This is a genomic window from Paenibacillus sp. J22R98 (assembly GCF_059383835.1).
Genome location: NZ_JBXENW010000007.1, coordinates 1 through 115,343 on the forward strand (window position 1 = coordinate 1; position 115,343 = coordinate 115,343).

The 115,343-nt window shown below is 50.6% G+C and carries 93 protein-coding genes; 16 read left to right on the forward strand and 77 right to left on the reverse strand.

What is annotated here, in order from left to right:
- Positions 1 to 329: 329 nt before the first annotated feature.
- From AC50Y3_RS19485 to AC50Y3_RS19525, 9 genes are all read right to left on the reverse strand, one after another.
- Positions 330 to 2,090 carry an ABC transporter substrate-binding protein gene (locus AC50Y3_RS19485; RefSeq protein ID WP_494820387.1) on the reverse strand — a complete coding sequence of 587 codons (1,761 nt, stop codon included), beginning with the start codon at positions 2,088 to 2,090 and terminating at the stop codon, positions 330 to 332.
- Positions 2,091 to 2,174: 84 nt separating this feature from the next.
- Complete coding sequence (locus AC50Y3_RS19490) at positions 2,175 to 3,080, reverse strand: carbohydrate ABC transporter permease (RefSeq protein WP_494820388.1); 906 nt, start codon at positions 3,078 to 3,080, stop codon at positions 2,175 to 2,177.
- Between the two features lie 11 nt (positions 3,081 to 3,091).
- Positions 3,092 to 4,015 carry an ABC transporter permease gene (locus tag AC50Y3_RS19495; protein WP_494820389.1) on the reverse strand — a complete coding sequence of 308 codons (924 nt, stop codon included), beginning with the start codon at positions 4,013 to 4,015 and terminating at the stop codon, positions 3,092 to 3,094.
- A 91-nt stretch (positions 4,016 to 4,106) separates the two neighbouring features.
- The gene (locus AC50Y3_RS19500; protein WP_494820390.1) at positions 4,107 to 5,669 is read right to left on the reverse strand and encodes a response regulator; all 1,563 of its coding nucleotides are present in this window, start codon (positions 5,667 to 5,669) and stop codon (positions 4,107 to 4,109) included.
- Entirely contained in the window at positions 5,662 to 7,455 is a 1,794-nt protein-coding gene (locus tag AC50Y3_RS19505; protein ID WP_494820391.1) for a sensor histidine kinase, read from the reverse strand. The genes AC50Y3_RS19500 and AC50Y3_RS19505 overlap by 8 nt, the downstream gene beginning before the upstream one ends.
- A gap of 218 nt (positions 7,456 to 7,673) precedes the next feature.
- Complete coding sequence (locus AC50Y3_RS19510) at positions 7,674 to 8,429, reverse strand: GTP pyrophosphokinase (RefSeq protein ID WP_494820392.1); 756 nt, start codon at positions 8,427 to 8,429, stop codon at positions 7,674 to 7,676.
- Positions 8,430 to 8,469: 40 nt separating this feature from the next.
- Positions 8,470 to 9,918, reverse strand: coding sequence for a cardiolipin synthase (gene cls, locus AC50Y3_RS19515; protein WP_494820393.1), 1,449 nt, complete (start codon positions 9,916 to 9,918; stop codon positions 8,470 to 8,472).
- Positions 9,919 to 10,457: 539 nt separating this feature from the next.
- The gene (locus AC50Y3_RS19520) at positions 10,458 to 11,018 is read right to left on the reverse strand and encodes a putative endonuclease domain-containing protein (RefSeq protein ID WP_494820394.1); all 561 of its coding nucleotides are present in this window, start codon (positions 11,016 to 11,018) and stop codon (positions 10,458 to 10,460) included.
- 352 nt (positions 11,019 to 11,370) lie between these two features.
- Positions 11,371 to 11,643 (reverse strand): DUF2277 domain-containing protein, encoded by a 273-nt coding sequence (locus AC50Y3_RS19525; RefSeq protein ID WP_494820395.1) that lies wholly within the window; start codon positions 11,641 to 11,643, stop codon positions 11,371 to 11,373.
- A gap of 147 nt (positions 11,644 to 11,790) precedes the next feature.
- Between AC50Y3_RS19525 and AC50Y3_RS19530 the strand changes: the two genes are divergently transcribed.
- A complete protein-coding gene (locus AC50Y3_RS19530; protein ID WP_494820396.1) occupies positions 11,791 to 12,690 on the forward strand; it encodes an SDR family oxidoreductase in 900 nt (299 codons plus the stop codon).
- A gap of 74 nt (positions 12,691 to 12,764) precedes the next feature.
- Here AC50Y3_RS19530 and AC50Y3_RS19535 read toward each other — a convergent pair whose 3' ends face one another.
- The 4 genes from AC50Y3_RS19535 to AC50Y3_RS19550 are packed head-to-tail and all read right to left on the reverse strand — an operon-like array spanning position 12,765 to position 16,469.
- A complete protein-coding gene (locus AC50Y3_RS19535; RefSeq protein ID WP_494820397.1) occupies positions 12,765 to 13,472 on the reverse strand; it encodes a FadR/GntR family transcriptional regulator in 708 nt (235 codons plus the stop codon).
- A gap of 18 nt (positions 13,473 to 13,490) precedes the next feature.
- On the reverse strand, positions 13,491 to 14,225 hold the full coding sequence (locus AC50Y3_RS19540; protein WP_494820398.1) for a LutC/YkgG family protein: 735 nt from the start codon (positions 14,223 to 14,225) through the stop codon (positions 13,491 to 13,493).
- Positions 14,215 to 15,744, reverse strand: coding sequence for a LutB/LldF family L-lactate oxidation iron-sulfur protein (locus tag AC50Y3_RS19545; protein WP_494820399.1), 1,530 nt, complete (start codon positions 15,742 to 15,744; stop codon positions 14,215 to 14,217). Before AC50Y3_RS19545 ends, AC50Y3_RS19540 begins: the two co-directional genes overlap by 11 nt.
- On the reverse strand, positions 15,741 to 16,469 hold the full coding sequence (locus tag AC50Y3_RS19550) for a (Fe-S)-binding protein (protein ID WP_494820704.1): 729 nt from the start codon (positions 16,467 to 16,469) through the stop codon (positions 15,741 to 15,743). The genes AC50Y3_RS19545 and AC50Y3_RS19550 overlap by 4 nt, the downstream gene beginning before the upstream one ends.
- Before the next feature lie 172 nt (positions 16,470 to 16,641).
- Here AC50Y3_RS19550 and AC50Y3_RS19555 point away from each other — a divergent pair, with 172 nt between their 5' ends.
- Genes AC50Y3_RS19555 through AC50Y3_RS19570 form a run of 4 tightly spaced genes read left to right on the forward strand, consistent with a single transcriptional unit; the run spans position 16,642 to position 19,035 of the window.
- Complete coding sequence (locus AC50Y3_RS19555) at positions 16,642 to 16,971, forward strand: PadR family transcriptional regulator (RefSeq protein WP_494820400.1); 330 nt, start codon at positions 16,642 to 16,644, stop codon at positions 16,969 to 16,971.
- Positions 16,964 to 17,317 carry a DUF1048 domain-containing protein gene (locus AC50Y3_RS19560; protein ID WP_494820401.1) on the forward strand — a complete coding sequence of 118 codons (354 nt, stop codon included), beginning with the start codon at positions 16,964 to 16,966 and terminating at the stop codon, positions 17,315 to 17,317. The genes AC50Y3_RS19555 and AC50Y3_RS19560 overlap by 8 nt, the downstream gene beginning before the upstream one ends.
- 12 nt (positions 17,318 to 17,329) lie before the next feature.
- Positions 17,330 to 18,274, forward strand: a complete 945-nt coding sequence (locus AC50Y3_RS19565) for an ATP-binding cassette domain-containing protein (RefSeq protein ID WP_494820402.1) — start codon at positions 17,330 to 17,332, stop codon at positions 18,272 to 18,274.
- Entirely contained in the window at positions 18,271 to 19,035 is a 765-nt protein-coding gene (locus AC50Y3_RS19570) for an ABC transporter permease (RefSeq protein WP_494820403.1), read from the forward strand. Before AC50Y3_RS19565 ends, AC50Y3_RS19570 begins: the two co-directional genes overlap by 4 nt.
- A gap of 47 nt (positions 19,036 to 19,082) precedes the next feature.
- Here the strand turns inward: AC50Y3_RS19570 and AC50Y3_RS19575 are convergent, their stop codons facing one another.
- From AC50Y3_RS19575 to AC50Y3_RS19640, 14 genes are all read right to left on the reverse strand, one after another.
- On the reverse strand, positions 19,083 to 19,856 hold the full coding sequence (locus AC50Y3_RS19575) for a DeoR/GlpR family DNA-binding transcription regulator (RefSeq protein ID WP_494820404.1): 774 nt from the start codon (positions 19,854 to 19,856) through the stop codon (positions 19,083 to 19,085).
- A 42-nt stretch (positions 19,857 to 19,898) separates the two neighbouring features.
- Positions 19,899 to 21,371 (reverse strand): rhamnulokinase, encoded by a 1,473-nt coding sequence (locus AC50Y3_RS19580; protein WP_494820405.1) that lies wholly within the window; start codon positions 21,369 to 21,371, stop codon positions 19,899 to 19,901.
- An 11-nt stretch (positions 21,372 to 21,382) separates the two neighbouring features.
- Entirely contained in the window at positions 21,383 to 22,675 is a 1,293-nt protein-coding gene (gene rhaA, locus AC50Y3_RS19585; RefSeq protein WP_494820406.1) for an L-rhamnose isomerase, read from the reverse strand.
- Between the two features lie 20 nt (positions 22,676 to 22,695).
- Entirely contained in the window at positions 22,696 to 23,067 is a 372-nt protein-coding gene (locus AC50Y3_RS19590) for a sensory rhodopsin transducer (RefSeq protein WP_494820407.1), read from the reverse strand.
- A gap of 17 nt (positions 23,068 to 23,084) precedes the next feature.
- The gene (locus AC50Y3_RS19595; RefSeq protein ID WP_494820408.1) at positions 23,085 to 25,154 is read right to left on the reverse strand and encodes a bifunctional aldolase/short-chain dehydrogenase; all 2,070 of its coding nucleotides are present in this window, start codon (positions 25,152 to 25,154) and stop codon (positions 23,085 to 23,087) included.
- A gap of 683 nt (positions 25,155 to 25,837) precedes the next feature.
- On the reverse strand, positions 25,838 to 26,869 hold the full coding sequence (locus AC50Y3_RS19600) for an alcohol dehydrogenase catalytic domain-containing protein (protein ID WP_494820409.1): 1,032 nt from the start codon (positions 26,867 to 26,869) through the stop codon (positions 25,838 to 25,840).
- Between the two features lie 25 nt (positions 26,870 to 26,894).
- Positions 26,895 to 27,938 carry a Gfo/Idh/MocA family protein gene (locus AC50Y3_RS19605; protein WP_494820410.1) on the reverse strand — a complete coding sequence of 348 codons (1,044 nt, stop codon included), beginning with the start codon at positions 27,936 to 27,938 and terminating at the stop codon, positions 26,895 to 26,897.
- Positions 27,939 to 27,951: 13 nt separating this feature from the next.
- Entirely contained in the window at positions 27,952 to 29,022 is a 1,071-nt protein-coding gene (locus AC50Y3_RS19610) for a serine hydrolase domain-containing protein (protein WP_494820411.1), read from the reverse strand.
- A 12-nt stretch (positions 29,023 to 29,034) separates the two neighbouring features.
- Complete coding sequence (locus tag AC50Y3_RS19615; RefSeq protein ID WP_494820412.1) at positions 29,035 to 29,829, reverse strand: MBL fold metallo-hydrolase; 795 nt, start codon at positions 29,827 to 29,829, stop codon at positions 29,035 to 29,037.
- Positions 29,826 to 30,752 carry a ketopantoate reductase family protein gene (locus tag AC50Y3_RS19620; protein WP_494820413.1) on the reverse strand — a complete coding sequence of 309 codons (927 nt, stop codon included), beginning with the start codon at positions 30,750 to 30,752 and terminating at the stop codon, positions 29,826 to 29,828. Before AC50Y3_RS19620 ends, AC50Y3_RS19615 begins: the two co-directional genes overlap by 4 nt.
- Entirely contained in the window at positions 30,749 to 32,113 is a 1,365-nt protein-coding gene (locus AC50Y3_RS19625) for a four-carbon acid sugar kinase family protein (protein ID WP_494820414.1), read from the reverse strand. Before AC50Y3_RS19625 ends, AC50Y3_RS19620 begins: the two co-directional genes overlap by 4 nt.
- A gap of 31 nt (positions 32,114 to 32,144) precedes the next feature.
- Entirely contained in the window at positions 32,145 to 32,906 is a 762-nt protein-coding gene (locus tag AC50Y3_RS19630; protein ID WP_494820415.1) for a FadR/GntR family transcriptional regulator, read from the reverse strand.
- A 49-nt stretch (positions 32,907 to 32,955) separates the two neighbouring features.
- Positions 32,956 to 33,369, reverse strand: coding sequence for a VOC family protein (locus tag AC50Y3_RS19635; RefSeq protein ID WP_494820416.1), 414 nt, complete (start codon positions 33,367 to 33,369; stop codon positions 32,956 to 32,958).
- 28 nt (positions 33,370 to 33,397) lie between these two features.
- Positions 33,398 to 34,237, reverse strand: a complete 840-nt coding sequence (locus AC50Y3_RS19640; protein ID WP_494820417.1) for a fumarylacetoacetate hydrolase family protein — start codon at positions 34,235 to 34,237, stop codon at positions 33,398 to 33,400.
- A 235-nt stretch (positions 34,238 to 34,472) separates the two neighbouring features.
- Between AC50Y3_RS19640 and AC50Y3_RS19645 the strand changes: the two genes are divergently transcribed.
- Positions 34,473 to 36,581 (forward strand): Sip1-related alpha-galactosidase, encoded by a 2,109-nt coding sequence (locus AC50Y3_RS19645; RefSeq protein ID WP_494820418.1) that lies wholly within the window; start codon positions 34,473 to 34,475, stop codon positions 36,579 to 36,581.
- A 672-nt stretch (positions 36,582 to 37,253) separates the two neighbouring features.
- Here the strand turns inward: AC50Y3_RS19645 and AC50Y3_RS19650 are convergent.
- The 11 genes from AC50Y3_RS19650 to AC50Y3_RS19700 form a co-directional block, all read right to left on the reverse strand.
- On the reverse strand, positions 37,254 to 38,021 hold the full coding sequence (locus AC50Y3_RS19650) for an alpha/beta hydrolase (RefSeq protein ID WP_494820419.1): 768 nt from the start codon (positions 38,019 to 38,021) through the stop codon (positions 37,254 to 37,256).
- Positions 38,022 to 38,066: 45 nt separating this feature from the next.
- On the reverse strand, positions 38,067 to 38,879 hold the full coding sequence (locus AC50Y3_RS19655) for a ChbG/HpnK family deacetylase (RefSeq protein ID WP_494820420.1): 813 nt from the start codon (positions 38,877 to 38,879) through the stop codon (positions 38,067 to 38,069).
- A gap of 26 nt (positions 38,880 to 38,905) precedes the next feature.
- The gene (locus tag AC50Y3_RS19660) at positions 38,906 to 39,790 is read right to left on the reverse strand and encodes a carbohydrate ABC transporter permease (RefSeq protein ID WP_494820421.1); all 885 of its coding nucleotides are present in this window, start codon (positions 39,788 to 39,790) and stop codon (positions 38,906 to 38,908) included.
- A gap of 24 nt (positions 39,791 to 39,814) precedes the next feature.
- Positions 39,815 to 40,714, reverse strand: coding sequence for an ABC transporter permease (locus tag AC50Y3_RS19665; protein ID WP_494820422.1), 900 nt, complete (start codon positions 40,712 to 40,714; stop codon positions 39,815 to 39,817).
- 88 nt (positions 40,715 to 40,802) lie between these two features.
- The gene (locus AC50Y3_RS19670) at positions 40,803 to 42,515 is read right to left on the reverse strand and encodes an extracellular solute-binding protein (protein WP_494820423.1); all 1,713 of its coding nucleotides are present in this window, start codon (positions 42,513 to 42,515) and stop codon (positions 40,803 to 40,805) included.
- Positions 42,516 to 42,691: 176 nt separating this feature from the next.
- Positions 42,692 to 44,077, reverse strand: a complete 1,386-nt coding sequence (locus AC50Y3_RS19675) for a response regulator (protein ID WP_494820424.1) — start codon at positions 44,075 to 44,077, stop codon at positions 42,692 to 42,694.
- Positions 44,070 to 45,833 (reverse strand): sensor histidine kinase, encoded by a 1,764-nt coding sequence (locus AC50Y3_RS19680; RefSeq protein ID WP_494820425.1) that lies wholly within the window; start codon positions 45,831 to 45,833, stop codon positions 44,070 to 44,072. The genes AC50Y3_RS19675 and AC50Y3_RS19680 overlap by 8 nt, the downstream gene beginning before the upstream one ends.
- Positions 45,834 to 46,099: 266 nt before the next feature.
- Positions 46,100 to 47,092, reverse strand: coding sequence for a DMT family transporter (locus AC50Y3_RS19685; RefSeq protein WP_494820426.1), 993 nt, complete (start codon positions 47,090 to 47,092; stop codon positions 46,100 to 46,102).
- Positions 47,093 to 47,161: 69 nt separating this feature from the next.
- On the reverse strand, positions 47,162 to 47,629 hold the full coding sequence (locus AC50Y3_RS19690; RefSeq protein ID WP_494820427.1) for a GNAT family N-acetyltransferase: 468 nt from the start codon (positions 47,627 to 47,629) through the stop codon (positions 47,162 to 47,164).
- A complete protein-coding gene (locus tag AC50Y3_RS19695; RefSeq protein WP_494820428.1) occupies positions 47,626 to 49,158 on the reverse strand; it encodes an MDR family MFS transporter in 1,533 nt (510 codons plus the stop codon). Before AC50Y3_RS19695 ends, AC50Y3_RS19690 begins: the two co-directional genes overlap by 4 nt.
- Positions 49,159 to 49,312: 154 nt before the next feature.
- Positions 49,313 to 50,143 carry a phytanoyl-CoA dioxygenase family protein gene (locus AC50Y3_RS19700; RefSeq protein WP_494820429.1) on the reverse strand — a complete coding sequence of 277 codons (831 nt, stop codon included), beginning with the start codon at positions 50,141 to 50,143 and terminating at the stop codon, positions 49,313 to 49,315.
- A gap of 147 nt (positions 50,144 to 50,290) precedes the next feature.
- Here AC50Y3_RS19700 and AC50Y3_RS19705 point away from each other — a divergent pair, with 147 nt between their 5' ends.
- Both AC50Y3_RS19705 and AC50Y3_RS19710 read left to right on the forward strand, forming a co-directional pair.
- On the forward strand, positions 50,291 to 51,160 hold the full coding sequence (locus AC50Y3_RS19705) for a helix-turn-helix transcriptional regulator (protein ID WP_494820430.1): 870 nt from the start codon (positions 50,291 to 50,293) through the stop codon (positions 51,158 to 51,160).
- 132 nt (positions 51,161 to 51,292) lie between these two features.
- Positions 51,293 to 52,543 carry an MFS transporter gene (locus tag AC50Y3_RS19710; RefSeq protein WP_494820431.1) on the forward strand — a complete coding sequence of 417 codons (1,251 nt, stop codon included), beginning with the start codon at positions 51,293 to 51,295 and terminating at the stop codon, positions 52,541 to 52,543.
- An 874-nt stretch (positions 52,544 to 53,417) separates the two neighbouring features.
- Here AC50Y3_RS19710 and AC50Y3_RS19715 read toward each other — a convergent pair.
- The 3 genes from AC50Y3_RS19715 to AC50Y3_RS19725 form a co-directional block, all read right to left on the reverse strand.
- Positions 53,418 to 56,507 (reverse strand): efflux RND transporter permease subunit, encoded by a 3,090-nt coding sequence (locus tag AC50Y3_RS19715; protein WP_494820432.1) that lies wholly within the window; start codon positions 56,505 to 56,507, stop codon positions 53,418 to 53,420.
- Between the two features lie 74 nt (positions 56,508 to 56,581).
- Positions 56,582 to 57,994 (reverse strand): sensor histidine kinase, encoded by a 1,413-nt coding sequence (locus tag AC50Y3_RS19720; RefSeq protein WP_494820433.1) that lies wholly within the window; start codon positions 57,992 to 57,994, stop codon positions 56,582 to 56,584.
- Positions 57,987 to 58,670, reverse strand: coding sequence for a response regulator transcription factor (locus tag AC50Y3_RS19725; protein WP_494820434.1), 684 nt, complete (start codon positions 58,668 to 58,670; stop codon positions 57,987 to 57,989). Before AC50Y3_RS19725 ends, AC50Y3_RS19720 begins: the two co-directional genes overlap by 8 nt.
- Positions 58,671 to 58,796: 126 nt before the next feature.
- Here AC50Y3_RS19725 and AC50Y3_RS19730 point away from each other — a divergent pair, with 126 nt between their 5' ends.
- Positions 58,797 to 59,435, forward strand: coding sequence for a phosphatase PAP2 family protein (locus tag AC50Y3_RS19730; RefSeq protein WP_494820435.1), 639 nt, complete (start codon positions 58,797 to 58,799; stop codon positions 59,433 to 59,435).
- Positions 59,436 to 59,516: 81 nt separating this feature from the next.
- On the opposite strand, the gene AC50Y3_RS19735 is transcribed toward AC50Y3_RS19730, so the two are convergent.
- Complete coding sequence (locus AC50Y3_RS19735) at positions 59,517 to 61,001, reverse strand: DHA2 family efflux MFS transporter permease subunit (protein ID WP_494820436.1); 1,485 nt, start codon at positions 60,999 to 61,001, stop codon at positions 59,517 to 59,519.
- Between the two features lie 140 nt (positions 61,002 to 61,141).
- Between AC50Y3_RS19735 and AC50Y3_RS19740 the strand changes: the two genes are divergently transcribed.
- Positions 61,142 to 62,050 (forward strand): TetR/AcrR family transcriptional regulator, encoded by a 909-nt coding sequence (locus AC50Y3_RS19740; RefSeq protein ID WP_494820437.1) that lies wholly within the window; start codon positions 61,142 to 61,144, stop codon positions 62,048 to 62,050.
- Here the strand turns inward: AC50Y3_RS19740 and AC50Y3_RS19745 are convergent.
- From AC50Y3_RS19745 to AC50Y3_RS19890, 30 genes are all read right to left on the reverse strand, one after another.
- Positions 62,028 to 62,993 carry a D-2-hydroxyacid dehydrogenase gene (locus AC50Y3_RS19745; protein ID WP_494820438.1) on the reverse strand — a complete coding sequence of 322 codons (966 nt, stop codon included), beginning with the start codon at positions 62,991 to 62,993 and terminating at the stop codon, positions 62,028 to 62,030. The genes AC50Y3_RS19740 and AC50Y3_RS19745 overlap by 23 nt on opposite strands.
- 99 nt (positions 62,994 to 63,092) lie before the next feature.
- A complete protein-coding gene (locus AC50Y3_RS19750; protein WP_494820439.1) occupies positions 63,093 to 64,160 on the reverse strand; it encodes a Gfo/Idh/MocA family protein in 1,068 nt (355 codons plus the stop codon).
- A 70-nt stretch (positions 64,161 to 64,230) separates the two neighbouring features.
- Positions 64,231 to 66,150 carry a type 2 periplasmic-binding domain-containing protein gene (locus AC50Y3_RS19755; RefSeq protein ID WP_494820440.1) on the reverse strand — a complete coding sequence of 640 codons (1,920 nt, stop codon included), beginning with the start codon at positions 66,148 to 66,150 and terminating at the stop codon, positions 64,231 to 64,233.
- 59 nt (positions 66,151 to 66,209) lie between these two features.
- On the reverse strand, positions 66,210 to 67,133 hold the full coding sequence (locus AC50Y3_RS19760) for a carbohydrate ABC transporter permease (RefSeq protein ID WP_494820441.1): 924 nt from the start codon (positions 67,131 to 67,133) through the stop codon (positions 66,210 to 66,212).
- 21 nt (positions 67,134 to 67,154) lie between these two features.
- Positions 67,155 to 68,111, reverse strand: a complete 957-nt coding sequence (locus AC50Y3_RS19765; RefSeq protein WP_494820442.1) for an ABC transporter permease — start codon at positions 68,109 to 68,111, stop codon at positions 67,155 to 67,157.
- A gap of 439 nt (positions 68,112 to 68,550) precedes the next feature.
- Positions 68,551 to 70,968 carry a beta-galactosidase gene (locus AC50Y3_RS19770; RefSeq protein ID WP_494820443.1) on the reverse strand — a complete coding sequence of 806 codons (2,418 nt, stop codon included), beginning with the start codon at positions 70,966 to 70,968 and terminating at the stop codon, positions 68,551 to 68,553.
- A 69-nt stretch (positions 70,969 to 71,037) separates the two neighbouring features.
- Positions 71,038 to 72,168, reverse strand: a complete 1,131-nt coding sequence (locus AC50Y3_RS19775; protein WP_494820444.1) for a Gfo/Idh/MocA family protein — start codon at positions 72,166 to 72,168, stop codon at positions 71,038 to 71,040.
- Positions 72,165 to 72,950, reverse strand: a complete 786-nt coding sequence (locus tag AC50Y3_RS19780; protein ID WP_494820445.1) for a sugar phosphate isomerase/epimerase family protein — start codon at positions 72,948 to 72,950, stop codon at positions 72,165 to 72,167. The genes AC50Y3_RS19775 and AC50Y3_RS19780 overlap by 4 nt, the downstream gene beginning before the upstream one ends.
- A gap of 26 nt (positions 72,951 to 72,976) precedes the next feature.
- Positions 72,977 to 74,206: a glucoamylase family protein gene (locus tag AC50Y3_RS19785; protein WP_494820446.1), complete on the reverse strand. Its 1,230-nt coding sequence runs from the start codon at positions 74,204 to 74,206 to the stop codon at positions 72,977 to 72,979.
- Positions 74,207 to 74,307: 101 nt separating this feature from the next.
- Positions 74,308 to 75,375, reverse strand: coding sequence for a Gfo/Idh/MocA family protein (locus tag AC50Y3_RS19790; protein ID WP_494820447.1), 1,068 nt, complete (start codon positions 75,373 to 75,375; stop codon positions 74,308 to 74,310).
- Between the two features lie 38 nt (positions 75,376 to 75,413).
- Positions 75,414 to 76,382, reverse strand: a complete 969-nt coding sequence (locus tag AC50Y3_RS19795) for a carbohydrate ABC transporter permease (protein WP_494820448.1) — start codon at positions 76,380 to 76,382, stop codon at positions 75,414 to 75,416.
- Complete coding sequence (locus tag AC50Y3_RS19800; RefSeq protein WP_494820705.1) at positions 76,382 to 77,257, reverse strand: carbohydrate ABC transporter permease; 876 nt, start codon at positions 77,255 to 77,257, stop codon at positions 76,382 to 76,384. Before AC50Y3_RS19800 ends, AC50Y3_RS19795 begins: the two co-directional genes overlap by 1 nt.
- A 7-nt stretch (positions 77,258 to 77,264) precedes the next feature.
- The gene (locus AC50Y3_RS19805) at positions 77,265 to 79,571 is read right to left on the reverse strand and encodes a DUF5696 domain-containing protein (RefSeq protein WP_494820449.1); all 2,307 of its coding nucleotides are present in this window, start codon (positions 79,569 to 79,571) and stop codon (positions 77,265 to 77,267) included.
- Positions 79,561 to 81,621 carry a YIP1 family protein gene (locus AC50Y3_RS19810; protein WP_494820450.1) on the reverse strand — a complete coding sequence of 687 codons (2,061 nt, stop codon included), beginning with the start codon at positions 81,619 to 81,621 and terminating at the stop codon, positions 79,561 to 79,563. The genes AC50Y3_RS19805 and AC50Y3_RS19810 overlap by 11 nt, the downstream gene beginning before the upstream one ends.
- Positions 81,622 to 81,632: 11 nt before the next feature.
- Positions 81,633 to 82,514 (reverse strand): carbohydrate ABC transporter permease, encoded by an 882-nt coding sequence (locus AC50Y3_RS19815; protein ID WP_494820451.1) that lies wholly within the window; start codon positions 82,512 to 82,514, stop codon positions 81,633 to 81,635.
- Positions 82,515 to 82,554: 40 nt separating this feature from the next.
- The gene (locus tag AC50Y3_RS19820; protein ID WP_494820452.1) at positions 82,555 to 83,460 is read right to left on the reverse strand and encodes a carbohydrate ABC transporter permease; all 906 of its coding nucleotides are present in this window, start codon (positions 83,458 to 83,460) and stop codon (positions 82,555 to 82,557) included.
- A complete protein-coding gene (locus AC50Y3_RS19825) occupies positions 83,457 to 86,582 on the reverse strand; it encodes an extracellular solute-binding protein (RefSeq protein WP_494820453.1) in 3,126 nt (1,041 codons plus the stop codon). The genes AC50Y3_RS19820 and AC50Y3_RS19825 overlap by 4 nt, the downstream gene beginning before the upstream one ends.
- Before the next feature lie 66 nt (positions 86,583 to 86,648).
- A complete protein-coding gene (locus AC50Y3_RS19830; RefSeq protein WP_494820454.1) occupies positions 86,649 to 88,091 on the reverse strand; it encodes an extracellular solute-binding protein in 1,443 nt (480 codons plus the stop codon).
- A gap of 96 nt (positions 88,092 to 88,187) precedes the next feature.
- Positions 88,188 to 89,234 carry a LacI family DNA-binding transcriptional regulator gene (locus AC50Y3_RS19835; protein ID WP_494820455.1) on the reverse strand — a complete coding sequence of 349 codons (1,047 nt, stop codon included), beginning with the start codon at positions 89,232 to 89,234 and terminating at the stop codon, positions 88,188 to 88,190.
- Positions 89,235 to 89,582: 348 nt separating this feature from the next.
- Complete coding sequence (locus AC50Y3_RS19840) at positions 89,583 to 91,724, reverse strand: glycoside hydrolase family 3 N-terminal domain-containing protein (protein ID WP_494820456.1); 2,142 nt, start codon at positions 91,722 to 91,724, stop codon at positions 89,583 to 89,585.
- Between the two features lie 14 nt (positions 91,725 to 91,738).
- Entirely contained in the window at positions 91,739 to 92,548 is an 810-nt protein-coding gene (locus tag AC50Y3_RS19845; RefSeq protein ID WP_494820457.1) for a sugar phosphate isomerase/epimerase family protein, read from the reverse strand.
- 2 nt (positions 92,549 to 92,550) lie between these two features.
- On the reverse strand, positions 92,551 to 93,627 hold the full coding sequence (locus AC50Y3_RS19850; RefSeq protein WP_494820458.1) for a Gfo/Idh/MocA family protein: 1,077 nt from the start codon (positions 93,625 to 93,627) through the stop codon (positions 92,551 to 92,553).
- A 19-nt stretch (positions 93,628 to 93,646) separates the two neighbouring features.
- Entirely contained in the window at positions 93,647 to 94,480 is an 834-nt protein-coding gene (locus AC50Y3_RS19855; protein WP_494820459.1) for a phytanoyl-CoA dioxygenase family protein, read from the reverse strand.
- 787 nt (positions 94,481 to 95,267) lie between these two features.
- On the reverse strand, positions 95,268 to 96,032 hold the full coding sequence (locus AC50Y3_RS19860) for an SDR family NAD(P)-dependent oxidoreductase (protein ID WP_494820460.1): 765 nt from the start codon (positions 96,030 to 96,032) through the stop codon (positions 95,268 to 95,270).
- The gene (locus AC50Y3_RS19865; protein ID WP_494820461.1) at positions 96,029 to 96,319 is read right to left on the reverse strand and encodes a hypothetical protein; all 291 of its coding nucleotides are present in this window, start codon (positions 96,317 to 96,319) and stop codon (positions 96,029 to 96,031) included. The genes AC50Y3_RS19860 and AC50Y3_RS19865 overlap by 4 nt, the downstream gene beginning before the upstream one ends.
- A 160-nt stretch (positions 96,320 to 96,479) precedes the next feature.
- Positions 96,480 to 98,423 (reverse strand): DUF8034 domain-containing protein, encoded by a 1,944-nt coding sequence (locus AC50Y3_RS19870; RefSeq protein ID WP_494820462.1) that lies wholly within the window; start codon positions 98,421 to 98,423, stop codon positions 96,480 to 96,482.
- Between the two features lie 55 nt (positions 98,424 to 98,478).
- Complete coding sequence (locus tag AC50Y3_RS19875; protein ID WP_494820463.1) at positions 98,479 to 99,255, reverse strand: SDR family NAD(P)-dependent oxidoreductase; 777 nt, start codon at positions 99,253 to 99,255, stop codon at positions 98,479 to 98,481.
- Between the two features lie 29 nt (positions 99,256 to 99,284).
- Positions 99,285 to 99,998 carry a GntR family transcriptional regulator gene (locus AC50Y3_RS19880; protein WP_494820464.1) on the reverse strand — a complete coding sequence of 238 codons (714 nt, stop codon included), beginning with the start codon at positions 99,996 to 99,998 and terminating at the stop codon, positions 99,285 to 99,287.
- 265 nt (positions 99,999 to 100,263) lie between these two features.
- Positions 100,264 to 101,304 (reverse strand): Gfo/Idh/MocA family protein, encoded by a 1,041-nt coding sequence (locus tag AC50Y3_RS19885; protein WP_494820465.1) that lies wholly within the window; start codon positions 101,302 to 101,304, stop codon positions 100,264 to 100,266.
- A gap of 29 nt (positions 101,305 to 101,333) precedes the next feature.
- Positions 101,334 to 102,200 carry a phosphogluconate dehydrogenase C-terminal domain-containing protein gene (locus tag AC50Y3_RS19890; protein WP_494820466.1) on the reverse strand — a complete coding sequence of 289 codons (867 nt, stop codon included), beginning with the start codon at positions 102,198 to 102,200 and terminating at the stop codon, positions 101,334 to 101,336.
- 158 nt (positions 102,201 to 102,358) lie between these two features.
- On the opposite strand from AC50Y3_RS19890, the gene AC50Y3_RS19895 reads away from it, so the two are divergent.
- The 3 genes from AC50Y3_RS19895 to AC50Y3_RS19905 all read left to right on the forward strand — a co-directional run bounded on the left by AC50Y3_RS19895 (position 102,359) and on the right by AC50Y3_RS19905 (position 104,488).
- Entirely contained in the window at positions 102,359 to 103,216 is an 858-nt protein-coding gene (locus AC50Y3_RS19895; RefSeq protein WP_494820467.1) for a sugar phosphate isomerase/epimerase family protein, read from the forward strand.
- Positions 103,182 to 103,817: a GntR family transcriptional regulator gene (locus tag AC50Y3_RS19900; protein WP_494820468.1), complete on the forward strand. Its 636-nt coding sequence runs from the start codon at positions 103,182 to 103,184 to the stop codon at positions 103,815 to 103,817. The genes AC50Y3_RS19895 and AC50Y3_RS19900 overlap by 35 nt, the downstream gene beginning before the upstream one ends.
- 434 nt (positions 103,818 to 104,251) lie before the next feature.
- A complete protein-coding gene (locus AC50Y3_RS19905; RefSeq protein ID WP_494820469.1) occupies positions 104,252 to 104,488 on the forward strand; it encodes a hypothetical protein in 237 nt (78 codons plus the stop codon).
- Between the two features lie 347 nt (positions 104,489 to 104,835).
- Here the strand turns inward: AC50Y3_RS19905 and AC50Y3_RS19910 are convergent, their stop codons facing one another.
- The 3 genes from AC50Y3_RS19910 to AC50Y3_RS19920 form a co-directional block, all read right to left on the reverse strand.
- Positions 104,836 to 105,858: a zinc-dependent alcohol dehydrogenase gene (locus AC50Y3_RS19910; RefSeq protein WP_494820470.1), complete on the reverse strand. Its 1,023-nt coding sequence runs from the start codon at positions 105,856 to 105,858 to the stop codon at positions 104,836 to 104,838.
- Positions 105,855 to 106,688, reverse strand: coding sequence for a sugar phosphate isomerase/epimerase family protein (locus tag AC50Y3_RS19915; RefSeq protein WP_494820471.1), 834 nt, complete (start codon positions 106,686 to 106,688; stop codon positions 105,855 to 105,857). The genes AC50Y3_RS19910 and AC50Y3_RS19915 overlap by 4 nt, the downstream gene beginning before the upstream one ends.
- A gap of 148 nt (positions 106,689 to 106,836) precedes the next feature.
- Complete coding sequence (locus AC50Y3_RS19920) at positions 106,837 to 108,825, reverse strand: beta-galactosidase trimerization domain-containing protein (protein ID WP_494820472.1); 1,989 nt, start codon at positions 108,823 to 108,825, stop codon at positions 106,837 to 106,839.
- 124 nt (positions 108,826 to 108,949) lie between these two features.
- On the opposite strand from AC50Y3_RS19920, the gene AC50Y3_RS19925 reads away from it, so the two are divergent.
- The 3 genes from AC50Y3_RS19925 to AC50Y3_RS19935 all read left to right on the forward strand — a co-directional run bounded on the left by AC50Y3_RS19925 (position 108,950) and on the right by AC50Y3_RS19935 (position 111,975).
- The gene (locus AC50Y3_RS19925; RefSeq protein ID WP_494820473.1) at positions 108,950 to 109,822 is read left to right on the forward strand and encodes a helix-turn-helix domain-containing protein; all 873 of its coding nucleotides are present in this window, start codon (positions 108,950 to 108,952) and stop codon (positions 109,820 to 109,822) included.
- Positions 109,823 to 109,888: 66 nt separating this feature from the next.
- The gene (locus tag AC50Y3_RS19930) at positions 109,889 to 110,470 is read left to right on the forward strand and encodes a DUF1349 domain-containing protein (RefSeq protein ID WP_494820706.1); all 582 of its coding nucleotides are present in this window, start codon (positions 109,889 to 109,891) and stop codon (positions 110,468 to 110,470) included.
- A 371-nt stretch (positions 110,471 to 110,841) separates the two neighbouring features.
- Complete coding sequence (locus tag AC50Y3_RS19935; RefSeq protein WP_494820474.1) at positions 110,842 to 111,975, forward strand: sensor histidine kinase; 1,134 nt, start codon at positions 110,842 to 110,844, stop codon at positions 111,973 to 111,975.
- A gap of 86 nt (positions 111,976 to 112,061) precedes the next feature.
- On the opposite strand, the gene AC50Y3_RS19940 is transcribed toward AC50Y3_RS19935, so the two are convergent.
- Positions 112,062 to 112,613 (reverse strand): GNAT family N-acetyltransferase, encoded by a 552-nt coding sequence (locus AC50Y3_RS19940; RefSeq protein WP_494820475.1) that lies wholly within the window; start codon positions 112,611 to 112,613, stop codon positions 112,062 to 112,064.
- 30 nt (positions 112,614 to 112,643) lie between these two features.
- The gene (locus AC50Y3_RS19945) at positions 112,644 to 115,046 is read right to left on the reverse strand and encodes an alpha-L-rhamnosidase-related protein (RefSeq protein WP_494820476.1); all 2,403 of its coding nucleotides are present in this window, start codon (positions 115,044 to 115,046) and stop codon (positions 112,644 to 112,646) included.
- Positions 115,047 to 115,343 lie beyond the last annotated feature (297 nt).

Sequence of the window (115,343 nt, forward strand, 5' to 3'; positions counted from 1 at the left end):
CTCAATTCGTATTCAAACGAAACTAAATAACCAGTCGCCGGTTGATTTCCGACGACTGGCTGCTTAACTTGAAAGGTGTTTTGATCCCTGTCTCATGAACGGGGGTCAGTCACATCCGCCAATAGCCGGCTTTTTCTTTGCTTGTGTTGCTCCCTGGACAACACATCCGCACATATTCGGTGACTCAGCGCAACTTGTGCGTTTTCGCCACCTATCGCGTTACTCCGATGTCAGCCCGAAGCACCTGCGTGCTGCAAGCCGCTTAGCAAAACAAAAAGCCTCCCACACCTAAAGGTGTAAGAGGCTTTCTTTGCCTCACTCGCTATTACTTACTTCGCGCTCCAGAGCTCAACGCGGTCTTTCACATATTTAGTGTAGCCTTCTTCCATTTTCTTCACGCCGGCTTTGTCGAGGTCTGCCATGTAAGCATCCCATACTTTGTCGAAGTCAGCTGGTTTAGCCAGGATCGCTTCAGGGATACGTTTCCATGTGATGTCTCTCATTTTCGTGCCAAGAATGGATACTTCATCTTCGCCCGGAATGGAGATGTTCCATGCAGCGCCGTAAGCTTTAACTTTGAACTCGTCCTCTTTCGGGAACAGGTCTTTCCAAGTTGTTGCTTTGTAAGCAGCAAGTGTTTCTTTCTCTACATCGCTGTAGCCAAGAACCAGCTGCTCAGGGAAGTTCTTCGTATAGTAGTTGCCGGATGGATCTTTAGCGCCATCGCCGTAGTGAACCATCATGTTCCAGTAGAAGCCGATACCTGTTTCTTTCGTGAATGCTGTGTTGTCGTTGTTGATGCGATCTTGTACTTCTTGCGGTACAACGCGTTTGCCATCTACAACATTATAGTGTTTGCCTTCGATACCCCAGTTGTTAAGCACTTGGAACTCGTCGGAAGCTAGGTAATCCAAGAATTTAATGGTACGAACCGGATCCGGATTCGTGCTGGAGATCGAGATTCCGTAGCCGCCCATGAAACCAGTTGGCCAGAACGATGCTTCTTTGATATCTTTGGACATCGTAACCGGATAGTGACCATACGTTTGATCGAATTTGCCAGCTGTTTTCAACGCTTGCTGACCATCATTGTAATCCCAGTCTTGGTCGATCAGACCCAGAACGCGGCCAGTTGCAACTTTCGCTTTGTATTGATCATATTTTTGAACGAAGCTTTCTTTGTCAAGCAAGCCGATGTCGTTCATATGGTTCAACCAGCGGAAATATTCTTTCTCTTCCGGACGACGGAAGTGATAGATAGCTTCATGCGTATCTTGGTTAACGAAATACTCGCCATCATCGGAACCGCCGGTTGTTGCTACGGCTGGGTTCGTTACGGAAATATACATATGCCAGTCATCCGCATTCAAGGATACACCGATGTTTTTGTTGCCGTTCTCGTCCGTCGGATGTTTCTCCAAGTACGATTTGATTACTGCTTCATAGTCTTGAACCGTACGAATTTCCGGGTAACCTGCTTCTTTGACAACACGGTGTTGAAGCTCGAAGCCGCCGCCTGCCACAAAACGCTGCTCATCAGCCGCTGCCCATGTAGGAATCGCGTAGATCGCTTGGTCTTCATTCGTATATTTAGCGCGCACCAGGTAATCGCCCAGTACTTTCTTAATGTTCGGAGCATATTTATCGATCAGATCTGTAAGATCGATGACAGCGCCAGCGTCAACTAGCTTGCCGATATCGCCTTTAGCCGAAATAATATCCGGGTATTCGCCGCTTGTTGCGATGAGCGCTACCTTCTGCGCAGGGTCGCCGACTGCGAATTCAGCATCCAGCGTTACGCCGGTTTTCTTCGTAATTTCTTTACTGACTTCATCTTGCATGTTGTTCCAGTTCGGATTCGGGTCTTCAGCAAACATGGACAACGTAAGCGGAGACGTATCTTCTGCTGCTGCATCTTTGTTAGCATCAGCGTTTGCTGCGTTCGTATTGGCATTGCCTTCCGATGTTACCGCAGTATTGCTCGTTTCGTTGTTTTTCTCATTGTTGTTGCCACCGCAGCCAGCAAGTAATCCAGCAAGCATAGTGAGCGACATTAGAATCGAAGCTGTTTTGGCTGTCTTTCTTTGCATGTTGCAAACCCTCCCATTATGGTAAAAATTATATTGTATAAACAGGAAACCTGCTAATACCAAAGTCTGGTGAACCGAAGCGAGTTAGCTTTTTACCGCACCAAGCGTCATCCCTTTGACAAAATAGCTCTGCAAGAACGGATACACAATCAGGATCGGTACCGTAACGATAATCGTAATGGCCATCTTCACGGATTCCGGTGAAATCTGCGCCATGACCTCGACCATGTTGCGGCCGCGGAAATTATCGACGTTCGTTGTTGTGCTCTGAATGACTTTCATGAGCTCGTATTGAAGCGTTGTCAGATGATCCTTTGAGCCGTTGTACAGATAAGTATCGAACCAGGAGTTCCACTGACCGACTGCAAGGAACAAGGCAATCGTGGCAAGTGCCGGCTTCGTCAGCGGCAGAATGACACGCCAGTAAATCGTGAAGTCGTTGGCGCCATCGAGCTTGGCCGATTCTTGCAGCGCATAAGGGATCCCATCGATAAAGGACCGAATAACGAAGACGTTGAATGCGCTAACAAGTCCGGGTAATACATAGACGGCGAAGGTGCCCATCATATGAAGATCCTTGATCAAGATGTAGAACGGAATCAATCCGCCGGATACATACATCGTGAGCGCCAAGAACGTGGATACGAATTTCCGTCCTTGGAAGTCAACCCGGCTAAGTGTGAACGCCAGCATGGAAGCACTGATGAGACCAAGCAGCGTGCCGATGACCGTCCGAAGAATCGATATCTTAAGCCCGGTAATTAACCCGGAGAAGGCAAATATGGTTTCGTAATTCTTCAGTGTGAATTGCCGCGGGAAGATGGTAATGCCGCCGCGCACACTGTCAGTAGAATCATTTAGCGAGATCGCCAGCACGTTTAGAAACGGATACAGTGTAGCGACGGTAACAATGACGATTGCCGTGTAGACAACGATATCGAAGATGCGGTCAGACCAAGGCGTACCGCTGGATAGTGAGCGAGTTTCCATTTGGCAGCCTCCTATATGATGCTTTCTTTCGTAATTTTCTTGAAAATGCCGTTAGCCGTGAAGAGCAAGATGACGCTGACGACGGAGTTGAAGATGTTAATCGCGGTACCGAATGAATATCGACCCATTCCTAACCCGTAGTTAAGCGCATACAAATCAAGCGTTTGTGAGTAATCACGGACTAGATTGTTGCCAAGCAAGAACTGTTTCTCAAACCCGATGCTGATCAAGTGGCCGATCGAGATGATAACCAGAATGATGATCGTGGAGCGAATACCAGGCAGCGTAATGTTCCAAACCTGCTGCAGCCTGCTAGCGCCATCCACTCTCGCTGCTTCGTACAGTTCCGGTCCGATACCGGCAATCGCAGCCAGATAGATGATCGTGTTCCAACCGGTTTCTTTCCATACATCAGAAGCGGTAACGATACTCCAGAACAAATTGCCTTTCGCCGAGAACTGAATCGGCTCGTGAATCAGATGAAGACCGACTAACAGATCGTTCACTGCACCGTTATCGGTGGAGAGCATCTTCGTGACGATACCTGCTGCAACGACCCAGGACACGAAATGCGGTAAGTACGAAATCGTTTGAACGAAACGCTTGAACACTTGGATACGCACTTCATTGAGCAAGATGGCGAAAATAATCGGGATCGTAAATCCGGCAATCAAACCCATCACACTCATCGCCAGCGTGTTACGCAGCGCTTGGAAGAACGAATCGTCATGGAACAGTTCCTTGAAATATTCGAACCCCACCCATTTTTGTTCAAAAAACGATTTGGCAGGCTTGAATTTCTGGAACGCCATTGTCCATCCCCAGAGTGGCAAATAGCTGAATACGAACACCCACGCTATGAAGGGAAGAGACATCAGATACAAATATTTTTGCTGCATAAATGTGTGCCAGAAACGCGGCTTCCGGTAGTTCATAAGCAATTCCTCCTTGCTGTATGATCTAATGATAAGGAAAATAAAGCGTTTTCAATACCCCAACAATTTTGCTCAAAATCATATAAAAATCTCACATTTTCCGATAGGCCGATGGAGAGCTGCCAACGTATTTTCTAAATTTGCTATGAAAATAATCGACGTTGGAGTACCCAACCTTCTCCGCAACCTGGTACACCTTCATCCCTTGACTGAGCAATTCTTTCGCTTTCTCGACCCGAACTTTATCCAGATAGGTGTTGAAATATTCCCCTGTTTCGTTCTTGAACAGCTTGCCTAGATACGCGCTGTTATAGTTAAATACAGCCGCCAAGGAATCCAGCTTCAAATTCTCCACATAATTACGCTGAATCAAATCAAGCATTTTCTTGATTTGTTTGTCGGTTCCCACTATCGCCGATTCCGGCTTTAATCCTTGCAGAAAAGCAATGACATGCTGCTCCATCTCGTTGTAATGGGTTTGCTCGAATATGGCATGGATGCTCGCAGATAGCTGTCCGCCTCTTGTCTGCATGTCGGGATCATGCTGCGACAGCTTGCTGATCACGCAGGTGACAATCTCGGCAAGCGTAGCTTTAATCGTTTGCTCCGAGCTGCCGCGCGCAAGCAGCCATCCGCCTTTCTCCGAAACCAATTCCGCTATGGCTTTGGCATTTCCGATATCTATGGCAAAATACAGCTTGCCCGCTGTTTCCCCACAATCAATCACGTCTTCCTCTGCCGCTGCATCGACTATCGGAGCCGCTTGGGCAATGGAAGCCGTCTCCGCCGTTATAAGCTGGCCGCTCGCATAGAAGAAACGCAAACTCACGTATTTAGCAGCTTCTTCGTAGGAGCTGCTGATGTCCTCTAATCGGCTAACGCTTGATCCTGCGGCCACTGTAACCACGAGATCCTCATCAGATAATAGCGCTGTCATATCTTTGTATAACGCTTGTCGCTTCTGATCGATCTGTAGATCCTTCTTCACGAGCAGCCCGATAAAGGAATCGACGGCGAACACGACACCGATGCCTTTCTCTTCAAACGCTTGAACAAACAGCCCCTTCAGCTTCATTAGCTGTCCATGCTCAATCTCATGCCCTTTGCCTTGCAACTTCAGGAGCACGACCGTGTAGCTGTCCCAATTGAGGTCCGCATCCGCTAATTCATGCTCCTGCAAAGCAACCGGCGCTTGAGTACCCGGAATCAAGTAAGATAATACGACTCGCTCGCGGTTCCATACTTCCTTCATATCATTCTTCAGTTTCTCTGCGGTTTCTCGCTTAAGTGTGGTATGCAGCTTGTTCAAATAATCGACCAACTCGTCTTCGTCGACCGGCTTAAGCAGATAACCGTCTGTATCCAGCGCAATCGCCTTCTTGGCATAATCGAAGTCTGCATAGCCGCTCAGGATTAAGACATGAACAGTCTGTTCGTTTCTCCTCAACTGTTCGATCAGCTCGAGCCCGCTCATGCCCGGCATGCGAATATCCACGATCATCAGGTCGGGTTTATGCCGTTCGTATTTGATAAGCGCATCTTTTCCGTTTGCTGCGGTGTCCACCACTTCATAACCAAGTCCATGCCAGTCAATTAGCGTTCTTAAGCCTTCGCGGATCGTAGGTTCATCATCTGTAATGAGCACTTTATACATAAGCTGATTCGCCTCCAATAGGAATCGTAAATTGAACTCTGGTACCAATGCCCGGCTCGCTCCAAATATCGAGTCCATAGTCGCTACCATAAAGGAGCTTTAATCGCATATGGACATTTCGCAGCCCGATGCGGTTGCCTTCCCCATCCTCTTGATCGCCAAACGTTTGATACACCTCTTCCAGCCTCTCGCGCGCCATGCCTTCGCCATTATCAATGACTTCAACGTGAATCATATCTCCTTGCAACTCAGCTTTAATGCGAACAAGCCCGCCTTCCTCCCTGTTCTCAAGACCATGAATGACTGCATTCTCGACTAAAGGCTGAATGATAAGCGGAAGAATCGGTGCATGCTCGGCAGCGGGGTCAACCAGCAGCTCGTACATTAGCCGATCTTCGTATCTGAATTTCTGAATGTCCAAATAACAGCGAACCATATCGATTTCATTGCGCAGCATAACGGTTCGATTGCCGGCTTCGAGATTTTTGCGCATCATTTTGCCCAGCAGCCTGACGACATTCGAAATTTCCTTCTCCCCCTTCAAATGGGCTTTCATTCGGATCGATTCAAGCGCATTGAATAAGAAATGAGGATTGATTTGACTGGCCATCATTTTGAATTTGATCTCATTTTGCTTCGACTGAATTTGCACCTTCTGCTTATTCGATTCCTGGACTTCGATGAGGAGCTCGTTAATACTGACCACCATCGCATTGAACTGCCTCGACAGCTGTCCAATCTCATCCTTGCCGTCAATTTCGAGCGCGATATCGAGGTTACCGGTCGCCACCTTCGTAATGTGTTTGCTAAGACGCAGCAAACGATTCGAGAGAAACGTCGCAAACCCATATATCAAGCCGATTGCCACTACGAGACTGATCGCAACGACTGTCAGCGCCAGCACAATAATTTGATTCGCATCCTTCACGATGCTTTCGATGGAAAATACGGAAATAATGCGAATCCCATTCAAGCTTGATGCCGGAACGAGCTGTTCGATTTGGATTTGCGAGGACTTTCCATCCACAACCGCTTGGAATCTCCCGCTTTGCTTATCGATGACGTTCGGATCGAATGAAATGTCGGCAAGCGTCTTCCCTACCCGATTCGGACGATTCGCGGATACGATGTGATTGTCATCATCCACGATCATCGTCTCGAAGGTTTCTTGATTGAGGATCGAATCCAGCATGCGCCCGTTCACATTGATCACAAGTACACCGATGTTGTGCTGGCTCAGAAAATCGATTTTACGAATAAGGCTCAAATATTGTTTGTGATCCCGTTCATCCTCGATGTAGTTCCAGCCAATCAGCCCGCTGCTGTTGATGGCCGTCTGATACCAGTTCGTCCGAATAATCGCGCTTGTCGGCTGAATGAACTCCCAATTGTTAAGCAGCGTCTTATTGTTAATGTAGAACCGAATGTTGGTGATTTCTTTATACAAACGGATATATTCCTTAATATCCGGATAATCTTTGTAAGCCTTTACGACGTCGTAGACCGTTTCATACTGACCATTCGCGAGTCCCGCCAGCCGGCTGTCATTGGACATCCGGTAGGAAATATCATTCGAGACGTTGATCACCTCGGCTGTTCGTTTCTTCACCCGCTCCACGTTAGCAGCTGTCTGTTCAAGTGCATTTTCAAGCGCCATATGCCGCAGCTCACTTGTCAGAAAGACCCCGACCATCATAACCGGTACGAAAACAACGACGATACAGGATAAAATAAGCTTTGTTCTCAGCTTCATGTCATTCATGCTGCGGATTAGAATACGGAACATAGCTATGGCCCTCCTTTCTGTTTGTGAACTGTCTAGTTCTGGAAGCGTTTACAAAATAGTTGGTTATTTACGATGCTCGAAAGCATATTCTCCATTCTAATCAATTGAAACTCGAAAGAACAGGTAAAATTTGTTCCATTTTTCATGTAATAATTAGTGATTTCTGTTTAAAACGTAAAAAAGAACGATACCGGCTAGGTATCGTTCTTTCGGTTCGGTTACTTATAAAGAGGGGATTGCGCAGGTGCAGGCTTGGGTGAAAGTGCAGCCACAGGTGCCGGTTTCGGGGTGGGCTTAGGCGCCGGTGGTGCAGGTGGCGACAACGAAAGCGATGATGTCGTGTTATGCAGAGCACTATCACTGAAGCGCTGTACTTCCTCTTTCAAGCCGAGCATCCGTTTGTCGAGCGCTCCGATCATATCGGCCGTTTCCTTAAGCTGATCCCGAATGGATTCCGGCATATCATCGTGAAATTGGTAATATATTTTGTGCTCTAAACTAGCCCAGAAATCCATGGCGATGGTCCGCAGCTGAATTTCCACTTTTACATGCTCAATGCGCTCGGATAAGAACACCGGGATTTCAATAATCATGTGCAAGCTTTGATACCCGTTTGGCTTCGGATCTTTTATGTAATCCTTGACCTCGATCACCTTAACGTCACCTTGTCTGAGAATCATTTCGTACACGCGGTATACGTCGGTTGTGAACGAGCAAATCACACGAACGCCGGCGATATCCCGAATATGTGCGGCCGCATTTTCTTTGGACACTTCCACCCCTTTGCGCTGCAGTTTCTCCACGATGCTCTCCGGCGATTTTATCCGTGTTTTCACATGCTCGATGGGGTTGTAATGCTGAACAAATTGAAGTTCTTCATTGAGAATGGTCAGCTTCGTGCTTATTTCATCCAATGCAAACTTATAGCTCATGAGCATTTTGGCCCATTCCATCACCATTTGCTTGTCCATCATCGTCACTCACACTCCTTGATGCTCTCATCTGTATTACCCACTACAAGATCGGTGATAACAACCGTACGCAGGATTCCCTGAACCTGTGAAACGTCGATCGTTGCGTATAGGCTTCGTAAGTCAGCTCCGTGCTGACCTTCATGTCATCTTCGAATATACGTTTCAGCTGTGCCGCCGTTTCGGTATCATATAGAATCGCGTTAACTTCAAAATTCAATTTGAAGCTGCGAATGTCCACATTCGCCGTCCCTACCGAGGCGACATGACCATCCACCACGATCGTTTTCGCGTGCAGGAACCCCTTCTCATAGAGGTAACATTTCATGCCTTCGCAGAGTAAGTCCCCCAAATACGAGTACGATGCCCAGTACACCATTTTGTGATCCGGTTTGCTTGGCAGCATCATGCGCACGTCGATTCCGGATAACACGGCCATTTTCAATGCGGTTAATAAGCTCTCGTCGGGTATAAAATAAGGCGTTTGGATATAGATCGTTTCCTTTGCGGAATTGATCATTTTAATATACGCGTTCTTGATTTGCTCCAGCGTCTGGTCCGGTCCGCTAGACACAATCTGAATGCCCGCGTTTCCTGTGTTGGCGGTCGGCGGGAACAGCTCCAGTACATCCCTTGTAATCGGCGACGATGAAGCCATATTCCAATCCAGCATATAATGCGCCTGCATTTGGAGCACTGCATGTCCGGTGATGCGCAGATGCGAATCCCGCCACGCGCCATAACGCTCGTCCTGCCCTAAATATTCATCGCCAATGTTGAAGCCGCCAATATAGCCAATTTGCCCGTCGATAATCGCAAGCTTCCGATGATTGCGGTAATTGACGCGTATGTTCAGGTAAGGGATTTTGGATGGGAAGAAGAATGCGACCTCTCCTCCCGCTGCCTTCAGCCGATCGAAGAAGTGACGCGGTAGCAGCGAGCACCCGATGTCATCGACTAGGAATCTGACCTTGACCCCTTGTTTGGCTTTGGCGGCGAGCACATCGAGTAGTCGATTGCCCAGCTTGTCGTTCTGTACGATGTAGTACATGAGATGAATATGACTGCTCGCCCGCTCAATATCGTCGAACAGTGCACCGAATTTATCATTGCCGTCGGTAAAAATTTCAACCTTGTTGTTCTGCGTGTACAGCGCGAAACCGCTCGTCAAATTCATGTAGATCATATCCGCGTAATTCGCAGCTGCTGCATCGTTAAACACAACCTGATTATCCCGAAACTCCCGCCGCTGATTCTCGATCATCGCGTTCATCGTTTCTTTCGTGCGCTTGTTCAGCTTATAAATCTTCTTCTTGCTCAAATTCTGCCCCAGGACAAGGTACACCACGAATCCAACCGCAGGCAGAAAAAGAAGGACCATCAACCAGGCCCAGGTCACGCCCACGTTACGCCTTTCCATGAAGATAACCGCAATCGCAAGCGGAATATTAACAACCATCAAATACGTAAAAAAATTCCCAAACGTAAGCATCGGCATGCCTCTCCTCGAATGCTTGCAGCATCATTGCACTCCCTACCCAGTATAAACCATTTTGGGCCGTAGGCCAAAAGTGGTGGGGGAAGGGATGTGTTGCTCCAGGTGCCACTGTGAGCTAACTCCTCCAACTAACTTCCGATGTGTTGCTCTGGGAGCCACTCTTTCGTTAAATTAGCTTACTTGCTGCCAATGTGTTGTCCTGAGAGCTACTCTTGAGCTGGAATCGCCAACTAACTCCTATTGTGTTGCTCTGAGAACTACTCTTTCGTTAAATTAGCTTCCCTGCTGCCAATGTGTTGTCTCGAGAGCCACTCTTGAGCCGGATTCACCGACTAACTTCCGATGTGTTGCTCTGAGAGCTACTCTTTCCTTAAAGTAGCTTGCTTGCTGCCGATGTGTTGCCCTGAGAACCACTCTTGAACTGGATTCGCCAACTAACTCCTATTGTGTTGCTCTGGGAGCTACTCTTTCCTTAAAGTAGCTTACTTTCTGCCGATGTGTTGCCCTCAGAGCTACTCTCAAGTAGTTACACATCATTTAACAAAGCGTGATGGGAATTTATAGCGCATAATTCGACCCGTCGGGGAAGTTGAAACGACTAACATCCCTTTACTAACTAGCGATTGAAGCCCTTTTGCTGCTGTTCTTTTCGTTGTCCCTAATGTCATAGCTGCATCCTTTAATGTCAGCTCGCCCCAGCACTCCTGCATCAGATGCAGGAGTGCTCGCTCGTATACACTCAACTCCTCGCCAGTGGGGCGAGAGATGCCGCCCCATTTGGCCAAGCCCATGAGTAGGGTTTGTTGGCCGCGGCGCGGTTTCTCCATGACCTCGTCATAGGCGAAACGCAGCAGTTTCCAGCCTTCGATCAGCAGATGATTTTGGCGGCTTAGGTCATCAGCGAATTTCCAACGAGAAATGTCTCGCCAGTGCGGTCCAAAACCGTCAACCTCCAGTAATAGCTGATAAGACAACGGCGGGCAATAAGCGAAGTCTGCGAATCGTGTCCCGCCTTTCAAATCCACTAGCTCATACTCGGGATGTAAATAATCCAAGCTCCCGACTGCCGGCCACCATATCTGCTGAAGTAGCACTTTCTCTGCTTCTCCGGGCTCCGACAATCTTCATTTTCGCTCTTCGCTCCCACCTATCATTGCCTGCTCCATCATACGCGCATATGCCTTTTCGAACTCTTGCTCCATCATCTTGTCACACTCCCCGCCAAATAAAAATAGGCTGCCCGCTCGGAGAAACTTCCGAGAAGAGCAGCCTGTACTTCAGGACAAATTAAGTTTACGCTTATGCTTCAATTATAGTGGATTCGACTAATGGGCGCCAGAGAGGGATTTTGCGAGAAACCAAAACATTCGTCGCTACTAGTCCCAATGCTTACCGACCGCGTTCGAACTCATCTAGCCGATAACGCAACACGCCATTTTTTCGTTGCTACTTCGTCCCAAACCGCTTGATCGAGCGGATTTTGGCGCGTTCGATCTCGATTTGGCGATTGCGCGGTTCGGCGTTGGTTACTAGGGAGCTCAGCAGCTTCTGAGCAACTGCGGTAACTTCGTCAATCGCGGTGTGGAAGGCAGCCTCATTCGCTTTGGATGGTGCAGTGAACCCCGAGAGTTTACGGACAAATTGCACCGCGGCTGCATGAACCTCTTCTTCTGTAGCGGGCGGATCAAAATTGAACAGCGTCTTAATATTACGGCACATATCGAGTCTCCTTTTGGACAAGCATTATTCCTTATTTTACTACACCGCAGCCTCAGTCTCTAGTCTCGAACTCCGCTCATGTACCCATTCACGTGCAGCTGAATAAGGTAGACCATCCGATTATTTTCAGGAGGTTAGCCACAGCCCATGATTCCGGTATACCCTTACTATGGGAAAAAGACAGTCTGCAAAGAAGAGCCGATCGCATTTCCTCCCCAGCATCAGCCTGTACAACCAGGGCTTGAATATGAAATGGTGCCACGGCCGATTTTTGAAAATCCTTCGTATAAAGGCAGCTGCAAGCTGCAAGACAAGGTTGCCATCATTACCGGCGGCGATAGTGGAATTGGTCGAGCGGTCGCAATTGCTTTTGCCAAAGAAGGAGCCCATATCGTCATCCCCTATCTCTATGAGCATAGGGATGCCAACGAAACCAAACAGAGAATCGAGCAGCTCGGCAGAACCTGCCTGCTTATCCCGGGTGACTTAAGATCGGAGCAGCACTGCCGGGACGTCGTCAATCTAACGATGCGGACTTATGGTAAAATAGACGTCTTAATCCTTAACCAAGGTGTACAGTTCCCGCAAACCAGCATTATGCATATATCCACCGAGCAGCTATATAACACGTACAAAACGAACATTTTCCCCATGTTCTATATCACCAGAGCCGCGCTTCCGCATATGAAGTCCGGAGGTGCGATCGTCAACACAGCTTCCATTACTGCCTATCAAGGGGCCCCTCTCCTAATTGACTATTCTTCTACAAAAGGTGCTGTTGTTTCTTTCACGCGTTCACTTTCCCTATCCCTCGTTCACCAAGGCATTCGAGTAAATGCGGTCGCTCCCGGACCGATTTGGACGCCGCTTACGGTGTCCAGCTACCCTGCGGATTACGTATCCACTTTTGGCTTGGATACACCGATGAGGCGGGCTGGGCAGCCGTTCGAGCTTGCACCGGCTTACGTCTACCTGGCCTCCGACGATTCCAGCTATGTGACAGGCGAAGTCATCCACGTCAACGGAGGCGCAATGGTCACAACCTAACACTTTCTTGAACAAACAACAAAATGCCCGCTCAAGATCAAATCTGATCTCGGCGGGCATTTCATCGCATATCCCTACAAATGCTTCAACAAATTACTCACCACATGAACAAGGTGCTGCTTCATCCGCTCGCCCGCGAGATCGGCATCCCGGCTTGAGATCGCCTCATAGATAGCGAGATGCTCGCGGTACAATCGCTCGGAAACCGAGCGATTCGCGTATATCTCGACTCGCCGAATCTCGCGGATCGCCATTTCGAGCTGGCTCACGATGGAATCGAACAGCCGCACCATAATGGAGTTATGCGTCGCTTGTGCCAGCGTCGCATGGAACTCCACGTCGGTGCGCTCCCCTTCCAGATCATCGCCGACGGAGGCTTCCATCTCCAGCATGATCCGGTGGAGCTCAGCCAAATCCGCGTCCGTCGCCTTCAGCGCAGCGATGGAGGCATTCGACACCTCCAAGGACTGCCTCGCTTCGAGCAGCTCGAGCAGCGTCTCGCGGTTCATTCGCAGCGACTGCAATTCGGGCAGCTCCACCTCAGGCGGTGCGCTGCTGATGACCGTGCAACCGCCGCCCTGCTTGATCTCGATATAGCCCATCGCCTTCAGCGCGCTCAGCGCCTCGCGCATGGTCGATCGTCCGACGCCGAACTGCTCCGACATCTCCTTCGTCGAAGGCAGCTTGTCGCCGACTTTCAGCTTGCCGTCAATTACCAAGCGCTTGAGCTGCTCAGCAATCTCCTCATAATGGTTGCGTTTCGATAAACGGGTAACTTCCATCGGTAGAATTCCCTTCTATTAGCCAACAATGATCGCATAGACGACACCGGGACCATGTACGCCAATGGTCAGGTCGTTCTCGATATCGGCAGATCGGCTTGGTCCGGATATAAAATGAATGCCTGCCGGCAAGTTCGCGCGCCCTGCCTGATCAAAGTTTATCAAAACTTGCCCTAAACGTGTATGCAATCGCTCAATCGGAATAATCGCCATGAGTACAGTCGGCAGCAAACTAACGGAGCGTCCTTTGTCCTTCGAAGACAATACCGTAATCGAAGCCGTATACGCCGCTGCATAATCAGCGACAACAACGCCGAAATCCGCTTCAGCAGCGCGTGCTTTCCAGTATTCCTCCGGATCGCTGTTCCAAACGGAAATCTTCGCATCCGGAATGGACGCTTCCAAGCCAAGCTCGTTCAGCTCCGGTTGATTTTGGCGGATTACGTACTTCGCGCTCATCTCGGCCGCTTTGCCCGCAATAAACGACTTCGCTTCTTCCATATCGGCAAGCCGAACGGGATGCCCCCCGACAGCTTTGAAATTCTCCATAAACTTGAGCACGCGCTCCTCGAGCGGCCACTCAAAGTCTTGCCAGAAATCCGGCGCGCCGCGATACGGATGCGCCGGCGGCTCAATCTCACGCGGACGTCTCAGCTTCTCGGAGATGCCGTCGATGAAACCCGTCTGCTTGGCGCGCGACTCCGCGGCAAGCCCGTCGAGCCATGCTTGATGCTCCTTTGACCTAGCTGCCATGACCATGACCTCCTCCTTTGCCTGTTCCGCGGTCTTTCACAATCGCTTCCATCCGGCTCTTCATCGCAGGATCCATCTCCTGCAAGCCGCCGCGGATTTCCGCTTCCATCGTCGGCCATTTCTCCCTAAATGATGCTTTAGGCAAGCTCGGCGCAACGCGGTACGTGTTCCAGCCCTTCAACGGACCGACCTTCGTGCGAATACCGCCATCGCGAACGACGAGCTTTTGACCCAATTGACCGATCTTCAGCACCGCTTTAAACCGCTTCGAATTCTTCATTACCGCAGCGAAGCCCTTCATGCCGAGCGCTTCCAGCTTATCGCCGCGTCCGCTCTCCAGCTTGCGGCGGCGCAAATAAACGAGCATCTCGTGAAGCGGAATCTTCACCGGACAAGCCTCATAACATGCACCGCATAAGCTCGAAGCATTGGCGATATCGTCCCACTCCGCCACGTTTTTCTTCAGCGCCGGGGTAAGCACCGCACCAATCGGTCCGCTATAAGTGCCGCCATAGGCATGACCGCCAATATGGCGATAAACCGGACAAGCATTCAGACATGCGCCGCAGCGAATGCAGTTCAGCAGCTCCTGGAACTCAGGGTCGCCAAGCTGCAGCGAACGCCCGTTATCGACGATTATAATATGCATCTCATCCGGACCATCCGCATCGACCTCGCGGCGCGGCCCGGAAATAGCCGACATATACACCGTAAGCTTCTGCCCGGTCGCCGAACGCGGCAGCAGCGTCGCCATCACTTCCAGATCGGCGAACGACGGAATAATACGCTCCATCCCCATCAGCGTAATTTGCGTCTTCGGAACGGTCGTCACCATCCGCGCATTGCCCTCATTCTCGAACAAGACCATCGAGCCCGTCTCGGCGATGGCAAAGTTACAGCCCGTCATGCCGATGTCCGCTTCCAGAAACCGTTCACGCAATTTGCGGCGCACGAAGCCGGCAAGAATCTGCGTATCCGGTTCAAGCGTCTCTCCGGCATCAGCCGAGAGTAAATCCGCAATTTGATAGCGATTCAAGTGAATAGCCGGAATGATAATATGGGATGGCGTTTGGCCAGCCAATTGAATGATATATTCACCAAGATCGGTCTCAATCGCTTCGACCCCGATCGATTCCAGTGCCGTGTTGAGATGAAGCTCCTCCGTCACCATCGACTTGGACTTCACGACCGATTTGGCCTCAACATGCTTCGCAATATCAAGGGAGATCTTCACCGCATCCGCTGCCGTCTCGGCAAAATGCACATGGACGCCGTTCGCCCGCGCATTGTTCACAAACAGATTCAAGTAATAATCGAGATGCGCAATGGTATGCAAACGGATTTGCCGTCCGCGTTCACGCCAATCATCCCAGTTGCCATGATCCTCGGCCGCTTTTTCCTTGCCCGTACGCAGCCGCTCTGTCGTAAACCGAACCGCTTTACGCAGAAAATCATTGTTCAGCGCGATATCCGCCCGTTCTTTGACCGTGTTGCCGCCAACCGCTCCTGCTCCGCTCATGCGCCTTTCACTCCTTCATAGAGAAGCTCCGCCAAATGCATCACGCGCACTGGCTTATCCCGGTAACGCAAATTGCCCGCAATGTTCATCAGGCATGCCATATCTAAGCCAACAAGCACTTCCGCCTCCGTCTCCAGCACATGATCGCTCTTCTCGCTCACCATCGCACCGGAAATATCCGACATTTTGACCGCAAACGTTCCCCCGAATCCACAGCAATCATTGGCAAAAGGAAGCGGAATAAGCTCCATCCCCTGCACTTGCTTCATCAGCATTAGCGGCTCCTCCTTCACGCCCAGCAGACGACTGCCGTGGCAGGAAGGATGATACGTGACTTTATGCGGGAAGCTCGCGCCAACATCCGTAACTCCCAGCACCTGCACCAGAAATTGCGTAAACTCGTAGGATTTCTCCTGCAGCTTAATCGCTTTCTCCAGCATGACAGGATCGTTCTCGAACAGCTTCGGATAATGATGAATCATGCCGGTACAAGAACCGGATGGGGAAATGACGAAATCACAATCTTCAAAAGCAGCCAAAATCGTAGCCGCCGTCTCCCGAGCTTCCTTCCAATAGCCGCTGTTGAAAGCAGGCTGGCCGCAGCAGGTTTGTACCGTTGGAAAATCCACCGTCACACCGTATCTAGCTAATAAACGCACCATTGCTTCACCGACCGGAGGATATAAGGCATCGCTTAAACAAGTTATAAATAAGGAAACTTTCACGCTCATCGGCACCTCGCCTTATGAAATAGTTATGATATCATTTTATCAGGTTGTCAGACATGTTGACAATAGAAAAGTGCGGATACTTGGCTCAATCCCCTGTTTACTTTCCATCTACTTGGTGATACTATGTAGTGGTACTAAGCAATACAAAGTAGCTTGGAGGACTCTTATGGAAAATCTTACGGAAATGCTGAAAGGAGTTCTGGAAGGCTGCGTGCTTGAAATCATCGGCCGGAAAGAAACCTATGGCTATGAAATCGTAAAAACACTCAATTCGCTCGGCTTTGAAGATGTCGTTGAAGGTACGGTCTACACGATTCTAATTCGACTGGAGAAGAATCAGCTCGTTGATATCGAGAAGAAACCATCCGACGTCGGACCGCCAAGGAAGTTTTACCGCCTCAATGACACGGGGCAGCGAGAGCTTAAGTTGTTTTGGGACAAATGGGGCTACATTTCGTCAAGACTTGCCCAACTGAAGGAGGATAGCCATGTTTAACCAAATAGCAAATGCCATCAATGAAGGACGAAAGCAGAAAAAAGTATATAGGGCGTGCGTTAAACGTTCAAAGAAGCTTCCGTATGAATACCGTGAGGTTTATAAGATCGCCTCCCACTATATGCTCACTTTCTCATCCAACGATCCCGCAGTCATCAACCTGTTTCCCGAGATGCTCGACATGTTTGAACTTGCCTCTGCTGAAGGACGTGACGTTCTTGATCTGGTGGGAAACGACGTCATGGCTTTCTGTGACGGTCTGCTGGAAGGTGTTTCTTCTCAGACTTGGACAGGGCAAATGCGCGCCAAAATGAATGCATCCATTCATAAAAAACTGGGGAAATAGGAGGCGATCATCATGCCGACGAACAATCTAGCCATCGAAGTAACAGGCCTTAAGAAAGCTTATAAACATGTAGAAGTTCTGCGCGGAGTGGACTTCACCGTGCAGAAGGGTTCGACCTTTGCCCTGCTCGGCTCCAACGGTGCCGGCAAAACCACGATCATCAAAACACTCGCCACTTTGCTCCAGCCTGACAGCGGTCAAGCGAAGATTAATGGCTATGATGTCACCATTCAGCCGGAGCAGGTGCGGAAGGAAATCAGCCTGACCGGACAAAGCGTTACCGTAGACTACATTCTGTCCGGACGCGAGAATCTTCGCATGATGGCCAAACTGCGCCATTTGCCGAACCCCGACAAACAAGCCGAAGACCTCTTGCGCCGTTTTGACTTGCTCGATGCCGCAGATCGCCGTATCGCCACATATTCCGGAGGCATGTGCCGGCGCTTGGATCTGGCCATGAGTTTGCTAGGCAGCCCTCGTGTTATTTTTCTCGATGAGCCGACTACCGGACTTGACCCCCAATCCCGCATTGCCATGTGGGAGATCATCAAAGGCCTTGCCAAATCAGGTGTCACGATCTTCCTTACCACGCAATATCTAGAAGAGGCCGACCATCTTGCCGATCAAATCGCCATCCTGCATGAAGGCAAAATCGTAGCAAACGGCAGCCCCGCGGAGCTGAAAAACTTACTGCCGCGCGGACATCTGGAGCTCCGGTTCGACAATGAAGCTGCACTATATCGAGCACGTGAGCTGTTTACCGATTACAACGCGGCTGCGGATGCGAACAATCTTACGCTCTCCGTCGTCACCGACGGAAGTACGAAGCAAATGCTCAAGCTGCTGACTAAAGCAGCGGACGCGGAAATCGAAATTGCCGAATTCGCGCAGAAACTGCCTACGCTTGAAGATGTGTTTCTCACATTCGTCGCAAGCGAGAAGGAGCGATCCCTATGAAGCTGATGCATTTTATTAGCGATACTGCCGTTATGAGCGGGCGAGTCATTCGCTACTCCACGCGCAGCATCGATACGATTATTACCGTTCTCGCCATGCCGATCATGATGATGCTGCTCTTCGTTTACGTCTTCGGCGGCGCGATGAATACCGGCGATCTAAGCTATATCAATTACATTGTGCCCGGCATCTTACTTTTCTGTATTGCCAGCGGCGTTGCCTACTCTTCGCTCCGTATCAATAACGATCTTACAAAAGGTGTTTTCGAACGCTTCCACTCCATGCCCATTGCGAAAGCCTCGATTCTAGGCGGGCACGTGATCGCATCCTTGGTGTTTAACATCATTTCGCTGATCGCTATTTTTCTCGCAGCCTTCTTGATGGGGTTTCGCCCGCAAGCGGACGCGCTAGGTTGGACTTTAGCCATCCTTATTCTGTTGCTCAGCATTCTCGCATTCACGTGGATTGCCGTCACCTTTGGCCTACTTGCCAAAACCTTCGAAGGTGCCGGAGTATTTGCTTACATTCTGATGCTGCTTTTATTTGTGAGCTCGGCTTTTGCTCCCACCGACAGCATGCCTAAGGCTGTTCGCGTATTTGCGGAATACCAGCCCATGACGCCGCTTATCGAAAGCATTCGTTCTCTCTTACTCGGAGAAACAGCGGACAAAACAACGCTATCGGCGGTGATATGGAGTTCGGCGATTCTTGTTGTATTCTGTTTCTCCGCGATGAAGGTGTATAAGCGGAGAATGAAATAACAAAAAAAAAGATGACTTCTGAAAAAACTAGAAGTCATCTTTGCTGCTTACACGGTTAATACCGAAATCGTTGTTCGCTCAGCAAGCTGCAATCGGATCTCTTGCGGAAGCCGCTGATCGGTAATGATCCGATCGATTTCGCCGATATCCGCAACATGCGTGAACGCCTGTACCCCAAACTTGCTGGCATCGGCCAGCAAGACAACCTCGTCCGCCATACCGATCATTTTCTGCTTGATGCGCGCTTGCAGCTCATTGGATTCGCTAATACCGCGGTCCAAGTGAACCCCTTTGCAAGAGAGAAATACTTTATCGACATGGTAAAGGTCGAGCGACCGTTCCGCCAGCGGACCGACAAAAGATAACGAGCGCTGCGCCAGCAAGCCGCCTGTCGAAATGACTTCGATGCGCTCCTTACTGCTCAGCTCTGTCGCTACTTTGATCGAATTGGTCAGCACCGTGAGCGGAAAATCCGGCAAATACGATGCCATATACCACGCGGTCGAGCTCGCGTCGAGCAAGATGCGGTCTTTCGGGCGAATGAGCTTGACCGCCTCCTGCGCAATACGCTTCTTCTCCTCCGCGTGCGTAATTTCCCGCTCCGCATACGGAATTTCCGGCTGCTGCTGCTGCGGCAGATCCTTGACGCTGACCGCGCCGCCGTGCGAACGGCGAAGTCTGCCCGCCTGCTCCAGCCGGTCCAGATCGCGGCGGATCGTCTCCTCCGTCACCTGGCACAGCTCGCTAAGCTCCGTTACCCGGATGCTGCCCCGTTCATTTACCAGTCCCACTATTTTCTCATAACGCTCTGCAACCAGCATAGTCATCCTCTTCTCGCGAACTGCTCATATTGCTATCTTCTATTAGATAAGTCCCGTTAACGCACGGAATTTCCCATATGCATCATCCCATAATTGGCGTTCCTGCGGCTCGTACACCACGACAGGGAACGACTCCCGGATCACCTTGCGCGCTTCCCAAATATCGGAGAGCTCGCCTTGCGCGATCCACTGCACGACTAGGTTGCCAAGGGCGCTGCCTTCAACCGGACCGGCCCAAACCGGCTTGCCGATCGCATTCGCCGACCACTGGCACAGCAGTACATTTTGAATGCCGCCGCCTACCATATGCAGGCCGCTGAACGATTTGCCTGACAGCCGCTCTGTTAATTCAAGCACATAACGGTATTTCAGTGCAAGACTTTCCAGAACGCAGCGGACGATTTCGCCCGGCGTTGCAGGCGCTGTCTGCCCCGTCGATACGCAATACTGGCGGATTCGCGCCGGCATATCGCCTGCATGCAGGAACATCGGATCATCCGGCTCTATGAGGGCACCGAATGCCGGCGCCTTCTCCGCCATAGCGATCAGTTCAGGGAAACTGTACGATTGACCGGCACGTTCCCATGCTCTGCGGCTTTCCTGCAAAATCCACAGCCCCATAATATTCTTGAGCAGACGGTACGTCCCGTAAACGCCGCCTTCATTCGTGAAATTCAGCTCCTGCGCGAGCTCGTTGATGATCGGACGATCAATCTCCGTTCCCATCAGCGACCAAGTGCCACAGCTTAAGTAGGCAAAATCCCGCTCCAGCGCCGGTACCGCCGCAACCGCAGAACCTGTGTCGTGTTCGGCTGCCGCATACACCGGAACTGCGCCGATGCCGAGCTCTTCCATAAGCGAAGGCCGCAATTGCCCCACTCGCGCTCCTGGCTGAACAACGTCGCCGAACAGTGAAGGCGTGATCCCAATCGCTTCAAGCAGCGGCTGGTCCCAGCGGCCTTCGAGCGGATTATACAGCTGCGTCGTTGTCGCATTGGAGAATTCGTTATGCATCTCGCCGGTCAGGAAGTATCGAAGCAAGTCCGGAATCATGAGAAAACGTTCCGCTCCCTCAAGCAGCGGAGAGTTCGCTTCCTTCAGCGCAGCCAGCTGGTAAATCGTATTGAACGGCAGAAACTGAATTCCTGTCCGGCCGAAAATCATCTCCGTCGTCAGGCGCGCCTTCGTGCGTTCCATCACACCGTCGGTATGATGATCCCGATAGTGATACGGATTGCCAAGCAGCTCGCCGCCTCGGCCGATGAGTCCAAAGTCGACCGCCCAGGAGTCGATGGCGAGACTTGCCGGCGTTTCGCCGGCATGCTTCGCCTTGAGCAGTCCCTGTTTGATCTCATGAAACAAGCGGAGAATGTCCCACTGCAAACGGTCGCCAACGCCGACCGGGTCATTGCCGAATCGGTGAAGCTCCTCCACCTCGATAGTGCGATTAGTCAATCGGCCTAGCAGCGCTCTTCCGCTGCTGGCTCCAAGGTCATAAGCCAGAATGCTTGGCAAGCTGCATCCTCCTATACGTTAGATTCTGCTGCTTCGACCGGTTCTTTGCCCCGCTGCAGCAATACGGCCTGCTCGTAAGCTTTCACTTCGGCAAGCCATGCTTCACGCACAGGCACACCGTTCTTCTCGCAGTAGTAATCCCAAACTGCGCCGAACGGGTACGACTTGAATTCTTCTTGCAGCGCAAGGCGAGTTGTATAGTCGCCATCGTTTTCAGCTTGGCGCAGCGCTTCAACCGGATCCAGCATCGCTCTCATCAAGGCTTTGATCGTGTTGCGCGTCCCGATAACCCAAGCTGCGACGCGGTTAATGCTGGCATCGAAGAAATCAAGGCCGATATGCGTTTTGCTAAGCAGGTCGCCGCGGACAAGCTCACGGCCGATATCGATCAGCTCATCGTCCATCGTCACGACATGATCGCTGTCCCAGCGCATAGGGCGGCTGACATGAAGCAGAATGCCATCTGTGAACAGCGAAATCGCAGACAGCTTATTCGAAATGACTTCCGTCGGATGGAAATGGCCCGCATCCAAACAAATCAACTTATTGTTCTGCATCCCATAGCCCATGTAGAATTCATGCGAACCTACAACATAGGCTTCCGAGCCCAAGCCGAACAGCTTGCTTTCCACTGCATCCAGGTTATGAGCAGGGTTTAATTCTTCCTCGAATACTTCATCGAGCGCATCCTTCAACCGTTTACGCGGTGCCAAACGATCAACCGGCGTATCCTTGAAGCCGTCCGGAATCCATACGTTCGTGACGCAGGTTTGGCCGAGCTGCTCGCCGAAATAAGCTCCGATTTTGCGGGATGCTTTGCAGTGGTCAATCCAAAATTGACGAATTTCCGGGTCCGGATGGCTCAGCGTGAAGCCGTCCTTCGACTTCTCGTGGGAGAAGCAGGTTGGGTTAAAATCAAGACCGAGGCCTTGCTCTTTCGCCCAATCGACCCATTTCTGAAAATGCTTCGGTTCGATTTTGTCCAGCTCAACTTGCTCATTGGTGTCTACGTAAATGGCGTGCAGGTTCAGCTTGTGTTTGCCCGGAATCAAGGAGAATGCCAGCTCCAAATCCGCGCGCAGCTCTTCCGGCGTACCGGCAGCCCCAGGATAATTACCGGTAACCGAGATGCCTCCTGTCAGTGCTTGGCCTTTATTCAGAAAGCCGCGCACATCGTCTCCCTGCCAGCAGTGCATCGATATTTTAATTTGAGCCAGCTGCTCCAGTGCCGCATCCACATCAATACCATGGCGTGCATACAGCGCTTTGGCTGCCTCGTAATTAGCTTGAATGGTTTGGTCCATCTCACATGCTCCTTTTAACGTTATTTTAGAGGATGAGCTACGACTGACATTAATGCATTCTCCGCCTGGGTTGCATCCAAACGGCTGTATTGCACGATAATCGGAATATCGCTCAATACCTCTATCGCATAAGGAACGCCGACCGGAATGAACTCCCCACTCGACGAAAGGGTAGAGGTACGGATATGTTTGGTTCGTCTGCCTGGTACGACAACAAGAATGTTTTCAATGGGATTGCGATCCTCGAAGAAAATGGTCATCCGGATCAGTGCGTCTTCCGAAGCACAATTGAGCACACATACCGATTCATGGCTTTCAAGTGAACCTTTGCTGATTGGCGGAATATAGCCGTCCGGAATAATCCAGTGCTTCTCGCCTCTTGCTTGATACATGCCCGCACCAACCTCTCTTATCGTGTGAATGCTGCCGGAACTCCGCCGTCAATGGTCAACATACAGCCAGTCGTTTTATCTGCCTTGGACGATGCGAAGAACGCAACGCCTTCAGCGATATCGCGCGGGTAGATGTTAACGAGCAGCGTCGTCCGTTTACGGTAGTACTCTTCCAGCTGATCCGGTTCGATGCCGTATGCGGCTGCCCGCTCATTGCGCCAGCTGCCGTTCCAGATCGTAGAGCCTTGCAGAATCGCATCCGGCAAAATCGTATTGCAGCGAATGCCGAACTCTCCGCCTTCTGCTGCCACGCAGCGTGCCAAGTGCGCCTCCAATGCTTTTGCCGAGCTGTACGCAGATGCGCTCTTGCCCGCATACACGGAGTTTTTGGAACCGATGAATACCATGTTGCCGCCGATCGCTTGCTCTTTCATCAGCTTGAACGCTTCGCGTGCGACCAGGAAGTAGCCTGTGCCAAGCACGTTCATGTTCAGGTTCCATTCTTTCAAGGAAGTCTGGTCAAACGGACTCGAGGTTGCGAGACCTGCGTTGTTCACGATGATGTCGATACCGCCATACGTGAGTGCTGTTTCTGCGATAGCCGCCATAACCGCTTCTTCGCTCGTTACGTCCATCTTCACAGCAGCCGCACGGCCTTCGCCGTACTTCCCATTAATTTCGCCGGCTACCCGCTCCGCACCTTCCAAATTCAGGTCGGCAAGTACCACATGCGCACCTTCGGAAACGAGGCGGCGAGCCGTTTCGCTGCCGATGCCGCCGGCACCGCCGGTAATGAACGCGACTTTGCGGGAGAATTCCGTTTCTGCAGGAGCAAGCGACAATTTGTACAGCTCAAGCGGCCAGTACTCGACGTTGTAGGATTCGTTCTCGCTTAGGGAGACGAAGTCGCCAAGCGCTGTCGCGCCGCGCATAACGGCAATGGCACGGTGGTAAAGTGCGCCGCTCACTTTGGAGTTGGACCAGCTTTTGCCTGTATTAATCATGCCGATTCCCGGAATTAGAATAACGCGCGGCGCAGCTTCGAACATCACGTCGCCTTCGTTCTTATTCCGTTCGAAATAGGCTTCATATTGTTTCTTATACGCAGCGATGCTTTCTTTAAGAATCGCTTTCAAGCCATCGATGTCCTCTGCGTTCGGCGTCCAATCGATGAACAGAGGTACAACCTTTGTATGAACGAGGTGATCCGGGCAAGCTGCGCCGACTTGGGACAGCTCAGGGGATTTTGCGCCGCCTACGAATGCCAGCACGTCGTCAGCATCGTCGAAGGTCAGAATCATTTTCTTCGCATCGCTAACTGCGCCGCGAATCGTTGGCATCACTTGTGCAGCAATGCTTCTGCGCACATCTGCTTCAAGTGCTGCGTGTTTCACGCCGCCGAACAGCTTTGCTTCGTTGACGCGAGCTTCGATGAAGTCTTCTGCTTCTGTGATGATTTTGATCGTTTGCGCGTAAGCTTCCTCGGACGTTTCGCCCCAAGTAACGAGACCGTGTTTCTCCATGAGCACGAGTTCTGCTTTCGGATTCGAGAGCACGCCTTGAGCAATCATTTTGGAAAGGGTAAAGCCTGGGCGTACATAAGGGACCCATACGAAACGGTCGCCGAAAATTTCTTTGGCCAGCTCCCTGCCGTTATCCGCGCAGCACAGGCTGATGATGGAATCCGGGTGAGTATGATCCACATGTTTGAATGGAAGGAACGCATGCAGCAGCGTTTCGATCGAAGCGCGCGGGTGCTTGCTGTCGATCATGCAATGTGCCAGGTAGCCAACCATTTCCTCATCGGACATTTCATCGCGCTCGAACAATGGACGAATATCCTCCATGCGCAGACCTGTGAAGTTGCCCGCTTTCATCGTAGCAAGGTCAGATCCGCTGCCTTTCACATACATCACTTCAATGTCACGACCGCGGAAATCCTGCACCGTTGTCTTACTTGACGTGTTGCCGCCGCCCCAGTTGCAAACGCGGCGATCTGTGCCGATGATATTAGAGCGATAAACCAGCTGCGCAAGTCCGCCTTGCAGTTCCGATGCTTTCTCTTGCTCCCACAAACTTTGTACCATTGTGAATACCTCCGAATGAGTTTGATATATGATGTTAAAATCAGTTTATCATGTTTGTTTGTTTTTGAATACAGAAATTCAAACAAAAACAAAAACAGCCCGAAACAGCAGCGAATGTGAAACTTCGCTGTGTTTCCGGGCTGTTTTGTTGGCCAGGCTCGAAGGAACCGAGCGGCTACCATGTAGATCTCCTGGTGCGCTTCATGGGCTCATTTCGCCGAATTTGCTCCCATGTAGATCCCCTGGTTCCCTTCTTTTGCACAACTCGCCGAATTCACTATTCACGCGAAAGAGTAGCTCCTACGGCAACACATTGGAAGTTAGTTGGTGAATCAAGCCAAAGAGTTGCTCCCAGAGCAATTCTTTGGCGGAATCTAAGCTTGTTTTACGAAAGAGTTGCCCCCAGGGCAACTCATTGTTGGAAGTTAGTTGGTGAATCAAGCGAAAGAGTTGCTCCTAGAGCAACTCTATGGCGGAAACTAAGCTAGTTTTACGAATGAGTAGCCCCCAGGGCAACTCTTTGGAAGTTAGTTGGCGAATCAAGCGAAAGAGTTGCTCCTAGAGCAACTCTATGGCGGAATCTAAGCTAGTTTTACGAATGAGTAGCCCACAGGGCTACTCATTATCAATTAGTTGGCGAATCAGCTACTCCCTCATGCGCATCATGCGCCTGGCTGCCTCACTTACGCCTCATCAAACATCAATATAATCTTATTAAACGCATTCGGTTTCGTCTTGGCCTCATGGAAAGCATGCGCGATGTCCTGGAACGGCATCGTCGCGGTAATAAATGCTTCCGCCAGCTCGCGGTTGCGGCTCAGGAAGTCAATAATAAACGGAAATTGATCCACGCTGTTCCGGCTGCCGCGGATTTCGACTTCCTTCTTCGTAAACAGGATGCCGGGAAAACTCACATCGTCAGAGGTCAGTCCCACGATTACAACATGGCCGCCTGCGCTAACGAGATGAATCGTCTGCTCCATCGTGCGCTTCAGCCCGGCCACCTCGATGACCGCATTGGAATATTCCCCGCCGGTCAATTCCTTCACCCGCTGAACAGGATCGACTTCCAGCGGATTGACCAGGACGTCCGCACCGAATTGCTTCGCGGTCAGCAGCCGCTCCGGCACGACATCGACGGCAAACACGCGCACAGCGTAAAGCTGCTTGAGCAGAATCAGAATCGTCAGCCCTATCGGACCCATACCGAGAATGGTGACGGTCATGCCATCCTTCACATTCGCCTGCTTGACCGCCTGTGCCCCAATCGTGAACGGCTCGCACAAGGCGCCTATGCGATAATCCATCTCATCCGGCATCGGATGAATGCACCGCTCCGGCACCGCTACATAGTCGGCAAACCCGCCCTGCCCGCCAAAGGAGCCGACGAATTTCATATCGATGCAGCAATTGTATTTCCCGCTTCGACACGGATAGCAGCTTCCGCACGGAATCGCCGGTTCAATGATGACGCGGTCACCGGGCTTCGCTCCGGAAACCACGCCTTCGCCTACTTCCTCAACCACGCCGGACAGCTCGTGTCCATATATTGACGGATACCGCACATAGGGATGTGAACCGTCGTAATTATGCAGATCGCTTCCACAAATCCCTGCCGCCTTAACGGAAACCAACACTTCGCCGCGTGCAGGCCGAGGTTTCGCTACCTCACTCACAATAATTTCGAATGGTTTACTGAATACCGCCGCTTTCATCGCAATCACCCTTCACCGTCAACAATCAGTCCAGATGGACCACTTGCTGTTTCTCATTGCTTTCATAAGTGGCAAAAGCTAACCGCAGCGTCCGCAAATTATCGTCCCCGCTCGTCTGAAACGGGCTGCCCGACATCAAACAGTCGATAAAATGGGACTGCAGCCGATAATGGCTCTCCTCATGGTCAAGCTCCGTGCGCTCGGCCACGACTGTCTCCCGTCCATCGTTGTCAAGGATAACGATTTTGCCTTCATTGCCATACATCTTAAGCGTTGCCCGATCTCCATCGACCACAAAATGCTCCACGAACCTCGCATCCACCTGCTCTTCGATAATCGGCCCTGTCAGCTCGCGTCTTGAAACCCAGCATATGTCCATGAGGCCATAGAAATCGTCATAGCCAAGCGTGACGACACCGGAATCATCACCGATCACATTCGGGCTGAACGACCGCAATTCGGCATAAAGCCGTTTCGGCTCCCCGAACAGGAAGCGCCATGTATCGTACCAATGCACGCCCATTTCATAGAACATCAGCTGCGGCATCCTAGTTAGGAAAGGCTGCGGCAAATTCGCCCCCGGAACCATCCGTTCGGTAAAATAATCCGAGTGGATAAATCTCGCCACCCGAATGTTCCCGAGTACGCCCGATTCGAGCACCTGCTTGATCGTTTGAATCGGCTGCAGCCAGCGCCAGTTCTCCGTTACCATCAGCCTCGCGTCATACTTGCGGGCTGCAGCAACGATAGCTTCCGCTTCTTCGTAGGAAGGCGCGAAAGGCTTCTGGCACATGATGAATTTCCCTGCTTGGGCAGCCAGCTCCACAAGGTGCAGATGTGTCTCAGGCGGCGTAACGATATCCACGATATCGATGTCCGCGCGCTCCAGCATTTCTTCCAATGAACTATACAGCTGATCATGCGGTATGCCATATTCATCCGCTTTGCGCAGCAGCTTCTCTTTGCTCCGGTTGCATAATGCGGCAATTTGCACATTCGGAATGCGCTGCCAGGCTTTCAAATGTTTTTCCGACCAAAACCCCGTCCCGATCAACCCGACTTTATACATAAACATCCTCCCATTATGAGCCCCCTTCGGCAGGCAAGCAGGCGACAATGTTCCAGAGTCTTCGGTAATACGACCAGTCTGCGTGCAGCTTCTGACTATTGGTCACGAGGCAGCCGGCCCTGCGTGTTTGCGGGTCTAGCATCAACATACAGCCGGAGAATCCAGGATGGCCCACAGCCCGAGGTGATACCAGATCCCCGAAGCAGCCGTACAGGTCAAGGGAGCTTTTCATCCAGAAAACAGGGGATTTGGAGAACCGCCCGCCCGTCACTTCTGACAGCATGGCATGCACGGCCGCTTCTGAGAAAATCCGTTTCCCGTCGAACACCCCATTACCCAGCAGCATCGCCGCAAAATGAATGAGGTCGCCAGGCGTCGAATACAATCCGCTCTCACCGGTCGCGGCCAAACCTTCCAGTTCAAGATCAGGCGCTCCATTATCTGTATCGTACGGAAGCGAATAGCTGCCGGGCTCCCAGTCCAATACATCAAATGTTGTATGCGTCATGCCGAGCGGAGTAAACAGGGTTTCCTTCGCAAACGCTTCGAGTGATTGCCCCGTCACCTGTTCGATGACATCCATCAAAATGAAATATCCTTGCGTAAAATACACAGCGTTCTGATCCGGCTGTTCGGATCGATCACAGGCGTAAATTGAAGCTCGGCAAGCTGCCAGTTCTGCCGGCCGCGGCCATTTCCAAGGTTTCGTCCATTGCAAACCCGAAGTATGCGTCATGAGCTGCCGTAGTGTAGTGGCGTGCCGATAGGCCGGAACAATCCGAGAAACCGCATCATCCACCGACAGCTCCCCACTCTCGGCAAGCTTCATAATAAGAGCTGCCGTTATCACTTTCGTGACAGAGCCTACATTAAATGACCGACTTCGATCCGGGACCATGCTGCCGCCATTAGAAGTTACGATTCGCCCGCCGTAGGCCTCACCAATCCGGCCGCCATCTTCGTAAAATGCTGCAGCGTAGCAATACGTTACGCCTGACTGCAGCAGTCTTTCCAAGTAACGAACGCGAGCATCCTCGCTAGTGAGAAGGTAGTAATCCGGCCGCAAAGTCTGAGGAGTCGGCATCTGCATCAGCTCCTATAGCTCCCTTCTGACCTTACTTCCTTCAAAATACAACGTTTCCCCGACTTCCATATAAAGCGCTTCGCGCGTTCCCGTCGTATCGTACTCCGGCACGAGCGCCAAGAACGCATCCACATCCTGCTTCTCAAGCTCATGGGTCAGATCGAGATAATGGGAAGCTATCGCATAATCAAGGCCAAGGAATTCAGAGGCGATGGCAGCTTCCTTCGGCGACATTTCACCGGTCAGCAATTTCCCCGCTTGAACAGCTCTTGCCAGCAAAGCCTGCGAATTGTTGCAACCCATAAGGCCGATTGTAGGTGCATACAGATCACGGATCAGCTTCATATCGCCGAAAATAGCAGTGTCACCGCAATGGTAGATACGAATGCCCGGCTCCGGCTCTACTATGAAACCCATCGGCACGCCGGAAACATACTGACCGTCCTTCAGCCTGGTTTGCGACCAATGATGGCTCTCAACCGGTCGAACGATGACGCCGTTCACCTCGACCACAATCCCCCATACCGTTGCCTGCACCTGCTCAGGCGGTAATCCCGCTTCGAACAGAACCGCGCGCACATCACCGCCGCAAACGACGGGAGCTCCGGTTCGTAAGGCAATAGCGGCGGTATCGCCGAGATGATCATACGCGGCATGTGTTACGAGGATGACATCCGGCGTTTCCAGTTCTTCGTGGCTGATCGGAGCATTAGGGCTGCCGGATAGAAATGGATCGATGAGAATCCGCTTATCGGGTCCAACAATTTCGTAGCCGGCCATGCCTAGAAATCGAATGCTTGTCGTCACGCTCTCCAGCTCCTCTCAAGTCCTGCAATCATCGCGACCATCGCTTTATTCAGCGGTACAGGGACACCGGTTTGCTCCGCAGCGCGCACGACTGCGCCATTCACGACTTCCACCTCGGTTTTGCGTCTTGCCTCTGCATCCTGAAGCATGGAGGATTTCCCTTTGCCTGCGTTCTCCAGAATCGTATGAATGCGATCCATGCGTTCTTCCCGTTCGATCTCATAACCAAGCGACTGCGCGACAGCAACCGCCTCCGCCGCCAAGTCGTCAACCAGATCGAGCAGCAAGCCCTTCTCTCCTTGGTAACCTGCGCATAATCCGGTCAGAGCCGAAGTTGGCAGTGTTGCTGCGTTTAAAATCAGCTTTTTCCAAATCTCCGTCTTCACCTTAGCCGTTACCGTCGTTTCGATCCCTGCCTCATTCAGCAGTCCGCCGATCCGCTCTGCCGACTCCAAGCTTACTCCTTCGCTATAGGGTCCGACAAAAGTAGCACCGAAACCGGTGTGTCCTACTTTGCCAAGCTCAAGCACGGTAGCGCTGTGGTAGGTGACGCCAACAATGATATTTCCCTCCGGATAGGCGCTCGATAACACATCAGCATTCCCCCAACCGTTCTGCAAGCTGGCAATAACCGTATCTGTACCGATCATAGGTCGTGCATTTTCTGCCGCAGACGCCGTATGATGCGCTTTGATAAAGAAGAACACAGCATCCTGAACGCCGATTTCCGCTGGAACTGAGGTCACATGAAGCTTGTGGGTTGCACTTCCTTCTCCTTTCGTATCAACAATAAGTCCGTTCTCATTGACTTGATTAATCAGTGCTTGGGATACATCGATCAGCGTCACTTCGTTACCGGCTGTGGAGAATTTCGCGGCAAGCATGCCGCCCATTGCTCCTGCCCCGACTACGGCGATTTTCATTGCGAACTACCTCCGTTTGCGTTGAATTTCTGTACCAACCGTACAAGCGTGCCCCCATCGCCGACGTTACCCGGAACGACACAATAAGGAATCTCTCTCCCGTTTCCCCTCGGATTCAATAACCAAAGCGAAACGCCGGGTTCCAATTGACCTGCAACATAGGCGCTGTTTGCTCCGAGCCCTACTGACGCTACATCCGCAGAAGTGATGCCACCTTTCGATATAACGCCATCGCAGTATGGGGCGACCTGCGCCACCACATTCGTAAGTGCCTTCATTACAAGTGCTCCGATGGCTAAATCGCCATGTTCGGCAAGCCTAATCCGCTCCGTCGCCACAATCGCCAGCTTCCCTTTATTTAGCTTAGCCGCTACACGCGCCGCGATTTCAGCAGCAGTAGTCTGCTCATCATGGAGCAATTGCTGCGTTCGGAGAACTATAGGTGTCTCGCCGGTATAGTGCTCCAACTGCTCCAATTGCCGCGAAGAAGCAGCTGTATGAGAGCCGCATACGATCAGCAGTCGTCCGCTTCCCCGCATCGTTACCCGTTCCATCGCCCGCGACTTCAAGCCGCAGCGAATCGAAGCAAACGTAGACGCGCTCCGAATGACGACCGTTTTGCCTTGCTCCTCCGCCAAGCGCAGACCATCGGCAACTCGGAGTAAATCCTCGTAGGACTGAGCATCCGGAACAACGACCGTTCCCGGCTCAGCTTCCAGCAGTGCATGGCACACAGCCGCCGTTATCCCCTTGTTTGCATATTCATCCAGCGTAACCGTTTTCAATTTCCAGCTGCCTTGGCTAACTTCATCTACCCACTCCTGCATAGTTACGCCTTTGTAGCCGAATATAGGGTCCTGCGCAAATTCCGTTGCGGCAACTGGGATCCAACTCGTTGCTGTCGCATCTCCAGTCGTGTTCGTCAGCAAATAATGTACGCCGCCTCGCGTCACTCGGCCGCATTCCGGAAATGCAGGTACGAACAATGCTATCCCTTTAACGCCTCCGCTAAGCGCTTCGATTTCGGCAAAAACATGGCCGCGCAGCGTAGAATCGCCCCGCAGCAGAAAACGCACAGCGACATTCGCTTCAGCAGCCGCGCGCTCGACAGCCGCTTTGATGCTGTGTATTAGCGCAACGGCTTCAGCTTGCGGAAGTGCTCTTGTGTTGGTGAGCACATAGAGCGCGTCCCCGATCGGACCTTGAACCAGCTCGTGTCGCAGCGCTTCAAAATCCGGTTGCAGCATGACCGATACACCGGAAACGGACTGCGTACCTGTCGGGTCATCATCCAATACGATCGTTATAACCTTCTGAGCTGTCGATTCCGGTTGATTGCGTGAATCTCTTTCGCTCGCCAACGAGCCTGCACCTCACTTTACAACAATCCCTCTATTGATCCACATTCCATTCCTCAATCAGATGTTTCAGCCTGGAAGACGCGGAGTCCATATGAGCATCCATCGCCTGGGCCGCCGCTTCTGCATCCCCCAGCTCAATCGCCTTATAGACAGCCAAATGTTCCTCATACGAGAATTGCGTGCTTCCTTCGGAGGCAACGACACTCTTAATCCACACGCGCAGCAGGGAGCGAATGCTGGTGAGCATATCGCGCAGCACCGTATTCCCGGCAATCTCCGCAAGCTTCATATGAAAAGCAATATCCGATTCGGTATACGCTTCGAATACGCTGTTCGTGTTGCCGGTCGTATCGAGCTGATCAACAATCTCTTTGAGTTCCTGTAGTTGTTGTTCATCACGCCTAACCGCAGCCAGCCTGGCAACGGCCACCTCAATGGTTTGACGAGCTTCGATGAGATCCATCGTCCGTTTCTCGCCAAGCAGTAAGCCCCATTCAATGACTCGTGGAAGCAGCTCGGAATCGGCTCTTTTCAAATAGGTGCCATCCCCGTGCCGCACCTCAAGCAAACCAAGCACAGTCAGCGCCTTGAGCGCTTCGCGCAGGGAAGAACGGCCTACTCCGATGGCTTCGGAAAGCTGGCGTTCGGCAGGCAGCTTGGCTCCCGGTCTTATTTTGCCGGATAATAGGTAGCTCAGCAGACGGTCTGTAATCTCCATCACCATCGTCTTGCGTTCAATCGGCTCAAAATCCAGCCCGCTGGCGTTAGTCGTATTCGCGTTCATATTTGTCATTTGTGATGCCTACTTTCGTCGTTTCGTTATGTACATCTAGGTTGCTCAGTTAGCTGGCCGTGTCCGCTTCAGCAACGAACGGCTCAAGCTCCGTCAGCTCAATCGGCACGCTATTCGGTCTCGCCCCAATAAAACATGCCCGCCGGCGTCTTCCGCCCATCTTCGCCTGTACGCTCGATTCGCCTGGCAAGCTGCCAAGCGTTGCCGGGATGTCTTCGACTCCAAAGCAAATATGCTGCAATCCTTCGCCTTTCTCCTCCAAATGTTTACGGATCGCTGTCTCGCCAATGGGCTGTACGAGCTGAATCATCACATTGCCCGCTTGCAAGTAAGCAAGCCGCACACCTGCGGAAGGAAGCATTTCATCCTCAATGAGTGCCAAACCAAGCACATCGGTATAATACGGCAGCGATGCATCGATATCCCAAACTGCAATTGCAATATGATCGATCGTTCGGATCACAATCGGCCAGCTCCCTCCATATAAGTGCTTATGATTCCCATCCGGCAGCAACCGGGTTGGCCAATTGGCCGATGCCTTCTACCTCGACGATAACGTGATCGCCGGGCTGCATATATTGAGGCGGGTTCATGAATGCGCCGCATCCGGCAGGCGTTCCGGTCGAAACGATGTCACCGGGATGCAGCGTAAACATACTTGTTAAGTATTCGATCATCACCGGAATACTGAAAATTTGCTTCGATGTATGACTATCTTGGCGAAGCTCGCCATTGAGGTATGTGCGGATGCGCAGCTGGGCAGGGTCTGTCAGCTCATCGGTTAATACGATTTCCGGTCCGATTGGGCAGAATGTATCCACGCCTTTGCCGATCGTCTCGTGCTGCAAGCGGAATTGACGCGCCCGTTCGCTGACATCATTCATCGCGGTATAGCCGAAAATATAATCGAGCGCTTGTTCCTTCGGCACGTTTTTAGCTGTTTTTCCAATAATAAATGCCAGCTCTACTTCGTAATCCGTCCGGCAATCCTGCGTCGGAATCACGATCGCCTCACCCGGCCCGATAATCGAGGAAGGCAGCTTCGAGAATACAGACGGTTCCACCGGCAGCTTCGCGTCCTCATCCTCTTCCGAATGTGCGGCATAATTAATGCCCGAGCATAGAATTTTGCTTGGCTGAGTTATGGGGGCAAGCAGCTTGAAGCCTTGTCGCGGGGTTCCGCTTTCGAGCAGCCCTCTGGCGACCTCGATTCCTCGGGGGCCATCTTTTATCAGATCCTTCATATCTGCGTAATCAGTCAGAATAACACCGTCATTCGTACTGACACCTACTCTGGGTGCGCCGTCAAATTCGACTGTTACAAGCCTCATTGTGCGTCATCCTCTCCATCGTGAAATTGGACGATTGGTCGACCAATTTGGTTTTATTATAAAATCCATTTCCAAATATGTACAGTAGTAACTTTTCGCCCCATGCAACTACAGACGATTTTCCACCTTTGCAAGACCTATTTCCCTCCTAGCGTGCGAGGCATTTCCGTTATGATTACAGATGTACTCTGCTCGGCTGGCAGAGCACGATTGAAGCGGCAAAGGAGAATAACCGATGAAACCACAGCAATTATTTAACCAATATGGACTTACCGTTACTTATGAGAATGGCGATACTCCAAGTTATGAAACAGCAGGCTGGGTGCAAGGTGATGGCGGCAGCGATGAAATGGGAAGTTATGAAACATACCTATTGCCTTTCCATGATGCGGAGGAAACAAGCCATTTGACGCTAGAGCTTCGATGTTACGCGCACACCGTGAGTGCATATATGTCCGTTCAATTAAAGCAGGATATCTTCGGCGTTACGCATGCGCTGGCAGCGGATGCCGGCATTCTGCTTTCCGTAGGCGAGCCTGTCGGCAGCTTGGAAGGCGTATTGGCCCACTATAATGCGTACAAATGGTGGTGGACCCGACCTTATATGGCGAAGAGCACAGCTGCTCTCCCCGAGAAAACGCAAGCGCTGCTCTGGAAAGCGGACGGCCGCTACACGCAGCTGTTCCCGCAATGTTCGAATGTGTTTAAGACCACCGTGCGCGGCGATGGCGAAGGACTGCAATTTGTAATTTCTCCTCTGCTTCGCGGAGTTCGAACCGGTCGCGAGCTGCTGTTTGTCCTGCACGAAGGCGACAGTGCTTATGAAGTTGTGGAGAAAGCCGCTGAAGCGGTATTCCTCGCTCGGCAAGAGCCGGTTCGCCTTCGCGAGTCGAAGCGTTATCCGGAGGTTTTCGAATACTTGGGCTGGTGCACGTGGGATGCGTTCTATCATGATGTATCGCAGCAAGGCATTGAGGAGAAAGCCGAGGAGCTGAGAGCGAAGCAGGTTCCGGTCAAATGGGTGATGATTGACGACGGCTGGTCCCCGGTTCGCGAGAAAACGCTCGTCTCATTCGAGGAAGATCGCTTGAAATTCCCGGATGGACTTGCCGGTACGGTAAGCAAGCTGAAGAACGAATACGGCGTCAATTGGGTTGGTGTTTGGCATGCGTTCACGGGGTATTGGCATGGCGTTGATCCGGAGGGTGAAATCGCCTTTAAACATCGTGACCTGCTGCAAGCCGACACTGCTGGTCGTCTGTTTCCTAGTCCTGATGCGAAGATGGGTTTCGGCTTCTGGAAGCAATGGCATAGCTGGTTGGCCGCACAAGGCATCGATATGCTGAAGGTCGACAGCCAGAGCTCTTTGATCGAATTTGTCAAAGGCCAGCAGCCGCTTGGACAAGCGGCGAAGGGATTGCATGAGGCGCTCGAAGCATCGGCATCGTTATACTTTGACGGCCGATTGATCAATTGCATGGGCATGGCGCAGGAGAATGTATGGAGCCGCGTCAACTCCGCCATTTCGCGAAACAGCGACGACTTCTATCCGGCGAAACCGGAATGGTTCCGCGAGCATGCGCTGCAGAACGCCTACAATTCGTTCTATCACAGCACGCTGTATTGGGGCGATTGGGATATTTGGTGGACATCCCATGAGGATAGCCGGGATCATGCCGTTCTCCGCGCGATTAGCGGCGGTCCGATTTATGTTAGCGACAAAGTCGGCGAGACCGATGCTGACGTACTTCGTCCGCTTATTCTGTCTGATGGCCGCATTCTTCGTGCCGACAAGCCGGGCGTACCGACAGAGGACGTACTGCTGGTGAACCCCGTCGAAACCGCGGTGCCGCTCAAAATCATGAGTCGCTCCGGCGACAGCGGGCTGCTCGCATGTTTCCATATTCACACGGATGCCGCGCCGCTTGAAGGCGAGTTCCGCTTGACGGACATCGCTGGGATGGAGCCTGCTGCCGAGTATGCTGTATATTCTCACTTCGGTCGCAGCGCATCGCTGCTGGCAGAGTCGGAGGTGCATCGCTTCACGGTTGAACGCGGTAAGCCGCAGCTGTTCACAGCCGCTCCTTACCGAAGCGGCTTTGCAAGTTTTGGCTTAATCGATAAGTACGTGTCGGCGGCCACCGTGAAATGGATGCTGGCTCAGCCGGACCGCGCAACCGTGCTGCTTCACGAAGGCGGCGATTACGGCTTCGCGTCTAAATCCGCGCCTGTATCCGCAACTGTGAACGGACAAGTTGTCGAAATCCGCTCCGAGCAGGGCTTCTACTCCATCGCCTGCGACTCAAGCGCCGCAGAAGTACTCATCGAAATCCGCTTTGCTTAAACAGAAGGGCTGCCTCACAAAAACGCGTATTAATGCGGCTTGTGAGGCAGCCCTTTTTTTGTTTTACTGCTGTTGCCTCGTAAATAGCTATCTGCACCACCGCTCTCCGCCAATGTGAGGTAGCTCGTACCTCTCTTGTTGCTCCCACGTTGGTCTCCTACCAAAGTGCGGTAACTCGTACCGCTCTTATTGCTCGATCACTGAATTTCAACCAATGTACGGTAACTGCTACCTCGCTTGTTGCTCGATCGCCGGTTTCCATCCGACAGTTCAACCAATGTGTTGCTCTGGAAGCTACTCTTTCTCTACATCCACCATACTTCAACTAATGTGTTGCTCTAGGAGCTACTCTTTGATCGTTTCCACCGGGTTTTGGTGAATGTGTTGCTCTGGAAGCTACTCTTTCTCTACATCCACCATACTTCAACTAATGTGTTGCTCTGGGAACTACTCTTTGATCGTTTCCACCGGGTTTTGGTGAATGTGTTGCTCTGGGAGCTACTCTTTCTCTAAATCCACCATTCATCCACTAGTGTGTTGCTCTGGGAGCTACTCTTTGCTCATTTCCATCAGGTTTCGGGGAATATGTTGCTCTGGGAGCTACTCGTAGCTCCCAACAACAAAAAACACCCGCTAGTCAACGAACCGACTAGCGGGCATACCTTTAACACTCTATTTGGTTACGACGTCTTTCTTCGCTGCGCCGGTAAGAAATTCGAGCACACGAGGCAGCTTCATGTTCCAGTAGCCCCATTCGTGCAAGCCTGATTCTTCCTCGTAGGTGAGCTCGATGTCGAGCGACTTGACATGGTTTAAGAAACGGATATTGTCGGCATAGAGGAAGTCTTCCGTGCCGCAGCATTGATACAGTGCCGGGAGCTCTTTGCCGGATTTCGCTGCGACATTCGCAAGGTGGAACAAATCGTCCTTGTGCTCCTTCGTACCTGCCACATCACCGAAAATATCGGTGAACTCACTGCCTTCAAACAAGTTCTCAATCGCGCGGATATCCAGCGCGCCGGAGAAACTAGCCGCGGCAGCGTAACGCTCCGGATAGGCAAGCGCCAATTTCATTGCGCCGTAGCCGCCCATCGATAGGCCAGCTGCAAAGGTATCTTCTCTGCGATCCGAAATCGGGAACATCGCTTTAACGATCTTCGGAAGCTCCTCGCTCACGTACGTCCAATACTTGCCGCCATGCGCCATATCGGAGTAGAAGCTGCGGTGCACGTTCGGCATGACGACGAACATGCGGTATTTCGAGAGCTGGTACTCCAGCGTCGTTTGGCGAAGCCACGTATTTTCGTTATCGCTTAAACCATGGAGCATGTACAGCACGGGCAACTTCTCGCCCGGCTGCACGTCCTGCGGCATCACGATCGATACCGAGGAGGTCATCCCCAACACGCTTGAAAAAAAATCCATATGAATGACTGCCATCGTTTCATTCTCCTCCTGAAGCTGCAATAGAATCCGCAATCGTTTCTATAGGACCTGCGCCTCGTCATAGCGAAGCAATCGAACGCCACCGCTCCTCACGGCTTCGAGCACGCGTGAATCCGTATACATCAAACGCTCCCAGTGGCGATCTTGCGCTACCTTCGTACCCGGATAATCCGAGTTGCCCCAGCTCCGAGTCTCTTCATCGTCATAGCCGGGATGGCCAACGATTAAATACTGCCCCGGCGCGGCAAGCTTCAACCGCGCAACGAACTGATCCACCGGATCCCCAGCTCCGCTCCCTGCGCTCGCACCTTCACCGGCATCAGCGCTATCTCCGCCAATCTCAGGCAGCCTGCCTATAAACGGTCGATGACTGATAAGCCCTTCTTGCACGCACCAAGCGTCAAAAGCAGCATCGAGCCCTTTAACCGCCCACTCGAAGAACATATGCGAATCCGCATAGGTAATTTCAAAGCCCAATGCACGCAGCTTGTCCAGCTGCGCCTTCATCTCGCTCAGGATCTGCTCGACATCCGGCGGCGCGGCAAGCCACTGGCCCGGATGCTGCATGAAATAACCATCGGCGTCGACAAGTGTCGATACTTCCGATACCGGGAGCAGCGGCTTCCAGCGGAATGTCTCCCATTCCGCATTCATCGTAGCATGAAGACCAAAGCAAATGCTCCGGTCTCCGGCAAACAAAGCCGCCGCATGATCAAGCGCGGTGCCTGTTGCCATCACGGAGACGTTGCGCACGATACCGTGCCTGCAGCTCTCCGCGATCGCTAAGTTATGGGACTCGCTATTGCCGCAATCATCGGCTCTTGTAATTAATGAAACTGTACTGTTCGCCATGAAAGATCCTCGCTTCGCGCTTTGATTTATTCTTTGACAGAACCCATCGTTATCCCCGTGATGAAGTAGCGCTGAAGCAGCGGATAAATAATGAGAATCGGCAGCATCGTTACCGCGATTTTGGCCGAGTTAAGGGTCTCGCTCGATACTTTCGTAAGCTGGCTTACGTTCTCTGTTGTGATCTTGGTCGGATCGATCGTAACGACGACCTGCTGCAGATACGTTTGCAGCGGAATCAAGTTGCTCTTCGTGACGTAGATCATTGCCGAGAAGTACTCATTCCATGTGGTCACCACGTTGAAGAGCGTAATGGTCGCAAGTACCGGCAGCGAGAGCGGCAAGTAAATAAGAACCAGCTTCCGCCAAGCGCCTGCACCGTCCATACCGGCCGATTCATCCAGCTCTTTGGGCAGGTTACGGAAGAAGTTCATGACTAGAATCGCATTATACACGTTAACCAGACCCGGTAGAATCAGCACCCAGAAGTTGTTCATCAAACCGAGCGATTTGATCGTCAGGTACGTTGGCACAAGTCCGCCGTTAAACATCATGACGAATACGAATACCCACATGTAGACATTCCGCGACTTAAACTGTTTCGTTTCACGCGAAAGCGGATAAGACATCAACACCGTAACCAACAAACTAAGTCCAGTATAAAGGAACGTACGTTTTACCGAAACCCAGAAAGAGAGAAAGAATTGCTTATCCGTAAACACTTTCTGATAGGAACTGATATCAAAGCCTTTCGGCCATAGAAATACTTGTCCAGCCATTGCGAAGGAAGCTTTACTCAGCGACAACGCCAGCGTATGAATAATAGGCGCAACGGACAGAAGCGATACGACTACCATGAACAACAGCAGCAGCACATCAAATGACCGCGAACCGAGCGTTTTATTTTGAACCATACCCTTTCACCTCGCTTGTATACACTAGAAGATACGATAATTAGCAAAACGATAAGCCATCGTATAAGTTAAAATGACTAGAATGAAGCTCACACCGGAATTGAGCAGCCCGATCGCGGTTGCCATCTCATACTGGGCGGACATCAGCCCTGAGCGGTACACATAAGTATCAATAATATCGCCGGATTCCATGACCAGTACGTTATACATGTTGAAGACTTGGTCGAAGCCCGCATTAAGTACGCCATTTAGGCTAAGCGTAGCAAGCAGCGCGATGGTCATCGCAATACCCGGCAATGTAATATTCATTAGTTTTTGGAAACGTCCTGCTCCGTCGATTTCAGCCGCTTCATAGAGCGAAGGGTTGATGTTGGTGAGAGCCGCTAAGTAGATAATCGTAGAGAAACCAAACTCTTTCCATACGTTAGAAGACACGATGATCGTGCGGAACCATTCATTGCTCCCGAGGAACATTTGCGGTTCGAAGCCAAACCAGCTGTGCAGCACCCAGTTAACAGGGCCGCTAAGGGAGAGAACATCCTTCAGAATACCGGCTACGACGACCCACGACAGGAAGTGGGGCAGATAAACGACGGTTTGAACGGTGCGTTTAAACCAGCGCAGTCTAATTTCATTGAGCATCAGCGCGAATACGACCGGCACAATAATGAGGGTAATGATTTTACCGAACGAAATAATTAAGGTGTTGCGCAAAATCGTGGCACTTTCCGGATTGTCGAGCACGAAGAGAAAATGCTTGAAGCCTGCCCACGGCGAGCCCCAGATTCCTTTAGTTGGCACAAAATCTTTGAATGCCAATACGATACCTGACATCGGATAGATTTGAAAAATCAAGACCAATGCGAGTGCCGGCAACAGCATGATATGAAAATGTATGGATTCCTTCTGCCACAGCTTTGCCATCTCTATAATCCTCCCATCATGCTTAGGAAACGAAAGGCGTTAACCGTGAGGATTAACGCCTTTCCTTCTCCATCCGCTTGAACTAACCTTAATGCGTTTTTGTATATTCTGCGTTTACTTCTTCCGTGATCTTCTCGCCGCCAAGCTTGTTCCACTGCGTTACGAAGTTGTCGAATTCCGAAATATCTTTCTTGCCCATGATGATTTCGAGGAATACTTTCGTTTGCAGGTCCGTAAGCGTCGTGTTGCTTTGCTCCATGGTTGGCGTTGTGCCGGTGAATTCGTTGAATACGTTGTTAAGCTTGTTATGCGATACTACGCCGTTACCTTCCATCCAAGCCAGGAACGTCTTGTAGTTGTTCAGATCTTTCTTCGGATTGTCCTTCTCGGATTTCACTTGATCGAAGATCGGTTTCTCCGCGATATCCAGAATATCCGCTTGTGCTGTACCGGCGAAAATCTCATCGAATTTCTTAACCGTACGAGCTGTTGTATCCGGGAATGCAGGGGAAATTTGCGCGTTCAGACCCCATTGGTTTCTAGTCGAATCGCTTGCTTTGTAAATGCCAGTTGTTTCAAGCTCAAGCAATTCAGGAATTTTCTTCGTCGAGTTTGCTTTCATCGTGTTCATGATTTTCACGGCAAGCTCTGGGTGTGCAAAGCCTTTCTTAACAACCATGAAGGAGTTGGAGTAGAACTCGTTCCCTACGTTAACATGGTCGCCTGTTAGGATCGGATAAGCTTTCCACTCGCCTTTAGGGTTGTTGTCGATGGCACCGCCGATTGGCCAGTACGGGTTCCACCACATGCCCATCATCATACCAGCGCGGTCGCTAACCAGGAATTCCGCTGTCTTGTTACCGTCACGAAGCGCGAATTCGCTGTCGATCGAGCCGTCTTTGTACATTTGCGCCAGTTTGCCAAGCGCTGTTTTCATTTCAGGCGTTGTCGAACCGTACACGAGCTTACCGGAAGCGTCTTTGACCCACATGTTCGGGAACGCGTTCTCTGCCCATACGAAACCTGTCAACGTAAACGGATCGTTGTTGAACAATTGAGCGCCTTGTACAGCAAGACCAAGTGTATCGGCTTTACCGTTGCCGTCCGGATCTTGTTCTTTGAACGCTTTGGCAACTGCCATCAGCTCATCCGTTGTTGTAGGAGCTTTTAATTTCAGCTTGTCCAGCCAATCTTGGCGAATCCAAACCATCTGTGCGTTATTCATATCGTTAACGCTTGGCAGGCCGTACAGCTTGCCATCGAACGATGCGTTCTCCAGCGCTTTGTTGTCAACCGACGCATTAACTTCTTTAACCGCGTCGCTTGCGTATTGGTCATAAACCGTTGTCAGGTCTTCAAGCATGCCTGCATCGTACATACGCTTCAGCAACGTTTTAGCTGGCGTCTTGTCGATGTTCTCTACTACGAAAATGTCAGGCAGATCGTTACTTGCGATCATCAGGTTGAATTTATTGGAGTATGCCGATCCATTCGCTTCCCAAAGCGGCGTGGATTTTACGTTAAGCGATGTTTCCAGGTAGGACTTGTATTTATTGTTTTCGAAGGATTCGCCTTCAGGGAACTTCTTTGCTGCCTCAGGGTTGTTGTTCACGATTGTCGTGAACTCAACGGTTTCTGCGTATTTACCAAACGGATCCGCTTTCTCTACCGGCGTGTTTGCCGGCGCGTCTGCTTGTGTGTTATTCGAGTTGTTCGAGTTTGCGGTCTCGTTTGTTTTATCTCCGCAAGCGGTTACAACAAGCATTAATGCTACTGCCGACAACAATGCTGCCTTTTTCAATGCTACCCCTTCTTTCGGCTGTTTAATGTTATTTGGTACATGACCATCATACCGCCGCATCAAGCCGAATCGTGAGAGAATCGGGACTTATGCACGGGAGAAGAACGTCTGCCCATCGGGCATCATTGTCGACGCCAGACGACTTTTTTCTCACCTGCATTCGTTTTTTTTCTACCTTACCGCCTTAATTGACGTTCTCTGAACTCCGATGGCACCATGCCGGTTTGCAGCCTGAATATCTTACTGAAGTACTTCTCGTCTTGGAAACCCGTTTTCTCCGCGATCCAATAGATCGGCATATCTGCATGCTGAACCAGCATGTGCTTGGCTTTCTCCAGCCGCGCTTCCTTAACCGCTTCATGAAACGACTTGCCGATGATCTCTTTGAAAATCGTACTGAAATAGCTCTGGCTGAGATTCACTTTGGCAGATAGTTCTGTCCGATTGGCGCTTTCACCGGAATCGGTATGCAGCATCTCAAGTGCTCGCATGATCGCGATAAAGACATCATTCGAGAATCCACGGCTTCTCGCATACCCCGAAATGCTGCTTGAAGCCTGCTCGAACCAGCGCTGCCATTCGGCAAGCGTGGTAAAAGCCGCAGTAGCCGTTCGCCAATTCGGCCACAGTCGATTGTTAATGGCCAGCAAGTCCCAAGCCGCTGCGAGCTCCTCGAACATCGCTATGACACTGCTATAGGAAGGCTTGTTGTCGCGGATAGACTGCATCAATTCCTCGAATTCCTTCTTATCGAACAACCATCGCTGATTGCGCCAAGCTTGTTTAATATCAGAAGGCACAACCATTGTACTTGGCTTCTCTCCTGTGAGCTCGGAAAGGGAAACGGTATATTCATCGTTTGCATAGGACTCGTAAAACATGCGTTCCTTCAGCATAGGAAGCCAATCCGAGGTTCTCGGCTTATCCGGCCAGTTCGTTACGCGCGCGTAACAAAGCTTGTCCGCTTCTCCCTCACATTCCATTCGAGAAAGCAGCTCATCGATTTCGGAGCTTGTTTTGCCGGGAACCATCCAGATCGAATCTTGAATGTGGACTGCGCCTTCCAATCCTGCCGGACGAACTTGTGACGCGCCATGCTCCGGTACGATTACGACGAGAGACTGCCGTGATTCAAGCTGCTTGGCTTGACCGGCTGCTTCAGCCAGTCCTCCTTGTGCTTGCTCCGCAACAATTCGCTCCGATATGCGCAGCAGCATTTCTTCCAGTACATTGTCGGCGATATCGGTCTTCACGACATAATCGATAGCGCCTAAGCGCATGGCATCCTGCAAGAAATGAAAATCCTGATGGCAGGTCAGCACGACGGTCCGTACCGCCGGGTGACGCTCCTTCACAATGCGCATCAATTCGAATCCGTCCATGACCGGCATCGTCAAATCCGTCAACAGCAGGTCGATCGGCACTCGATCTATAATGTCGAGCGCACTCTCCCCATTGTCCGCCTCCGCAACAATTTCAAAGCCGCATTCCTTCCACGGAACGGTAAAGACCAGTCCTTTGCGCACCAAATGCTCATCATCTACGATCAATGTCCTAATCATCCCACACCTCCTTCACTGTGATCGGCAGCCGCAGCCGCATCTCCGTACCGACTCCGATCGTGCTTGTTACCTCGAGTCCATACGGATCACCGTAATACATCTTCACAATATTGTTTACGAAATTAAGCCCAATCCCAAGCCCGACTTTACGGCGGTTAGGGTCACTGGAATGAAACAGCGTCTCGATGACCTCCTGCGACATCCCTTCCCCATTGTCCTTCACGCTGATGAACAGATGCTCTTCATCTACCCTGCTGACACGAACGATAATAGTGCCATCCTTCTGCTTGAACCCATGATAGAGGGCATTCTCGACAAGCGGCTGCAGGATAAACCGAGGCATTTCAACCGTGCTTGTCCCTTCCTCGAGTTCAATCTCCACATTGAATTGATGATTGTATCGGATTTGCTGCAGCTCCATGTAGTCTTTGACCGTCTGGATTTCATCGCCGACAGTGACGATCTTGCCTTCCTTGCCCAGATTGTAATTAAGCACGCGTGTAAAGATCATGAGCAGCCGGACGATCTCATCCTGACCGTTAATCCGAGCAAGCCACTGAGCCGTGTTAAGCGTGTTATGGATAAAATGAGGATTCATCTGATACATGAGCTTCTCCACTTCAAGCTGTCTTTTCCGTGATTCCTTCTGTTCAATCTCTGACATCAGTCCCCGAATGCGCTGACGCATTTCGTAGAAGTGATACAGCAGCTCGTCAAATTCCTTCATATGCAGCGATACCGGCGGTTCGTTGAAGCGATTCTCGCCCAGCATCTTGAACTGTTTGCGAATCCGCTGCAGCGGACCATAGATCATGCTCCAGATGATCCAGCCGATGACTAAACCGATGACAAGCGAGAGAACACCAACGGCCGCGAAGCGCTTCAGCCAAGCGTTCATCTCTTTATGGTAATCGTCGCGGTCGATCACGACGGCAACTTTGATCCCATAATTGCTTGAGGTCTCGAAGAAAACGAACTTATCCCCGAGCCGATCTTTAAGCGAAGTGATATCGGCACCAATCGGGAACTCGGTGTCCTCTTGGCTGTTATAGATAATGCGGCCTTTCGCGTCTAGCATCAAGTGCCGGACCGGCATCCCGTACGGGTCATTGTTGAACAGACTCGTGATCGCGGAAACGTTCGTTTCGATATAGACATAGATCGGCACCGTGTTCTTCTCGCCGGAGCTGGTTTCCGTTTGCCGCATGATCGAGAAGACGGAATTGCGGCTATTCGTATACAGCGTGCGATGCGGGCCGTGAATCGTATAATTGCTCGTATTCTGATTGATTTTCGCGAAGTCGTTAATGTCGAGCTTCGGGTTGATATACAAATTTTCGAACAGGAATTCCTTGGTATCGGGCAAATAATAAGTCGTTAAACCAAGCAGCGGATTGGTGTAATTGATCAAGGAAATGTAATTCTCGATTTCTTCCGCCAAATCTTTGCGATCAAGGGGATCAGGTGTAGTCAGGTAGCTCTTAAGGTCTTTGCCGACCTTCCCTTCGAAGGCGAGCTGGCGCGAGGAGTAATCCAAGTTGCTTAAGATGGACTCAATCCCCTTGCGCTCTTGCTCCAGACTTTTCTCGACCCCCTTCTCCACCTTGTTCTGAAGCACGTTGTAGATGCCAAAGAATGAGATCAGTCCAATTAAGGTGAGCGGAATAATAACGGACAGCGCCAGCATGGCGAACAGCCGGTGCTTCAATGTATAAGGCAGTAGATCAAGCTTGCCTTTCGAGCTTCGAAATGCCATAACATCCTCCTTCTTGCTTCTATGCGGTAAAGTTGCAGCGGCATATGAAAATAAGAAAACCTCCATGCACGCAAAGCATCAGCTTTACGAACAAGGAGGTGAGGATGAGCTTACGGTTGATCTGCTCTGCCATGGCTGCTTGAAGGGGCTCCTGATGCTTCAACTATTTTACATCTAGTTCATGCATAGAACAACTCCGGCATTTTCGGTAATAAAAGTATTTGCAGGGAATGTATCGTTTATTCTCGTGTTCCTCTGCGTATGGTCTAGTTTAGGCTGCTTCCGGCTTTCTGCTTCACGTTTCTCTTTCCGGTCGCCGGCAGGCTGATGCCGATCAGTCCCATAAACATCAGACATGCGCCAACGAGTTGGCCGGGATAAACGTGCTCCTTGAAAAATAACACGCCGGACAAGGCTGCCGCAAGCGGCGTCAAATATCGATAGAAGCTTGCCGTCGCAGCGCCGATCTGAGGCATCGCTTTGTTCCACAGCAGGAAGCAGAGGATCGTGATGACGAAAATATTGCATGCAAGTGCCCCAATCGTGGACCAGCCCATGCCTGTCCAATCGGTTGCTCCCCAAGCCTCAGTTGTAAAAGGGAGCATAAACAGTGTGCCGAAGCTGAACATCCAAGTGGTCATCCGCAGCGCCGAATATTTCTTGAGGATTGGAATGCAAGCAGCCGAGTAGAAACCACCGCAGATACTAACGGCGAAAGCGAGCAAATTGCCCAGCAGCAAATCTGAATCAAGAGAGAAGCTGCCTCCGGCCAAGATGACCAGTATGACGCCCAGCATCGATACAAATCCGTAACCGAGCAGCGATCGTCTAATTCGCTCCTTCGTAAAAAGCGGTGCAAAGATCGCCGCGAAGATCGGCCAAGGTGCGATGCTAAGGATAGACGAATTCGCCAGCGTCGTATAATCGATGGAAACAACGACGAAGCTCTCCAGCATCGTTGTGCCAATCAGTCCGAGGACAATGAATTTCCACAGATCGCCTGGGTTAATGCCTATGCTGCCTTCTTTCCATCTGAGCAGGCCGAACATCAGTAATGCGGACACGCCGAAGCGCAGCACTAAGAAAAGCATCGGATCGAGCGACTCCAAGCCTACCCGAACGACAGCATAATTCAGTCCCCACAGAAATGCGATAACACCGAGTAGAAAGTATGCGCTCACGCCTTGTTTTACAAGAGGAGCGTGTGCTGCCATAGAAGGTTTCAACCGCTTCATCTCTCCCGTCGCCAATTGTCCCACTTATTGTAAGTCATCCTTTCCTCCCCTGCCAATGTCAAAAGCAAAGAGGAGATTGCCGGCTGTAACCGCTCAGCAATCTCCTCTTCTGGTGAACTCTGTGATGAATAATCCCGGCGCGGCTTCCACGTCTCGAGCTTCCTCGAAGCCGAGCTTCGTGTACAGTCGCTTCGCTGGGGTGTTCGCGGCCCCCGTTGCTACAAGGAACGAGTTTACCTGATCCCTATGGGATTCCAGGACAAACCGTACCAGCCTTTCACCGATTCCTCTGCGAAAATAATTCGGATGGACAACGAGCCGATGAATATCGACAACGCTGTCATCCTCCCCTAATTTGTAGGAAATCGCTCCGGCCAATTCGCCATCGAGGTAACAACCGAAGAAAATTTCTTGGCATTTCCCAAGCTTCTCTACCGTGTCATGAAGCCCCGGAATACCATCGAAGCCGATAAGCTCGGCCTCGATTCGGTACGAGGACAGCTGAACATCTAGCAGCTGCCGGGCAACCGATGGATCCGTCAGATCAAGCCGCTTGATCATACCGTCGCTTCCATCACGCTTTCTTGTGCTCCCGCTTCGTCATCCTTCTTCGTTACAAGCACTTCCTTCTTCAAGAACCAGCAGATCAGGAAAGATACGATAGCAAGCACGAATGAGATCCAGTAAAGGTGGGTAAATGCGTCAGCAAAGACGATTTTGATTTGATCGAGCAGTGTAGGATCGATATCTTTGGGAATCGCGCCTGTCGAGATGTCGCCCAGCTTCGCCGCTTGATCTGCCGTCATGGAACCAGATAAGCCTTTCAGGCCGGACGTCACATTAGCTGCAAGAACGGAGCCGAACAAGCTGAAACCGATTGTCATCCCGATGGATTGGAAGAGCGTGATCGATGATAGTGCGATACCGCTGTTCTCTTTCTCAACCGATTCCTGAACGATCAGCTGATTGCCGAACAAAGTACCGAAACCAAGTCCTAGAATGATGAAGTAAATGACGAAAATATAAATCGGCGTATCAACATGTGTGGTCGACAACAGATAGAAGCCGATAACAGGAAGAATAAACGAAATGCCATAGATGTTGCGGTATGGAAACTTGGTCATCATCCGACCTGCTACCACACTTGCTGCGATCGCGCCCACCATGAGTGGAAGTGTCAGGTAGCCCGCTGCTGTAGGCGTCAGTCCGAGCACATTTTGCGCGAAGAATGGGAACGAAGAAAGTGCGCCCATTACGGCAAGAATGAAGACGAATACGAGCGATGACAGTACAACGAAATTGCGGTTTTTGAAGAGATGAAGCGGCAAGATTGGCTCTTTCACCTTGGATTCCACAAAGACGAACAAAGCGAGCAATAGCAATCCAACTGCCATGAGACTAAGCATTACAGGTTCTGTCCAAGCATAGCCCTCTGTCTGATGCAGCACAGGTGTGAGCAGCAGACTGACTAACGCGGCTACAAGGAGTATGGCACCGAACCAGTCGACACTTACTTTGCGCTCCACCTTCGTCTCATGGAGTCCAAGCGATAAGATAATTGCAGCTAATATGCCAACCGGAATATTAACGAGGAAGATCCAGTGCCATGAGATATGCTGGGCAAAATATCCGCCGACAAGCGGTCCGAGCAGCTGTGGGATAAACATGACAGCACCGAAAATCCCTTGAATCTTGGCCCTTTGTTCAACCGGGAACGTATCGCCGAAGATGACCATCGCAAGCGGCATGAGTCCCCCTGCACCGATCCCTTGGATCCCCCGTCCAATGAGCAGCACCTCCATAGAAGGTGCCAGACCGCTAATAATGGAGCCTCCAATAAACAAGCCCATACTTAGAATGTAAATCTTCTTGCGTCCGTACAAATCGGCCAGCTTGCCGAGTACAGCCATAAAAGAAGTCATGGCGAGCATATAAACGCCGCCAACCCAGCCATACAGCGCTAAACCGCCCAGATCGCGGATAATCGTGGGCATCGCCGTCGAAACAACCGTTTCGTCAAGCTCTGCGAAGATGACCCCGATCATCAACCCGATCAAAATTAATGTTTTATTGCTTTCTTTCTGCTTCAAACCGTTAAGCCCCCTTTTCTTAATGTCTTTGTTCATCGTAAACCATCTGTGTGAACGGAATATTAACAAAAGACACCCGTTCATTATACAACAAAGAATGACCGGCCTCCTCCTCCCTGCGAAGGATGTTCCGGTCATTCTCTAGGTTACCGCTTTATGACTTCGAATATAGCGTCGGGAAAAATTCTTCGTTGTCGAATTTCATTCCGGGAACCGGGCGCGCACTTAGGTGAATCAGATTAGGGTGACGCTGACTGTGCTCACGGAAGTACGTATTGCCTGGCATCAAATGCGCAACGATAGATAGCCTTGGATCCGAGCTGTAGTTAGTACTTGAGCCATGGAAGGTGAGCGCATGATGGAAGCTAGCCTGCCCAGCCTTCAGAATACACGGCTCCTCAACCCAATCCCGCGTTGCAAACTTAGCCTTCAACTTACCCATGTCTTGATCGAAGAACGTATCGCTGCCTTCTACCGCTCCCCACTTGTGCGAACCGAGAATCGTCATCATCCCGCCGTTCGTCATATCCGTATCTTGCAAAGCGATCCAAACGGTACACATATTGGCCGTACTGCTGCAGCGCCAGTAACCGTAGTCTTGATGCCACCCTACATTGCCTGCAGACGTTTCCTGACCGGATGTGCCCGGTTTGTAAATAACCTGGTCATGCCACAATCGGATGGATTCCTCATCGAGAAGCTCGGCAGCCATTTTACCTAAATTACGGTCGGTTACGACGGAGCGGACCTCATCATTAATCCACCAGCCATTGTCGAATTTACGCAGTGCGAACGGATTCTCCTGCATGTGGAAGTGGTGCATTGGCATGCCATGGCCGTCATATTTTCTGCTCCATACTCGTTCATGTGCATCACGCAGCCGTGCAATTGTATCATCATCGATCAGTTTTGGACTGATCCAGTAGCCATCGGTATTAAAGCGTTTCTTATCCTCTTCGGTAATGTTGTAATCAATAACTCCCATTACATAAGACACCTCTTTCACTCTCATCAATATATGTGTAACTGGTTTCATTGTAGAGCATGGCTAATGTCGTTGACTTCCGAAAACCTATCAAATAGGATTAGAAACATAAGAGATAATTAGACACGAACGGAGCTGCAATTCCATATGGCTAAAGGCAGAAACGATGCGGTTCGTTGGGAGGTCAACATTCATGCTGCTCATCGTACCCCGGAATTTCCTGAGCTCGTGATGCTGGGTCATGACCGTTTCCAAGAGGCATCTCCATTATCGGACCATCAGCATGACGGCTGCTACGAATTTGTGTATGTCGAGAATGGACGCGTGACCTGGGAAGTCGATGGTGAGTATTATCCTTCCTTTACGGGACAGGTCTTCCATACCCGCCCAGGTGAATGGCATCGGGCAAGGCTGAATTTCATTGAACCCTGCAGCATCTGGTGGTTCATCTTACGCGACCCCTCGGACTACCCGGATTGGCTGTCGTTACGCGATCAAGACCGCCTGCAAATTCATGAAGCCTTGCTGCAGCTTCCTCGCATTGTTTCGGTAGACAGCCGCGTACGCGAGCAGTTCTACAAGCTCCGCAGTCTGCTGATGGAAGAAGAAAGCGCAGCGTTTCGCGTGCGACATCATCTGGTTGATATCTTGCTGCATCTGCTCTACCCGCCCGCTGCAGCCCGTCAGCTCCCGCTCGATCTGAAGGAAACAATGCTCGCGCTTACCGCCCAAATCGAGGCTGCGCCGGAGCGTCGCTGGAGCAACAAGGAGCTCGCCGCGCTCGCAGGCGTCAGCGAATCGCACTTCTATCGGCTGTTTCACAATTTGCACGGCCAATCGCCGGCTAATTATATCGACCGGATTCGAATCAACCGAGCCTGCGAGCTGCTTCGGCAGCCCGGCGCCAACGTGACGGCGGTCGCGCTCGACCTTGGTTATAAGACCAGCCAGCATTTTGCGACGGTGTTTAAGAAATATATCGGGGTGTCGCCTTCTAGCTGGCGCTCGTCATCCTAATATGGAAAGAGGGAGTCTCGTCTCGTGATCTGCATGTGGAAAATTCCGGACACTCCCTCGATCAGTCGTAATCAAGTATAATGAAAGCTTACTGCGTTTATTTCAACAAGGGAAAAACAGGAGAACACTTCTATGCGCATACTTAATCAATACCCGAAGGAAATCAAAGTTTTTCTCGCAGCCAGTTTGATCAATGCCATCGGAAGCGCGCTCATGTGGCCGCTTGTGACGATGTTTGTCTTCGATGAACTCGGACGCAGCATGACCGATGCCGGATTCGTCATTCTTATCCAATCGATCGGCGGTATCGCCGGACAGCTGCTTGGCGGTGCACTTTATCACAAAGTTGGCGTGAAGAAGCTGATCATCGGCGCACTCGCACTCAACGCGACCGGGTTGCTGCTGCTGCCAGTTCTCAGCCATAATTGGCCTGTTTTTATCGCGATGATGGGTCTGATCGGACTGTTCAACGCGCTGTCGATGCCGGCCATTCAAGCGTTCATTGGCTTCCGCTTCGCGGATCAACGCGGTGAGCTGTTCAACATCGTCTACGTCGCCAACAATATCGGAGTCGCGATCGGAACAGCACTGAGCGGCTTCCTTGCCGATATCTCCTATTCGCTCAGCTTCTCGATGAATGGCGTAACGTCGGCCGTATTCGCCATCTTCTTCCTGTTCTACTTGAAGCAAGTTGGCACGGGCAGCGATACAGGTGCGGTGAAGCTGAAACGGCTATCCCCACAAAATGAAAGTGCCTGGGCGCTGCTCCTCGATGTTCGAGTCTACTTGTTCATGGCGGTTGGCGCCATGCTGCTCAATCTGGGCAACAGCATTTGGAATACCGGCGTCTCGCCGTTTATCATCAGCGAAGGACTTCCGAAGCAAATGTTCGGCTATCTGTGGACGCTGAATGGCGTGCTCATCTTCGTCGCACAGCCGCTGATCAGCCTGATCAAACGCCTGGCAGCCCAGACGATTACGGCTCAGCTCACGGCAAGCGCGCTGTTCTATTTATCCGGATATGCTGCCATTCTTATGTTTCACAGCTTTCCGGGCATGGTCTTCGGCATGGTGCTTACCACCTTCGGCGAGATGCTGATCGCGCCTGCAATTCCCGCATTCCTCAGTGAGAACGGCGGCAAACAAGCTCCATTCTACCTCGGACTTGCCGGTGGAATCGGCTCTGCGGGGCGTGTCCTTGGGCCATACATGATGGGCCATCTGTACGATATCGGCCAATTGACGCCGGTAGCTTGGCTGGCTGTTATTACAGCGACGGCATCCGCGCTATTCTTCATTATTCATTCGCTGGTCAATCAGCGATGGATGAAGAAACAAGCAGCGACTGGAATGCAGCAAAAACCAGCTACAGTAAATCATTAAAAGTTAGAAGCTGAGAACACGGCTATCCGTGCGCTCAGCTTCTTTTAATTATTTCTGAAATCGCTGCCCTTAATCCACGCAGCACCCTCCACTCCGATAACGACCATAGAATAGCCGCTCTTGTCACCTTAACTAACCATCTGCCCCCCTCGCACAAACAACAGAAGAACACAAAGTAAACCAACTCCATCACGTATTACACGCACTATCCACTTACCGTTTCCCCTTCGAAAAACCTAACGAACCGTAGGACCTCATTTAACCGAGTTAGTTTCCAGCTGAAAGTTCCATTTCCGTATTCTCAGTAATAATTGTGCTTGGTTTTCGTGCTGAGAGTTCCGTTTCCGCACTCTAAGTTATAATTGAGCTTGGTTTTCGTGCTGAGAGTTCCATTTGGAGACTTTCAGCTGCCGGATCGGGGGATTGGTTAGTTCGGACGCTGAGAGTTCCATTTGGAGACTTTCAGCTGCCGGATCGGGGGATTGGGGGTTAGTTTGGACGCTGAGAGTTCCATTTGGAGACTTTCAGCTACCGGCCCCCGAATTCTAACGAACCGTAGGGGTCTTATTTACCCGAATTATCGAGCTCTGAGATTCTAATGAACCGTACGGGTCTTATCTTGGGTAAATCGTCTCCCAAACACGCAAAAACCTTCAAATAAGACCTCCACGGTTCGTTAGAATTTATCCGAAGCTGTTTTCGGGCTTATAAGACCTGTACAGTTCGTTAGAGCATTCCGCACGCTGAATTACTCCAAGTCATCGCAGATATCGTTGCCACACCTCCCGCTTCTCGCATCCCACCTCCCTCCCCACACCAACCACAAAAACACAAAAAAACGGAGCAGTAATAAAACCTGCTCCGTCACCAAACCTTATAGATCCAGTTCCTTCTCAATCTTGCGACGCTTGCCTGTCAATTCATAAATGACCGGCACTACAATCAGTGTAAGCAGCGTCGACGTGGTCAAACCGCCGATTACGGTAATCGCAAGTCCGCCTGAGATCAGGCTTGTTGTCGATTCCGAAAGAGCTAGCGGCACAAGCGCCAGGATCGTTGCACAAGCCGTCATCAGAATCGGTCTCAGCCTTGTCTTAGAAGCTTCGACCAGCGCTTCGCGAAGCGGAATGCCATCCTTGCGGTTCTTCTCTACGCGGTCGAGCAATACGACTGCGTTCGTTACTACGATACCTACGAGCATCAGCATCCCGATCATCGAGCTCATCGATAACGATTGGCCGGTGATCAGTAGCGCGCCCAAGGAACCAACCGGTACGAAGAGCAACGAAGAGAGAATGATAAGCGGCGTAAGCAAGCCGCCGAAGGTCATGCTCATGACCAAGAACACAAGTCCAATTGCTGCTGCCATTGCAATACCGATACTTTGGAAGCCGCTGTTAATCATATCCTGGCCACCGCCGATTTTCATTTCCACATTGCTTGGCAGGGACAGGCTGTCGATATCGTCCGTAATTGTTTTCGTTACAGCTGCCGTCTTGTTGGCATCCTTTACGTTACCCGTTACTTTCGCCGACATTTTGCCATCTTCATGGTTGATCGCAATCGGAGCGATCGATTCGTTCAGCTCAACGAGATCCTTCAGCTGCTTCATGCCGCCTATTGTCGGAATCGTAATCGCTTCGAGCTGTGCCTTGGATGTAATTTGCTGTGCATAGGACATCGTAATATCCCAGTTCTTGCTATCCAGCACGTAACTGCCTACATCTGTCGGACGCAGCTGCTCGTTTACGGCACCCATGATTTGGAACGCGGACACGTTCAAATCCTTCGCTGTTTGGTTAAGCGAGATGACCCATTTTGGCGTCGTGTCCTTCAGGTTGTTCGAAATATCCTTCATATCTGTATTAGCGGTCATGAGCTTCTCAATTTGCTGCGAAGCTGTCGTGAGTGCCGCCATATCTTCGGAATACAAGCTTACTTCCACGCTGGTACCTGTCGGCGGGCCGTTCTGCTCGCCTTCTTTGACATTAACCGTAGCGTCCGGTACTTCTTTAGCCAGCATCGCTTTCAAGTCCTTGCCGACATCATCGATCATAGTGTCCATCGACGTACCTTCTGCGAATTGAACGGTGAATGCAGCTCTATTCGCAGTGGAGCCGATTTGGATGAACGGATTATCCGCTCCGCCAATGGAAGCTTGGTAATTATCGACGCCTTTCAGATCCTTCAGGTAGCCTTCTACTTTCTCGGCTGCCTCATTCGTTTGTTCAATCGTGCTTTGCGTCGGCAATTTCAATTCGATACCGATCGAAGGTACGGAACCGGCTGGCAAGAACGCTACGCCAAGCAACGGAATTGTACCGAACGAACCAATCAAAATCACAATGGAAAGGACTAATACCCAGACTTTGCGTTTGAGCGCGCCGCGAATCAGTTTCTCGTAGAAGTCCATGAACTTGCCGCCTTCTTTATGCGGCTTGATGTGGTTGAAGAATTTCGCGCCCAGTACCGGAATCAGCATCATCGCCACCAGCAAGGAGCTGACGATCGAGATAACAACCGATATGGCGAATGGACGGAAGAACTCGCCGATGATCCCTGTGACAAAAGCGAGCGGCAAGAACACGACTACTGTTGCAATTGTGGAGGAACCGACAGCGCCGATAACTTCCTTGGTCGCTTTGTAGGCAAGCTCCTTGCCATTCATGTCGCGGCCTTTCTCTTGACGCCATCTGTAAATGTTCTCAATGACGACGATACTGTCATCCACAATCCGGCCGATCGATACCGCGATACCGCCGAGCGTCATAATGTTGAGGGTATAGCCCATTTCGTTCATCAAAGCAATCGTTGCGAAGATCGAAATCGGCAGCGAGATGATCGAAATCAGGGTTGCCCGTATATTGCGTAAAAACAGGAATATAATGATGACACAAAACAGCGCACCGAACAGTCCTTCGCGAATTAGCGAGGAAACCGACTTCTTGATTTCAGCGCCTTGGTCTTGGATCAGGTGAATATCAAGGTTGGCTTTCGTCTTATAGGTTTCCAGCACATCTTTCACATCATCGGATACTTCTGCTGTATTGGCATCCTGCGTCTTCACGATTTGTACGACGAAGCTGGCTTGGCCGTCGAAACGAGTAATTTCATTCTGGGTTGAGACTGTAGTGATCTTAGCAACATCCGACAGCTTAACCTTCGCAGCAGCTGCTTGTCCACCTGCTCCGGGCGCTCCGGCAGCACCGCCGCCAAGACCCGCTCCAGGACTCAGTTCAAGATCATTAATTTGTTGAAGCTGCGTTAGTTTGCCCACAAGGCGAATCGGAATCGATGCGCTGTCTTGACTTACCGAACCAAGCGGAAGCGCATAGTCCAACTGCTGGATCGCCGTTTGGATCGTATTAAGCGAAATGCCGTGCTGCGCGGCTTTATCTTTATCGACTTCGATGCGAAGCTCTTGGGATACGACACCTTTCAACTCAACTGCGCTTACGCCGGTAACCTTCTTCAGCTTCGGCACCACTTGCTCTTCAAGCACTTTCTGCAAAGCAGCCGGATCTGTATCCTTCGAGGAGAAGATGGCTGCTTCATAGATCGGCGCCGCGTTAATATTCAGGCGCTGTATCGTTACTTTGGCTTTCTCGGGTGTTTGAAGCTTAGCAACTGCCGCCTCAATATCCTTTACTTTATCGTCCATGTTCGTTCCGAACGGATACTGCAGAATGACGCTTGCGGAATTCTCGGAAGTGGTGCTCGTTAAGGCATCATAGCCTTTAAGCCCCTGCAAGCTTTCTTCGACCGGTTTCGTAACCTCGGACTCGATTTCTTCCGTAGAAGCGCCGGGGTAGACGACTTGTACGAATACGGCCGGGAATTCCACGTCCGGGAAGGTTTGCTGCTTGATCTGGGTCGCGGAGAAGAAGCCAAACCCCAGCACCATCAAGCAGAGAATAACGACTGCTACACTGTTCTTTAGACTGAATCGACTTAACCAACTCATGAATGTTATCTCTCCTCTTTCTCTATCTAGAGGTCAGTATACAGGAGAAGTTTGAACTGAATATGTACTGGACGTTACAAATTACGAGCCTGATCCTCAGCATACAGCGGAAGCCGCACCATAAATACCGTTTCTACGCCCGGAACGCTCGTGACCGTAATTTCGCCATGATGCAGATCGACAATTCGTTTCACAATGGAAAGTCCCAGTCCATTTCCTTTCACAGCATAATCCCTTGATTTATCCACTTTGTAAAATGGAGTGAAAATATGCTGCTGCTCCTCCGGCGGTATTCCTTTTCCGTGGTCTCGTACCGTAATTACAGCCATCTCGCCGACTTGTTGCAGCGTGATCCCAATGCAGCCATCATGCTGTGAAAACTTGATGCTGTTGCTAATCAAATTATGCCACACCTGATCCAAACTATCCTCGTCCCCGTGGATGGTCAAATCTTCAAGCTCCAGCTCGAATTCAATCCCACGAACGCTCCACTGCGGTTCGCTGGCAATGATAATGCGGCGGATTTGCTCGTCCAGTCGATAATAGGTGGGATGTACCGGACCCTGATCCTGCTGAAGGACGGATAGCTTCAGCAAATTCGCGCTCAGCCTTGCGAGGCGCTGGCTCTCCTCTTCGATAATGGTCAAGTAATGCTGACGACCGCCCTCATCCATCGGTTTCGTACGCAGTGCTTTCGAGAATCCGGTGATGGACGTAAGCGGCGACTGAAATTCATGCGCTACATTGTTTACAAAATCGGACCGCATCTGATCCAGCATCCGGAGCGACTTCGCCATCTCATTGAAGCTGGCAGTCAGAACGCCGATTTCATCCTTCCGTTTCGTTTGGAGCTTGATGCCGAAATCGCCTTGTGCCATCCGTTTGGTCGCTCTTGTCAATCGCTGTACCGGTTTTACGATGAATCGCGAGGCCAGCAGAATAAGCAAGCTGCCTACTACAAGGACGCCGCAGAGTACGGTTAACAGCACGCTGCGAAACACATTGAGCAGGTCGCCGACTTCCGGCGAAATAAACAGCGCATACGGCTTGTTGCCAAACTCAAACGGAAGTCCCACGACAAAATGATCCGGTCCATGGCGATCGCCTTGATACTCCTTCACCAGACCTCTGTAGATACCGCCATTAATAACGGGCTTGTACTGGTCAGGTGTTATCGGCATCTTCTCGCTTATGCCAACCTCACTGCTGTATTTAACCGTTGCGCCATGCTGATCAATGACTTTGACTCTGAAGCCGGGCAGCATGATATTGCTTTTCAAATTTTCCAAATTAGCAGTAACCCCGGCCTCCGGCGACTTCTGAATCATCTCGATAACGCGTTTGCCGTTAGCAATGATTTGATCCTCGGCCAAGGATTTAATGTTATTGCTGTACAGCCAGGTTGCAAGAAAGAAGGCGAACGTCAGGCTGAGAATGACCACGGCAATAAATATCATAACCGTCCGGACATACAGCGACTTAATCATGCAGCACCTCTAGCCTGTAGCCGAGTCCGCGAAGTGTCACAATTCGGAACGCAGTTTCATATTCTGCAAAACGCTCCCTTAAACGTTTGATATGCACATCCACCGTCCGCTCGTCACCCTCATATTCGAAGCCCCATATCTGCTCAATCAACGTTGCCCGCGTAAACAATTGACCCGGATGGCTCGCCAATTTGTACAGCAGCTCAAATTCTTTAAGCGGAATGGTGACAGCCGTGTCCGTGTCTTTATATATAACCTGGTAGCCGATCCGATCCATCACGATACTGCCGATCGCCACCATCTGAGAAGAAGTAATGCGGTAACGCTTGAGCAGCGCTTTAACCCGGACCACAAGCTCCATTGGATCAAAAGGTTTCGTCAAATAATCGTCAGTGCCTAACTGGAACCCTTTAATTTTCTCCTCGGATTCTCCCTTGGCTGTTATCATGAGAATAGGCATATCGCCTAATTCGCGCAGCTTCCTACACAATTCGTAGCCATCCATACGCGGCATCATAATGTCCATAATGACCATGTCGACGGCGTTTTCCTTGACATAGAGCCACGCTTCTTCGCCATTGGCGAATTCCAGTATATCAAAACCTTCGTCGCTTAAATAAAGTCTGACCAACTCCCGGATATGTACATCATCATCGACTAGAGCAATTTTAACCATAAATGTACCGCCTCACGTTTTTGTATGCTTTTGGTGCTTGCATCCGCAATCACAATATCTTATTATTACAAGATTGCTAGAAGAGTTGCTAGAGTGCCTTCATGCTTTTTTTCAGGGGAGGATCCAATGAAACGTTTTTTACCGTTAATCAGCATGCTTATCTTTCCGATTATGGGCTGGCTGTACGCTTTAACGAATCGACCGGGCGCCCAAGTCTACAGCTTGGTGACTGATCTGGACCGAGCGATTCCGCTCGTCAAATTTTTCGTGCTGCCCTATTCCGTATGGATTTTTTATATTTATTTGTGTTTGGTGTATTTCTTCATTAAGGACCCTGCCGTATACAGACGATCGCTCATTACCTATGTGGTTTGCGCACTGATCTGCTATGGGATCTATATGGTCTTCCAAACGACCGTACCGCGGCCTGCGTTGGTCGGGAACGATCCGTTTACCCGCCTGCTGGGTTATGTATATGGGCGAGATGAGCCGTTCAATTGCTTCCCGAGCATTCACTGCTTCTCCAGTTATATGGTGATGAAAGCTCTATACACCAGCCGCTTCCGTAACCGCATCAACCAGACATTGATTTACGGCATGTCTTCGATTATTATTCTCTCGACCTTCTTTATCAAACAGCATGTCATCTTCGATGCTTTCGCCGGCATTATTCTCGCCGATGTCGTTTACCGACTGGTAACTCTAATCGAACGCTCCGCTGCGGTTCGCAAGCCGAAACCAATGACGCAACGCGCAAATATGTAATATAGAGCAAAAAGCTGCACCCCATCGTCCAATGACGCAGGGGTGCAGCTTTTTCATTATCGCATGCTAATCGTCGCAAGTTTAGTGACCCATCATCATAGCAGGATCAACCTGTTCAGCACCAGCAATTTCTTTCTGCGGCTTCGGTTTGCGGAGAATAAGGCTGAACACAACCCCGAAGAGCGCCAGACCAAACGATAGCATAAACGTATCGCTGTAGGCGTTAACTGCTGCATCGATCGGATTGCCGTTCGCACCTAGATTAGCGATATGATCGGCGGCGCGTGTTGTCATATAGCCCGTCAGACCCGCAACCGCGAACGATGTGACGACTTGTTGCGCTGCCGTCGTGAGCGGAGTAACACGGGAAACGAGATGACGCGGTGCGGAGTTGAGCACATGCGTGTTCAGTGACATCATCGATAAGCCCATGCCCGATCCGATCATGAATAGCGGGATAATGATCATGATTAGCTGCGTCTCGGCGTTGATGTTATGAAGAAGGAACAACGCTCCGGAAACAAGGGAAAGACCGATCAGCGCAAGCGGACGAGCGCCGATTTTATCAAACAAACGTCCGCCGATCGGCATAAAGAGCATCGAACCGATCGCTTGCGGAAGCATAATAACGCCTGTTTCGAGCGGTGAATAATGACGAATATTTTGCAGGAATACCGGCATTAGAATCATGGCGCCGAACAGTGCGATTTGAACGATCCATACAAGCAGTGTGCCGCGTGTAAAGTCCGAGGAACGGAATACGCGCAATTCGAGAAGCGGTTGCTTGTGACGAAGTTCCACGATGATGAACAGGAGCAAGGCAACGCCACCGACGATCAAACCGGTTAACGTATTGTCTGCTGACCAGCTTGTGCGGCCCCCTTCACTTACGCCGTAAGCAAGCGAGGCAAACGCGATTGGCGCTAGAATCATCCCAATGATGTCCAGTGCAGGCGCTTTGTTTTGCGCGAAATTCGGTAGATACTTAATCCCAACTATCATGCCGACAATACCGATTGGCAGGTTAATCAAGAAAATCCAGTGCCATGAGACCGCTTCGATCAACCAGCCGGACAGAATCGGTCCAAGCGCAGGCGCAAGCAGCATCGGGATCCCAAGCATCCCCATAACCGCGCCGCGTTTCTCCTGCGGTGCGAGACGGAAAATGATCGCCATGCCGATCGGCATAACCATACCGCCGCCGAGCCCTTGAATGACGCGGAACGCGATAAGCTGTTCAACGGTTTGCGCAGCTCCGCAAAGCACGGAACCAATCGTAAATAACGCAATGGTAATCAAGAATATGCGTTTAGAGCCGAATTTATCGGTCATCCAGCCGGCGAGGGGAATAACAGCTGACAGGGCGAGCGTATAGCCTGTGAATGTCCACTGAACCGTGTTAATCGTAGCGTCAAATTCGGTCTGGAATTTCGCCAGCGCTACGTTGACGACGGTGCTGTCCAGAATAACCATGATCATTCCGACGATTACAGCCATTAGCGGTGCGATGATGGTCTTGATTGAAAACTCTTCGGATGATGACGTTGTTGCAGTTGGTGATGACATCTCTCTACCTTCTCTCCATAAAATCCTTATTATCTATACTGTGACCGACCGTTTTTATTGAAAACCGATAAGTCACGATATATAATATTCTCAACACTGGACAGTCACTTGTCAATCTTTTTCTGAAAAGGGGAGTACCTTTGAGCTTACTTAGAGATAAAATCATCGGATCTGCGATGCGGATTTTTGCGCAGAAAGGTTTTGCTGCGACTTCCATTCAAGATATTGCGAACGATTGCGGTATAGCAAAGGGATCGCTATATAAATTTTTTGCTTCCAAGGAGGATTTGCTCGTTGAGGTGTATCGTCACCATATTCAGCAGATGTTAGATCAGGTCGATCGCATTAAAGCAGATCCCTTACTCTCACCCAAAGCCCGTTTTGTGCAAGAAACGTTGAACCAATTCGCTTATTTCAAGGAATTTAAATCCAGTATAAAAGACTTTTATGAACTGCCGATTAACGATGCCGGCGTTTTTTCAAAATTTCTGCAGCAGGTTCGGTCGCAAATGTTCACTTATTTGGAAGAAAGCCTCGTTCATGCTTACGGCCCGGGCATCGAAACGTATAAATGGGATCTCATTGCGCTCTACATCGGCATTATCAAGCAATATATGGTGATGACCGAGTTAATAAGCAGTCCGTTCGATTATGAACGAATGGCGTCGTTCGTAGTGGATCGCATGGATGAAATGGCTGCGGGTATGGCTCAATCGAAGGATGCTCCGATTCTGGAGGCGGCTGCTATGACTCAATTTGTAGCATGCGGCATCAAGGGGTGTTTTGTCCCTGCGGAGGAACAGCTGGGCGAAGGAATCACAAGGCTGCTTGCCGCCATTCAAGAACTCCAGGCGACTAACGCCAGAAAGACGGAGCTGTACGAAGCGGCCGTGCTTCTACAAGAAGAAGCTGACGCGGACAAGCCCCGAATGGTGCTCGTCCGCGCGCTAATCGGCCTATTACATGCTCAGCATGAATTAACGGCCATTTTAGGACAAATTGAGAAGCTGTTTGAATTGAAATCTGCTAGTACTGATTCGTCAAACTAACGAGGTTGCGCATCGGCTCTGACCCGCCCCGCAAATAAACGCCTAGATTATGAAGGAGGATATCAACTGCACGGTCCGTGTAATAGATCGAATTGCCGGAGTTATGCGGAGTCAAAATCACATTGTCCAGCTCCCAGAGCGGATGCGAGGCTGGCAGCGGCTCCTGCTCGAAAACATCGAGACCAGCCCCGGCAATGACACCGGATTGCAGCGCCTCCACCATATCTTCGGTTACAACCGTCTGACCGCGGCCTATGTTAACGAAGAAGGCGGACGGCTTCATCTGCTTAAACTTTGCAAGGTCGAACATATGGTGGGTATCCTTCGTGATCGGCAGCGTAACCACCACAAAATCGCTCTCCTGCAGCAAGCTATCCAGTCCCTCAGCACCGTACATTTGATCTACATAGGGCGATGACTTGCCGGAATTCCGTACGCCCAGTACGCGTATGTGAAACGCCTGTGCGAGCCTTGCAAGCTCCTCGCCAATCGCGCCTACTCCGACGATCCCAAGCACCTTGCCATGGATTTCGCCTAAGCCGCCAAGCCAGTCCCATTTCTTCTCCACCTGATTACGCATCGTCAAATGCAGCTTACGCGTGAAGCTAAGCATCATGCCGAGCACGGTCTCCGATATCCCATTCGCATGAACGCCGCTAGCATTGGTTAGCGTTATTCCATGAGCAGCAAAGGCTTCGAAAGGCATCTGCTCGACGCCTGCGCCCCAAGCCTGCACCCAGCGCAGCGGAGTGCCCGGCCGCAGCGCGCTAGCCGCTGCTTGATCATCCCAGCCGGCTACAATTTCAGCCTCAGCTAAATGTGCCGCCATGCCCTGTTCATCGGCATCGCCGCCAAAAACCAGCTCAAACCCGCGCGCAGCCTCACGAATTCGTTCTCTGTGCTTCGCTTCCAAATCGTACACGCATACAAGCTTCCTCTTCATCCTTCAACCACTCTCCTTCATCACTGACTCGTCCAATCATAAAGAAGAAGCCCGTACCAGCCCAATTGGACGGTACGGGCTTCTGCCGAATTCCCTGCCTTACAGCTTAACTTCAGAACCTGTACGAGCGGATTCATAGATAGCGGACAAAATTTTGATCATATCTACGCCTTGATCGATCGTAAAGATTGGTTTCTCGCGGCCTTGAATGACATCAACGAAGTGATACAGGTTCGCACCGTGTCCACCGTTGTCTTCGCCTACGTGAGGGACCATATCCGTCACAACGCCTTGGTCTTCACCGAAGATACCAAGCTTGCCGTTGCTGAATTTGAAGCCGGCTTTCGTACCGCGAAGCTCTACGAAGTTCTCTTCTTGCTCGATGTTCGAAGCCCAGCTGAACTCGATTTGAAGCGATGCGCCGTTGTCGAAACGAATAAAGCCGATTGCCAAATCCTCAACGTCGAATGTACCTTCGCCTTCGGATTTAGAACCGAATTTGCTGTGCTCGGAGCCTGCGATATCTTCCGCATCCGCGAATTTCGTGTAAGTCGCACCTGTAACGGATACTGGCTTCGGATTGCCCATGAACCAGATTGACAAGTCGATGAAGTGAACGCCCAGATCGATCAACGGACCGCCGCCGGACAATTCTTTCGTCGTGAACCAGCCGCCTTTACCCGGAATACCGCGGCGACGCGTCCAACCGCAGCGACCCGCATAAGCTTCGCCCAGGTTGCCTTGGTCGATCCAACGTTTGATGTACTGGGAAGCCGGACGGAAACGGTTGTTACGCATAACCATCAGCGTCTTGCCGCTTTTCTCCGAAGCTGCCTTCATGCGAAGCGCTTCTTCCGGGCTAACGGCGTCCGGCTTTTCGCAGAATACATGTTTGCCAGCTTCAAGAGCGGCAACTGCGATTTCGGAGTGGAACAGGTTTGGTGTGCAAATATCGATAATATCGACGTCTGCAAGAGCAATAACGTCACGGTAGTCGCTGAATGCTTGCGGAATGCCGTGCTGCTCTGCTGCTGCTTTGGCTTTCTCAAGATCAATATCGCAAATGGCTACAATTTCAAGCTCGAGGTGGTTTTTCAAAGGCTCGGAGTGCGCCCATTGGAAAATTCCGCCCGCACCGATTACGCCTACTTTAAGTTTCTTCGTCATGATTAACATCCTCTCAAGATGAAATGAACAGGCTCCGGCCGAGCGGCCAGAGCACTGCCAAGTTGATTCATTAGTTCAATTTCTTCAAGAAGCCTTCGCGAAGCTTGTAATACTTCATCCAAGCATCGGTTTGTTTCTTAATACCGTCGGCAATATCGCTTTCCGCCAGTACATCTGTATATTCTTTATACGTTTTGTCGAAATCAGCAACCGGACTAGTGATCGCTTTAACAATCAGGTTGTCGAGCTCGTCATTATGAGGAGCGATCAGGTTGTTGTTCAGATCGTTTGTAACCGTGTCGTACTCTGCACGGGCTTGCTGCGTTGCTTCGTCAACAGGAAGCTCCGCATAAAGCGACATGTTCTTCATGTTGTGCTGCTGCCAAGCTGTGTTTACCAAAGTAGCTTGATCGTAGTTGCTTACGCTGAATGGATAAACGATTTGCGGCGAATATACAAAGCCCATTTCGTCCGCCATTGCAAGGCCGTAAACTTCAGGGTTTGTCATTGTGTTGTCTTGACCTTGAATACCGTAGTACCAGCCATCGCCTGTTTCATCTTGCTTGCCAAGCAGCTTGTACTCTTCAACCTTCTTGAATTCCGGTTTGTAACGGCGTTCCATACCTTCGCCTGTGTACATGTCCGGAGTTCCCCATGAACGCAGATCAGCTGCTTCCAGGGAGTTATTCCAGTCGATCCAGTTCAATACTTGCGGAATCATATCGTCCGTAACCTTTTTCGGGTTAATGGCTTTGGAGTTCCATTTAGTAGTCAACGGGAAGTACTGATTAGCTGCATCTTGATTGCTCGGGTCCAGCTCGGTTGCAAAGATTGGATAGAATCTCCAATCATAGTTTTTGCCTTCTTTTTTCACTTTTTCTTGGTTTGCTGCAATAGGAGCCCACATATTAACGACTGCGTACTCACCATTGATAACTTTCGCATCGCGCTGTTCGTTCTTTTGAATATAGAATTCCTTGCCGAACAAACCGTCTTTGAAGCCTTTGTTCATAAACGAAATGTACGATTTCCATTCCGGCGTCAGCTCATAATCGGAGTACAGGTTTTTGGACTCGTTGATTACGAGCGGATAAGCTTGGCTCATATTCAAGCCGGTAGCTGTAAACAAGGACCATTGAAGCGCGCCTCTTGTGTTATCCAATTGAAGGTGGCCAGGCGTAATGGTTTTGCCGTTTTCTTGAATGTTCAACGCTTTTACTTTTTCCAAGTAAGCATACAAGTCATCCAGATTTTTGATCGGAATGTCCATGATTTGCTCAAGCGACAATTTACCTTTATTGGCAACTGCCAGCTTCTTCAAATCAGCTGCGCTCATGGCGTTCGGGAAGATTTTTTTCAAAATATCATCGCGCATCCATACGCCGTAACCGCCGTTACCCAAACGGGAATCGCCGTAAGGCGTTTTGCGGTATTCTTCTTTCAGCAACGGACTTGGCAGGGAAGGAATCGCCCATAGCTTACCGTCGGTCGGATCTACGCTTGCTTTATACCATTGTTCCATCGTAACGCCCAGCTCAGATAAACGCGCAGCTGTAAGCGGCATATACTTCGTCATTTCATCAAGCGTGATTTCGCGAACCATGCCTGCTTTCTTGAGCATTTCCATGTTGTCGGCATCGTCTGCGATACCGTTCTGGTTTGCGATTACCGCTGGAACCGTGTCAGCAAGAATTTGCATTTGCAGCCAGCTTTTATAGTCGGTGCCTGCCGGAATCTCAACGAAATCAGGAATAACTTTTGTTTTCTCGCGCCAGATTGGCGTTAGTTTGTCTTCAACGGGCTTACGTGGGTTTGTCGGCAATTGGCTAAGAACTTCCAAATGCATTTCCTTGAAATTAGCCGGATCAACCGGTGCGCCTGCGTTTGTGCCCGTATTGTTCGGTGCGTTGTTTTCGTTCTTGGAGCTGCCGCAGCCAGCCAGAGAAACAGCCAGTAGAACAGCAAACATAATCATGACTACCTTTTTCATAATACCGTAAAGCCTCCCTTTGATGTTGTTTGATTAACTATGGAAAAGCAGCGACCTGATTAAGCCTTAACTGCTCCAGTTAACATCCCTTTAACAAAATACTTCTGGAAGAACGGGTAAACGAATAGCAGCGGGAATGTGACCACGACCATTACCGTCATTTTGATAACCTCAGGTGTTGGAACCGTGTTATTGCGTTGAGCCAGGAGTCTACGCGCAGCAGCCCCTGAAGTCTTAGTGAAATCAATCATCGTATTGGCCTCAGCGCGGTTGATGATTTCATACAATACGAACTGCAGCGTACTCAAGCTGCGGTCTGTCACATAAATCAAGTTTGTGTAGTAATCCAGCCAGTTGCCTACAACAGCGAAGAAGGCAAATGCGGCAATGACCGGCATACAAAGCGGGAATATAATTTGCACGAAGATGCGGACATAACCGGCACCATCGATGAAAGCCGATTCCTGCAGCTCTGCCGGAAGGTCTTCAATGTGCGTACGCATGATGATCATGCTGAAGAATCCAAACGCACCCGGTAGAACGTAAACCAAGAAATTGTTGACCAGATCCAGCTTCGAAATAACCACATAGTTGGAAATGATCGTGCCGCCGATAAACATCGGAATCATAAAGAAGAAGAGAATGGTCTTACGACCCGGCAAGAACCGCTTCGAAAGTGCGAAGGCAGCCAGCATCGTGACGATTACCGACAGAACAGGTCCGATGATACAGCGCAGCGTCGTTACGATAAACGCAGAGTGAAGACGATCATACTGAAACACAAAGGCATAATTCTCTAGCGTAAATACGCGAGGGAAGAACCAGATCGGGCCAGCGGCCGCGTCAGCTCCTGTATTGAAGGACATCACCAAGATATACCAAAACGGATATATCGCGGTTATCGCCCAGATCAACATGAGTAGGATGTTGAATAAATCGAATGTGCGTTCACCTGTTGTTCGTTTAATTCTGTTCGCTTTCATAGCTTCCGGTAACCCCTTCCTTTAAATGATACCTACGTTACTGAGGCGCTTCGTCGTGTAGTTTGTAGCCATAATCAGAATAAAGGAGATTACGCCTTGGAATAACCCGACCGCGGCAGAGTACGAATACTGTCCGCTTACAAGACCTTGATAGTACGTATAAACGCCGATGGTGTCCGTATCCAGACGAATCATTTTATTTTGCAAGTTGAACACTTGGTCGAAGTTTGTTGCAAGCAATCCGCTGAGCGAGAAGATCAGAAGGATACACATCGTCGGAATCAAACCCGGAAGCGTGATGTACATCAAACGCTGCCAGCGGCTCGCGCCGTCCACTTGTGCAGCTTCGTATTGCTGCGGATCAATACTCGTTAGTGCGGCAAGATACAAGATTGTGCCCCAGCCTGTTTCTTTCCACACTTCGGAGATAACGAGGACCGGAAGGAAGTTCTTCGCATCCTGCATGAAAGAGATACGCTCTGCAGCCGGATCAATCAGTTGGCGCAGGTTATTGATAATCCCCGTAGCATCGACAGTCAGGAACATGTAGAACAAACCGGCAACCGTTACCCATGATACGAAATGCGGAATATAGGAAGTGGTTTGAACAATACGTTTGAAACGTTCGCCGCGAAGCTCATTGAGCAGCAGCGCGAAAATTAACGGAGCCGGGAATGTCGCGATCATCATCGTCACGCTGTACAGCAGCGTACGGCCGATCAGCGTATAAAATTTATGATCCGTCAAGAACTTGGAGAAGTTGTCAAACCCGACAAATTCACTGCCGAAGCCGAACCAGCCTTTGTTGAAATCATAATCCAAGAACGCGATGTAGTTGGAGAACATGGGCAAGTACGAGAAAATGAAAGTTAATACCATCGCAGGAACCAAGAACAGATACAGAATCTTTATGTTCTGCGTTTGCAGCCCACTGCGTTTTTTGGGCCTCACGTTTTGTTTGCTTGTTGACATAGCCATCGGTAAATCCTCCTATTTCAGTTGCGTATTAACCACACCTATTATGTCCCAAACCCGTAGGTCTGACCGACTGCCGACACGACTTTTTCCATCGAAACGATTCGATGAATTTATTTGATAAAACGATCCAAATGAACCGCTTTCAAAACATAAAAAGGTATTTTGATCGATATTTCATTTCGATTTACAAAAGGTGACAATTTTCGCTGTTAGTTTGTCGAAACGTTTCACAAAACCCATATTAGCACATTGTTCTCGATGGGAAAAGGTTTTCAACATAAAATTTATGACTTTTTCCATGCAAATTTGTCACGAAGTTGCTATTGAATCCTGATTTTGGTGAAACGTTTCGACAATAAATAAGCAAAAACCCCGTTTTCACGGGGTTTTTGCTTATTTTCGTACTATAGCCCCCTTAACAGGAGCTTAATGAATGAAACTACTTGAAAGAAATGGTAAGTTGGTCATCCACCTTGGCATGCTTGCGCGAGACAACCAGCTTCACGCCTGCCTGCTCTTCGACCGAGTACGCTGTGCTCGGTTCGATCTCGCGCGCGGTTTCAATTGCAATGACATCTTCTGCTTGTGTCAGGCGGAACGAGATCGCTTGCCCCGACACTGCTGTAATTTCAGCGGTGGAATAGGCAATTCGCACATCGCCAAAGGTCATGTTAATCGGCAGCATGACGCCGTCTTTGCTTGCGATTTGAATGCGGCGACCGCCGAACAGCTGCTCTCCGCGGTCCGTCAGATGAAGCTCCTTATCGAAGCCATCCAGATTAAGTATATGCACGAAACGTTCGCCATCGCTGTTAATGGTCGACGTTGTGAAGACGCCTAGGTAGCGATTGTCATGCGTCAAGCCGGCTTCAGCACCTAAACGCTCAAGTGCTGTCTTGAATAAGGACACATCTCCGCTATAAGCTGTGGCGATAACAATAGCGCGGCCTCTGCCTGCCTTTGCCTCAACACCGCAAACAAATCCGCTGTCATACAAGCGCATGATGACATCGTTTTGGCCCGGCGCCAGGCGCTGAGCAAAATGCGTATGCACCTCAGGGCGTCCCGCCGCCCAGCCTTCCGCGATGATGGATGGCCAGGAGTGCGGCCCGTTCTGTATGAACCCTTCAACTTGGATGCCCAGTGCGTCGCTAAGAATCGTGCAAGGCTTGCCTTCCATATCAAACTGCGGAACCTCTCCGTACAGCAGCAGCCCGCCGCCGATATTCAGATAATCCGCAATCTTCCGCTGAATATCCGCGCTCAAGTAACGCGCGCATGGCAATGCAAGTACCGGCGTAACTGCCGGATCAAGCGGCTTATTCTGAATATCTACGGAAGTGAATCGATAGCCTGCCAGCAGCATGCCGCGGGCCATGATTTCCCAACCGCCGTATGCGCGGTTCGCTTCGATGTTCTTCAGAATCTCATTCATCTTCTCACTCTTCGGATAGCGATATTCCGTCATGTAATAGTCGGGAATAAATGCAAACGCTACTCCGTCATGCTCTTCGTTCATCACAGCCAGCTTATCCTTAACGGCCATCATCGTTTTGATCGCACGCTGCATCCGCGGGTAGGTATAGTTCAACTCTCCTTCCGGGCTAACCGGAGCCGCGAAGCCATGCCGTTCACCGGTGAAAGCAACACGATCATTGCCGTCGCCGAGCTTCTCATCCATCCGATAATTGATTCCGCCTGTCATCAGATAGTAGTTGATCATCCGATTTCCTTGGGCGATACACATCCGGGTCTTGAAGTCAGCAGCCGACACATCATAGCGACCGCCGAAATTATTGCCATAGTTCCCGTCACCGCATTCAAATTCCAGCGAAGTGAGCGGCTGATCCGGCAGATGCACAGCATCCATGAACCCGTTAATCAAGTATAAGTCTTGAAAATTACTCATCGTCAGGTCGCCGAAATAGATATCGGAGCCGGACAAATAACCCGGCGCCTGCGTATATGCCTCATACAATTGGCTGATGCCGATGGGGTACGTGAACCCACGGCCGCCGCCGGTACCGTGAATATTCACGAAGAACGGCACATCTCGGACGCCGAACTCTTCCGCATATTCGCGAAGCACTGCGATATAGCGGGCAAAGCGGTTCCGCATGTAGTAGCCCAAATCATGCAGAAGCTCAGCAGCATAGCTCTCCTTCGGCGAACGAATTGCGGCCAAGCGAGCATTCGTATCCGTTTCATGCAGATCGAACGGATAACGCTCTTGCAGTTTGTCTGCTTCATACGTTCGGCTAAGCCATTCCGTGAAGTCGCCTACGACATGCTCCGTCAAATCCGGGCAGTTGCTTACCCACGACAGCATGCCAATCTCATTATCAAGCTGAACGCCGATAATGCTTCCGCCTTGTCCATGCAGGCGAGGTGCTACAACAGACATAACGGCCGCGTACCAGTTGCGGGCTGCCGCTAAGAACCCCGGTGCCAAATAGTCGAGCGTGCGCGTCGTTGCTGCCGCTCCATCCCAGCCATATGGGATGGCTTCCGGATGCTTCTCATACACCCAGAACGGAATGCCTTCATTTTTCATTTCCGCCATAATGAACGGACCCGGACGAACGAAGAAATAGAGCCCATTCGCTTCACAGAGATCAATAAATCCGCCAAGATCGAGCTCTGGGCGTGTATGTCCATCAAGATCAAATTGTCCTTCGAGCGGTTCATGACAGAGCCATGGAACATAAGAGGCAACAGCGTTGCAGCCTGCATCTTTCAGTTTATCAATCCGATCCTGCCATTCACTGCGAGCAAGGCGATAATAATGAACTTCACCGCACATAATAAACTCAGGCTTGCCATCAATTACAATTTGTTTATTAATAATTTCAATCATGGGGATACGATTCTCCTGACTCTGACTGTGTAAAGTTTTAAGTTTAAAGTTTAAAAATTAAGGTTTCGTTTATAGGTTCAGTGCGGTCGATTTGGATGACGCGATAACTTCCTCGGCTGTCACTTCCCGCTCCAACTGGTCGGATAAGTAGATCCCTTCACTGACCAGAATGGTTTGCAGGGCGATCTCTGCCGTTGGCAGCAGCTCTACTCGGCCTTGCAATGCCGCAATCCAGTGCTCCTGCGACGAATCATAAGCATCTGTATTCTCCCGAAGCTGATGCCAACGGTAATTGGCGTAACCAAGATCAAAGGTCGCGTCCATATCCATATCGCTTAACTGTGTATGATAGCTGAATGGTGTTTTGCCTTGACTGGTATGTCCGGGGAGCCTCACGCCGCCGATATTGCCGACAATGTTGCTTCCTTCAAAGCCGTTCAGATGAATAGCCCACGCTTCGATAATGTCCAGCGTCAATCCGCCTTCGAACCGGACGAACCCGACGCCGAGCTCTTCCACATCGAAGCCGCTTATCGCCCTTCGCGTCTCATCCATCGCCACTTCCTGATACGTCTTGCCGGTAACGGTCTTCACCTTCGGCAGATCCATCAAGTAGAGCAGCTGCGAGATGCGGTAAACGCCCATATCAAACAAAGCGCCGCCGGAAGCCGTAGCTTTGCGATTAAATTCCTTCGTCGCATACCCGTCTACGAATGGGCGCCCGCGTCTGCGGTGACCGGTCGAACGGGCATGATAGAGCTTGCCCAGCTTCCCCTCCTCAATCAGCATCCTCGCCGCAATCGTCTCGGTGAGATAGAGAAAGCTTAGCTGCACATGCAGCATTCGGCCGGCTTGCTCGGCAGCATCGATCATGCGTTTGCCGTCCGCGTATGAGCCCGCAATCGGCTTCTCGCAATACACATGCTTGCCGGCTTCCAGGGCGGCAATTGTAATAGGTGCATGAAGGTTGTTGTGCAAACACACATCAACCGCATCCAGATCATCGCGCGCAATCAGCGCTCGGAAATCAGTATAGGTATTGGGAACGCCGAACTGCTCTGCTATCTTCTTCAGCTGCGTTTCATTGGTGTCGCAGAGCGCTACTACTTCAGCGCCTTCGATTTTCGCATATCGCTCCAAATGTTCCTTGCCGATCAGCCCCGCGCCAATAATACCGATTCTGATTGTCTTCGCGCTCACGCTTCAAGCACCTCCGTCTGTTTGGCTTGCATCAAAGCCCAGGTGTTGCGCGCTGCCGCGAATTGCCACGCCACTTGCGCGTATTCATTCTTCGACGAGTGGTGCTCGATGCCAAGATGCCCTTGGTAGCCAGCCTCCTGCAAAATCGCAATCTTCTCTTCGCAAGCCGGAATGACCCATGCCGCCAGGTGCGTGTGGAAGGCATACTTCGCGCAGAGGCGATCGCCGTTCTCCTTGTCCACATCCCAATTCTCAAAGTGCAGCAGAATGCCGAAATTCGGATGATCGACGGCCTCATACACGTTGCGAATGTTCTCTGGCACTCTGGATGAACCCCAATGGTTCTCCGGTCCGACCATGAAACCGTGCTCCGCTGCAAAAGCGGCATATTCCTTATACCGCATGACGGTATATTCAAACTGCTCCTCCGTCATTTCACGCTCACGACCGCCCATATCAATCCGAACCGTCTGAGCACCGAGAATGACAGCAGCACGCAAATTCTTGAGTCCGTTCTGATAGAACTGTTCGCGCTTAATTGGGTCTACATCCCATACCTCAGCCGCATCCACGCAAAGGTTGGCTACATACATTTCCTTCTCATCTAGCGCTTCTCTCAGTTTCCGCAAATAATCCTCGTCGTAGCTCTCAAACATCATGTTCCAAATATCAGCGCAATTCAGGTGATACCGGTATTTTACCGTTTCGAAATAGCCAAAGAGGTCGATCTTGCCTTCGCTGTGTAAACCGTGAAACGAATAAGACGGAATGGAATATTTCATATGCCTGCCAGCCTCCAAATCTCGTTCTATGAGTGCTGCTTCTCACGAATTTCACATTTCATCAAGCCTTCTTGGACATAGCGGTTTTTCATAAAATAGTGCCAAACCAGCCCGCTTCTGTAATTCTCAATCATGAGCAGCGTAATTCCCTTATCGATGCCGATGACATCGTCCGCGAACCACGCCGGCGTTACATCTAAGTTGTAGCTGTCCTTGAAGCCATATTGGCCCCATAGCTGCGGGTAGTTCTCATAATAATTCCGCATGGCGCTTATCACTTCCTGCGGCATAAACGGAAGAGACCCTGCTGCCCCTGCAGGCGGTACCGTGCCATCCGGCACATGCTGATCGTTCGCACTGTCACGGCCGGAAGGCGCCACACCGTAACGACCGCTGTAGCCGTTTGGTCCGTCACATGCCGTAAGCCCCCAAGCATCAGGGCCGAAGGTGCTGAATGTCGGTTCGTTCGCGATGCAATAATCCCGGTTGACTCTAGTAGCAACAACGGAGTTCTCCCACCAATCGACTTGATCGCGGTCTACCTTATTCCGAAGATCAAACCAGGCATGAGAGAATTGGAAGGCAAACAGCGAACCCAGCCATGTGTAAATAAAAGGCGGATTACTGCCATACGTCCCATATTGGCGGCCAAAATCATAGAACATGCTAGGATCGACCGGATGCGTGGGTGACGCGGCAGCAAGGAAGTACATCATGAACTGTTCGGCATACAGATCCCATCTGCCGAAGAATCCGCGTTCCGGGGCATACCCCATATAGAACTGGTTCGTTTCGGGGTCCCGATACCAATTCCAATCAATGCGCTCATAGAGCTTCTGCGCTTTCTCCCGCACATCACAGCCAAAATACTCGCCGGCAGCAATAGCACCGCAAAGGGCGATAGCCGTATCGATGACGGAAACCTCGCAGTCGCGATAGCGCTTGCCGGTTGTCATATCGAGGAAATGATAGAAGAACCCATTCACCTGCTCCGCATTCTCCAGCAAAGTGTTAAGTGTGCCCACTGCACGTTCATAGCCTTGGCTGCGGGAAATCCACTCGCGCTCCACGCCAATCAGGAGTGCGGTTAATCCAAATCCGACAGAAGCAACGCTGCACATCGAGGCGTCACCAGGCGCACGGTCGACGATTAAGCCGTATCCCGGGCTCTCTTTATCGCTATTCGCTTCTTCCCAGAAGAAGTAGAAGCTGCGTTTGCTTTCCAGCTCCAGCAATTGTTCATCCGTTAATTTCACTTTGTTAGCCTCCTAATAAAAAAGAATCCTTGATGCGGCAGATGTACGAGACCGCCCTCATTCGATCGAGAGCGATCCCGGAACATCAATCACGCATCCCCTTACAGTTTAACTTCTGATCCTGTACGGGCGGATTCATAGATAGCAGATAAAATTTTGATCATATCCACGCCTTGGTCGATGGTAAAGATCGGGTTCTCCCGGCCTTGTACTACATCCACGAAATGGTACAGGTTCTCGCCATGTCCGCCTGTGTCTTCGCCTAGGTGTGGAACAGTGTCAGTTACAGTGCCGTTGGATTCGCCGAAGATACCAAGCTTGCCGTTACTGAATCGGAATCCGGCTTTCGTGCCGCGAAGCTCTACGAAATTCTCTTCTTGTTCGATGTTGGAAGCCCAGCTGAACTCGATTTGGAGCGATGCGCCGTTGTCGAAGCGGATAAAGCCGATCGCAAGGTCCTCCACATCGAAGATCCCTTGACCTTCTGATTTCTCACCGAACTTGCTGTGCTCGGAGCCTGCAATATCGTCCGCGTCCGCGAACTTCGTATAGGTTGCGCCTGTAACGGATACCGGCTTCGGATTGCCCATGAACCAGATCGACAAGTCGATGAAGTGAACGCCAAGGTCGATCAACGGGCCGCCGCCTGACAGCTCCTTCGTCGTGAACCAGCCGCCCTTGCCGGGAATACCGCGGCGGCGAGTCCAACCGCAGCGGCCTGCATAAGCTTCGCCGAGGTTGCCTTCCTCAATCCACTGCTTGATGAACTTCGACGCCGGGCGGAAGCGATTGTTGCGCATAACCATGAGCACTTTGCCGCTTTTCTCCGCCGCTTGCTGCATCTTGATCGCTTCTGCCGGATTAACGGCATCCGGCTTCTCGCAGAAGACATGTTTGCCTGCTTCAAGCGCTGCAACGGCAATTTCGGAGTGGAACAGGTTAGGCGTGCAAATATCGATAATATCGATTTCGTCCATCTTGAGCACATCGCGATAATCGCTGAACGCTTGCGGAATGCCATGCTGCTCGGCCGCAGCCTGCGCTTTAGCCAGGTCGATATCTACGATGGCGACGATTTCAAGCTCTTCATGTTTCTTCAGCGGAGCGGAGTGCGCCCATTGGAAAATCCCACCTGCGCCAATTACAGCAACCTTTAACTTCTTCGTCATCGTAAACACCCTCTCTAACCGTCTGTGATCCTATTGCATTACTCGCCGGTAATTCCTGTTTTATCTACTACTTCTACGAATCGTCTCTGAGCGAACATATAAAGGATTAGCAGCGGCAGTACGATTAGCAGCGTGCCTGCCATCCGGATCGACTCATTGATATTTTTCGTCTGACCGCCGCCCACTGCCGCTCCGCCTCCATATAGCTTCGTAAACGAGTCATTGAAGGTTTTCAATTGCAGCGGAAGCGTCGTCATGCTGTCACCCAAATAAAGGGAGGTCAGATACGTTTCATTCCAATGCCATACCGTCGAGAAGAGCAATACTACGACGATAGCCGGTGTTGAGATTGGCAGGATAACCGTGAAGAAGGTCCGGATAAAGCCCGCTCCATCCATCTGCGCCGCTTCTTCGAGCGATGCAGGGATCGTCCGGAAAAACTGCGTATAAATCAAGATGAAGAGAACGCCCTTAATCCCTTGCGCGAAGATCGTCGGAACGATGAACGGCAGCGATGAGCCGAGCATGTGATATTCATTGAACATCAAGTAGAGCGGAATCATAACGACCTGGGACGGAACGATGAACGTAATCATCATCAGGCCAAGCACGATCGATTTGCCCGGGAAACGGAATTTCGCAATGCCGTATCCAACAACTGCGCAGGAAACGGTTTGGCCGATCGCCGGCAGCACGGAATTCAAGACCGAATTCCAAAACGTATCCATATAATCGAGAACATGCCAAGCCTGCGAGAAGTTCTCTAGGTACAGCTTCTGTGGAAGCCATAACACCGTCGGGTCCAGCAGGTCCGATAAACTCTTAAAGCTTTGCGAGACAAGATAGAGAATCGGATACAAATAGACGAATCCGATACTAATGAGCAGCGCGTAGACCAGCAATTTGAATACAATTCCGTCGTTGCCCTGTCTCCCCATCAGAATACGTTTGCCGCGATTGAAAGCACCAAGCAGAAAAGCTTTCTGCAACTTCATTCTTCGTTCCATTAAGCTCTCCTCCTCTTCGGTCTCACATTCACGTCATCGTTATTTCGGAACATCAGCAGAATTAATAGCAAGAAGACAAATATGACACCGAAGTAAATCCAGGCGATTGCGGTCGCGTAACCGAAGCCTGTGGTCAGGTTGAACATATTCTCTTTGATTAACTCAATGACATCGCTGAACGAGTTCGTGAACAAATCAACCGTCGTGTAAATCAAATTAACGGCGATAAACGGCTTAATGGCAGGCAGCGTTACTTTCCAGAAACTTACCCATGGCGATGCGCCATCGATTGCAGCCGCTTCATATACTTGCTTATTGACCTTCTGCAAGCCTGCAAGGAAGATCAAGATTTGCACGCCGGAGAACCACAGAATCAAGATGAGCTGTTGAATCAGGCTGATGATCGGCGACGACCATGCCGGGCTCAAATTGTCTTTAATAATCTCGATAATGCCGTACTTCTCAACGAGCGGAATCGCCGTTGCCCCTTGGCTGAACAGCTCATTGACAACCTCGCCGCTCGTAATAACGACCGGCAAGAAGAAAATCGCTCTGAACAGCCCCTTCATTCGAATCGGCTGGTTAATGAGCAAGGCTACGAGCATCGAGAACACGATAATAATCGGGATCATACCTACGGCCGATTTAATAAACAGCAGCAGCTTCTCTACAAATTCCGGATCGGACAGGAACGCGTATTTGTAGTTTTCCCCTTTGGTATATTCAGTCACGATGCCATCCGCACTGATGGTGACCTTGTGTAAGCTCAAATATACCGAGTAATAAATCGGATAGGCCATAAACAAGATGAAGCCAATTATCCAAGGCGACACCAGTGCATAACCGGTGAGCGCCTCTCTCATTTTTTTGGTCACTTTCAACTTACTCACCCCCGATGACAGCGAAGCTCTTCGCCTTGACGCTGACTTCGTTGTATGTGTAGTCGCTTGATGTATAATTCACTACAATTTCCACGCCATTGGAATATTTGACTGCCGATATGCCGTAGTCCGGAACAAGGCGCGCTTCGATCGTTGCATTCTGAACCTTGCTTAGCGCTTGGTTCACGGCCTTGTACGTTTCTTTAATCGGCTGCTCCAAATCGGAATATTGCGTTGTCAGCAAATCTACCGAAGGCGTGTCTCTCAGCTTCCAATACGGCTCATGCGTAAGCAAGAACGACGGATATTGACCGTAATCGATCATGCGCAGCGTATCCTCGCGAGGACTGGAAGCCGAATTCGACGGATAGCCGAAATAGTCGATGTAGCCGTGCAGGACGATTTGCAAGAACGGGATCGTATCCGTTTCGTACATGTACTGCGAAGCACCGGAGCCCATGCCGAACATCGTATCCGTGTATTTCCACAGATAGTCGTTGGCCTGATAAATCGCCAGCTCGTTCAAGTTTTTCTTAACGTTAGCGGCAAGCTCACGGTAAGCCTCCGCAGTCTGCTCACGCGTATAGGGATGCTTCTTGTTATAGTCGGAAACGAGTGTGCTGCCCGTAATGTCGAGCGCGAGCCCGTCTACGCCAAGATCCTTCATATCCTCGGTATCGTCCTTCGCAATTTCAACCGATTTCACCGGGCTAATGTCGCGCGCCATAATATCGGAGAAGAAATCGCTGTCGCCCCAGCCGAAGAACGGAAACTCGTTAATTTCGTTGTTGATCGCCCGAACGGCATCGGATCTGAAATTAACCAAATCCGAATTTTCGAAAGCAATCGTATAGTTGTTGTACAGATAGAGCGGAATGTCCTTGCTTTCCAAATACTTCTTCAGATCCTTCAGACCCGAAGCGCCGCCAAGCTTGGACTCAACAGGGAACTCAGCAGGGCGTGCACCGTTCAAGCCGCCGTCGTTCCAGCCCTCCAGCACCGTCTTCAAGTTCGTAATGCCGTTCTTCTCCAGGCTGTCGACCACCGACTTCGCTTGGCTAAACGTCGTCATCGGCACGACTTTGGCACCGAATGCGCTGGCTTCCGTTTCGCCGCCCAGCAGGCGAAGCTGCATCGGAACGTCTGCTTTGCTCTTCGTCGATTTCTCTTTAACCAGCTCGCCATTACCCTGCAAGTAGGTTCTGTACGACTTCGCCATCCCTACATAATCCGCTTCCTTGCCGCTGAGGAAATTGTAACGGACCTGACGGTCTGTCTTCAGCGCGGCTTTCTGGAATGTGTTGTAGCCGCCCATCGATTTACTCGTCGGCTGGAAGTAGCCGTAACGAATTTCGAATTTCGGGGCAACCCAATAGAAATCCGTGCTTAGTCCGCTTGGATACGCGACGATCTTGGCATTGAATCGGCCATCCTCGACGATGCCGAGTACGCCGTTCTGCCCCGCGCCGTGCACGATACCGAATACCGGAACCGATGTACGGCCGGTATTCATGTTGCCATCGGAGGTGTAGTCCGTGCCGTAAATCTTTCCGACATACGGCTCGTCAAACCGGGAATGCGCTTTGTTGAAGCGAATGAGTGCGCCTGAACGGTCCGGAATAAACAGATAACCCGGGATATCCGCCTTGTGCACCGCGCCGAGGAACGGGTAGGCCTGGATCGAAGCCAGCTTGCTGTTGCCTTTCTCCCACATCGAATCCGACGGAATGGAGACAACGAGCGAATCGTTCTCGATTTTGACTTCAAGTGCGATGCCTGCGTTCAACGTACCGAACGTAAGCTTCACGCGCACCCCTTGCTCGATCGGCTCAATGCCGTCGACTTTGCCGCCGAGCGACAAGAAGTTCCCCGTGCTCAGCATCTCTTCTTCGTTGTAGTATTCGAGCAGGACCGGCGACTTGACGGCTGTCTGCCACTCATCGTTTAACTCGGCATTTTGCAGATCGGCGTCGCTTGGCGTGGAAGCCCACACATAGCCGTTCTCCTTGTTCTTGACCATAATGGCAAGCGAAGCGTTTGACATATACAGCTCCAGCGAGCCCGACTCGCCGATCTTCTTATAGTCGGACGGAATCGTGCGATTCGCAATGGCGCTTGCCGTTTTCTCCGGCATGGTGTAATTGTTTGAACGATAAGGGAATGAGCCTTCCTGCTTATTAAGAACGATCTTGCTCTGACCCTCAGTGGATTGCTGCTCAACTGTAGCCCCATATGCGAACTGATACAACCCAACCGCTGCAAGCGCAGCAGATGCGACCAGGACAATCGGTTTCTTCTTAATGGACACGCAGATTCACCTCTTGGAATAACGAGTAAACAAATTCCCACACCTGGTTCGACAAGCCGAACAGGATAAACGCTACAAAGGCCATAATAAGCATGCCGATGATCGTGAGAACGATGTTTCTAACAGTCTCCTTAATTTCGTAGCCGTGGATCTCTTTCACCATGATGAAGAGGAGAATAGCACACCACAGAATGACGACATTGTAGGAGTAGTTATAAATGACACCCTCCATCAGGGTAAGGCCACGTGACAGAATTGCCAGCGGAATTGCAAAGATCATGTAAGGGGACAGCGCGTAAATCGTCCCTTTATAGATGTTCTTGAAGCTGCCTTCCCCATCGTTGATAACGCTGACGAGGTAGTTGGAAATCACCCATGCGAACAGAGGGATAAGCAGCTTGAGAAGCTCGCTCAAGATGTTAATCTGCAGCGGCTCTATCGTTGCGAACAGGAAGTTGGTCGTGTATAGACTGAACAACCGAACGCCGAACAGCACGACCAGCAGGACAGTGGCCGATCCCACCGAAGCTTTGTTGTTATGCTCCAGCTCGTAATACCCTTCGATCGGATGCCGCAGCATACGGAAAATATGCAGCAGCTGCGCGATGAACCATTGTCTTGTCACCTTTAGCCAAGCAACAACAACCGGCTTGCCGAATTGGTACTTCCGGTATGCGAAGCGAACGGCCATCAAAGCGATAATGGCGCCTATGACGGAGAATGCTACGTCAACCGCATGGTTCATAATCCATTCGCGCCGCAGTTCCCAGTACGCATTGGAGTATTCTTTCTTGTTTTTGGAAAACTTGAATTTCTCGAACGCTTCCTGATATTTGCCTTCTTTAAAGTAAGCAAGACCGATACCGGTGTGCGCTAGCGAGAACAAGCTGTTCTGACGCAGCACTTCATTCCACGGTTCACGGCTCTGTACGTATTTGCCGTCCAAATAAAGGCCAAGCGCTTCGTGTACGAGCTTGGTGAACGCAGTAGGCTGGAACACTTGGATGTTGGCGCGCTCGCCGCTAAGCACGAGCAATCTGCCGTCCGACGTAACAGCAATCCCTGTCGGAGCACGCAGCAAGCCAAGCCGTTGTTCGCCCGTGTCGTTGTAACTGAAGAGGAACATCAAGTTACCGTCGCGGTTATATTCCAGGATCATGCCTTCACCGGCATCCACCGCATAAATATTGCCCATCACGTCGGTCGTAATATCGGCAACCTGGTTAAGCGACCACGTGCCGCCGAGCAAATCCTTGCCCGCTACGTTCAGCTTCTTAATGGCGCCGCCGTTAATGCCTGTCGTACTCGTATAGATAAGGCCTTCGGAGTCAACCGAGATATTCGTCGGCGAAATCGGCATTTCGCGCGTCATTTTGCTTAGCTGACTTTTGGTATAGAACATACGCTGCAGCGTCTTCAGCAGGCTAAAGCCCGCCCGGTTGCCGCCGAAGTAGCCAAGGAATTTGCCTTCCTTGTCCAGTCGGACAAGACCTTGAATAAGACCCTCACCGATAATGTAGATGCTCCCGCGTTTATCGACAATGACCTTCTGCGGCTTGAACGGCGTATCTTTGCCGTACAGCTTGGACTTCGGCTTGCCGATGGTCTGCTTCAACTTACCGTCTGGACCAAATACAACTACGCTTTGCTTGGCATAATCCGCAACGTAGATATCTTTCTGTTCCGTTACGAACACGCCCTTCGGCTGCTTCAAGTTCCCTTCGCCGATAATGCGAATGAAGTTCCCCCATGAGTCCAACTCTACAATTCGAGCGTTGCCGGTATCGGCAACGTACACATGGTCTTCGTTATCCACAAAAATATCCTGCGGGCTATTCAGCTCCACTTTTCCGTTGCTTAGCGCTTCATTTTCGCCAAAGATGCTGTACCCATCGATTGCGCCTACTGGCATGTAGGCGTTCTGCATCATAATGCCATGACCTTTTTCATCGATCGTGAAGGTAGGATAAGGCACGTCCGCATAAGCAGTAGTCGAACCAACCAATAGCGCAGCCGCAACGAGAAGTGTGAGCCATCTGAATCTGAACATTGTTCTCCTCCTCACTTCAAACCGGAATGCGCCATCGTATCCATTACTTTACTTTGCATGAATATGAAGATGGCCAAGTTCGGAATAAACATCAGAAGCGCTGCCGCCGCTGCCATCCCCTGACCGGCAATATTATTTTCCATCGCGGTAGTCGTCGTCAGCGTACTCATGTAGAATGCAAACGTCTTCAGCGTTTCCTTGCTCATGAATAACGAGGAGGTTTCCGCGTTGTTCCAAGCCAATTGGAACGATAGAATCGCTACGGTCGCAAGCGCCGGCATAATCATCGGAATAACGAGCTTACGGAATACGTAATAATCGTTCGCTCCGTCTAGCTGCGCTGCCTCGATAAGCGCATTCGGGATTTGATCGACGAATTGCTTAACCAGGAACACGCCTACCGGCAAGGAAAGCATCGGTAAGATATGTCCGAGGAAGTTATCCGTCAGCCCCAGCTTCTCTATGACCAAATAACGCGGAATCGTTACCGCTGCCGGTACGAACATGAGCGCGATAATATTGACTTCGAACACTACTTTTTTCATTTTGAATTCTTTTTTGGACAAAGCGAACCCTGTCATGGAACAGATCACAATAGACAGGAACACGACTGAGCCTGTTACCAAGATGCTGTTGAACAAATATTTCGTTTTTGGAACAGCTGCCACGTCGCCGACGCTGAACAGGGTTGCGAAGTTACTCCATGTCGGATGCTGAACAAACAGCTTCGGCGGATAGAGAAACAGCTCGTCTACAGGCTTGAGCGCCTGAGAGAAAATAAAGATAATCGGCAAGATCATAAACACGGACAGAGAAATGAGGAAGAGAAAGAACTTCCATTGACCGAAGCTGAACCGATCCGGATTGATTTTATTACTATGAAAAGAAGCCATTTACGCAATCACCTTCTCCCAATTCGTGATACACTGCGGACTAGTCGGAGTCACCGAACAAACGCCAGCACAGTTTAGAAAATCCGTAAACAATGATGAGCAAGACGACGGAAACCGCGGAAGCATAACCCATGTCATAACGCAGGAAACCATAGTCCTCGATATGATTGATCATCAGCTGCCCGGCATTTTGCGGTGTCGGATTGGCGCCGGAGAGCTGCACGCCAATGGCTCCGGCCTGGAATGTACCGACGACGGCCATAACGGCTCCGAAGAGCATTTGCGGCTTCATACTAGGAATGGTAATGTACCACACCTCTTGAAGTCGGTTGCGAATGCCATCGATATACCCGGCTTCATACATCTCGCCGTTAATGTTGAGGATACCTGCGAGCATCGCAAGGAAGCCAACGCCCATACTGTTCCAGAGCGATACGGTCACCATGATCGGCATCAGATAATGCGGCGATTGTGTCCACTGAATCGGCTCGTTAATAATTGCAAGACTCATCAAGAAATGATTCAAATAACCGGAAGCATTACCGCTGAAAATAACAAGCCACACGACAGCCATCGCTACAGCTGCTGTCAAAGACGGCGAGTAAATCGCCAAAGCGATTACCGTACGCGACTTCTTCGGAATTTGCGCCAGCAGCCAAGCGAGCCAGAAGGATAATAAATATCCTCCCGGGCCGACCAGCAACGCGAATTTAAGCGTATTGGGCAAGACGTACATCATAAAGGCATTATCTTGTGTAATCAGGTTTACATAGTTGGTCAGTCCAATAAACTTAGGCGTTTGAATCGAGTTGAAATCGGTAAACGACAAGTAAATGGCAGAAACGACCGGAACTACGACAAGCAGTGAAAAAATGATAAAAAACGGACTTATGAAAACAAAGGCGTTTAATTCGTTTTTTATTGCTTTTGCAGTCGCAGGCTTCACTTTTCATCACCTCGTTTGGCCATGTCTGACATATTCGGCATTATCGGCACATGAAGCGGTTTGACAACTTTACCGTTCTTGAGATAACCGAAATCCGTAAGCTGCTTCTTAATTTCGCGATTGCCGTTAATGACGGCGTCTTCCATCGCCCTTCGCGCGTTGTAGCCGTCGAAGACGACTTTGTTCCAAGCGTCGCTTATTTCCCGCTCGACCATGTAGTCGCCGAAGAAGCGCGGAATATCCCATAACCATTTCCATTGCTCTTGGATAACTTCAATATCTTCCTTCGGCCAGGAAAGCTGGCTGAACGCCTCAACATTGGCCGTATTCCATTTGTAGGTCGGACCATAGATCGCTTCCAGGTTGTTACCGAAGCGAACTTGAGTTTCTTCGGAGGTCCACCATTTCAGGAACTCCCACGTGTTGTCTTTCTTCTTGCTGCTATTGAACATGATCGCAGTTGCGCCTGTTCCCGGAGCCGTGCGGTTTACGACGCCATCTTTGCCTTTAACGCCAGGGTAAGGGGCAATCTTCCACCAACCGGCGAGCTCAGGAGCTGCGGCCGTCAACTGAATATAAGTAGAAGCATCCGCAATACCGATAGGCAAGCTGCCATCGCGGAACTGGTTATAGAAACTTGGTACCTGCAGCGGAACGCTGTATACCGTAAACATGTCTGTCATTTGCTTCAATCCGGCCAATGCCGCATCCTGATCGATCGCGGTGTGGAGGCCATCATCGGTGTACAGCTTACCTCCAGTTTGATAGATGAATGGGACAGTGTTGTTGTACGGCTTAAATCCGCCTGTTTGCGACAGCGGCAGATAGAAGTTCATCCCGAAACGCTGCAGCTCCGGCAAGATTTGCTTTACCTCTTCCATCGTATCGGGAACAGGGATATTAAGCGCATCGAGAATATCCTTCCGGTAGAACAAAACCCAGAAGCTTTGTGTTTCCGGCAAAGCGTACAGCTTCTGATCGAAAGTGACCGGAACCAGTGCGCCCGGCGAGAACCGCTTCTGTACGTCGTCAAAGCCTTCGAATTGATTCATGTCCGCTAACGCTCCGCGCGCAGCAAGACGGAAAGGAATATAGTTGCTGACGCCGAGTGCAGCATCAGGCGCATTTCCCGCAGCGCTGGCAAGCACTAGCTTACCTTCGTCCGGCATAATGGAAAGCGTCACTTTAATGCCGGTTTTCTTCGTGAATTCTTGGTTGATCAGCTGCTGCATCTGGGTCACGTTCTGACGCGAACGGTTTACCCATACCTGAACGGCATCTTTATCGTCAGCGTTTACTTTGGAGTAATCCCGTGTAAACGATTTGAAGAAAGCAGCGATACTGTTCCAAAGCGATTTGAAGAAGCTTGCTTTCTCGCTTGGCAGCTTGCTGTCCGAATAAATATAGAACCGATCCAATTGAAGCGGCTGTCTCGGCAGCTTCGTGTTAATCACACCAAGCGTCTGCAGCACAGAGCCTGAGCCTTCAGACAATCGGTTAAATTGATACGGAATTTTCTCCGGTTCCTTCGACATCCGCTCAAGCGTTTCCGCAGCAACGAGCAAATTACTCGCTTGATCCGGATTGGCGCCCGCAAGCTTCTTAAGCGCGTCGTATTGCTTGCGCAAAGTAGAAGCGAATCCTTCCAGCTTCTTCGGCAAATCAGGCATCTGCTTCGTAATGTCCCAGTCCCGATTCACGTCCATCGTATTGCCTGTCGCCATCTTAATCTCTAGAGCCAATGTGTTAATGTCCCACATGACATTCTTAATCGTTTGGATGACTTGACCATATGGCGCAGCGTCAGCTCTAAGCGAAATTTCATGTTCGCCTGCTGTAAGCGCGAATAGATACGCTTTACCGTCTTTGCCCGACATGATTTCATTACGCCATTCATCCGTGTAAGGGAAGGCGTACTCATTCACTTCTTTGAACGGCACTTTACCATCTATCATCAACGTGCGATATACAGGCATGCTCGTTTTTCCAGTCTGCAAATACTTGAATGCCAGTTGGTAAGAGCCCGCCTTATCCACTTTCACTTTCCAAGTAGCTTGCTGTCCGCCCACTTGCCACGCCTGCTCGTTCTCTTCGGCGTTGCCACTGGTTGCAATTGTTTCTCCACCGAGCGTGTTCAACGTGACTTTACCGTCTCTATGAGGAACAACAGTTGCATCTCCGCTTGCAATCGCGCGAATCGACGGCTCCGATTTCGAAATCGGATGCTCGGCTTCCACGACTAGAATGGATGAGTCTGCTTTAGACAAGCTATTCGCTTTCGCGTATTGCTCGTACTTCGGCAGTACCTCCGGAGAGGAAATGACGATTCGGCCAATTAGCGCCGCTTCGCGCAAGTTCATGAGTTTAATGCTGTTGGAACCTTGTTTCAGATAGAACCGCAGCGGTTCCGCTGTGAAAAAACTGGCATCCATTAAGGGAGCCGTTTGCCATTGCTTGATTTGCTTCTGGCTGGCCGGCGTCTCATTCCCGAGTGCATCACGGTCGAATGTCGCGTTTTCATCTGTCCACAGCTTCGGAAGCACAACTCTTCTGGATTCAAAAAACGGATATTTTCCGTTTACTTCAATAGCCCGCTCAATCGGAATAATTTTATCCGATGTCGAGTAATAGTCGATTTTAATTTGGTAGAGCCCATCTTGAGGCGCAGTTACATTCAAATCGATCGCATTCAAGTCGTCCGTCCATGAAAACACCGGCTCGTCATAGCCGTTCGAATCCGAAGTCAGTGAAGCTTTGCCGTTAGGCGTAATAAACTGATTAGGATGAATAATGATATCATTTGAAGCGTCTTTGATCCCTTTGTCCTGCCATGCTTTAAGCACGTCGCTGTAGGCATCCTCTACGACCTTCTTAACAGGGGAGTCTTCTTCCTCGTCGCCCGCCGTGTCCTTTACTTCGTCCTGCTTGCCGGCACCCGAAGAAATTTCGCTGCCGCCACCGCCAAATAAACCATCCAAAATATCGTCATTCTCTTGTTTATCTTTGTCAGGCGCGGCAGCCTCATCAGCCTGCGCGATGGAACGACCATCGAAGGATACAGGTACTGTTGTCGCCAGAAGCGAAACAAATATAATTGCAGCTAATAATGGTTTGAACTTCATGCTTTCACCCCAGTAGAACAATTTTTCCTCCCCTAAGAGGGGAGGAAAAATTGTGATTACTTGCTTTTATTTTGTTGCTTCGGTAATTTTAGCCATTGCGTTGTTGTAGTACTCCATCGATTTCTCTTGAAGCTCTGCAGCTACGTCTTCCGGTCTTGCTTCGCCTTTTTGGAACTTCTCGTTGTACTTGTCTTTCACTTTGGAGGTGAAGTCTGCAAAGCCCGGTTGGTATTTGAATGTTTCAAGCACGCCGGTTGGGATTGATTTTACGATATCTTTAACGCCCGGCGTTACAAAGTCTTGCGCCAACCATGCTTCCCATACAGTTGGATCATTAACAAGCGGCATGGAAGCTAGCGGAGACTCGTCTTTAATACGTGCCAACCAGCCGTCTTTGGAATAAGTCATCCATTTCAAGAACTCAACTGCTTCTTTCTTATGCTTCGAGCTCTTCGTTACGCCTGCATAGTCCGTAACCAGTCCGGCTTTTTGTTGTTGACCGTCATAGCCCGGAACCGGAAGGATATCCCAGTTGAATTTCAAGTTTTGTTTGTACCAAGTCAAGCTCCAAGTTGCATCGAACACCATACCGACTTTACCGATGTTGAAGCCGCTGATGTCTTTGCCGTACCATTTGTCTTTTTGTTCTTTCTTGTAGCTTTGAAGCGACGATTTGTCTTTCATACCGAAGTTCGTTGCCCAGTTAACAGCTTGCGCCCATGCCGGGTTTGTGTAGTTATATTGCGTGCCGTCCCATGTCGAAGCGCCTAGCGTATTATCGATGTTAGGGATCAATACGTCAGCCATGCCCGCTGCACCATCTATACCGAATTGCTGTTCGTTAAAATTCGTAAGCTTCTTGGAAATATCCTCGAGATCAGAAACGGTCCAGTTAGCGCTAGGAATTGGAATATTCGCTTTTGCAAACAGATCTTTGTTAATGTAGACGCCCCATGAGAAGAGTCCGTGCGGCAATGCAAATTGCTTGCCGTTATATTTACCTGTGTCGGCCAAGTTGCCGTAAATTTTATCAGGAGCAAAATCAGGATCCTGTTCCAGATAAGGAGTCAAATCTTCAAGCCAGCCGCTGCCTACAGCGAGAGGCACGTTAAACAACCAAGTTACGTCGGGAAGTTTGTTAGCTGCCGCTGCAGCTGCCAATTTCTCATCCCAAGGCCAATCCATCGATTTATCGATTACTACTTTAATGTTCGGGTGAGCGGCTTCGAATGCTTTGATACGTTTCATCTCAGCACCGTTGTCTGCTTTATCGCCCCAAGTTCCGTATGTGATCGTTACAACTTCATCCGTTGCGGCAGGCTCTTCCGCAGCCGGCTCTTCTGCTGGCTCCGTAGTCGTGTTTGTCGCCGTATTATTGGTCTCTGTTGTGTTGCCCGTATTCGTGTTCGTTGCTGTGTTGTTCGCATTGTTGTTGCTGCTGCCGCAGCCGGCAAGTACAAACGATACAGCCAGTACCATTAGAAGCAACATGCTAATTGACTTTTTCATTCCAATTCTCCCCCAGCTCGTGAATGTAGATTTGGTATTTCTTAGTCGACTTCCCCATAAACACAATCATGCTCGTCTTGCTTATTTACTGCCCGGTTAACTCTGGTTTCGCCTCCCTTCATGGAATATATAATTTTCTTCTTGTTCATTGTGAGCGCCTTTGAATCCACAGGATTGACGGATGACCAGCTGTGTCGGAAGTAAGATCGAGTTCTCTTCTTTCTGTACATTGAACACAAGCTGTGTAGCAATCGCTCCCATTTCATATTTAGAATGGCCGATGGTCGTCAATGAAGGTCGAACCAACGGTCCAAAACTAATGTTGTCAAAGCCGACCACTGCGACATCTTCAGGCACTCGAACTCCGCCTTCGCGCAGCGCTCGCATAGCGCCAATCGCCATTTCATCATTCGCTGCGAATATGGCATCCGGCAGTCGATTGCATGCCATCATGACCTTAACCGTCTGATAGCCCCCGGCTTCCAAGTAACGTCCTTGCAAAGTGATCTTGGCAGGTACAGGCAAATTATGTTCGGTAAGTGCACGCTTGTAGCCTTCATAGCGTTTGGAGTTGTCATACGCTGCGAGTGGTCCGCTAAGGAATTCAATTTTCTTGCGCCCCAGTTTAATGAGATGCGTAACCGCATCGTAGGCGCCTTGTTCGTTAGTGATCAGTACGCTGTGTACATAATCGCTCTTAAGCTCTCGGTCAAGTACCACGATCGGGAATGACTCCGCCGCAACCTGAAGGATTAAACTGTCCGCAATCGCTGTACCCATAATAATGGCGCCATCCACGAACTTTTCTCTCAGGAACCGATTCGCTGAGCTGTTCTCACCGCCATACGTACTGCAAACAATGAGATTGTAATCGTGCGAAGCAACGACTTCCTGTACACCTTCAATGACTTGACTATAGAAAGGTCCGCCCAGATCATTCAGGAACAGTCCGATCGTTTCACTTTTACGTTTCTTCAAATTTCGTGCCGCGCCGCTTGGCCGGTAGCTTAACTCTTCTGCAGCTCGAATGACTTTCTTTCGCGTTTCCTCACTTATCTTCGGTGAGTTATTCAGTGCGTAAGAAACAGTTGATACGGCAACTCCGGCCATTTTAGCAACATCTTTGATCGTAGCAGCCATCATCAATTCCACCTCGGGTTCAGCCTGTTGAAACGTTTCGAAAGAATAAAGTAAAATTCCCCCATATGAAACGCTTACATTCCTGATTAGCGCTCCGACTTGGACTCATACTCGCAGAGGGATTTTTATTTAAAGAACTAACCTTTTCTGTCGTAGAAACGTTTCACAAACACATAATATCATAAAGTTTTGGAAGTGAAAAGGCTTTCAAATGATAAAATGGCACTTTTTTTTGTTAGAAAATTGTTAGTTCCTGTCTTTGGTTCCCAATTGAATTCTGAATACCGTCGAAACGATTCGATAAAAAATGGAAAAACCCCCGAGATATCGGGGGTTTTTCCTAATGATGATTTAAATGACTTCGAATTGTCCTTCCAAGCCTTCAGCACTGCTTGGACCGATCCAGAGCTTGAATTTCCCCGGCTCAACAACAAAATGATGCTCCTGATTAATAAATCCGAGCTCTTCCTTCGCCAGCTGGAATGAAACGGTCGTGCTTTCGCCGGCTTTCAGCGTAATTCTGCGGAAGCCCTTGAGTTCTTTCACAGGTCTGGTAACGCTTGCTGCCTCATCGCAAATATACAGCTGTACGATTTCGACACCTTCGCGCGTTCCAGTATTTTGCACCTTTGCAGATACGTGCAGCGTTTGGCCAAGCGGAAGCTCGGCTTGCTCGATCTGCAGCTCTTCATAGCTGAAGCTTGTATACGTTAGACCATGTCCAAACGGATATAAAGGTGTAATATCGGAATCTACATAACGTCTCATATGGGGTCTGCCTGTTTTCTTCGCATTGTAATAGATCGGCACTTGGCCTGCGTGTCTTGGGAACGTCACCGGCAGCTTGCCGCTTGGGCTGGCTGCGCCAAACAGGATGTCGGCGATTGCCGGCCCTGCTTGTACGCCGAGCTGCCATGCTTCAACGATAGCCGGAATATTCGCATCTGCCCATTCAAGCGTAAGCGGACGTCCGTTTGCGAGTACAAGAACAACCGGAACGCCTGTCGCATGAATCGCTTCAAGCAGCTTCTGCTGGCTAGCCGGAATATCGAGCGATACGCGGCTGTTATTCTCGCCGCTCATATCCGCATTCTCGCCTAATACGAGAATGGCGACATCACTGCTGATCGCAGCCGAAACCGCCTGCTCCAGCTCCTCAGCCGTACCGTCAAGCACGCCTGAACCCCGTGCATAAACAACTTCGGTTTGATGCTGATGAGCAAGTGCCCGAATCCCTGCCAATACGGTAATCACATCTTCCGGTCTTCCTTGTCCGCGCCAGCAGCCGAGCTGTGCCTCAGAATCCTCGGCAAAAGGACCGATAACCGCCAGCTTCCGAACGGACGACTTGAGCGGAAGCGTGTCGTTCTCATTCTTGAGCAGCACAATCGATTGACGCGCCATTTCGCGCGCTGTTTCCAGATGCGCAGAATGAAGCATGAAGGAGTTCGCCAATTTATTGTCCACATACGGGTGCGTGAATAGGCCCAGCTGATGCTTCACGCGCAAAATACGGCGAACCGCATCATCAATCTCGCTCTCGTTCACCTCGCCTCTCTCGATCAACGCAGCCAGATGCTCATGATAAATAAGGGAATGCATGTCCATATGCATGCCTGCTTTTATCGCTTGCAGTCCTGCTTGCTCGCGGTTAGCGGCATAGCCATGTTGAACGAGCTCATCTACGGATTCCCAGTCGCTGACGACGAAACCGTTGAAGCCCCACTCGCCTTGCAGCACATCTTTGAGCAGCCAACGGTTACCGGAAGCCGGTACCCCGTTAATTTCATTGAAAGCCGCCATAATCGTGCCTGCACCGGCATCTAGCGCCGCTTGAAACGGCGGGAAATACGTTTCGCGCATGCGCGTCTCCGACACGTCAACCGTGTTGTAGTCACGGCCGCCTTCAGCAAGTCCATATGCGGCAAAATGCTTCGGACAAGCCATCACATGCGGACGATCCGTCCAATCATTCCGCTGAATCCCTCTAACGCGAGCTCCTGCAACGGAGGAAGCCAGGAAGGTATCTTCCCCTGCACCTTCCGCGATTCTTCCCCATCTTGCGTCGCGGGCGATATCAACCATCGGCGCAAGAATCCAGTTGATACCGTCGGATGAAGCTTCACGCGCAGCAATCGCTGCCGTTTCTTCCAACAGCTCCGGATTCCAGCTGCACACCTCTGCAAGCGGAATCGGGAAAGTCGACCGGTAGCCATGGATGACATCATCTGCAAACAGCAGCGGAATGCCCAGTCTGGACTCCTCAATCGCGATACGCTGGAGCTCATTCACCGTATCCGCTCCGCGCACGCCAAGAATGGAGCCGACCATACCTTCTTCGATCAGCTCCCCATCGGATTCTTCGTCGAATGTACCCAGCTGGGTCAGTTGGCCGATTTTCTCCTGCAGCGTCATCTGAGCAAGCAGCGACTCGATTGCAGCTTCCTTCTCTGAGTCCAGCCGGAAAGGCGATTTCTTCTTGTTGTTATCCATAGTAAGCCGCCTTTCTATTCGAGTTCCGCGATGCAAGACTTCATATAGGCAATCGAATTCGCAGTCGCTTCTGCAAGATTCCCCTTCGCGCCTGTACCTTCCTCATGCACCAGCTCGAAAGTCAGCCAGCCTTTATAGTTGATGTCGGAAGCGGCTTGCAGCACTTGTTTCATATCGATATCACCTACGCGCAGATCTTCGCTGTAGATGCGTCCGATTTGATTGCGGAAGTGGAAAGCATAAATCCGATCCGGATAAGCGCGAAGCAATTCCACAGGGTTCAAACCCGCAACATGCGCCCAACCGGTATCTACGCAAAGCCCAACGTCTTGGCTTGCGTACTCGATAACGGCACGCAGATCGCCTTCCGCATTGTGTTTGTCCGAAGCATGATTGTGCAAGCTGACTTTAAGACCAAGATCGCTGACGGCAGCCGCGATGCGGGACAAATTGTCGCCGATTTGCTTAAACTCTTCTTCCGTCTTCGCCTGCGGAGCATCCCAGCCGCCCTTCGGATCGGCATTAATAACCAGGTCTGTACCTCCTGCTTCAACTACGCGCTTGGCAACAGGGATAACTGTTTCTTCGATGTTCAACGTTTCGAACGGCTCATGCAGCTGCAAACCAACGTACGCACCGGAAATCGCTAATCCGAAGTGTTTGGCCAGTGCCACCATCTCCGGAGTCGGATCCAGTTCAAGCGCATTCATGCCCGCTTCCGCGCAGTTGCGGAAAATTTCTTCCATGGACGGATCTTTGCCATCCTTCCAATATTCACACTGGTAGCCGTATAGCCCCGTGGAGAAGCCTTTATTTGTAATCATGCTTATTTCCTCCTCAGCACAACTGCCTGTTGACTTGCAGCAGCATCATAAATCGATTGTAAACACAAGAAATTGAAGACAGCCTGCTCGTTCACGACCGCAGGAGACTGCTGTCCTTTTACTTTCTGGTAGAAGAAGTGAATCGGGTGATCCATATAACCGATCTGACCTTCGTATGGAATGGTATTTTCGTTAGTAATAACTTCACCATTCTTGTCCGATTTAACCAGAACTTGGTCCGTCTCGAAGTACGGCGACCATTTCACTGCGCCTTTCGTGCCTTCGATTTCAACCGTGTAATACGGTTCGCCATGCGTACAGGAAGCGCGCTCATACTGAACCCAGACCGATTTGCCGCTCGCCTGCTGGAATTTCAGCATAGCGCCGACATGTCCTTCGATGTCATACACAACATCCTTCGGATCAATGTCGGTTTCCGGCTTCGCAGTCCAAGCAGAAGCAACCTCAACGCTAACCGGCTGGAGCATATCATTCAGGAGCGTAAAGTCATAAGGCCCCCAGTCCATGACGATGCCGCCGGCAGCTTTCGATTTATCCAAGAACCAGCGGCTCTCAGGCTGATGCTCAATGCCGGGACGGCCGCGTTGACCGCGGAAAACGAACGAGATTTTGTAGACATCGCCAAGCTCGCCCGAATTCAAAATACGTTTCACTTCATCCGTCTTCGGCACCTGCAAGAAGCGAACACTGCAGCAGCCGAGCATGCGGTTATTCGCTTTCGCGATTTCAAGCAGTGCTTCTGCTTCCTCGCGATTCATCACAAGCGGTTTCTCGCAAAGCGTATGACGGCCGGACTCCAGCGCCATGCGCGACAATGGGAAATGCGTAAACGGAGGCGTGCCGACGATTACGATATCATCTTCACGAGGCTCCTCGTTCAGCATTTCTTTGGCATCGGCAAACGTCGTAACTTCCGGGAAACGTTCAGCGAAGCTCGCAAGCGCCGCTGGGTTCGGATCCGCTACTTTGATCTCAATGACTGCTTCGCCTTCGATCTTATAGATCGCTTCAGCGTGAGTCCGGTTAATGACACCTGCTCCAATTAGATAAAATCGCATGATTAAGAAAGTCCCCTTCCTATTCCCAAGGCATTGCTACTGGTTGGCCAATGCGGAAGTTACGGTATACTTCTTTTTCCTTAGCAGTCATCGCATCGTATGTTTCGCGCGGAATCGGAGTATGTGTGCTGGAATTGTACCAGTGGCGATTGAAGATCATAGCCAGGTTCGTACGACGATCGTCGGAACGGTTCGGCGTACCGCGGTGCCACATACGGATATCGCGGATAACGATGGAGCCTGCTGGCATGAACACTTTCTCCGAAAGCATACCTTCCGCTGCGCGAACGATATGCAGATTCGGGTTGATGCTGCCATCAAGCGTATCGTGGTTCGCATTGTCCGGATTCAGGTGCGTGCCGCCCGGCCAAATTTCAAGCGGACCGTTCACTTCGTTTACATCAACAAGCGGAATGTTCACAACAAGGCTGAACGCCGGAAGCGGAACAGTAAGCTCTGGGAACAAAGGCATGATATCGCAGTGTACCGCTTGATAATCAGAGCCTGGCATAGGCGTATCAGATGCAAAATATGAACAGTGGAAGCCTCTGCCGAGCACCTTCTCGATTACGCTCATTACAATCGGGTGAGCAATGACTTCGCTGTCATTGAACGGCGCCATGAAAGGCAGGAACATTTGCGCGCGGTTTGTACCTGTGTTGTAGCCGCGTTTTTCGATATATTCGTCGAAGATCGGATCGAATGAGTCACGAATTGTTTTGATTTTCTCGTCGCTCAGCACTTTCTCAAATAGAATATAGCCGTTAACTTTCACTTGCTCTGCTGCTGTCTCCAATGTTTCCGGGCTAAGCTGCCCACTTGCCAATTCTTGCTCTGTCAATTTGATTCTCATATCAATCGTCTCCTTTAGGTGTGTTGTATAAGATCAATGGCGTTAGCCAACGATTCCAATTTTATCCCTCGATTAGCATCGGCATCGGGAAGAACAGATATGCGGCGTTCGCAGGGAAGAGCGCTTCGTTTCGTGAAGAAGCAAACAATAATGGGTAATACCCGAAACGATGACAAGCATGGATGATTCAAAAGTGTGACTTGCGACGATGTCGTTCCCAGCACCCCTATAAATAATATACATGTTTTTTTCATTAAGTGAAACGTTTCGACAAACAGAAATTGAGACTGCCATAAATGATCTTAGTCAGCAGGTGTAAGGAAGTCGTTTAGTGCGGTGATTTTAAAGGCAATTTCACCAATGAGCGGCTATCAGCTACTGAAAGCGTTATCTTACTTCATAAATCAGATGTTGGCAACTGATGAGATGCAGCGAATAGAGAAGTCCACACTCCACGCACTCAACATCCCACGTTCTGCCTTCAACTATGTTCCGAAATTCTAACGAATCGTAGAGGCCTTATTCCGCCGAAATTCGGAGCCTGGAGATTCCAACGAATCGTACAGGTCTTATTTGGGGTAAATCAGCGCCATTTCACCCAAAAACCCCAAAATAGGGCTTCTACGATTCGTTAGAATTTTTTCGGAGCTATTTTGGTACAAATAAGCCCTCTATGATTCGTTAGAAGTTATCCACCTAATCCGCCGGGCGGCCGGGAAACAACACAAAAGACCATCCCCTATTCAGGATGGTCTTCGTTTTAAACATGATTAGTATTATAAGTGCTTTAGATCGCAGGCATCACGTTGCCGCCGCAAACGGGAATATAAGCTCCGGTAATGAATCCTGCCAGATCGGAAGACAGGTATGCGACTGTATTCGCAATATCCTGATCGGTTCCTCTGCGCTTCAACGCCACGCTTTTCTCATAAGCTTCATTGCGCTCCGTCCCGTTTGCACGGTCGCGGTCCGAAATGGTCCACCCCGGCGCCACTTGGTTAACCGTAATCTGATCTTTGCCAATTTCCTTAGCCAAAATCCGATAAACGCCGTCCATTCCCCGTTTCCCAGCCACATAAGCGGACTGGGTTTCGAAGTTTTGCATCGCGCATTCGGTGTTGATGCCAATGAAACGGCCGGCTTGTTTCTCAATCATGGCCGGTGCGAAAGCTTTTGCCAAATAGACGCTCTGCATGACGCAGGAATCAAACTGGCTGCGATAATCCTCCGGCGATTGCTCCAATACGGATGTCCATCCATATTGAATGACGGCGTTAGCGACCACGATATCAACATGGCCCAGCTCTGCATTCACTTTGTCTCTCATCGCAACAATGGAATCCAAATTCGTAATATCTGCTTGTACAATCGCAGCACGTCTGCCTGTGGCGATGATCTCCTTCTGCAGTTCTACGGCTTGTCCCTCATTACGATTGTAATGAATGGCAACATCCGCTCCGCAAGCTGCCAGCGTTCGAACCATAACTCGGCCCAGTTCGCCGGTTGCTCCGGTGACGAGCGCGGTGCGCCCGGTCAGATCAATTCCAATCATGATTGTGCCTCCTCTTCTTCCGGTAATGTAGCAGCTGCTGCATCAATTAGGCTGTCAAACAGATCATCGTCCTGCTCGATTGCGGCTTCAACCGCATTGATTTGCTCTTCGGAGCCGGGCTCTTTGGCGAAAAGCAGGCTGTAATCCCACGTTGTTCCGCGTAAGCTGTTCAGCTGAAGCGTAATTTCGTAGGGATGCTTATGGCCTTCAACCTCGAATTGGACGCTTCCTTTGTAGCCATTTTCCTTGTCGTGCGTCATAGCTGCTTGAATAATCGTAATGTTCATCGTTCGTTAACCTCCAAAATGGTGGACATGCTTCCGCAAGTAGGCACCTTCTCCTGTTCCAATGCCTTCCGGCGGAATGACTTGCCTAAATTATACCATGATCGCTGCAAAATGCGTAAAAACGGGCAGCCTCGACCGCCCGTTAGCATTCGTTGGTTCGTTATTCGATCCGTCCTGTCAGCAACGGCTCCGTTGTTTGACGCGACCAAGGCCCGTCATACGTAGGTTCATTCACATAGCGTGACATGACGAGTGAGAGTCGAATCGATGCACCCGGAAGCAATTCCACCTGCAGCCATTTGTTGTTTACCTGAACCGTTTGTTCTGCCTGATCCTCGGCGTCCAACACCGTTGCAGCTATAATGTTATGCTCTCCGAATGTTCCGCCTTGAATGACCACCGTATGCGAATCGAACATCGACGTATTCACCAGATGCAGCATGGCGGAATCGTCACCCAGTTGTTCGACCAGCGCTGCCGTATCTTGCGGAAGTCCCACTCGCTTGCGGTCCCCATCGAAATAACGGAACCTGCCGTGCTGGAAACCGCCATGCGAAATATGCATCGGTCCACCAAGCGTCAGCTGCACAAGGCTTTCCATATAGACCGGACACAGCTCCTGCCAAATATGGATGCTGGAGAAATCATCATCATTGTACGATGCCGACCACTGCGCCGGATCACCCATTGGAGAATCCATCCGGTCCAGCTGCTTCATAATCAATTTGAAATTGGCATCCAGTATGCGATCCGGATAATCCGGCAGCTCGCCATTCATATAGCGGAACCAAGGCTCCGTATTACTGATAAAATGTTTCGTATCACGCCCGGTCAGCGCATCCTTGCCGGATACGTTCGGGATCACCACTTCATCCCAGTTGTAGCTCTTCGGAATGCGATTAATGCGCTCGAGATCTTCTTCCGCCATCGAAACCGTCCATAGATAAATGGGATACCGAACACTTGCTTCACGGAAATCCGCCCAGCCTGCATCAAAATGCTTATAAGGCACGACCGTCCTGCCATCCTCCGACTGCTTGCGAAGCGACCAGTTCAAATCGATTTGCCTGCGCGCTAATCCGAGCTGTTCCATATCGCCTGTAAGCAGAACCGCGTTCATTGTTGCATTCGTGATCGGCTCAATGACTGTCATGTACCCGTGAGGCCAGCGATAGCCGTAGTAGCCGCCCCACCATTTGCCGTCGTTGTACTCCCCGATTTCGTCATTCAAGCCTACGTTATCCGGAATCAGCCCTCCGTTGCGTTCTGCCCGCTCACACCAAGCCGCCAAATAGTCGAGCACCCATTGCTTATATTTGTCATCGGCTGTGTGCATGAACGCATTCGCCACAAGTCCGGTAGCATTTAAGTTGAGCGGGACGTCACCGCGGTTCATGCGCTCATTCATCATCGCAAGCAGATGGCCGTAGATCGTATCGTCACTCCACTTACATTTGCGCGATGCAAAATCCACGCCCGGAATATCTTCATACGGCGCTAAATAGTTATCCAGAATGCCCCGATGGGTAGACCAGTCCTCTGCGGACGCGATAAAACGCGGTCCTTTGCTGCCATTGAGGGGAGAACGAATAAGCTTCTTCTCCTTATCGTAGTTCAGCGCTTCCGCATCATCACCGGTATACATGTTCGCGAATCGCACGGCGCGCTGCCGATCTTTCAAGAGTGCAGGTCCGGAGAGTCCCAGAAAATAAAAATATAAATACCCTTCGCCGTGATGCATCCAATCATAATAAGCGTCAAACTCCCGATGAATCTGTCCGTATTCCGTCCATTGGAAGGTAATCCCTTCCCATATTCGGCGGGATGCCTCATGCAGGAAATCGTCGCCGCCTAATGCGTGAAGCAGCGCCAAGTTCATGAAGCCCTCGTACGGATCGTCAGAGCCGTCCATTCCCGGCCAATCATTTCGCCAAATGAGCGTACCGTCCGGCCTTGTATATTTCTCGATAAAACGTTTTGCCGACTCGTTCAGCAGGTCGAATAATTGCCGCTGCTTCACGGCCCAAGCAGGTGCGGTGCTGCGACTCGCTGCTTTCAGACTTGTTTGCAGGGGAAGCGGAAGTTGAAGTGGACTCAAACTCACTTGAAACACATCCTTCTTATGAATTTATGTGATTCATGCTACGGCAGAGATTCATTTAGTCCTTGGTGTTCCCTAGTGTAAACCCGCCTTCTATCGGGATAATCGCTCCGTTTACCCATGAAGACGCCTGGCTGACGAGAAACGCGACAGCGCTTGCAATTTGCTCCGGCTTTCCTACATGGGGATCGTCATAACTCCGCTCTGCCGCTTGCTTCGCTGCTTCAGGATCGCCGAGCTTTTGCTGCAGCCACTGCTCTAGAAGAGGCGTTGCGACGCCGGCCGGAAGCAAGGCATTAAACCTTACCCCCTCCTTGCGCAGCTCAAATGCCAGTCCGCGTGTCATATGGTTTAAAGCTGCTTTCATCGTGTCATAGACGAGATTGTCATGCGCATTGATTTCTCCGTTTATCGAGCTTACATTGACGACAGCACCTTGCGACTCTCGCAAATAAGGCAGCGCCTCCTGAATCAGAAAAAAACCTGCCTTCACATTGACAGCAAACAGCCGGTCCCAATCTTGATGGGTCACGTCAGCTAGCGGCTTGCTGCAGACCAGCGCGGCATTATTAACAACGATATCAAGCCGTCCCCATTGCGTAATCGCAGCCTGCACCAGTTTACCCGGCACCGAAGGATCGCTGAGATCCGCTTGCACGAACAACGCTTCTCCGCCTTGTCGGATAATCTCCGATACAACCTTCGATCCTCTTTCTTGATCTCTGCCGGTAACCAGTACTCTGGCGCCATGTTCAGCTAGCTTATAGGCCGTTGCTTCGCCGATCCCGCTCGTTGAGCCCGTAATAATCGCTACCTGGTTATGTAAGTTCATCATAGCTCTGCTTCACCCTGCTCCTTAGGATGCTAGATTTCCCCGCCACTGCGAATGATGACGTTCAATATATTTTGCCTGGAGTACGCCAGATGTTTCGTGACAGCCTCCTTCGCCGCTTGAAAGTCTCGTGCCCGAAGCGCTTCATAGATAGACAGATGCTGGCGAAAAGCAAGCATCATCATCTCGTCCGTCACATGCGGCTCGCCAAGATTCAAGTAACGGTAATGCATCAGCGATTTGTAAATCTCCACATTTTTGCGATTGCCGCTCATCCGGACAAGCTCCAAATGAAACATCAGGTCAAAGTTGGATTGCAATTCAATGTTGATGCCGTTGCCTTCCGCAATGGATGCAGCAGCATGGTCAACGAGTGCATCCAATGCACCGAATTTGGAGGCAAGCGCTTCTTCATCCATGGCGCTCAGCTGATCAATGGTCCATAAATCGATCATCAGCCGACTGTTCATGATGTCGTTGACATTATCCACCAATACGGGATTAACGAAAGTCCCTACTTTGGATACCGTGCGGACAAGCCCCTCCATCTCAAGCCGGTTCAGTGCATCGCGAATCGGAGTACGACTGACGCCAAGCTGTTTAGCCAACTCCGGAATAAGCAGCTTTTCATTTGCACCGAAATGCCTGGCTAGAATACGCTCCTTAAGCACTTGATAGGTTTGATCCCAAATATTACTGACATCCAGTTTCGCTAACGGCTGCGGTGGAAGCTGACTTGAGGACACGCTGCTAACCTCCTACTTTCTCTATGTGATCATTCTTGTTGTATGTTGTATACAACAATATAGTAATGAAGCTGGATAAATCCGTCAATCCTTTTCTTTCGTAGTGAGATGAGATTCTACTAGAATAGAAAACCCGGAAAGCAGCATGGTGCCTCTCCGGGTTTTCTCGTTTATGACCGTAAAATTTGCGTACTATTAGCTCCCATCATTTCCCCGGAAATATACGACTAATTTTTCGAGTCCTATCTGTCGAACCAGTCCTGGATTAAGTGATCGATATCGTTCTGTGCTCAGCAGCACTCTCATAGACAGAGAAAGCCAAACGAAGCGTAATCAAGTTATCCTCTCCGCTGGTTTGGAACGGTTCGCCGCTTGCTAAGCAGGCAATATAATGCGACTGCAGCCGGAAATGACTCTCTTCGTGATCGAGTGTTGTCTCCTCTTTCACTACTCGCTCCGAAGCTCCGTCCTTGGAAACGATGGTGATTTTCCCGTCAGTATACATTTTCAAGCTTCCGAGGCTGCCATCAATGATAAATTGCTCCAGGTGGACAGCTCTAACTTGCTCGCCAAGCTCACGGTCCAGCCTCTGCCTTGTCGCCCAGCTCATATCCATTAATCCATAGAACCCGTCATGCCCAAGGATGACGATGCCGCTGTCTTCCCCAATAATATGTTCGCTGACCCGCGTTAGTTCTGCCGTCAATCGCTGCGGTGTCCCAAATAGAAACCGCCATGTATCAAACCAATGCACGCCCATTTCGTAGAAAAGCAGCTTGGGCATCGTGCGGAAGAACGGCTGTGGCAGTTCAGCTCCCGGCTCCATGCGCGGGGTGTAATAATCCGTATGAATGTATCTTGCAACATGCAGCTTGCCTAGCTCGCCGCTGTCGATGACCGCTTTGATCGTTTGAAAAGGCTCCAGCCAGCGCCAATTCTCCGTAACCATCAGTCTCACGCCGTTGCGCTCTGCAAGTGAAACCATCTCTTCTGCTTCTTCCATTGTAGGCGCAAACGGCTTTTGGCACATGATATGCTTGCCTGCCTGCGCGGCTTTCCGAACGAATTCAACATGCGTTTCAGCGCCCGTGACGATATCAATAATGTCTAAATCCGCATGAGCGAGCATATCGTCGATATGGCTGTACAATTGATCGGAAGAAATGTTGTATTTTTCCGCAGCCTTCATCAGCTTCTCCGGTGAGCGGTTGCAAAGCGCTGTTATTTGAACGCCCGGAATTCGGCTCCACGCCTGCAGATGTTTATCCGACCAGAAGCCGGTACCGATTAGTCCAACCTTCCACATGCAGCTATCTCCCTTTCTATGGCGATGGATTATTTCAAGGCCGGCTTCTCGTCAAGATGCAGCATGAGACGCAGCACTTCGTCTAATGATTCCTTCGTAAACACTTGCTTCCAGTCCGGTTTGAAAATCTTATCGTAGCCGTAATTGATCGCAATCTTCGCCGCATCGGAGAACGGATTCACATTATTGAATGCAATCGCCAGCGGAATCTGGATATGACCCAGCATAAACGATCTGGCTGCAGCCTCCGGCACGCCCATGCGGATAACTTCATCCATCGCTTCTTTCATAATGCAAGCGGCCGCTGCCGCAACTACTTCTGCCGCCGCAGGCTCAAGCAGCGCCATATGCTCTACCGTTATGCGGTGACATTGCGTGACCGGCGCAAACATGCGAATGCAAATCTGCTCCGCGATCTTAAAATTCGCCTCGCTGCCTTGCTGAAGCGCTATGACGATATCCTGCTTCGCCGCAATGCCGCCGAACATGTCTTTGCGCGCTTCCGGTGAATCCTGCTCTTCGAACAAAGCCGGATGGCATGGATGCGTAACGACAAACGTACAATCATCGCGCAGTGCGACTTGATTCGCATAGGCTGCTGCAGGATCAAGTAGAATGACGGTCGCACCGGGCTTTAACTGTGAAACGATCTTTTCGCTTAGCGGCCCGATTACCGCATCCGGTACAGCGAGGATGATGAAGTCAGCTGCAGCGAGCGCTTCGTCGTTTGGCGTGATGGACAATCCTCGTTCGGCGATACGGGCGATTCCATGCTCAGCTTGCTCACATAGAAGCAGCCGATAATCCGTTTGCTTCAAATTATCCGTAATCCGGCAGCCCATCTTTCCCCCGGCGCCAAGTACGGCAATCGTGATGTCATTGGGTTGTATACTCATGCATCCTGCTCCTTATTAATAGAATAAGTGTTGTTGGAACTAGCATAACTGAACGACAATGGACATTCAATACAAAATGTATACAATACATATATATTTATTGCCGTCCTAGAAAATTCCTGTTATTCTAAGTTCACAAATGCTAGGGAGGAATCTGTGTGAGACTTGGACTTAGCTCTTTCACTGTTACTTGGTCGATCGGCATTCCCGGCTATGAGCGGCCGGCTGAACCGCTTACGCACGAAGGACTTATCAAACTTACGCGAAGCAGCGGTCTCGATCTCGTGCAAATCGCGGACAATCTGCCGCTCCACCCGCTTTCGTCAGAAGAGCTGTTGCAGTTGAAGCAAGTCGCTGACGAACAGAACGTCTCGATCGAAGTTGGCACACGGGGAACGGAACCCGCACTGCTGTTGACTTATCTAGCCATCGCTCGGACACTGCGATCCCCTATTGTGCGAACGATCATTACAACTCCAGATCTGGCTGTCGCCGAACAACAGCTGCGCGAGGTGCTCCCTGCCTTCGAAGCAGAGAACATTGCGCTTGCCATTGAAAATCATGGGTTGCATACGACGCAGCAACTGGTACAATTATTTGAGAGCTTGAACCATCCTCTTGTAGGCTGCTGCTTGGATACGGTGAATTCTTTTGGCGCGCTGGAGAGTCCGGATGTCGTCATTAAACGGTTAGTACCCTATCTGGTCAACCTGCATATTAAAGATTTTGATATTAAACGGGTGGACCACCAGCTCGGCTTTACGATCCTCGGCGCACCTGCCGGAGCAGGCCGGCTCGATTATGAGCTCCTGCGCGCAACGATTCGGGAGCATGACAAAACATCCGCCACGGCTATACTTGAATTATGGACGCCATTCACGGAGTCTGTGGAGCAGACGGCTGCACGCGAACGAAGCTGGATGGCGCAATCGATCGCGTATTTGAAATCCATTCATTTTATAGAAGAAAAGGATACTGACTATGGCAACCGTAACATTGAAAGAGAAAGCGTATGAACAGCTTCGCGCTTATATATTAGAAGGAACGATTAATGCCAATGATCAGCTGACGGAGAAATATTTGGTGGAGCTGCTCCAGATGAGCCGCACCCCGATTCGTTCCGCTCTGGAGAAGCTGGCTGCGGAAGGGCTGCTTAACATTGCGCCTAACAAAGGGCTGAGCCTTCCCGAATTGTCGCTGCAGCGAGTGGCGGATTTCTTCGATTTTCGAATCGCACTGGAAGGTCATATTGTGCAAAAGCTGGCGAATCGCAAGCTTCCTCAGGATGAGATCGCTTGGTTCCGCGCTAATTTACACATTCAGGAGCAGACCGCCGCGCAGCATGACTACCTGGCCTTCACGCATGCGGATTCCGAATTCCATCGCCGTCTCGCCATCGTCTACGACAATACCGAGATGGTGCAGATGATGGACAATTTGCAGGACCGGCTGTTCCAGATGGCACTGAAGGTGCTACGTAAGGACACGAATCGAATCGGGATGTCCTATCGCGATCATTTGGAAATCTTCGAGCTCATTCTCGAAGGCAACGCCGAAGAAGCGAGTCGGCGCATGGTCGAGCATCTCGCATACGGGGCTCGGATATTAGTGTTGTAGTGGATAAGAGCTGCTTCCGTCATCGTTAAGATGGTGGGGGCGGCTTTTTCTATTGATATTGCGCGAAGAGAGGTACTGAGTTCCTCTCATTGGTGGGCATTGTTAGTTTGGGGGCTAAAGAGAGGGACTGGGTTCCTCTCTTGGGCGTGCATTGTTCATTTGGAGCTAATGAGAGGTACTAGGCTCCTCTCTTGAGCGTGTAGTGTTAGTTTGGGTCTAGAGAGGTACTGGTTTCCTCTCTTTAGCAGAAATGCGAGGAAATAATGTAATGTAGCTCACCTCGAGATCTACATTGGCCAAGGCAGGCTGTACGTCAGTTTATTGATGATTCTCCTGCCTTATTTATGTTGCTAACCACGGACATGCGCCAATACGGGCAGGCTGTACGGCTCATATCATAGACCAGCAGTATGTCAGAAGGAGGCATCGGGGCCATGTTCTGCTGGATCGGCAAAGTCATCATCGTGAAGAACAATGGTACCGTCCTGTTCGGCGATGCCAATATTTTACCGGAGTTCGGTGAGAATGCTAAGGCCGAGGAAGAAGTAGACGAAGAGCTGGACGGCGAAGATATCGTCGTCGATGAAGAAGTTAACGCGAACCGACGAAAGTCGAAGAAAGGCAAAAAGTCTGCGTCTGCCGTAGGCAAAAAGAAACCCAAGAAACGCTGAGAGTCAGCAATGTCTTGGGTTTGAGCTACGTTTCAGGCACTGGGTTAAGCTACATTTTGTTTGGCCAAGTGTTGGGCCGTTTGTTTGTCTTTGTGTTTGTGTTTGTGTTTGTCTTTGTGTTTGTCTTTGTGTTTGTCTTTGTGTTTGTGTTTGTCTTTGTGTTGGTCTTTGTGTTGGTCTTTGTGTTGGTCTTTGTGTTGGTCTTTGTGTTGGTCTTTGTGTTTGTCTTTGTGTTTGTCTTTGTGTTTGTCTTTGTCTTTGTGTTTGTGAGTGTGTTCGGCCGTGTGTCGTGCTGCCGTGTTAATTATTCCGCCAAAGTTTGGACTATAATGTGTGTCATGTTCCACTCAAACAAGCGACCAATCAAACACGAGGCCAAGCGATCGATATCGCTGCTCGGCTAAATCTTCATAGACTGCAGCCGCTTCCTTCGGTGAAACGACTTCGTACAAGCCATCTACCCTCACCTTACCGGCAGCCAGCCATCGCAGCGCCCCTGCAAGATTCGTGAAAATACCGGGTTCCACCGCGCTTCCGGCATGCGTTGGAATATCCCACTCCCAGCCGCTGCGCAGTACGACATAGTTGTAGAAAACAAGCTGCAGCAGCTCATGCGCATACGCTTCAGTCTGTCGTCTCCATGGTACGCCTACCATGACGACCTCGCCGTTCTTGCCAACCATGCGGCAGCCGTCGAGTACAGCCTGCTCATGCCCCGAGCATTCCACGACGATTGCGAATTTCCCTCTCTGAGCAGGATCATCCACAGGCGGCAGACTGGCTATCATTGCTCCGGCACCATCAGCACCATTTGAACCACCACCGAAACTACCGGCTGCAGCTTCCCGCTTCCACGAAACCGGATCATACGCCGTAACGGAATAACCGCTCGCCGCGAATAGCTGCGCCGCCATATTACCGACCAAACCCAGCCCGCTGACCATCACCTGCTGCGGCGGTCTTGCCTTGGTCGTCGATAGCGTCGACATGCTAACGCTCATCATTCTCGCGAACACGGCCTCCGCCGGGGACAAACCCTCCGGCAGCAGCAAAGCTTCCTTCTCGCTTACACGCTGCACGGAGCGATGCGGCCCCATGCAGAAAGCCAGATCGCCGGGCTTGAAAGCTTGAACTTCACTGCCAACTTCCTGCACACGAAACACAGCAGCATACCCCGGAATGCTTGTGAAATCTGCCCGCCCCAGATACAAAGCGAGCTCAGTTCCCGTACTAATTAACGTGAACAAGGTTTCACCCATAATCTCGTTCTCTTGCAGCGGATCTGCTCCGCGATCCATCGACTGAAGCGCGATTTGGCGAACGCCTGTTAGGACAAGCCCAATATCCTGCCGATTTGTTGTCGTTGTCATCCCCACTTCACCCCGATCGAATCCGCGGTTGCTCGAATATAGTCAGCAGCCTGTCGGTATTCCGAGTCACTATCCAAATGCTCCAGCATGAGCGGCACATCACGGTCCAGCTTCGCTAATTGGCGAAGATACTGGCCATAATCCAGCTTCCCAAGCCCCGGACGCGTTTCGTCCAAATGGACCATCATCGACGAGCCGAGTACAATATCTTTGGCATGACAGCTGCGTATATAAGGACCAAGCTTGGTGAAACACTCCTCGATCAAAGCTCCGTTTCGATAAAACAGCTGCGGACTAGTGACAATGTTGACGGGGTCCAAATGTACTGCAAATGCCTGCCGATCAATCGCCTTAATAAGCTGCAAATAACTCTCCACAGTATCGGGATACATCCAAGGCATCATTTCCAGCGTATAATACGTGCGTTCCGGTTTCACGTGATCGATAATTCCGCGAACGGTTTCAACAATCAACTCGAAGGTGTCCGCTGTCAAATTCGCCGGATCATGTCCATCCCACTGCTCGCCTAGCGAACCGGCGATATTGACGCAACAGCGCGCCCCCGCAAGTTCGGCCGTCGCCAGCTTCTTCTTGCAGTAGCGGATTGCCTGCTCCCGTACCTCTGGGTCTTGGCTTAACGGGTTGCTCCATGCCCCCGCTTCTGCAATAACAATGTCCGCCTTAGCTGCAGCGCGGACGTAATCCTCGATTTGTGCCGCATCATCCACATCCGGAAAATAAGCAGCCGTATAACCGCGCTCCGCATGTGCAGCTATCCAACGTTCCGGATCAAGCGTTTCCCTAGTCAGAATTGGGCCTCCAAGCCTCATGAGGGATCATTCCTCTCTGTCATATTTTGCCTACTGCAAATATTCCTTGGTCACAACCCGAAATCCTTCCCATGCCACCGCCATTAACAGCAAAAAAAACAGCAGAAACGGCAATCCACTCCCCGCTCCTGCTGCTTGTTCCATCCTTCTACTTCGCGATATCGATCACAACCATCTGGTGACATTCCAGACGATCTAAGGTATACGTCAACTTTCCATCTTCGTGCACGAACGGCAGCGTTGTCAGCTGTGGAGCCAAGTAAACGTTCTTCACCTCTTCTTGCAATTGGAGCGAAACCTTCGTATCCAATACTGGCACAATATCTTCAATAATCTCAATCCCATTCCCGCGTTTGACCGGTGTCACATACAGCAAATGGTTAATGTAGCGGCTCTCTGCCGGCTGCTGCTGCAGCGTCACAATGCCTTGCGCAGGCAAGGAGGTTGCGATCGTTTTCCTGTCGCCCAGCAATTTATTAAGGGCGTAGAGCACCGTTTCCCTCAGGATCAGGCTGCCTTTCGTCCCGTAATCCTCGAAGACATTCCAAGCGATATAGATGCCATCCGGCCCTTCCACCATGCCGGGTCCACCGTCGCCGCGCGAGCTTGGCGTATGTTGATGCGAGCAGAATGTAAACACATCCCGATTGAAATAAGGATCTTCCCGTCGTCCAAGCACAGCAATGCCGGCTCCATCTTCAAGCTCAATACGCTGACCTTTGCCATAGAAAATAAATGCAGCCTTGCCGAGGCTCTGAACCTCAAACGCAGGACGGAAATAATCCGGCTGAAAGCCGTTCTCGCCCAGCCATTTCACGCCGAATTCGAGGCCAAACCCGCTGCCGTCTTCCTTCAAGCCTGAACGCCCAGTTGCCAGAACCTTACCGCCGTTATCCAGATAGCGCTTAAGACTTGCAGCTAACTGACTGCTCAGCACCACTTCATCAGGCAAAATAATGACTTTATAGCCGGAGAAGTCCGCTTCCATATCGATAACATCGAACAGAACTTTACCTTCCAGCAGCATCCTTACCGCACCGGCATCGGAATGCCCCGTGAAATCCACCTGCCCCGTCGTCTTGTGAACGCCGACAGCCTCAAGAGAGAGCAAGGCAACATCGGCCACATTCACGGTATCCGTGCACCAAGCTTCCTTCTGCTCCACTTCGCGGTAGGCATGACCAATCAGCTCATAAGTCGCTTCATCCATAACACCGTCCGGATGGAGCTGATCGCCGATCGAACAGCGAGCACCGTTTGCAATGCTGAGAGCGGTCTCATAACGCAGCGCGTTTGGATGCTTATAGCCGCCGAATTCCCCCCATGACGTATGGAACTTACCGGTCATGCCCAGATAAGGCATGCCAAGCGTCTGCGAATAGCGCGCCGACAATGGGAAATGATCGTAGCCCCAGCCGCCGGTAGGCAGCGATTCCAGCTCCAGATGTGTGTTCAGCTGTGCCAAGTCGCGCCGGCCGCGGCGAATATGGCCGCCATTTTGGAAAATAGGCATCCCCGGCTTTAAGCCATGGATCAGCTCCTTCACCGCTCTCCCATAATGCGCATAGGTGCGTTCGCCAAGCGCCAGCACATCTTCCGCATTGCGCGGGTCTTTGCCTTCGCGGCGCAGATCCGCCACGCAATATTGGCAGTAGCACTGACGGACGCCTACGATATCCAGGAAGATGCCGTCTGCATCATACCCTCGAACAACCTCTTCGATCTGCTTCAGCAGCATCTCTAGATAAGGCGAGTTCATACAGAACTCATGATAACCGGGCTGCATGAAGTTCTTGACCCAGCTCGTTTTATCCTCCTGGTCTCGGAACAGCCACTCGGGATGGCGTCTGGCCATCTTCTCATCGAGCCCTGCGGAAATATAGACAGGCGTCTTGACGCCAATTTCATGCGCAGCTTCAATCATCGCACCGAGCAAATCGAACGCCAAACCCGGGTGGCGCTCATTCGCCTCGCTCGGGTGGTAAGCCCAGCCATGATGGCATTTGGAGAACACTGTAATGGAATCGACATGGCCTTTGCGCAGCATCTCTTGGAACTGCCCCTTGGAGAATTGACTGCCAATGCCCGGAATTGCCTCTGAGGTATGAAAATCAAGATGAACCTGTCTAAACCGCATACGCTTCGCCCCTATCCTCGTAGTCAATCTTTCTTCACTATTACATAGTCATTGCACAGGAGGATAGAGATGGAATAGACTTGTTATAGCATAAAATCGACCAAACAGGAGAGATTCCTCCACGATGGAATGTTTGCAGCTTCCCATCCCGCCGCTTCCGCAATTCGTAACCATCGGCCATTCCATATGGCGACCGGGAAACCAGCATTTCAAGCGTAATTTCCCGATGTATGACATGCTGCTGGTGATCAAAGGCGCCATTTATATCACGGAAGATGAGCAGCCCTATTCGGCAGGTGCGGGTGATCTGCTGCTGCTCGAGCCCGGTCGCACCCACGTCGGTCATCGCCCTTGTGAGGAGGATACCGAGATTTATTGGATTCATTTCTATCACCCGCTGCCTGCGGCCTCGCTGAGCAGCCAACAAATCTCATGGTCTTCCATTCTTGAACCGGGAACCGATGCCGATTTCCTGCCGCGCAGACAATCCTTATTTTTACCTAAATGGGCGAACATCGACCCAAAGCCGCTGCTGCCCGTTCTTCGCGAAATGCTGTCGATTCAGCACAAGCTGAATTTGGAAAATGCCGCGCGTCTGCATGGTCTGCTCGCTCGGTTGCTGGAGCAGCTGCAACAGCTAACGATAGAATCGACGAAGCCCTCGCGTTCACTTACACTGAGCCGCCAGCTGGAGGATTTCTTGACCCGCTTCATCAAGGAACCGTTTCATTCGGCTTCGCTAGAGGAGCAGTTTCATTTTAACGCTGAATATCTGGCACGCTGTTTAAAGAAACATACCGGCAAGACACCTGTCCAATACGTCCGTTATCTGAAGATTGAAGAAGCCAAGCGGCTTCTCGCAGCTAGCGAGCTGCCTGTTCCGGTCATAGCCGAGGCCATCGGCATGGAAGATTATAATTATTTCATTCGCATGTTCAGGGAAACGACCGGCCAAACGCCGGGAGATTACCGTAGATCGCGGCAAGGATTAAGCTGAGTGCAGGACATTTCGTTTACGAGGAGAATGTATGTAAGAGAGAATATTCCAATAAAGCGAGGGATGATGGTGGAAGCTAATTTATTGCTCGATCAACTGCCGGCACAGACAATGCAGTGGTTGAATGAACCGAGTCATTCGGGGCGCGGCGAGAACGGCGAGCTCATTATTGAGGCCCCGGCGAATGCTGACTTCTATCAGGATCCGGCAGGCAAACACATAGTCAGCTCCGCACCATACCTGTATAGACCGGTTAGCGGGTCCTTCGTGCTGACGACCAGACTGAGTGCCGTCATGACGCACAAATACGACTCCGGCTGTCTGATGCTGATGGTTGACGACCGCAATTGGGCGAAGCTTTGCTTCGAATATAACGGCGAATACCCCACTATCGTGTCTGTTGTCACAAAGGATGGCAGCTCCGACGACTGCAATTCCGAGCGGGTCGATGTAGAGACGCCGTACTTGCGAATAACACGAGACGGGAATTGCATCTCCTTCCACTATTCGGCGGACGGTGAGCTGTGGCGGCAAATCCGGTATTTTGGCATGAATCTTCCTTCTACATGCTTGGCAGGCGTAGTCGCGCAGTCTCCGCAAGGGACAGGCTGCCTCGTGAAGATTGACGAACTCACCCTAGCCCAATAGCGCTCTTATACCATCGATACACTACTGTGCACGATTATTAAGGGAACGCTTATCGCGCAAATCAAACTGCTGCATCTCATGCCCCCTCGTCCGGAACGAGTGGGCTTGGGGCTTGGAAGCTTTTGAACCACGTCTTCAAGATTGACAGCTGCGAACGATAGACTCCGATCAGCTCTCCAAGCCAAGCCATTCCCGCTCCAGCACTCGCTCAATCTCATAGATGATATATTCTTTCAGCACACCGCCGCGATGCATCTGAATCGTGTTATCCGTAGGTTGATTCTCCCACTTGAGTTGTCGCAGCTTATTCTAACGTCATTTGCCCTTTGACCTGCCTATTCCAAATATGAATACCTGGAGTGAGCGAACTCATGATTGAGAAAATAACTGAAATCAATCGATTCTTCGAGAGCTATCAGACAGAAATTATTCACAACTGGATTCATCGGTTGGAACAATCGTATCCCAATCAATACGATATCCCTCAACTTCAAGAACAAGGCAAGCGCTACATCACTCTGATCTCCGATATCCAGATCCCGATTGAGGAGCATCCGATATTTGCTGAATATCGAACCTGGTGTGACTTGCTGTTTAATAAAGGGATTCCTATTGACCATATTTTGAAAAGCTCGTTATTTTTCCGGGAAGCGTTTCTCGAGAAAATATCGATTTTCCAAGTCGAAGCTTCTCAGCTTACCGAGATTATCTCAACCATCATCTCGAGGATAGATGCCTTCCAAGCGACGGTTTACACCTATTTCTTCGATCATGCACGCGGGAAAATGGAACTGCAGGATAAACTAATCGAGGATATTCATGCGGACAAGCTCAACTTAATCGGCAAAATGGCATCCAGCATGGCCCATGAGATTCGCAATCCTTTAACGTCCATCAAAGGTTTCCTCGTATTAATTCGCAAATCGCTTCCACCCGACTCGCTTGGCAGCATCGAGAAATATCTAGACATCATTGATAATGAATTCCGTAATATCGAAATGCAAGTCACCGGCTTTCTCAGCTTCTCCCGAAAGCCGATCGCAGATGAGCAGCGCATCCTCATGCCACTGCATGAGGTCATTGAGAAAACACTTCTCCTCGTCAATCCGCTGCTGTTGAATGAGAATATCGAGCTCTCATTGAAGCTGCAGGATGATCTGCAAGTGGAGGTCCAGAACCTTGCCATTATTCAGGTGTTCTCGAATCTGCTGAATAATGCAATTGACGCGCTGCGTGAAACCGATATCCATCATCGCAAAATTACGGTTCTCACCTTTGCTGACGGTGCACATATCTACATCCGCTTCATTAATACCGGCCCGGAGATTCCGACTGACATTCATGCTACCTTATTCGATCCATTCGTCACGAGCAAATCAGACGGTACCGGACTTGGCCTTGCCATATGCAAGCAAATCGTGGAACGAAATAACGGCACCATCACGTTCGAAACGAATCGTAAAGAAACTACGTTTACGCTGCGGTTTCCGGCACTTCTCGAATAGCCCTCAAGTCAAGCAAGCAGTAAGAAGCCTCCTGTACGCAACCGATATGGTTCGCTCAGGAGGCTCTATTTAGATAAAGTGCCAGGTCATTTATGGGTTGTTTCCCATTCCGATCTCAACAGCCCGTATACCAGGTGGTCGTAATACTCGCCTTTGTTATACTCCGCTGCTCTAATGCTTCCTTCTTGTACAAATCCAAGCCGCAATGGGATCGCTTTACTCCTCCCATTATCCACTCTTACTCGAACCTCGATTCGGTTTAGTTCCAGATCATGAAAGATATAATGGAGGATCTTCTTGCAAGCCTCCGTCATAAATCCCTTCCCTTGAAAATCCGCATCCAACCAATAGCCGATCGAAGTCTTCCTATGCTTCCAGTTAATATCCTGGACGCTAATATTGCCGATGTAGCGATCTTGATAGATGATCCCGCACGAAACGCCGTTGTTTCCGGCGAATCTCTTCAGCTCATATTCGATGTATAGCTTCACTTCATCCACACTACTCGTCGTGAGCGCCCAAGGCAGAAACTCGCCAATATGTTCTCGGTTCTTCTTAATCACATCGAAGATTTCATCGGCGTGATGGAGCTGCAAGATTTGTAATTTCAAGTCCGCGTTTATCGTGAAGCTGAACAAGGATTCACGCTCCTTCGAAATCGATTCATCCTACCTCCCCGCGAAATCGCACTCGACTTTCAGTTCCCGCGCTTCGGCGAAGGATCTTTTCTCACCGCTTGGCAGTGTGATCGTAACCGGAATGCCGGCTGGACCATTCACTTGCATCGTAAAGCGGCTGCCTTCTTGCTGCCAAGCTACTTCAACGAGACCATGAGGGGTTGATGTGCTTCCTTTCGCCCAACTGAGCGGCCCGATTACAGGTGAAATATCGATTTCGGCAAAACCGGGAGACAGCGGCTTAATGCCAAGGATTTCGGCAGGGAATTCATAGAGCGGCAAGGCTCCCCAGGCATGGCAATCACTGCGTTCCGACACGGGATCTTCCACCCAAGCCGTCAAATGCAGATCGACCTGTTTACGCCATGAATCCCACAGCTTGAACGTTCGCTCATACATACCCGTCATCGCCAGCGCACGGAACAGATAGTACGACATCGCCGTCGAGATTTGCGCGAGGTCAGCGCCGTCTCCTTCTCCGTCCAACATCCGCACGGTCAGCGATTTCGCTTCATCTCCGACTACCGTTCCTGTAAGTACGGCCCACATTTGCGCATGCTGGCTGTAAGCTTCCACGGCTGGACCGTCGCGGAACATCTGCCGTGGCTCCGACCAGCAGTGAAGGCGAACAGCATCGCGTACGGACGCTGCCCGCTCGCGATATTCCGCACCCGTTTCGCTTCGTCCGGTCCACTCATTCAGCTCCGCCGCTTTAACGAGCGCATCCGCATACATGAGATTGTACACCGTAAGAGGACCGCGGCGTGCTGCATGCGGCGCACCGGCATTGTCCTTCCATGCCATTGTCCAATCGACGAATGACCAATAGGCCGTCGGGATTTGCCCAACGAGTCCGCTCTCCTCACGGCGATTCTCGAACCAGCCGAGCACCGCATCCATCGTCGGACGATACGCTTTCACTAGCGCGGCATCGCCGTAATGGCTGTAATGGTCGTACACCATCATGAGCCAAAACAAAGCAAAACCCGGGATGACCTGTCTGTCGACAGACGGATAACGGCTTTGCAGCATGCCGCTGGGCAGCAAGGAGCTGTGGAAGTCGCGAATCGTCTTCCGGCCAAGCTTGTCATCGCCACTTACGGAATAGGTAAACAGCGCTTGAAGACGGCTGTCCAGCTCATACTGCATTTGCTCATAGAATGGGGTATCCTCATACGTTTCGTGCATACAGCCGCGTAGTGTATTTAAGCTGATCTCCCACAACGGAGCGAATGTAGGATCCGATCCATCAAACGCCGCCAATTCCTCCAGCGGATATCCGCTTTGGCGGTAGTCGATACCGGCCAGCGTAACGGGCTCATCTCCCGCTTGCAGCGTCAGACGAATGAAACGGAACCCTCTTCGGTGTATAGGCTCGTACACTTCACTTCCAGCCCTATTCGGATCGCCGACTCCGGCAAGTGAATAGAAGTCCTCGAAGCCATAAAGCGACTTGCCTTCTTTATCATCGCGAACCCCTTTGTTGCGGGTGCCATCTTCACCGGGAGGGAGCTCGTAGGATTCGGCATAGAGTACGGATGCCTGTGCGCCTCTGCCTCCATAGAACTGGACGCGCGGATATCCGCTTGTCATACGTGAAGCATCCAGCTCGACAATCAGCTTCTCTCCCGGAGCCAGCACCACGCCGAATACCTGTTCCGGCGAATCGCCTTCGCTCCATGTCTGATTGCCGCTCCGCGCCTGCATAACTCGCGTAAACGAACAAATAGTCTCTCGCATGAACGGGATCGACCGTTCGGTTAACTGCCAATTCGTCAATTGACCGTACATGCCGTCCATAATTTCGCTGACGACCACTGCATTTGCCCAGCCGCTGTCATCATAATCAGCATTCATGAATCCGATCGGCAGCTCGCTGCCCTTGACTCGTTCCCCGCCGCCAATAAATAACGTAAACGTCTCCCGCTCGAACGTGAATGCTCCTGCTGCAAGACGCAGTGCCTGCCAGCGTGTATCCGTGCTGACATCCTCCAGTATATTGCCCGCCCCATCTGCCAAATGGCCATCCAGCAGGAAGGCTCCCCGATCTGACCGCCAGACAGATGCAGGTCCGGTTCGACCGGCATAGTAAATGACCTGGGCCGCCCATACATTCTCCCCGTCACGGAGCTTGTCCGTCACGTCGATCACTTCGTAGTAGTGCGTGTTCATGTCCCCTTTAAGCGGACCGCTTACGAGCGATTCTCCATTCAGCCAGATCCGATACCGGCTGTCTGCCGAAACGCGTACAGTCAAACGAGTGTCCGACTTATCCGTAACGTGAAAGCTGCGGCGAAAATAAGCCAGCTCCGGCTCCCTATCACCCGCAATCTGCTCGATGCCGGTACGGCTCGGCCAGATCCATCTGGCCTGCCAATTGAGGTTCTCTTCCATGCTTGGATTCCAACTCCTTCTCATAGCTCATGTTCGCCATTCCTCTAAGTAAGTTGCCATCAGGCTGTCATCTTCCATTATAAAGAAATTCAGAGTTTCCATCAGCAACAATCTCTCAACACGCTATTCGCGAATAATTTATCTATTTAAGCTAATAAATGGATAGATAGATGTGCCTCGGGCACCTATTATTCCTGCATAATCATTCACACGCTGCAGAATCAAATGTTATAATAATCATTAAATATTACGAAATTGTTAACCTTCTTTTTTCGTTTATCTAAAATTCGTACTCGA

Excerpts from the sequence above, each read along its gene's own strand:
- AC50Y3_RS19845 (WP_494820457.1), bottom strand. The coding sequence starts at position 92,548 with ATGATTACAAATAAAGGCTTCTCCACGGGGCTATACGGCTACCAGTGT.
- AC50Y3_RS19640 (WP_494820417.1), bottom strand. The coding sequence starts at position 34,237 with ATGAGGCTTGTAACAGTCGAATTTGACGGCGCACCCAGAGTAGGTGTC.
- cls (WP_494820393.1), bottom strand. The coding sequence starts at position 9,918 with ATGCTTACGTTTGGGAATTTTTTTACGTATTTGATGGTTGTTAATATT.
- AC50Y3_RS19490 (WP_494820388.1), bottom strand. The coding sequence starts at position 3,080 with ATGGAAACTCGCTCACTATCCAGCGGTACGCCTTGGTCTGACCGCATC.
- AC50Y3_RS19630 (WP_494820415.1), bottom strand. The coding sequence starts at position 32,906 with ATGACAAATATGAACGCGAATACGACTAACGCCAGCGGGCTGGATTTT.
- AC50Y3_RS19925 (WP_494820473.1), top strand. The coding sequence starts at position 108,950 with ATGGAATGTTTGCAGCTTCCCATCCCGCCGCTTCCGCAATTCGTAACC.
- AC50Y3_RS19555 (WP_494820400.1), top strand. The coding sequence starts at position 16,642 with ATGGAAAATCTTACGGAAATGCTGAAAGGAGTTCTGGAAGGCTGCGTG.
- AC50Y3_RS19485 (WP_494820387.1), bottom strand. The coding sequence starts at position 2,090 with ATGCAAAGAAAGACAGCCAAAACAGCTTCGATTCTAATGTCGCTCACT.
- AC50Y3_RS19725 (WP_494820434.1), bottom strand. The coding sequence starts at position 58,670 with ATGGTTAAAATTGCTCTAGTCGATGATGATGTACATATCCGGGAGTTG.
- AC50Y3_RS19730 (WP_494820435.1), top strand. The coding sequence starts at position 58,797 with ATGAAACGTTTTTTACCGTTAATCAGCATGCTTATCTTTCCGATTATG.
- AC50Y3_RS19575 (WP_494820404.1), bottom strand. The coding sequence starts at position 19,856 with ATGCTGGTTGCAGAGCGTTATGAGAAAATAGTGGGACTGGTAAATGAA.
- AC50Y3_RS19825 (WP_494820453.1), bottom strand. The coding sequence starts at position 86,582 with ATGAAGTTCAAACCATTATTAGCTGCAATTATATTTGTTTCGCTTCTG.
- AC50Y3_RS19790 (WP_494820447.1), bottom strand. The coding sequence starts at position 75,375 with ATGACGAAGAAGTTAAAGGTTGCTGTAATTGGCGCAGGTGGGATTTTC.
- AC50Y3_RS19840 (WP_494820456.1), bottom strand. The coding sequence starts at position 91,724 with ATGGATAACAACAAGAAGAAATCGCCTTTCCGGCTGGACTCAGAGAAG.
- AC50Y3_RS19570 (WP_494820403.1), top strand. The coding sequence starts at position 18,271 with ATGAAGCTGATGCATTTTATTAGCGATACTGCCGTTATGAGCGGGCGA.
- AC50Y3_RS19545 (WP_494820399.1), bottom strand. The coding sequence starts at position 15,744 with ATGAGCGGAGCAGGAGCGGTTGGCGGCAACACGGTCAAAGAACGGGCG.
- AC50Y3_RS19765 (WP_494820442.1), bottom strand. The coding sequence starts at position 68,111 with ATGGCTATGTCAACAAGCAAACAAAACGTGAGGCCCAAAAAACGCAGT.
- AC50Y3_RS19650 (WP_494820419.1), bottom strand. The coding sequence starts at position 38,021 with ATGGCAGTCATTCATATGGATTTTTTTTCAAGCGTGTTGGGGATGACC.
- AC50Y3_RS19835 (WP_494820455.1), bottom strand. The coding sequence starts at position 89,234 with ATGATGGCTGCTACGATCAAAGATGTTGCTAAAATGGCCGGAGTTGCC.
- AC50Y3_RS19700 (WP_494820429.1), bottom strand. The coding sequence starts at position 50,143 with ATGGGAGTTATTGATTACAACATTACCGAAGAGGATAAGAAACGCTTT.
- AC50Y3_RS19605 (WP_494820410.1), bottom strand. The coding sequence starts at position 27,938 with ATGTATAAAGTCGGGTTGATCGGGACGGGGTTTTGGTCGGAAAAACAT.
- AC50Y3_RS19885 (WP_494820465.1), bottom strand. The coding sequence starts at position 101,304 with ATGTGGAAGGTTGGACTAATCGGTACCGGCTTCTGGTCGGATAAACAT.
- AC50Y3_RS19620 (WP_494820413.1), bottom strand. The coding sequence starts at position 30,752 with ATGAAAATCGCCGTAGTCGGGGCAGGAGCAATGGGCGGCATGCTTGCC.
- AC50Y3_RS19510 (WP_494820392.1), bottom strand. The coding sequence starts at position 8,429 with ATGATGGACAAGCAAATGGTGATGGAATGGGCCAAAATGCTCATGAGC.
- AC50Y3_RS19720 (WP_494820433.1), bottom strand. The coding sequence starts at position 57,994 with ATGATTAAGTCGCTGTATGTCCGGACGGTTATGATATTTATTGCCGTG.
- AC50Y3_RS19595 (WP_494820408.1), bottom strand. The coding sequence starts at position 25,154 with ATGGTACAAAGTTTGTGGGAGCAAGAGAAAGCATCGGAACTGCAAGGC.
- AC50Y3_RS19660 (WP_494820421.1), bottom strand. The coding sequence starts at position 39,790 with ATGGTTCAAAATAAAACGCTCGGTTCGCGGTCATTTGATGTGCTGCTG.
- AC50Y3_RS19795 (WP_494820448.1), bottom strand. The coding sequence starts at position 76,382 with ATGGAACGAAGAATGAAGTTGCAGAAAGCTTTTCTGCTTGGTGCTTTC.
- AC50Y3_RS19690 (WP_494820427.1), bottom strand. The coding sequence starts at position 47,629 with ATGATCAAGCGGCTTGATCTGACGGATCCATCGGTTGCCCGGCAGCTG.
- AC50Y3_RS19645 (WP_494820418.1), top strand. The coding sequence starts at position 34,473 with ATGAAACCACAGCAATTATTTAACCAATATGGACTTACCGTTACTTAT.
- AC50Y3_RS19675 (WP_494820424.1), bottom strand. The coding sequence starts at position 44,077 with ATGATTAGGACATTGATCGTAGATGATGAGCATTTGGTGCGCAAAGGA.
- AC50Y3_RS19540 (WP_494820398.1), bottom strand. The coding sequence starts at position 14,225 with ATGGCAGCTAGGTCAAAGGAGCATCAAGCATGGCTCGACGGGCTTGCC.
- AC50Y3_RS19495 (WP_494820389.1), bottom strand. The coding sequence starts at position 4,015 with ATGAACTACCGGAAGCCGCGTTTCTGGCACACATTTATGCAGCAAAAA.
- AC50Y3_RS19530 (WP_494820396.1), top strand. The coding sequence starts at position 11,791 with ATGATTCCGGTATACCCTTACTATGGGAAAAAGACAGTCTGCAAAGAA.
- AC50Y3_RS19665 (WP_494820422.1), bottom strand. The coding sequence starts at position 40,714 with ATGGCAAAGCTGTGGCAGAAGGAATCCATACATTTTCATATCATGCTG.
- AC50Y3_RS19610 (WP_494820411.1), bottom strand. The coding sequence starts at position 29,022 with ATGCCGACTCCTCAGACTTTGCGGCCGGATTACTACCTTCTCACTAGC.
- AC50Y3_RS19930 (WP_494820706.1), top strand. The coding sequence starts at position 109,889 with ATGGTGGAAGCTAATTTATTGCTCGATCAACTGCCGGCACAGACAATG.
- AC50Y3_RS19525 (WP_494820395.1), bottom strand. The coding sequence starts at position 11,643 with ATGTGCCGTAATATTAAGACGCTGTTCAATTTTGATCCGCCCGCTACA.
- AC50Y3_RS19920 (WP_494820472.1), bottom strand. The coding sequence starts at position 108,825 with ATGCGGTTTAGACAGGTTCATCTTGATTTTCATACCTCAGAGGCAATT.
- AC50Y3_RS19915 (WP_494820471.1), bottom strand. The coding sequence starts at position 106,688 with ATGAGGCTTGGAGGCCCAATTCTGACTAGGGAAACGCTTGATCCGGAA.
- AC50Y3_RS19890 (WP_494820466.1), bottom strand. The coding sequence starts at position 102,200 with ATGAGTATACAACCCAATGACATCACGATTGCCGTACTTGGCGCCGGG.
- AC50Y3_RS19655 (WP_494820420.1), bottom strand. The coding sequence starts at position 38,879 with ATGGCGAACAGTACAGTTTCATTAATTACAAGAGCCGATGATTGCGGC.
- AC50Y3_RS19780 (WP_494820445.1), bottom strand. The coding sequence starts at position 72,950 with ATGAAATATTCCATTCCGTCTTATTCGTTTCACGGTTTACACAGCGAA.
- AC50Y3_RS19910 (WP_494820470.1), bottom strand. The coding sequence starts at position 105,858 with ATGACAACGACAACAAATCGGCAGGATATTGGGCTTGTCCTAACAGGC.
- AC50Y3_RS19865 (WP_494820461.1), bottom strand. The coding sequence starts at position 96,319 with ATGAACATTACGATTATTCAAGCAGCTATGACGCACGACAAGGAAAAT.
- AC50Y3_RS19855 (WP_494820459.1), bottom strand. The coding sequence starts at position 94,480 with ATGAGAATCAAATTGACAGAGCAAGAATTGGCAAGTGGGCAGCTTAGC.
- AC50Y3_RS19815 (WP_494820451.1), bottom strand. The coding sequence starts at position 82,514 with ATGGCTTCTTTTCATAGTAATAAAATCAATCCGGATCGGTTCAGCTTC.
- AC50Y3_RS19500 (WP_494820390.1), bottom strand. The coding sequence starts at position 5,669 with ATGTATAAAGTGCTCATTACAGATGATGAACCTACGATCCGCGAAGGC.
- AC50Y3_RS19560 (WP_494820401.1), top strand. The coding sequence starts at position 16,964 with ATGTTTAACCAAATAGCAAATGCCATCAATGAAGGACGAAAGCAGAAA.
- AC50Y3_RS19710 (WP_494820431.1), top strand. The coding sequence starts at position 51,293 with ATGCGCATACTTAATCAATACCCGAAGGAAATCAAAGTTTTTCTCGCA.
- AC50Y3_RS19600 (WP_494820409.1), bottom strand. The coding sequence starts at position 26,869 with ATGAAAGCGGCGGTATTCAGTAAACCATTCGAAATTATTGTGAGTGAG.
- AC50Y3_RS19875 (WP_494820463.1), bottom strand. The coding sequence starts at position 99,255 with ATGATGAACTTACATAACCAGGTAGCGATTATTACGGGCTCAACGAGC.
- AC50Y3_RS19830 (WP_494820454.1), bottom strand. The coding sequence starts at position 88,091 with ATGAAAAAGTCAATTAGCATGTTGCTTCTAATGGTACTGGCTGTATCG.
- AC50Y3_RS19750 (WP_494820439.1), bottom strand. The coding sequence starts at position 64,160 with ATGACGAAGAAACTTAAAGTAGGCGTAATCGGTGCGGGCGGAATTTTC.
- AC50Y3_RS19850 (WP_494820458.1), bottom strand. The coding sequence starts at position 93,627 with ATGCGATTTTATCTAATTGGAGCAGGTGTCATTAACCGGACTCACGCT.
- AC50Y3_RS19755 (WP_494820440.1), bottom strand. The coding sequence starts at position 66,150 with ATGAAAAAGGTAGTCATGATTATGTTTGCTGTTCTACTGGCTGTTTCT.
- AC50Y3_RS19565 (WP_494820402.1), top strand. The coding sequence starts at position 17,330 with ATGCCGACGAACAATCTAGCCATCGAAGTAACAGGCCTTAAGAAAGCT.
- AC50Y3_RS19905 (WP_494820469.1), top strand. The coding sequence starts at position 104,252 with ATGTTCTGCTGGATCGGCAAAGTCATCATCGTGAAGAACAATGGTACC.
- rhaA (WP_494820406.1), bottom strand. The coding sequence starts at position 22,675 with ATGGACCAAACCATTCAAGCTAATTACGAGGCAGCCAAAGCGCTGTAT.
- AC50Y3_RS19705 (WP_494820430.1), top strand. The coding sequence starts at position 50,291 with ATGGCTAAAGGCAGAAACGATGCGGTTCGTTGGGAGGTCAACATTCAT.
- AC50Y3_RS19680 (WP_494820425.1), bottom strand. The coding sequence starts at position 45,833 with ATGGCATTTCGAAGCTCGAAAGGCAAGCTTGATCTACTGCCTTATACA.
- AC50Y3_RS19810 (WP_494820450.1), bottom strand. The coding sequence starts at position 81,621 with ATGTTCAGATTCAGATGGCTCACACTTCTCGTTGCGGCTGCGCTATTG.
- AC50Y3_RS19760 (WP_494820441.1), bottom strand. The coding sequence starts at position 67,133 with ATGAAAGCGAACAGAATTAAACGAACAACAGGTGAACGCACATTCGAT.
- AC50Y3_RS19735 (WP_494820436.1), bottom strand. The coding sequence starts at position 61,001 with ATGTCATCACCAACTGCAACAACGTCATCATCCGAAGAGTTTTCAATC.
- AC50Y3_RS19945 (WP_494820476.1), bottom strand. The coding sequence starts at position 115,046 with ATGGAAGAGAACCTCAATTGGCAGGCCAGATGGATCTGGCCGAGCCGT.
- AC50Y3_RS19860 (WP_494820460.1), bottom strand. The coding sequence starts at position 96,032 with ATGATTGGAATTGATCTGACCGGGCGCACCGCGCTCGTCACCGGAGCA.
- AC50Y3_RS19745 (WP_494820438.1), bottom strand. The coding sequence starts at position 62,993 with ATGAAGAGGAAGCTTGTATGCGTGTACGATTTGGAAGCGAAGCACAGA.
- AC50Y3_RS19535 (WP_494820397.1), bottom strand. The coding sequence starts at position 13,472 with ATGGAAGTTACCCGTTTATCGAAACGCAACCATTATGAGGAGATTGCT.
- AC50Y3_RS19505 (WP_494820391.1), bottom strand. The coding sequence starts at position 7,455 with ATGTTCCGTATTCTAATCCGCAGCATGAATGACATGAAGCTGAGAACA.
- AC50Y3_RS19590 (WP_494820407.1), bottom strand. The coding sequence starts at position 23,067 with ATGTATCAAGCAAGAGGCGAGAAGCACTGGATTATTCCGGACGGCTAT.
- AC50Y3_RS19935 (WP_494820474.1), top strand. The coding sequence starts at position 110,842 with ATGATTGAGAAAATAACTGAAATCAATCGATTCTTCGAGAGCTATCAG.
- AC50Y3_RS19900 (WP_494820468.1), top strand. The coding sequence starts at position 103,182 with ATGGCAACCGTAACATTGAAAGAGAAAGCGTATGAACAGCTTCGCGCT.
- AC50Y3_RS19770 (WP_494820443.1), bottom strand. The coding sequence starts at position 70,968 with ATGATTGAAATTATTAATAAACAAATTGTAATTGATGGCAAGCCTGAG.
- AC50Y3_RS19715 (WP_494820432.1), bottom strand. The coding sequence starts at position 56,507 with ATGAGTTGGTTAAGTCGATTCAGTCTAAAGAACAGTGTAGCAGTCGTT.